Origin of the sequence: Klebsiella terrigena (assembly GCF_006539725.1) — a bacterium.
GTDB classification, from domain to species: domain Bacteria; phylum Pseudomonadota; class Gammaproteobacteria; order Enterobacterales; family Enterobacteriaceae; genus Klebsiella; species Klebsiella terrigena.
In genome coordinates, this window is the sequence record NZ_BJNO01000019.1 from 1 (window position 1) to 113,366 (window position 113,366).

Here is a 113,366-nt window from a genome sequence, read left to right on the forward strand (position 1 = left end):
GGGGCGCATATTAACGGCGGTGCTCCACCTTGTCAAAGGCTGAATCATCGGAATGAGTTTGACTGCTGACAATTTCAGCAGTCTGCCGAGGTTCACTCACTTTTGCGCCGTTGCGCACCGCGATGGTGCAAATGTACCCCTTATGGGGCATATCGTAATCCGCTTACCGGGCAAAAAAATCCCCTGCAGCAATCGGAATCGCTTATTACGCGGCGTCCAGCGGCTTTTGCGCCGGGGATAATAAAACTGGCAAGTAAATTGCAAAACCTACTGTATCTCAACTGCCAGCGTTGGTACTGGCGTTCCTTACAGGAGGCAAAATGAACTTAAGACGACTGAAGTATTTTGTGAAAATCGTCGATATTGGCAGTCTGACTCAGGCAGCCGAAGTCCTGCATATCGCACAGCCCGCGCTGAGTCAGCAGGTTGCGACCCTGGAAGGTGAACTGGACCAGCAGCTGCTGATTCGCACTAAGCGAGGCGTCACGCCGACGGAAGCAGGGAAAATCCTTTATACCCACGCCCGGACCATTCTGCGCCAGTGCGAGCAGGCGCAGCTGGCGGTCAATAACGTGGGCCATATCCTCAGCGGCCAGGTCTCTATCGGGCTTGCGCCGGGAACCGCAGCATCCGCCATTACGATGCCGCTGCTGCAAACGGTCCGTAACGAGCTTCCTGAAGTGATGGTGTATCTGCAGGAGAGCAGTGGGACTATCCTTAACGATAAGCTGCTCAGCGGTCAGCTGGATATGGCGGTACTGTACGAGCGGTCTCCGGTTGCCGGTATCGTCAGCCAGCCGCTGCTGAAAGAGGACCTCTATCTGGTCGGTACCCGAGACTGTCCGGGGCAAAGCGTTGACCTGACGGCGGTCGCCGAGATGAATCTGTTCCTGCCCCGCGATTACAGCGCGGTGCGGGCGAGGGTCACGGAAGCCTTCACGCTACGTCGTCTGTCGGCAAAAATCATCGGCGAAATCGAGTCGATTACCACCTTAACCGCGGCAATCGCCAGCGGAATGGGGGCCACCGTGCTGCCGGAATCCGCCGCTCGCTCGCTGTGTAGCGCCGCTAACGGCTGGATGGCGCGTATCAGCACGCCGTCAATGAGCCTGTCGCTATCGCTGAATATGTCTGCCAAGGGCAGTCTGTCGCCGCAGGCGCAGGCGGTGAAGGAAATTTTACTGTCGCTGGTGAGCCGCCCTTCGCTGGAGAACCGTGAGCTGCTGCTGGTCAGTTAGCGTATATTCCAGAATGGAATAAGTTGCTGGTTTTTATTATTTGTTAGCAAGGACAACAGACTTTAACAATAGAGCATATGTTATGTCTGATAGCCCGGAGGAAAGGGTGAATTTCCAGCAGCTAAAAATAATTCGTGAAGCGGCCCGTCAGGACTACAACCTGACGGAAGTCGCCAATATGCTCTACACATCGCAATCGGGCGTCAGCCGTCATATTCGTGAACTCGAAGAAGAGCTGGGGATCGAAATCTTTATCCGGCGCGGCAAGCGTCTGCTGGGGATGACGGAACCGGGTAAAGCGCTGCTCTCGATTGCCGAACGCATTCTTAATGAAGCCAGCAACGTCCGCCGTCTTGCGGATCTGTTTACCAACGACGCCTCGGGCGTCTTGACCATCGCCACGACGCATACCCAGGCGCGCTATAGCCTGCCGCCGGTGATTAAAGCGTTTCGCGAGCTGTTTGCCGACGTTCGCCTGGAGCTGGTGCAGGGGACGCCGCAGGAAATCGAAGCCCTGCTGCATAACGGCGGCGCCGATATCGGCATCGCCAGCGAGCGGCTGAGCAACGACCCGACGCTGGTCGCCTTCCCCTGGTTCCGCTGGCACCACAGCCTGCTGGTACCAAAAGATCATCCGCTGGTCCAGGTGAATCCGCTCACTCTGGAGGCCATTTCTCGCTGGCCGCTGATCACCTATCGTCAGGGGATTACCGGACGCTCGCGTATCGATGAGGCCTTCAATCGCAAAGGGTTGATGCCGGATATCGTGCTCAGCGCCCAGGATTCCGACGTCATTAAAACCTACGTTGAGCTTGGTCTGGGGGTTGGGCTGGTCGCCGAGCAGTCGGGTGACGCCAGGGAATCTGACACCTTCACGCGTCTCGAAACCCGGCACCTGTTCGATGCCAATACCGTCTGGCTAGGCCTAAAGCGCGGGCAGCTGCAGCGTAACTACGTCTGGCGCTTTATCGAGCTGTGTAACGCCGGGCTGTCGCTGGATGAAATTAAACGCCAGGCGATGGAGCCGGAAGAGACGGCGATCGATTACCAAATCTAACGGCGTACCGGCAGTGGACAGGGGAACGTGGCCCACCGCCGTGAGCTGGTATATAAGATTTCGATAATAAAGCTATAATTCATTCACGATTGTCGCGACTGAGGAAGGGAAATGGTGCGGCGTGTGAAACTGCTTTGTTCTCTGTTATTTATCCTGTCAAGCCAGAGCGTTCTGGGCGTTAGCTACCCGTTGCCGCCGGAAGGAAGCCGCCTGGTGGGGAGTCCGCAAACCATCATCGTCCCGGACGGTAATACGCTACCGCTGGAGGCGTTTGCCGCGCAGTACGGGCAAGGGCTGAGCAATATGCTCGAAGCCAACCCCGGGGTGGATGTCTACTTACCGAAGTCGGGTTCGACGCTGATCGTCCCGCAGCAGCTTATTCTGCCCGATACGGTGCGCGAGGGGATTGTGGTCAACGTCGCGGAAATGCGCCTTTACTACTATCCGCCGGAGGGGACCACGGTTGAGGTTCTGCCGATAGGCATCGGCGAGGCTGGCCGTGAAACACCGCGCAACTGGGTGACCGCGGTGGAGCGTAAGCAGGAGGCGCCAACCTGGACACCAACGGCCAATACTCGCCGCGAATATGCCAAAAGAGGGGAAAGCCTGCCGGCATTCGTGCCAGCCGGCCCGGAAAACCCGATGGGTCTGTATGCTATCTATATCGGCAGGCTGTACGCCATTCATGGCACTAATGCGAACTTTGGTATTGGGCTGCGCGTAAGCCAGGGATGTATCCGTTTGCGTAACGATGACATTAAGTATCTCTTCGACAACGTTCCGGTGGGGACGCGGGTGCAGATTATCGATCGGCCGGTGAAATATAGCCTCGAGCCGGACGGCAGCCGCTGGCTGGAAGTTCACGAGCCGCTCTCGCGCAACCGCGCGGAATACGAGTCGGACCGAAAGGTGCCGCTGCCCATGACGACGGGGATCCAGGCGTTTGTGCAGGGCGAGGGCGTGGAGACGAACCGGGCCAGTGAGGCGATGCTGCGTCGTTCCGGAATGCCGGTAAATATCGGCTATTCAGCGGTACAGTCCACGTTCGGCGGCTAGCGTAGCTGAGCGGTTAAGCGTTTAGAAAACAAAAGCCTGCCGGGTTCCCTCAGCAGGCTTTTTTAATGGGCTCATCAGGCGAAGAGCGTTCTGGCTTAAGAAGCGCTTGTTCTGCCGATAGCCGCGGCAGGCGTCGCTATGGCCAGGGGATAATCCCGGAGCGCCGGAAACGCAGGCCTGACGTTCACTATCCCGCTGGTGCTCATTGACTGCCGGGCTCAGGGATAATCTCGCTGAATACGACCTGATTTCGTCCCTGCTGTTTGGCCTGATAGAGAGCCTGGTCGGCCATGCGAAGGAGCTTTTCCCTGTCGCCACCGCATTCCCGCAGCCCGGCCACGCCCGCGGAGATGGTGATATGTCCTGCGCGAGAGAAGGTGGCCCCGGCCATGACTCTGCGGATCCTCTCCGCCATGGTCATTGCTCCGTTACGCGTCGAGTCAGGGAGCAGAACAATAAACTCTTCCCCGCCGAAGCGGCTAATGATATCCCCATCCCGACAGGTCTGCTTCAGCAGGTCAGCAATACGAACCAGCACGAGGTCTCCCGCATCATGCCCGAACCGATCGTTAATGGTTTTAAAATGATCGATGTCTATGGCGATCGCGTACTGATCCTCTGCGGCCCCAACGCGCGCCGACTGCTCATGAAATCCCCGGCGGTTATAGAGCCCGGTCAGCGGGTCCGTCATCGCCTCATCGCTCAGCGTGGCGAAGCGGGCCGATACCGAGCGGAAGCTGTTCTGCATTGCGTTTCGCAGCATGTCGGCTTCCTGGTACCAGGCCTTGATAGTCGAGAGTTTTTCCGGCGATGTCAGGCTGTCCGTGGCGCGAACGCGCCCTGCAAGCTGCTCCAGCGGGCGCGCAATGCAGGAGGATAAAAGGGCCACGCTTCCCGCAACCAGCACAAGGATAACGAGAACAAACCCGGAGATTTTTTCGACCGTCCGCCATAGCATGCGGGTGACCGTATTGGCGGGTGTAGAAACGAAAATATTCCAGCTGGTTTGGTTAAGGCTGGCATAGCCGACCAGGCTCTTATGCTGCCCATAGAGTCCGGTATAGTGCCCGCTTTTGTTCGCCTGTAACGCAGTCCGGATCTGTGCAGGCATGGAGAGGAACGAACCCTTTTGGGACGTATCTCTACTGAAGATAATCCGGCCATTGTTATCGACGACGCTGATGGTGATGTTGTCTTCATAGAAATGGAGGCTCAGAATATCGCTCAGCAAACTCTGCTTTTTCAAATAGATACTGCCACCCAAATACCCCAGATAGCGGCCATCGGGTGCCAGAATGGGCTGCGAGAGCAGGATCATCTCGTTCCCGGCAACCGACGTGAACGGGTCTGAAATCAAGGGCGATCGCGCGGCCAGAGCCCGTTGGTTAGCCTGTGAATGCAGCGTCACCCCCGTCAGCGCCGGTAAGTAGGGGGAGGTCGAAACCAGCACCGACTGGGCATTGACCACCCCCACAGAGTTAAACATCCCGGACTGAAGACGAAGCCGATCTACTTCATTCTGGCTGTAAGAGGTGCTGCGGACCGACGCAGCGCTCCAGGCGAGCTCACGCTGGGCAAACGTCAGGTAGCGGTCGGTGGTGTCGGCAAGCTTTCGCGCATAGGCCTGATTGCTATCAAGGAGCGACTCCTCAATATTGTTCCTTTGGAAAAGCAGCATCGTTCCTGACAACAGGAGTGACGTGAGTACAACGCCTCCGGTTGTGAGCAAAATAAGCATAGGTCGGAGAAAGGGTTTTTTGCTGAACATCAGTTCACCTGTAATTCAGACCATCCCGTCAAACCGGCTGCGGATAGTCCCGTCCCTGGAGAGGTCAAAAATTTTCCGATATGTATATAGCTAAGGAACAGCGGTAACGCCAGGATTCTCCTCACCTGAGACCTGGCATCCTCAGGGCAGGATGGCTTCACCCGCTTGCGGCGAACCGCCTTCATCGCTACAGGCTGTCGGATAAGACGCTTCATATAATACTGCGATATGCATTGGCACATAAATAAATATGAGATAGCGGGCGGCGGATAGAGCACGCAATTCGCTGCTGGTTAAAATTTGCACATTCGGCGCTATGGTCGACCTCACGCCCTCTGCAGCAATCTGACTCCAGGTTATCCACAGAGTTAGCTAGCCACTTTGTGGACAGACTCGGCCCCGTGTCCGCCGGCCTGGCCGGCGCGTTGACTGCGGGTGGAAGCGCGCCTGTCATATTGAATAGCGCTGGCTTAAGGCCATTCTGAATTTAGTATCTTGATTCGTAAGTATTTATTCTTTTCAGCTATTCAAAGTCAATAAGGTTATTTGTTTTTAATGTGGGTAATGCATAAAAGTGAGGTAACGCAGAAAACAGATTTATCGATGTGCTGTTAAGAAGGATATTATTATGCCGGAAGCGGGTGAATTGTATCTCCTACCGAAAAGAGAAAATAACTGGCATTTAAATAATGTCGTCGATGAACTGCGTCACGTTCGTCAGGCGTGGCGCGATGAACATTCGAAAAATAACTATCGTAATAAACGCAGTTTGCCTTCCCGTGAAAGCGTTAATTCCGTTACCGATACTTTGATAAAAGTGCTTTATCCGATGCGGCTGGGCGATGTCGAATTACGCAAAGAGGGCGAGGATTATTACGTCGGCCACCTGTTAGGTACCTCGCTTGACCGGCTGACCGAAGAAGCGCTTCTGGAACTCTACTATCAGTCCGATGAGCAGGATGAGCAGGGCGCGAGCCACGCGCTGACGCAGGAGGCGGTCAGGCGAGTCCAGCAGTTTGCTAACCGCTTGCCGCTTATCCGCCAGCGCCTCGACAGCGATATCCTCGCGGCCTATCAGGGCGATCCCTCCGCGCGCAGCATGGATGAGGTGCTGCTCTGCTATCCGGGAATTCATGCCGTTATCCACTATCGCCTGGCCCACGAACTGCATCAGCTCGATCTGCCCCTGCTGGCGCGCATGATAACCGAGAAAGCGCACGGCCAGACCGGGATAGATATTCATCCCGGGGCGCAGATTGATGACGGATTCTTTATCGATCACGGGACCGGCGTGGTGATTGGCGAAACGGCCATCGTCGGTAAGCGGGTACGTATTTACCAGGCGGTTACCCTGGGGGCGAAACGATTTATTGCCGGTGAAGACGGGCAGTTACTAAAAAACTACCTGCGCCATCCGATAATAGAAGATGACGTCGTTATTTATGCCGGCGCAACAATATTAGGACGAATTACTATCGGTGCGCGTTCGAGCATTGGCGGGAATATATGGCTAACCCGCGATGTTCCGCCGGACAGTAATGTGCAACAGGCGCGAGCTCAGCAAAAACATTTCAGCGACGGCGACGGGATTTAATTCTGCCGAAAATAAAATGGAATGGCCGGCGCATCGGGATAGATAAAAATAACGGCGTGATAATCATTATGAATTTACTTGAAACGATCGGCGCTACGCCGTTAATAACGTTGCCCTCTTTTGCCGCAGAGTTGCCAGGCGTAACACTGCTGGCAAAAGCAGAGTTTATGAACCCCAGCGGCTCGGTGAAAGACCGCGCGGCGAAAGCCATGGTGCTGGACGGGATTGCGCGGGGTTTATTAACGCCGGATAAAACAATTATTGATGCGACCAGCGGCAATACCGGCATTGCCTACGCGATGATTGGCGCGGCGCTCGGATATCGCGTCCGGCTGTATCTGCCGCAGAATACCAGCCCGGAGCGCAAACGTATTATTCGCCATTATGGCGCCACGATTGTGGAAACCGATCCGCTTGAAGGCTCTGACGGCGCCTATATAGAAGTTCAGGCGCAGGTCGCGGCGCACCCGGAACGCTATTTTTATCCCGACCAGTATAACAACCCCGTCAATCCAGATACGCATTTCGCAACGACCGGAAAAGAGATCTGGGAGCAGAGCGGACAGCAAGTCACCCATTTTGTCGCCGGTATGGGCACCTCCGGCAGCTTTGTCGGCACCGCGCGGCGGCTTAAGTATGAGGATCCGCAGGTGAAAACGCTCGCCGTGCAGCCCGCTTCGCCGTTCCACGGCATTGAAGGAACGAAGCATATGGGCAGCAGCATCAAGCCGGGCATTCTCGACGAAACCCTGTTCGACGATGTTATTTCCGTCACTACCGAGGAGGCCTATGCGAGCGCACGACGCCTCGCCCGGCGGGACGGCATTTTTGTCGGCATTTCATCCGGGGCAAACGTTGCCGCCGCCGCCAGGCTGGCCCGCACGCTGCCAGCGGGATCGGTGGTGGTCACGCTGCTGTGTGATGTCGGCTCGCGTTATCTGGCTGACTCTTTCTGGAATGAAACCAATGATTGAATTAACCCGCGAAATTGCAAAGCAGATTAGCGCTGAAGGGGAAAAGGCCTACCCCAACGAGTGCTGCGGCGCGCTCTTTGGCCATTTCTCCGCCCAGGGTGATGCCCGCGTGACGGCGATTTTTCCTATCGTCAATGCCCGCGAGTCGGAGGAGCAGTACCACCGTTTTGTCATCACCGCCGACGACTCCCTGCGGGCGGAACGCGCCGCGCTGGCTCAGGAGGTGGACGTGGTCGGCTATTACCATTCGCACCCCGATCATCCGGCCATTCCGTCGGAATTTGACCGCGAACACGCGCTGCCGTTTTACGCCTACATCATCGTTGCGGTTGCGCAGCGGCAGGCGGGCGCGCTCACCAGCTGGCGACTGACGCAGGACCGCCAGCGCTTTTTGCCGGAGGACGTGCGCACCGTTCTATAACGCGAATAACGGGCAGCACGCTGCCTGAATCCAGAAAAAAACACGGAGAGATTACCACTATGGCATCGACATTACTGATTCCCACCGCACTTCGCGCCTTCACCGATGGCCAGGGGAAAGTGACCCTCGAAGGCCACACCGTTGGGCAGCTGGTCGCCGCGCTGGCGGAGCGTTTCCCTGACATTCAGCCGCATCTGTACGACGACGCGGGGGAGCTGCGCAGCTTTATCAATCTGTACGTGGGGGAGAACAATATTAAAACCACCGGCGGGCTGGAGACCCCGATCGGCGAGGGCGCCGAGGTGCTGCTGGTCCCCGCCATTGCAGGCGGCGTCGGGAAGGCGGTATGAGCAGACCGAGCATTATTGCTGACGACCGTCTGACGGAGCTGACGCATGCGGAAATTGCCCGCTACAGCCGCCATCTGCTGCTGCCGGAAGTGGGGCTTGAGGGGCAGAAGCGTCTGAAAGCGGCCCGCGTGCTGATTATCGGCACCGGAGGGCTGGGAGCGCCGGTGGCGCTTTATCTGGCCGCTGCGGGGGTCGGGACGTTGGGGATTGTCGATTTTGATTTTGTCGAAATCTCCAACCTGCAAAGGCAGATCATTCATAGCACCAAAGATCTCAACCGGCCCAAAGTCGCCTCGGCGAAAGACAAGCTTAAAGCGATTAATCCCGACCTTCAGGTGGTGACCTATAACACCACCCTGAGCAGTAAAAACGCGCTCGAGATTATTCGCGAATACGACCTCGTGGTTGACGGTACGGATAACTATCCCACCCGTTATCTGATCAACGATGCCTGCGTTTTGCTGGGTAAGCCGCTGGTCTACGGCTCCATTTTCCAGTTCGAAGGGCAGGCCAGCGTCTTTTATGCCGGGGAAGGGCCGTGCTACCGCTGTCTTTATCCCGAGCCGCCGCCGCCGGGGCTGGTGCCTTCCTGCGCGGAAGGCGGCGTGGTCGGCGTGCTGCCGGGAATTATCGGCACCATCCAGGCGGCGGAAGCGATCAAGCTTATCGTCGGCGGCAGCGAGAGCCTGATTGGCCGTCTGCTGCTCTTCGACGTGTGGCAGATGAAGCAGCGCGAGCTGCGGCTGGAGCGGGATGCCGGCTGCCCGGTGTGCGGTGAGCATCCGTCGATTCATGAGTTGATTGATTACGAAGAGTTTTGCGGGCTGAAACCCGATGAGGCGGAAATTCCGGTTGAAAGCGTCACGGCCAGGGAGCTTCACGCCTGGATAGAGGAGGGAAAACCCCTGCAGCTGATCGACATTCGTGAGCCCCACGAAAGGGCGATTGCCAAATTCCCGCAGGCAAAAGTGATGCCGCTGGGTCAGATAGTCAGACGCATCGGCGAATTCGATCCGACGGTCGATGCGGTGTTTCTGTGCAAGATAGGGCAGCGCAGTATTTTCGCGATTCGGGCACTGCAGCGCGCGGGTTATCAGGGGCGCGTGATGAATTTAAAAGATGGCCTAAACGCCTGGGCGCGGGATGTCGATACCCGTTTGCCGCAGTACTAACCTTCAGCTCCACTATTTCAAACACTAAGGAATCATCATGGCAGAACAAAAAGGCATTAATGCACTGGGGCGTGAAGCCGCGTATCAGTTAGCGAACGTGACCAAAACGGCTCCGCAGTTTGCGGCAATTACCCCGCGCTGGATCAGCCGTTTCCTCGATTATAAGGGCCTGGAGTCGGGGATTTATCGGGTCAACAAGGTCGTGGAGGGCGAAACGCCGCTCGACGCATTGTGCAGCCAGGACCCGACCCGCGTTGAGATACCGCAGGGCTATATCGAATATCAGACCACGCCGCGTGAATACCAGCTCGATTCGATTGCGACCATTATTAACGTGGATACCAAAATCGCCGATCTCTACAGCTCGCCTTACGATCAGGCGTCAGAGCAAATTGCGCTGGCGATTGAAAGCCTGCGCGAGCGCCAGGAGAGCCAGCTTATCAATAACGATGAATATGGATTGCTGAAAAATATCGATGATTCGCAGCGTATTCAGACCCGCAACGGCCGCCCGACGCCGGATGACCTGGATGAGCTGCTGTCAAAAGTGTGGAAGGAGCCCTCCTTCTTCCTGGCCCATCCGCGCGCGATTGCCGCATTTCAGCGTGAAGCCACGCGACGCGGCGTCCCGCCGGTTACCGTGAATTTACAGGGCGGTACTTTTATCCTGTGGCGCGGTATTCCGCTTATTCCTTCCGATAAGCTGTTTGTTGATGGCCTGAAAAACCCGAAAGGCCAGGGCGGGAAAACCAATATCCTGCTGATCCGTTCCGGTGAAAGCAAACGCGGCGTGCTGGGGCTTTATCAGGAAGGGCTGCCAAACGAACAGTCTCGCGGGCTGTCGGTACGCTTCCGCGGAATAGACGATAACGGCGTGGCCTCCTATTTACTCTCACTTTACTGCTCCGCCGCGATCCTCGCCGATGACGCCATTGCCGTGCTGGAAGACGTTGAGGTGGGGGAATATTATGACTACGAGTAATCTATTCACGCTTCCCCACGCGCCGGGCGGATGGCCCGGCGAGGCGGGCGAGGCGCCTTCTGCGCGCGATTATGGCCTGCCCGACGCGCGGGATCTGCAAGGCCTGTCGGGCGATTCGCCCGCACGCCCGCGTGCCGGAGAGGCCGCTTACGCGCCGAGGGTGGTGCCGCTGGGCCAGGAGAGCAGAGCGGACATCGCGCCTCGCGGGTTTGCCGCACTGCCTGCTTCCGGCACCCAACCTGCGCCACCGGCGCGGGTCGGGCAGATCCCGGTTGAGCGGATCCGCGCAGACTTCCCGATCCTTGCCGAGCGGGTGGACGGTCATCCGCTGGTCTGGCTGGATAATGCCGCGACGACCCAGCGCCCGAAGCAGGTTATCGATCGCATCAGCCACTACTATTTACACGAGAACTCGAACGTTCATCGGGCGGCGCATGCGCTGGCCGCACGTTCCACCGATGCGTACGAGGCCGCGCGTGAGAAAGTGTCGCGCTTTATCGGCGCCCGCGGTCCGGAGAATATCATCTTCGTGCGCGGTACCACCGAAGGGCTCAACCTGATTGCGCACAGCTACGTGAAGCCGCTGTTACGACCGGGGGATGAGATTATCCTCACGCAGCTCGAGCATCACGCCAACATCGTGCCGTGGCAACTTATTGCGCAGGAGACGGGCGCGACGATCCGCGTTGCGCCGGTTGATGAGCACGGGCAGCTGATCGTTGAGGAATATATTCGGCTATTCAACGACAAAACCCGCTTTGTGTCCGCCACTCACGTTTCCAACGCGCTGGGTACCGTCACGCCGGTTCATGAGCTGGTACAGATTGCCCATCGGTTTGGCGTGCGCATCGCCATCGACGGCGCGCAGTCTATTTCGCATATCCCGACCAACGTCACGGCGCTGGATGCCGATTTCTTCGTCTTCTCCGGCCACAAAATTTTTGGACCGACCGGGATCGGCGTCGTGTACGGCAAACAGGACGTGCTGGAGGAGGCGCGCCCGTATCAGGGCGGGGGGAATATGATTGCCGACGTGACCTTTGAACTGACGCGCTATCAGCCCGCGCCGAATAAGTTTGAGGCGGGAACGGGCAATATTGCCGATGCCGTCGGGCTGGGGGCGGCTATCGATTATGTTACTTCCCTGGGGATAGAAAATATTGCGCACTACGAGCATGCCTTACTGGAGTATGGCATTGAGAAGCTGTCGGCTATTCCGGGCCTGACGCTGGTCGGCACCGCGGCGAATAAAACCAGCGTGCTCTCCTTCGTGCTGGCGGGGCATGAAAATGAAGCCGTGGGGCGCTATCTGAGCCAGGTCGGGATTGCCGTGCGATCCGGGCATCACTGCGCGCAGCCGATCCTGCGCCGCTTGGGCTATGAAAGTACCGTCCGGCCTTCGCTGGCTTTCTACAATACGCCGCAGGAGATTGATTTTCTTGCAGAGCACGTCGCCCGGTTTGCTTCGCGCTAGCGCTGTCCGACGCGGTCAGCCAGGTGTTCGGCGATAAAACGGCCTGTAGATTGAGCTCTGGCGGCGCCCGGGCGTTGCCAGGCTATTTGAGATGTCGGCGTGATGAACCGTCTGGAGGGGATAAAAAGCAAAAAGCCTGCTTAGTTTCCTAAGCAGGCTTCTTAAATTTGGCTCCTCTGACTGGAGGGACTTTGCTATTAAATAGCCGATTGATAAGCTAAAAATAAAAATTTGGGTTGTTAAGACCACCTTGCTGACCGCTATTTCAGAGCAACATTTGAAGTTCACTTAGTTACACCTTTAACTTCACTGACAATCTATTAACCAGCGAAAATAGTTGTACTTACAACCGCAACAACTTACAGATCCGATTACAAATATCACCTGCTATCCACTCTGGTGCTATCGTGCGTGATAATCAATAATTTGGGCGCTGGCTGGCAACTACACTGTAATGTATCAAATTCCAGTGCGGCTTCACTCTAAAACGCCCCGACGTTTCGAACCCGTTTACGGCAGATCACGCGTGACAATCTGCAGGAACTCATCCCGCACCTGATTGTCGATTTTCGGATTCCACGCCACACCAATGTTCCATATGACCTGCGTTCCCAGCGTAACCAGCTTGACTCCCACAGGTAAAAAATTCCCGGCGCTGGCGGGCAGCAGCGCGATACCATTCCCTCCGGCTATCAAAGCCAGCAGGGAATGAATGTTATTCGTCGCTGAGACTGGCTCAGCGATAAGCTCATGATCCCGCAGGAACGCAGCCGTTTGCTCCGCCAGACAGGGGTTGGCGGCTGGATCCATGCATAAAATCGGATGGACTGCCAGCGTATGCTGGAGGTCTGCGGGATCAATATCGACGGTTACTGGGACAGCCAGTACCAGATTTTCTTTATTTATGAGTCGAGAGGCCAATAATTCAGTTACCGGCATACGGACAAAACCAGCATGCAATTCACCTTCCATCAGCATTCTGACTTGTACGCTGGAGGGGATTTGGCTGATAACAACGTCGCAGTCGGGAAATTTTTGGCGAAAAATATTGATCCAAACCGGTGTGCTTTTAAACGAAGAGATCCCAAAGCCGAGCACCAGTTTACCCGTACTCCCCTTCTGGAGTTCCCGGGCGTAGGTTAAAAAATCACGGTGGGATTTCAGCAACTCATGAGCTTTAGCAAACAGCTGCCTGCCAACTATCGTCAACACCGCCCCATGGCGACCACGCAGGAAAAGCTGTCCTCCGGTCTTCTGTTCGAGCATCTGAATCTGCTTTGAAAGCGCAGGTTGTGTCAGAAACAGGGTTTCCGCAGCTTTATTGTAATTTCCCTTTTCCGCCAGCGTCACAAATGCACGCAATAGTCTTATATCTATTCCTGACATTTATCGAATCCTGAAAAATTGGAATTATACAAATACTCGCAATAGATGACATGATGCAGAAAATGATTTAAGCCGAGCTACTTCCGGCTTGTCAAATTCAGAAACGTCATACCTGCTGTTCCTGATTCTGTTTAGCACTTACTAATGCGAAGGTTAGCTATAAAAATTAAGCTCGCCAATCATTCAGAAATATATCTCCCATGAATGATCTAAGGATTAAATATATATGCCAAATATTGCCGTTCTCACTAATGACCTGCAGTACGAGTTTACTTACAAAATAACACGTTCTTCAGAAATTCTGGCGCAAAAACTGGCCCAGTTTAACCAGTTTCTCGATGGCATCCGATCCCTGGAGCAATCCGTCATCCACCTGCAACTTATCAACGATCCCAATGACCCGGCGGTACAAAAGCGCTATCGCAACCGCGAAGCGGGCATTCCCGCATTGGCTGGTCGCCCTGAAAACCAGATCATCGATAAAGTCTATCGCCCCACCGATCTTGTGGTAGTCAAAGGCAGAGACAGCGGCTTTTTTAATAACGATCTCGACGAAATCCTTCAGCAGCTCGGGGTAGAAACCGTAATTGTTACCGGCTTACAAACTCATGTCTGCGTGCAGACCACAGCAGCAGATGCCTTCTTTCGCGGCTATAACGTGTGGGTACCGGACGACTGCGTGTTCGCCCCTTCGTCAGAGGATACCGAGCGCGCACTCGAGTGGCTTGCCAGCTATTGCGCAACCGTAGCTTCTTCTGCGGAAATTTTATCAATACTGCAAAAACAGAACGATCTACCTGAACGTGGCGAAAGGAAAGCATCATGAGCATAACCCAGATGCTAAATCATGAAGACGTCGTTGTACTGGATCATGGTACCGGGGCGAAATTAAGCCGCGAGTTGGTTGAAAAAATTGCTGGCATTCTCGGCGACACCTATCTGGGTGTGATGGAAGACTGCGCAGTGTTGGAACTATCCACCAGGCGAATTGCTTTCACCACCGACTCCTTCGTTGTCACTCCGCTGATTTTCGGCAACGGCGACATCGGTAAAATCGCCGTCTGCGGCACCGTTAACGATCTTGCTGTCAGCGGCGCTCGTCCCCTTTATATCACGCTAAGTCTTATCATTGAGGAAGGTATGCCTATACCCACGTTATCAATGTTGCTGATGTTGAAGGTGTCCTCCTCATTGTCGAATACCCAGCCGAACTCGCCGCCCTGCGCCCACTGTTTAAGGCGAATACGTAGTCCGTTGAGGCGGGCGTCGGTGGTTGGCGGCTCCGGCAGCACTTCCAGCAGCCGGGTGATCCCGAACTTGCGGTATTCCGGCGGGTAGTCGAGCATAATGGTATCTACGGCAGCACTGATCCGCTCCTCATCGCGCGGATCGAGCGGCTTGCCGTTGCGGCCGCACAGCATGCGCACCAGTCGTTTGATAAAGCTGATATTCCGGCGGGTTGGGGCAAGCGAAAACGGGTTAAACCCGGTGGGCGTGCCGGTACGGATACGGAAGTAGCGTCCGCCCATCTGGCGTATCGCCATCTCCGCCGCCCGGTCCTTGTCGAAATACACCGTGGTGAACCGCTGAATTGTGGCTGAGGCGGAGAACGTCACAGGATTGCGGTACTTCTGCATCAGTTGCTGCATCATGGTCATCAGCATCGTTTTCCCTGAGCCGGTTTTACCGATAATCGCCGTATTACCCGGCGTTTTTTCGTTGAAGTCATCCCGTCCGCTCTGGCTGTCGTGTAGGTTCAGGTAATACCCGCCACCGCCGGGGGATTTGAGGATGGCGATGGCATCGCCCCAGGGATTGCCGTTTCGTTTATGAGGATGAAAATTGTGCAGGCTCGCCAGGTCGGCAAAGTTCTGGCTGCTGACGGCCACCAGACGGGGGCGCAGCGTATAGATACCCGGCAGTTGCGCCAGGTACGCGGCGGGCAGCGACAGCGTGGACAGCGTCGTCATGATGCCGAGGTCGGCGAAAGGCTGCGCCAGCGCGTTGGCATCCTTCACCACCTGCTCGGGGCTGTCTGAAGATACCAGCAGGGAAAAGTGGTATTTTCCGCAGGAGACATGCCCGGACTGGAGCAGGTCACGCAACACAATCAGCTCTTCACGCTGTGAAATGGCGTCGTCATCCGCCGAAGTCAGGCGCTTTTCCGCCAGACGAATATGCTTCTGCGCCTCATCGCGGGCCATGCAGGTGAAGGACTGCGTCAGCACATACTCACTTTCGGCATACAGCAGCGCGTCCAGCAGGCCGGTCGCGGTTTCAGGCGAATAATCTTTGATTTCCAGACTGCGGAAAAAACGGGAGCCGCCGACGGTCTGGCACTCGGCGGTGTCGGTGGTAAAAAAGACATCCGGCGTGCTTAATGTTTCATAAAACGCCGCAGGCGTGACCGCCACCTTTTGCCACTGGCCGGTGAGCAGACGGTGATAAAAGGACAACTGGGCGGAATACACCCGCCCGTTGTCTTCATACATCCCCAGCGGCGTCGCCGTATAGCGGGACAGCGCGGAAGCCAGTGCCTCCCGGTATTCCAGCATCACGTTCAGAGCATCATCCAGCGCCGCTTTGCGTTTACCGGACGGCTGCGCCTTCATGGCCTTTTTCTCCAGCGGAGAGAAGGGCGCGTAGCAGACGGTGAAAAACAGCCGGTGCCGCCAGAACGGTTTTTCGCTGATCGGCTGGGAATACAGCCGGGTCACTTCATCAGAAAAGGGAATACCTGAATTTGCATCAAAGGCATCGTGGTATTTTTCCCGGATACGGTGAAGATAGAAAGTGACTGGCAGGCCTTCATACGCACGAATAACGTTATTGAGATGCGTCGCCATTAACGTCAGATGATGTTCGTCCTCGCATTCAAATACCGTGCCCTCCAGCTCCCAGGTGGAAACCAAGTCACCCTGGCGGTTTCTGATGACGTGCGGGTGAACATGGGAGGAATACGGAATATGTTTATCCAGCGTAACGCGCTCGTTTAACTTCATTTTTTCAATAAACTCCGAGACGTCGACGGCGTCATAGCGGTTTGCCAGCAGGGCGTTGGCACCAAAATGTTTATTGGTGCCAAACCGGCCACGGGTTTTAAAGGCCAGCCAGAGCAGCCCGAAATAGTGAATATCGGTTCTGGCCTTTGCCTTCATCTCCAGCCAGGCGGGAATAAGCAGTAATACCAGGTAATAGCTGACATAGACTGCCAGCAGGACGATGGCCCCGCTGACCATCACGAACGGCACGAGGGGAATGCCGGCTATGGCGGCAGGCCGCGTCAGCGCTTTGTTCAGCGTAGCCATCGTTACCTCCCTTATGACGCCCAGTAGGCACCGAAACCTGACGCACCGACGATAAGGATGGCGCCAATGATGACGTTGCGCATGTCATGCAGGCTCTTGCCGTCAAACAAGACTTTGTATCCTACCCACATGGTGGCCAGCGTGATGGTGACGGCGGCCAGTCCGAGCAGGCCTGTGGAAGTGTTGCTCAGCGTCTCATTGGCTTTATTAAATCCGCTGTCTGCTGCCAGCACCGGGGTTGTCATTAGCAAGGACGTGAGGACGCGCCAGTCAGTCTGTTTTCGTTTCATCATTGTTCCTCCTGGGGGCTGGGAATGGGTAACGCGCCGCGTATCACGGCATTGGGGTAGCGCAGGGATGCCAGAACTGGCGTGGCGTTATCGGTAAGCTCGCCACGCATGACGGCGGTGGGGTAACGGATTTCCGGCACGAGCTTTTCTGCGGGTGGTCGTTGCCGGTCTTCCCGCGTTGACGGTACGGCGTAGCCGATGCGCTGGATGTAGCTGGTCTGGTTAAACGCGGATTCCGGCTGTTGGCCGGTCGTGAAATTTCCCGAGTAGTAGCAACTGAGTGCACGCTTGAGGGAACCGCCGCGGCGGTAGCAGTCGGTGAGGATGCGCTCAAACACGGACAGGTTGGTACAGGGATCAAGAAGGTCGCGGGCGCTCACGCCGTAATGACGGAAATTGGTGCTGGTGATTTGCATCAGCCCCACCGAATAGCGTCGGCCCTGTGCCGCCAGACGTGCGGTGAGGCTGACGGCCTCATCCTTACTGGCGGGGAAATGTGAAGTCACGCCTTTGCCACCGGGCAGGATTTCAGCGATGGCATACGGATTCAAACCGGATTCGACCCGCGCCACATCAAGCGCCGTGGACGGGTGAATGCTGGCGGCGCACTGCATGGCCGCCGCCAGAAATACGGTGGTGGATAGCATGGTGGCCTCTTAACAGTCAGCTCGGCGGGTGTGTACCAAGCCCCTGCCGGAGGAAGGTCAAAAGCGGATTAAGCAGAGGCGGTATCCTGCGAAATGCCGCTATCTTCTCTGGGTTCAAGCAGCACCAGCTTACCGGAGACAGCAATACCGGGTGTCAGCATGATATTCAGGCCAGACTTACCGTTATGAGCGAACGCCACGCCAACTCTGGTCCAATACGTGTTTATTTCGCCCTGTGGGTCGGGTTGACTTTCCTGGGTGACAAATACGTGATAAATGGGTTTTCGCATGAGGCCTCCTCTACTAAAAACAACGATGAGTTAAATAAATGTCACATCCCAATTCTGCATTCCGGTTTTAACGGGTCAGCGAGAACATTCAGCGGCACCCTGAATTGTGGTTATGTGACAGCCCGAACCTTATTTTTAAAGAACAATGCCCGTTCCAAGAGAATTAACGTCAATACGGGGAACTATTATGTAATGACGTTTTTATGATCAGATATCCGGGGCGGTATATAAACGATAAATTCAAAGTTAAAATGAGAGAGATAAATTAGCGGTAGAAGGGGATAAGCTTTGGGGTAAATAAATGGAAGTGAAATATATAATAAAGACGACTGTGGATTTATAGTTAATGATAGAGACATGCAGGGGAAATATTCCTGCATGTCTCTGTGACCATTATTAACGTCTTCGGCGTTCAAGTTTTTCCTGACATTCCGTGCAGGTGGTTATGCCAGGAAGTGCTTGCCGTCGCTTTTCAGGAATGGGCTTACCGCATACACGACAATGGAATAATGATGGCGTAGACCCTGGCTTAAAACGGCTCTGTTCAATCATCTCCTCCAGTCGTTGCTCATTAAATTCCTGATCGCGGTCGATCTCATCCGGCATGTGCGGCCCTCCGGTCTGACGCCTCCCGCTCGCAAAGTGCGATACGCTTCCAGACCATGGTCAGTGACAATCCTTCGACTTTCGGCAGCAGGGTTTGCGTTACCTGCATCATGGCGGCCAGCGCATCGGTCGATTCCAGGTTGGCCACCCGGCATTGTTGCCATTGCCGCCAGATGGCCGCATCCGTATCTTCGTTCGGCTCTGGCGTCCGGCCATAAGGCACACGGACGCCCAGTAACCGGCGGCGAAGGCAAACTTCGTTGGAGGTGAGGCCAAAATACTTGTTGAGTAGCGCAATTGACCCACCCAGCCGGATGGCATGATCGATACGTTGCTGCTGCAGAACCTCCTCACGGGATTTCGCCAGAAGAAGGTGTAATGCGTCGTGATGAACCGTCACAGCCAAAAACTGCGCAGACTCCCGACTGATGATAAAGAGCTCGTCTAGTGATAATTGGTTGAGGGCATTCATTTCGTCGAAAGTGAATCCTAGCGATTCACAGTAACGAATATTGCCATCCTTCAATGCATGCAGGGCATCGGTTAATACGGCGTAATTCAGTGACGGGATAATCATGGCGTTTTCTCCCTTCAGCTTATTGAGCGGCGGACTAATTTAATATTGATCCATTCGTCAATTTCCGATTCGAGCCAGGCGACACTGGCCGGGCCAATCTTGATTGAGCGGGGGAAGGTACCGCCTTTCATATACAGATAGATTTGAGAACGTTTCAGGCCAGTTTTTTCTTCAACCTGTTTCAGACGTAATAACTGATGAGATGTCACGGTATTCTCCTGTGGCAGATATAGCGCTAGCCGGGAGATAACACGACAACACAAAATAGTGGTGTGGCGAAAGTTGATGAGCCCGTATTACGGAAAATACAATCCTTAATACGGGTTTTCATAGTGAAGGGCATCATCTTACTTTTGTGTTGGTATGGAAGGGGGCGAGCCACGCTCAAGCGCAGTCTTGAGCGTGTCGCCACTGAATCGATCGGTAATGCCTTCCTCAGATGCCCATTGTTCAAAAATGGACAATAGTTTATACGGTTGCATGATTAACGGACTGATAGTTTCATTATTTTTGCAGGCAAGCCAGAAGAGGCGTGATAGAGGGGTGGATATCCGAGTTGGAGACGGTTGAAGTATTTCTTTTTCGATCGGTTTGTTGATCAACTTATCAAGTTCACTTTTTCTGAGGACAAAGCAGGCATCACTCGGTAATTCATGTATAGGAAAATAATATTTATGCGAATCTTTCTTTGTAGCGTTTAGTATTATATCTTCGTAATCATCTGATGAAATATCTATAGGTAGCCTTTTTACGTGTCGTTCGATTCTTTCATGCCATGTCATCTTTTCGAAAAGTTGAAACGTTTCCCCCAATAAACAAACGGTAATGCCATAATTATTCGACTTTGCTCCTGTTACAGGTGATGGTATCTTTAATGAATGTGCAAGTAAACGCTGTATAAGGACATATTCATAGCCGAGCAATGTTGTGTCAATGACTCTTTGTACAGGGTGGATATATCTTCCTTCAGTACTGAAAGTTAAATTGTTTTCGCTGACAAAGGAACTTTCGGCAAGCATGAATGGTTTCATCGTTGACGAACTTTTTATTGGTCTTAGCTTTAATTTATGATTTCGTGATTTAATTTTTCTCAATATTACTGGGGATTGAAAATATATTGAAAACCGAATTTTCCCTTGCAGAGCAAAACGATAAAAATCACTTTTTCTTATTTTACACCCATTCAATCCATTGAGAAGTCTTACCGCCTCCCTGATAGTTATCCAGTCTGGAATTCCATCTCTAATGTTTAGGCAAGTTGGATTGTCTGACATAATACATCTCCTTTCACACAATGATATTGCTGATGAATTTCGCTGTGTTTTTGAAAGATGTTTAAAATTCTGATTGATATGAAATAGATCAGAATGATATAGGCTGATTTTATAAAATAAAAAATAACCTGTGTTTGGTTGTGACATTTTTCAAAGAGGTAAAATAAAATGGCTCAGTGATTTGGTGTTCACTGAGCCATTTTAAATGCTATGTGTACTATCATGAGTAATCGGAGGTGGTGCGTCTTTTATTTGAATTTATTTGTAATAACATCCACAAAATACCAACGATTACAACTCCGCCTCCAACCCAAGTAGGGCTTGTAAGACCAGTAACATCCAGTGCTACACCCCCCAATAGCGACCCTAATGCAATTCCTCCGTTAAAACCGGCAATATTCAGTCCTGCTGCCACAGCTGGAGCTTCAGGTGCATGTATGTGAGATAGCCCTATCACTCTTGCTTGCATTGAGGGGACCGCTGCGTATGTCAATGCTCCAAGCAACCCAATAAACAGTGCCATTAACATTAAGGATGAGACAGAGAACCACATAGCAAAGAGGACGATCGCCAGACCAATAAGAATTGTCATCACGGCACGGTCTGCACCTTGCTTGTCAGTCAGGCGACCACCCCAGACATTCCCGATAGCGGCCATCACGCCGTAGACCAACATAAGCAAACTACTCGTACGCTCGTCTACATGCGTTACCTGAAGTAGAATCGGGGAAATATACGTATACAGGGCAAAAGATCCTGCATAGGCCAAAACTGTAATTCCTGCTCCGGCAAGCAGTAGTGGGTTAAACATGGCTTTTAAACCGTCCATGGCATTTGCTTGCAAGGAGGGATCATTTTGATCCGTGGGCATCAGCATTGCCAATCCAATGAAACCGATCGCTCCACTTGCCGTTACTGCCATGAATATAGACTGCCAACTCAACAGACTACCGATGTAGGTACCAAGTGGTACGCCTAATGCCAACGCAATTGTAAGACCGCCAAAAACGACCGAAACAGCGGCGCCAGCACGATGTCGCCCAGCCAGTTGGGTTGCCACACTTGAAGCAACAGCAAGAAACACTCCGTGCCCTAAACCGGAAGCAAATCGTGCAATCAACATCGGCGTTAGGGACTCAGACGCACCGACGATACCATTGCCAACTGTAAACAGGCCCATAGCAACAAGTAATAATCTTTTACGAGGCCATCGTGTTGCCAACGCAGTTAATCCCGGAGCACCAATTACGGCACCGAGGGCGTAGGCTGTCACTGCTGTACCTACATGACTGACACTGACGTTTAGATCAGCTGATATCCTGGAAACTAAGCCGATCGTGACAAATTCAGTGAATCCCAAAGCAAAAGCGCAGAGTGCAAAGACATATATAACAAAAGGCATGCGTTCTTTCATAACTCAGGCTCTTCTATTTTCAATAGAAGCCAACAAAGGCAGCATTGCCTCAGCGACTCCTTTTGCGGAAGCGGGATTCTGTCCGGTCACTAATCTCTCGCTGACAATCACCTGTGGCTGAAAATTTGCGGCTGCAAGATGCTCAGCACCTCTTTGCTTCAGCGTGTCTTCAAGTAAGAATGGAACAATGTCGTACAACCCTACAGCACGTTCTTCATCGTTGGTAAAAGCTGACACCTTTTTGCCCGCAACCAGATATTCATTATCGGAAAGCCGAATATTCACCAATCCGGCGGGGCCATGACAAACCGCAGCGACAACGCCACCCTTTTCATAAATTCGTGATGAAACACCCGCCAACTCTATATTGTCAGGGAGATCCCACATCGTCGCATGCCCTCCTGCATAGAAGACGGCGTCATAGACGTCAGGATCAATCTGCGAGGGTTTTAATGTGGTTTTAGTTGCCTCGCGTAAGGAATCATTATTCCAAAAGGAGGCGTTAACCGGATCGCTGAGGTCTAAACCGTCAACATGTGTCTTGCCCCCCTTGGGACTCACGAAATCAATTTCATATCCTTCTTTTGTGAGTACATCGTAGGGGTGAGACACCTCAGAAAGATAGAAACCACTGGGTGCGGCATCTTTACTCTCGGCTTGACCTTTACGGTCATGGTTGGTCAATACAAACAGTATACGTTTAGGCATTTTAACTTCCTCTACATGGGGGGACTTAAAGCAAAATTCTTCTGACTGCATGCGACATAACAGACTTGTCATATTGAGTCTTATTGTGGAACAATCTATTTATCCTTTAAATAGACCTAAACGGACAAACACTTACCCAAAAATGAACAAAATAAACTTGAGAAATGACGACCTTGAAGTGTTTTTACACGTCGTCGACAGAAACAATTTCTCTGCCGCAGCACGAGACCTACAGATACTCCCCAAGATGGTGAGCAAGCAGATAGCTAGGCTGGAAACTGCACTTGGCACTACACTTTTTGAAAGAAACACCCGTAATCTACGTATTACAGACGAGGGCAGAGCTATAGCTGAGAGGGCCCGCGTAGCGTTGGCCGTTCTGGATGAGATGAAGGAACTTTCCCGAGGGGATAGTGAGGAGTTAAGCGGAAATATTCGTTTGACTGCGCCCGCACCGTTTGGCCGAAAATATGTTGCTCCTGCGATCGCTGCATTCTGCAAAGTACATCCGAGGGTGGGCTTTGATTTAAGGTTATCTGACCAAATCCAGGATCTTTACAGTGGTGATTTCGATCTGGCTATTCGTATGGGGGATCTGGCTGATTCTCGCCTTCTGGCCAGAAAAATAGCAAATAATAGACGTATTCTCATCGCATCGTCCGAATATCTGAAGAATCATCCACCCATTGAGCGACCAGAAGATCTTTTAAATCACAACTGCTTAGTATTCGCTTACCCGGGTTTTTTACACAATTCATGGACGTTACGTAAAGCCGGTCATGAAAGAAGCATCAGCGTTACTGGCAACCTTATCAGTGACAACGGAGACGTATTGCATGCCTGGAGTTTGGCGGGGCTTGGCATATCTCTTCGAGAAACTTGGGATATTCATGATGAATTGAGAGCTGGGAAACTTTGCCGAGTTCTGCCTGATTGGGAAGCAAACACATCTCAGATCAGTGTTGTCCGGGCGCGGCGAGAACCAATACCCCGTAGGCTAAGTGTATTTATTGATTTCATGACTGAAAAATGGAAACGGGCACCATGGGATGATGATTAATGTTCCGAGAGGTAGTCCGAACCGGTCTAAAAGAAGCTACCGCTTCGCTGACCAACGGAATTTGTGATAACTCGATTTGAGTTGAGGTTGTCAACGTTAATAGATAAAAATACAATGATTGTTTAGCCAATTTAAAGGTTTAGCGACTATCACTCCCCAGAGTATGTAATAGAAGACAACCCGCCAATCCGAATCTCATGGCATGCTTGAAACCTTAATGCCAACCAGATATAACGCACGTAAAATATAGGCATGTCAATGGGTTATCTTGATATATTCTATCCTTACCCTATAAAATCCTTTAATTGTTAAAATAAGTTAATATGTATAGAAGCATTAACGGAACATGTTTATAACATAATACTGTGCAGGCTTTCGATTTTATGTCGTAATCGGAGAGCTTCAGGCTCTTAAGGATGCGCAGTATGAGCTATCTGGTTCAGTTACGAAGTTTTGTTGAAGTATACAAAGCTGGTTCGATTTCAAAAGCGGCAATGCGGTTGGGCATAAGCCAGCCTGCAATGTCTGCCCACATTCATTCACTTGAGGCTTTTACCGGGTGTGTTCTCTTTACTCGTCGTTCACATGGTGTGGTGGCTACAGTGGATGGGGAGGAATTGGCGAGATTGGTGGCTTCAGATTTAGAAACGATTGAACTGAAGTTGTCGATGCTTCGATCACGTACAAGAAAGTCCTCGGGGACAGTATCTTTCATCGGGCCAGCAGAATTAATGTGGTCAAAATTACCGTACTTGGTGAAAATATTATTCAATGAAGGTATTAAATTTAAAGTTTTGACAGGAAATAGGAAGCGCATATACAGCTGTCTTCTGGACGGAAGTTGTCAACTAGGTTTCACAACTTCTATGCCGGATAAACAAAAATTTGGATATGCTGAAATTGGAATGGAAAAGTTAATAGTTGTGGTAGCGTCACTCATAGCAGACAACTTCAAAGAAAACGAGGACGTGATTGATACGCTGTCGAAGCTTCCTCTAATAGCTTACGATGGGCAGTTACCCTTGATAAGGGAAGTTTTCCAGGATTCTTCGCGATTTTTTGCACTGCTTCGTCCGTCTATTACTGTACCGGATTTGCGGATTTTAGAAAGAATGATTCGAGAAAATATTGGTTGGACTGTGATGCCTGAGTATTTATGCGCCCAAAGCATAGCAGGAGGTCAGATCGTTGAAGTCAATGTCCATGAGAGACTCCCCATAAATTCAATCTATTTGGTATGGATTGATAGCTCATTACGTAACCCACTCGTTTCAGGAATCAGAGACAGAATTCTCGAACTATCAAAAAATAGCGGATTTATGGTTTGAGATACATAAAACAGGCAGCCTTATCGGCTGCCGCGTCATTATTTTATCCGTGGCGATCGCTTGACAAAGTCATCTGCAATGTCATTCAATTTTAGGAATTTCACCCCTGGATGACCAAGCATATGAGTTAAGAGGCGTTCGAGCATCATTAATACGTGCGGGCGTCCAGATACGTCCGGGTGAATCGTGAAAGTAAAGATCGCATATTCATGCTCACGGTAGACCCAATCGAATTGATCCCTCCACAACTGTTCGATGTCCCTGGGATTCATGAAACCTTGGCTGTTGGGTTTTGTTTTCATGAACATGAAAGGAGGAATATCGTCGATTGTCCAACTGGCGGGTAATTCAATAAGGTCCGTCTCTTCTCCGCGTACCAGCGGTTTCATCCATTCGGTCGGTGTCTTGGAATAATCTATCTTGGTCCAGGAATCACCTTTCCTGACATAATAAGGCTGATGATCATGATGCATTAGTGAATGGTCATATTTGATGCCATTTTCTAATAGAAGATCTGTGGTTACAGGAGAAAATTCCCACCATGGAGCGACATATCCAGTAGGTCTCTTCCCTGTTAATTTTGTGACCATGTCAATGCCTTTTAGAAGGACTTCTCTTTCTTGGTCAGGCGACATAGATATTGGGTTTTCATGACTGTAATTATGAACCCCTACCTCATGTCCAGCATTGACAACTGCTTCCATTTGCCGAGGAAAGGTTTCGATGGAATGACCAGGCATAAACCAGGTGGTGGGGATATTAAACTGGTCAAATAGATCCAGAAGACGTGGAGTACCTACTTCGCCAGCGAACATACCGCGAGATATATCGCTTGGAGAATCTTCTCCCCCATAAGAAGATAGCCAGCCTGCAACGGCATCTACACCCACTCCAAAACCACATAGTATTTCTTTCGCCATGAGTTATTACTCCTCATACAGAAAAAATTGAAATAATATTGCGTTAAGAGGGTTTCTTGACTAATTTCAAGAGATCCTCGGTATCTAATTCATTAATTCCTTTTTGAAGTGCCATTAATTTATGCTCAGGGATGTTGTATCCCCAATTAGCCCAAAATGATTGAATGCCATGATCTAATGCATCAATAACATTTTGGATATTGTCATCAATAAATAGAATACCCTCGTTTTTATCGAAGGCTATTGATTTTAGCAAGGTAAGAGTCTTGTTTTTGTCGGTCATCCTCCCATATATTTTATTCGCGGGTATGTTTAAACCATATTTACTTAGAATGTATAATATAGATTCTTCATCCTTTCCTGATACAATATAGATATCATTAGCTGTTTTAAATAAATTTGAAACATCCAATAGCGGACGGTGTAGTTCAGCCCAAAAATCAGGGTAGAGACTTCTTGCCAGCTTCCTATAATGGATGAACTTATCCCTGAATATTTTCTTATCTTCAGTTGGAATTGATTCATATATAGCAGTGAATCTGTCATTATCTATAGCTTCATTACCAAATTCAGTGAATGAGGCAATAAAGTGACCGTCATGGCGTACAAAATTCCTTAATTTCCTGAATCGTTTAGCCATCAGGCGTGGGATGTTTTGAAGTACATCTTGGTTAAAATCACTGAGAGGTCTGTCATGTAATACATTCCATGTAATTAGCATGCATTCGTCTACTCCATCAACCACGACCCCGTCGAAATCCATTGCTATTAACATCGAATTATACCACCAGCGGTTCTTTAAGAGTTTCGCCGCGCTTCCATCTATCTATTGCATCGAATGTCTGACGCATAAATTTTCCACATTCGGCATAATAGGAGCAAGTTATGATATTCCCGTCGACAACTACATCTGCTTCAATTACATTGGCGCCGGAATTAACCATATCGTCTTTCAGACCAACATAAGCGCAGGCGAGTTTGTCTCTTAGAATACCGGCAGAAATCATAATCCAGGGACCATGGCAGAGCCCAGCCACAACTTTCCCCTGTATTACCATCTGCTTTAGAAAATCTTTAACTCTCTGATCTTGGCGAACTCTATCAGGCGCTTCATGACCGCCAGTGAGAATAACAGCATCAAAATCAGTGGCGTTGAGTTGATCAAAATTAATATTGTCTTTGGATCTTTTATCCATAGGAACAGTGATGCCATATTTCCCTGTCGCTGCACTTCCATCCTTTGTTGCAATAGATATATCGTATCCTTCCTCTTTAGAACGATAGTAAGTATAAACTACATCGTGATCCTGAAAACCTGGACCAGTGATTATCACTACTCGTGTCGGATTAGACATGTTATTTTCCTTCTTATTGCGTTACGGGACGTTAATTAAAAATACATTCTGACCACAGTACATTTCTGAGATGGCATCTTTAGCTCGTAGGATATGAATCTTTCCCATTAGATGGCTTTTTACATCTAATGAAATAAAAATAAAATCATCCTCGTCATTCAACATTTTTCTATCAAGATTTTTGACGGAAAAGTATGCTAATTTGTGTAGGTCATGTTCTCTGATCAATGTGCCTGCAGCTATCTGTTGCAAAGGAGGTAAAAGATCATGTTCCTGTGATTTCTTTTCATATGCCATATTTTGCCGGCCATAATTATCTTTAAGTCTGAGTAAGTCGAATTTGTTTCTTGGATTTTCAACTTCGATTAATTCGATGCCTGATTTTCCCGAAATAGTCTGATGGAATACACCTTTTGCAATATATATGCTGTCGCCAGATTTTAACGCCTGATGTGTACCATCAAGAAATCTGGTCTCGCCATCACCATGTAGGCATATAAGGACGGTGTCTTTCAATATATGACAATGCATTGAAGTGGATTGATTCTTTGATATATGAAGGCGCCATACATCAAAAATAGAATCACAATAAACTCTATACTCATATCCCCATGGTTTTTCTATGAATCCATTGAGATGTAAGTCTTTCTCAAATGACTCACCATTATTTGAAGTTGAAAGTAGGATTTTGTTTATTTCATGCAAGTCATATACATTTGGAGTCCGGTTGTGGATTTCCATATGGTCGCTCCCCCGCTAATCGAATTGCTGAATGTTGATTTCACTTCGCTCAATCGTTCTGTGAGTTCAGTCTATATCGATTATTTAGTACGAGAGAAATAACTTTTATGATGATTACCTATATTGTTTCTTTTGATCAGTCCTTCATACTCAATAATTATTGAAAACTATGCTTCTATACTTGGGTACTGTTAAAGATGCTAGATTCTATGCCGTCAGGAGGTCATAGCTCACAAGCGATTAAGATGCTTAGCAAGATGCCGAACTCGGACCTCAGCACGATACATCGCATAATGTAGGTATCGCAGCGTTTACTTCTCTGTTTGTAGCTCTATCTTAAGAATTTGCCCCCATAGTGGTAGACAACACCTCAATCTTAAAGTAATCTACCATCTAGTAGGTTGATTGCATTTGGCACCAACCTTATCTTTGAGATCACTCGACACTTCAGGAGTTGTCATGACTAATTCAAAAAAACCTTTTGCTGACGCTAATGTTATTCGCGGTACACGAGAAGCTATTCGCCAGCAGCCAGAGCTGGGCAATCTCACCTTTAACATGAAGAGTAAATCCAACGGTGGGGTATCCGTCCGTGTGGAAACTCATGCGACTATCCAGAACGGCCAGGTTGATACCAGTCGCTCCGGAAAATTTGCTAATGTTGGCGATGAACCTGCTGATTTATCGGGTACTGATAGCGGTATGGGCCCAGCTGAATACATTTTGCAGGCACTTGCCGGCTGTTATACCGCGACTCTGACTGTTATGGCGGCAGAAAAGGGCATTGAACTTGATGGTATTGAACTTGACCTGAACTTCGACATTAATCTGAACGGTTTCCTGGGTCTTGACGAAAAAGTTCGCAACGGGGCGAAAGCGATCCGTGTTGGCGTTAAGCTCTCCAGTCCTACCGCCAGCCGTGAACAGCTTGAAGAAATGGTTCGTGCACTGCCAGAAAGCTCGCCGATCCACGATACGTTGGCGAACCCGGTCAATATTGATACCCGGTTGGTGTAGGTAAACCTCAGAGGGGGAAATGCCTGAGCACTGTCATTTCCCTACTGCCTGATGGCTATTAACCCCGACCAAAACGCGTTATCAGAGAAGGTTAAATCGCTGTTGTGAACTGATGTCCCCTTGCAGGGAACAACAGGCGCAGATAATATCTACCAACTAGTAGATTATAATTGTGAGGATTATATGTCAGTCATGACACGAGAAAGGCTTCTGAATGAAGCGGACCATCTGATGCGCGAACGGGGTTACTCTGCATTCAGCTATGCTGATTTGTCAAAGAGCATTGGTATCACTAAGGCCAGTATTCATCACCACTTCCCAACCAAAGACGTTTTGGGCGAACAAGTGGTGATTCAGGCCCATACCGATACCAAAAACCGATTTGAACAGATTGAAGCGACGGAGAATACGGTTGCGCAGATGCTTACCGCCTACGTGGAGCTTTTCATCGAAAGCTATCGCACGTCGCGTATGCCGCTGTGCTGTGCTTTGTCTTCGGAAATGGCCAATCTGCCACCGAATATCAGAGTACAGGCGACCGAATATTTCGATATGCAGATTGCCTGGCTGACCAAGATTGTCAGCCGTGGCGTTGATGCAGGGGAGCTGACTGCTGACTTGCCGCCATCAAAAATGGCGCTGCTTATTTTGAATTTATGCGAAGGCGCTAGCGTTGTTTCCCGGGCAATTAACAAGCCTGAGCTTTTCAACGATACGCTTGAACAGATCCTAATGATTGTTAAAAGAAAATAATTCTGGAGATAACCCCATGTTAGATTGGAATGAATACCGCTCAGAAGTGATGCAACGTGTTGGTGACCTGGGTAAATTGGCCCCGGATACGTTAAAAGGCGTTATGGCTCTGGGCAACGCCGGCAATAAGACCAACCTTCTTGGCGCGAAAGTGCGTGAACTGATTGCACTGGCTTGTGCGGTGACGACTCGCTGTGATGGTTGCATTGCCGTTCATGCCGAAGCTGCCGTTAAAGCTGGCGCCACAGAAGAAGAAATTGCTGAAGCCCTGGGTGTGGCAATCAACCTGAATGCAGGTGCTGCCGTGGTCTATTCCGCACGTACGCTGGATGCGATTAAGCAACTGAAAGCGTAATAGTTATCGCGTTGAAAATATAAAAGGGCATTACTGCCCTTTTTTCAGCTCTAACAATGCTTGCTGATAAAACCCTGCCGATTTAACACCCGGTATACGCTGGACCAACTGCCCATCCTTGAACATCAGTACGGACGGCATTCCCCAAATTTCATATTTGGTGGTCAGTACCGGTGCCAGATCCACATTCACTTTGCCGACTTTGATGTCGCTTTCAATCTGCTCGGCAAAATGGTTAAAAATGTCTTCGCTCATCTGACAAGGTGGGCACCAGGGGGCAGAGAAGCGCACCACCGCAACCCCTTCATGCCTCTCGATTTCTCTAAAATTATCTTCATTGTAAAGGGTTAATTCACGCATCATTCACTCCTGCAGGATGTAACTTGATAGTAATTCTACCTACTAGTTGGTTTGTTTAATTAACATAAAAAGCTATCATCGATAGAAAGGTGCTTAAGCGAAGATAATGCCATGTTTTATCAATGGATAAGCGTCATCTTATGTGGACGGCGTGCTGAGGATTATGATATTTCATTCCATCTGAATGAGAAAACTGACGTATTGTAAAATCGGGATTACTTTATAAAAAAGCAAGCCCATCCATAAAGTGTCGGCCTACAGGGCAGGCCTATTCCTTTTCGTAAGGCGATGATGGAAAGAACATTATCCAGTCGTATTAATGTGGGGAGTACAGCGCATGTGCTGCATACGCAGCCCCTGATGATGCGCCATATCACTATAGATGAACCCACAATCATCCTGGTCCGCCATGGCAGGAAAATAATCCGCTGGGCGCAAGAGGAGATAACGCTGGAAGCGGGGGACGCGGTGGTCATCGGGGAGGGGCACTCTTTTGATATCATCAATACACCATCACCTTTAACGGGTACGTACGAAGCATCATGGCTGAGTTTTTGTGCCGATTTCGTCCAAAACTACTGCTTCATGCATGCCCCACGTATGAGCATGAACGAAGCAAATAAAATGGCAGAGCCAGGCAACAGTTTTCGCCAGGCCTTTTATCACACTGCGGAGGCCATTACAGATACTGAAAACATCCCTGAAAGTATCGTGGCCAGGCGTATGGAAGAGATGCTGAGCTGGCTGGATGAATACCGAATTTTCTTCGCGCTGAAACAACATACCGGACTGGCGATAAAAATCCGCAAACTCGTTGCAGCAGACATATCACAAGACTGGAATACTGCGCAGGTGGCGGCTGAATTGGGTATGTCGGCCACCACCCTGAGACGCCATCTGCATGCCGAAAATACCTCATTTACCCATCTGGTGACTGACATTCGCATGTGTCGTGCACTGACACTTTTGCAGGTGACCGATCTTTCAGTCACCCGCATATCCCTGGAAGTCGGCTACGAAAATCCGTCTAAGTTCGCCGCCAGATTTCGAACCCGCTTCGGATTCAGCCCCAGCCTGGTCCGGGTTTCCGGCCAGGCTATCGGCAACCTGGCTGCGGTTAGCGGCCCTGCGTAATCTGAAGATGCGCTTCGCCCAGTGAGTTCGCTTTTGCCATAAAGCCGACCAGGGCGGGCGTCGAGTCCGCCGTTATTCCCGGAAGTTTGTCGACACGAAGTGCCGTCAGCGTGATCTCATAACGGTGCGTTTCACCCTTCGGCGGGCAAGGGCCGCCATAACCCGGGATACCGAAATCAGTCCGGGTCTGAAGAGCCCCTTGCGGGAGATTTTTGTTATCCGCCGTTATCCCGGCCGGTAACGAGTGAAGGGATGAGGGAATGTTCACCACCTGCCAGTGGATCCAACCGAGGCCTGTCGGCGCATCCCTGTCATAAATTTTGAGAGCGAAGCTTTGGGTTCCTGCCGGCGCGCCGCTCCAGTTAAAAGAGGGGGCAAGGTTTCCACCGCTGCACCCAAATCCATAAGGTGAACTCAGGGTCTGAGCTGCGGGGAAATGGTTTTTTTCAAGTTCATGGCTTGTCAGCGTAAAACTGGCTGCAAAAGCGACCTGGCTCGACAACGCCAGGCATAATGTACTGATAACAGTAAGGTGAAGTCTGGACATTTACTCTTCTCCATCGGGGTGATTAATATCCCAATGATAAGGGGAGAGAACGACTCCTCGCCGCCCTGAACCGGCCAGTCTTAGCTCCGTAACGCCCAATAATGATATTTGTCATTCCCTGATTTCACAGGATGACGACCCTCTCGCCGACGGCAGCTCACCTTACACAGCATTCCCTGAACCTGTCTCCGGTGACAAAAGGACAGCATGATTTGTTCTTTTACCCATTGACCAATCAACTAGTAGGTAGGTATAGTGCAGCCATACGCTTAACCGGCATCAGGAAGCGATCGTCAGCTCCCCGGCCCGCTAAGTATTAACTCCGGCCCCCGGCGGGGCTTTTCTCTCTTTCGCCTTGCGAGGTATACGATGAGTAAGTTGTTCACCCCCTACAATCTGTCAGGCATGCAGTTAAAAAACCGCGTGGTCATGGCCCCGATGACCCGCACCCGCACCATGAACGACGTGCCGGATGACGTCGTTGCACTTTACTACGCCCAGCGCGCCTCTGCGGGGCTGCTTATCACCGAAGGCATGCCTGTTTCTGAAGAAGGGCGCGGCTATCTGTATACCCCCGGCATCTATAACGCTGCGCACGTTCAGGGCTGGCGCAAAGTGACCGATGCGGTACATGCGAAGGGCGGCCGTATTTTTGCTCAGTTGTGGCATGTGGGCCGGATGTCTCATACCTCAATTCAGCCGGGCAACATCGCGCCAGTTTCCGCCGGTACCGTACAAGCGGTTAACACCACTGTCTTTGCACTGACAGAGTCTGGCGAACCGGGGCCTGTGGTTCCAAGCCAGCCGCGTGCGCTTGAAACCGTAGAAGTTCGACGCGTTACCGCTGACTTTGTCCATTCAGCGCGTCTGGCAATGGAGGCCGGGTTTGACGGCGTGGAAATCATGGCGGCGAACGGCTTCATTTTCGACCAGTTCCTCAGCAGTGAACTGAACCCTCGCACTGATGAATACGGTGGCTCTGTGGAAAACCGTCAGCGGTTCCTGCTGGAAACGGTGGATGCCATCTCTGCGGCTATTGGTAGCAATAAGGTGGGCTTGCGCATTTCACCGTTCGGGCGGATTTACGACCTGGCGCCTTATGAAGGTGAAGAAGAGATTTGGGCCAGTATCGCTGCGGCCCTCGGCCAACGTGAGCTGGCTTATGTGCACCTCTATTATCAACCTGTTTATACCCAGGCACCGGTACCTGCCGGTTTCAAAGCCGCGTTCCGTAAAACTCTGGGGGGCACCGTTATTGCCGCCGGCGGCTTCACCCGCGAGATTGCCGAAACCGCACTTGAGGCAGACGAACTGGATCTTGTTGCGTTTGGCGTGCCGTACATCGCCAACCCTGATCTGGTCGAAAGAATGCAGAACGGCTGGCCGCTGGCTGAAAGCGATCGCACGACGTATTACGGCGTGACGGGGTCGCCGGAAAAAGGCTACACCGATTATCCCGCCTGGGAAGCCAACTAACGCCACGTAGCTGGTGGTATTTGCGGTGCCCACATAAAGAGGCACCGCCAGACGACATTAATGGGGTATTCAGGAGCCAATATGCAAACCCTTAAGCCGATTATTACGATAGATATCTGGTCAGATCTGGTCTGCCCCTGGTGTTGGATTGCCAAAAAGCGTTTCGAACAGGGCCTTGCCGCCTTTGAACACAAGGAACAGGTCGTGGTCCGCCACCACAGTTTCCGTATTTCCGGCGACCGGCCTGCCGTGCCGTTCCGCAAAGCCCTTTACAAGAAGTTTGGCGGGGAACATGGGGCGGAACTGATGATGAATCAGGTGGGCACGGCCGGGAAGGCAGAAGGGCTCCAGTATAACTTTGACACCATGCTCTTTGGCGATACCGAAGATGCCCATACGCTGCTCGCGGCTGCACGTCACGCCAATATGGGCGACGCCATGGCAGAACGGTTTTATCGGGCCAGTGTGACTGAGGGGCGTTCCATTTTCGATCCGCAGGAGCTCATTGCGTTAGCTACCGAAGTGGGCATGTCCAGAGCCGACGCTGAAAGTGCCCTTGCCAATGAGGCCTTCCGTGCATCGGTGGCCGAAGATGAAGCCCATGCCCGGTCGATCGGGGTCAGCGGTGTCCCGCTGTTCCTGCTCAATGAAAAATATGCCATCAGCGGCGCGCAATCTGCGGACAACTTCCTGAACGCGCTGAAGCAAGTCTGGGAAGAAAAAGCGGCTGAACTGGCAAAAACCGATGGACAGATCTGCGGCGCTGACGGTTGCAGCATCTGAAATCTGAACGAGCCGGCTGCTTGACTGCCGGCAAATCTACCCTGCAAATAACGGAGTTCAAAATGAGCGATGACTTTAAAGGCAAAAAACTGCTTGTCGTGGGTGGCACCAGCGGCATGGGTCTGGAAACGGCGCGTATGGTGCTGAAAGCCGGTGGCAGCGTGGTACTGACGGGCAATAAAAAAGACAAGGCAGAAGCGGTTCAGAAAGAGCTGAGCCCACTGGGTTCCGTGTCCGTGATTGCGGCAAACCTGATGACCGAAGAGGGCATGAACGCCATTCGTCAGGAGATTAATGCTAATCATCGCGATATTAGCCTGATGGTCAATGCGGCCGGGATCTTCATGCCGAAAGACTTTACCGAGCATTTGGAAGCCGATTACGACATGTACCTGATGTTGAACCGGGCAACCTTCTTCATCACGCAGGACGTGGTGAAGAACATGCTGGCCGACGGCCGTGAAGGGGCGATTGTGAACGTGGGCTCCATTGGCGCGCAAGCCGCACTCGGCGACTCACCGGCTTCCGCGTACTCCATGGCCAAAGCCGGTCTCCACGCCTTGACACGCAACCTGGCCATTGAGCTGGCCAGTGCGGGTATCCGCGTGAACGCGGTCTCGCCAGGGATCGTGCATACCCCGATTTATGAAGGCTTCATGGCGAAAGAAGACATTGCCAGCGCAATGCAATCGCTGAACGCTTTCCATCCGCTGGGGCGTGTCGGCACGCCGGAAGATGTGGCCAATACCATCTTCTTCCTGTTGTCCGACAAAGCCTCTTGGGTAACTGGCGCCATCTGGGATGTCGATGCCGGTATCATGGCCGTTCGCAGATAAGTTCGTCGTAACCTCGCAAAGCCGCCCCATGATGGGGCGGCTGATAGGTATCTTGCTTGTAATTCAACCATTCTGAAAGTTAACATAATGAAAAAATTGAAATTTACCTTCAAAAATGCAGAAGGTGAGGAACTTGCCGGGTTGCTTGAATTGCCAGAAAATCCAAAAGCCTTTGCCCTGTTGGCGCACTGCTTTACCTGCGGGAAGGATCTGAAAGGAGCTGCACGCATTGCCAGGAAACTGACAGAAAATTCAATTGCGGTGCTTCGCTTTGATTTCACCGGGTTAGGCAACAGCGAAGGCGATTTTTCCAATACTAATTTTTCCTCGAATATTTCTGACCTGCTGTGCGCGGTCGATTATCTTCGTCGGGAATACGAGGCTCCTTCGCTGCTGATTGGTCACAGCCTTGGCGGTTCGGCAATCCTCTCTATTGCAGCCAAAGTGCCTGAAGCCAGAGCGGTCGTAACCATCGGTTCGCCAGGCGAATTGACGCATGTACAGCGGTTGTTCAAAGACAATATCGAAGATATCAGGAACCATGGCGCTTTCCCGGTAGAGCTTGCAGGCCGGGTATTCACGCTCAAAAAGCAAATGCTGGATAACATTCAGGAGCATAAAATAGCGGAGAAGGTATTTACCATGAATAAGCCGCTGCTGATTTTTCATGCTCCCAATGATGATACCGTGCTGATTGAACAGGCAGAGAAAATTTTTAAAGCCGCCAGACACCCCAAAAGCTTTATCTCACTGGGTGAAGCAGATCATCTTCTGACGCATCCTCAGGATGCGGAATATGTTGCCGGGATTATCGTTGCCTGGAGTTCTGCTTACATTTAAAGGGCGTGTAAAGCTTCGTGAAGCTGCAGGTGCTGTCGTTGGCCACTGAATAAACGGGCGTAGCATTTTGGTTGCACATACAAGACTGCGTAGCATGCTTTCTTTACGCGAAAAAAGCCCTGCTTAGATGCAGGGCTAAGGGCATTGTTGCTATGGTTTATTTTTATTATTTCCCTGGCATTGCTCAACTTCCAGGTTTATTACCTTCAAGTTGAGATTCAATTAATTTAACTTTAACGCTCTCTTATTTTCCTGGAAAAATTGAAGTCACTTCGCGGGCGGTATCGACCAGAAGCTCACCGTTTTTGTACCTCTCGCTCACTTCTCCATTCTTGCCGGTAGCATTTTCAGGTCGTTCAATAAACTGCCCCAGCGGAGTCGCGTTCTCATCCAGTACCACGGCAAACGGAATTTTGACTTTATCGACACCAAAGTGTGCCTTAAAGACGGCTTCAGCCTTGTCGCGGGTGATAATACCCAGACGTATTGCTGGCGCTGACGCGGCAATGGCATGGATTACAGGCAAGTTTTTATGGCAGTCGGGGCACCACATTTCAGCAGCTACCAGAATGCTGTACGAACCCGGAAGTTGCGAGAGCTTACTGATGACATCGTCAGGTAATGCCTCGTTGGCAAGCCCCTCAAAATGCCTCAATGCGTTGCGGTCTTCTTCTGCTCCGCTGCCAACAAATTCGTTATAATCTGATGCTGCTTCGAGCAGTACGTTGAAATCTTGCATATGTTCTCCTTTGTTAGTAGCGGGTCTACGGCTTCACATAAATCTGGCAATGATAAAGGTCAATGCTCCAGGCATGACCTGAAAAGGGGTACCATTTTAGTGTCTGGCTACCATAAGTAGATATTGCCATCCTACCTACTAATTGATAGATTATCACGTAATTTATTAATTTTGAGGCGTCACGCTGATGGGGCGGTCTGTTGGATTCAAGATAGTGATAGCAATGATGGCATTCGCAGCCAATTCTGTGCTCTGTCGGATTGCGTTGAAAGGCGAACATATTGATCCGGTGACGTTCAGTGACCTTCGCCTGATGAGCGGGGCGGTGGTCTTGTTACCACTGTTGTTGAGACGTGAGGGGAAAAAGCAGGGCGTCTGGAGCTTGAAAAGCGGGTTCTTTCTTATGGCCTACGCCCTGTGTTTCTCCCTTGCCTATATCCATTTGGATACAGGAACAGGTGCTTTGCTCTTGTTTGGCGTTGTGCAACTGGCGATGGTGGCTCATGGCCTTTTCCATGGGGAAAGGCTGTCTTTTTCCAGAGCAACGGGGCTTGGGCTGGCTGTAGCCGGCATGGCTGCTCTTCTCTTACCTGGTGCCAAAACGCCCCCCTTGGGCAGCGCTGTTCTGATGGCGCTTTCAGGCCTTGCCTGGGCGGCTTATACCCTTTGCGGAAAGCGCTCTCCCAATGCAGCGCAGGCCACTGCGGCAAATTTCATCCTTGCTGTACCTTTTGCCCTGGTGTTGTCGCCGTTCATTAGCCAGGGAGCGCACTTCGACGGTATCGGAATTGTCCTGGCAGTGCTCTCTGGTGCGGGTGCTTCTGCAGGAGCCTATGTACTCTGGTATTCACTTTTACCTCGTCTTGAGTCTGTTGCAGCCAGTACGGTTCAGTTGAGTGTGCCCTGTCTGGCGATGCTGGGAGGCGTAACATTTTTGGGCGAGTCACTGAGCCTCAGAATGGCATTTTCAACGCTGGCAGTCCTTGCGGGCATTCTGTTGGTGATCAAGGCACCGGGTCAGAAAATACGACACTGATATCAACGTGCCAGTCATGACTTGATCACTCTGCAAATGATTTTTTAGGTTTTAAAGCAAAGGAATATCTAATCGTTAGCAAAATCAGTGACGCTGTGACCTCTTTGGATAAACTAATCGGGTAACCTCTATGAAATACGATTTTGATGAAGCAGTGGACAGAGCAGGGACAGACAGCTTAACCGTCGACGGCTGGCGTGAATATATGTTTGGTGCCCATGAAGGCCCCGCGCCGGAAGTACCGGCGAATGGTTTTATAAACCTCTGGGTAGCAGATATGGCTTTTTCCACACCCGAGCCGGTGCTTGAAGCCATACGTTCCCGGTTAGATAAAAAAATTCTTGGCTACACCCGAGTTTATGACAGGGACTACTATGAGATTTTTGGGGCCTGGTGTGAAAGGAATTACGGATACCGGTTTCAGGAAGAAAGCATTGTTTTCTCCCCCGGTATTATCCCTGCACTTAACCGATTGGTGCCGTTACTCACCCACGAAGAAGATAGCATCCTCATCCTGACCCCTTCTTACGCACCGTTTAAAAAAGCCGGAGACTATAGCGGTCGTCGCGTCGTCGATTGCCCGCTTAGAAATAACGAAGGCCACTGGGCGGTAGATTTTGAGGCAATGGAACAAGCCCTGAGCGATGACCAGCAGCGAATTAAAGCCTTCTTTCTCTGTAACCCGCATAATCCCACCGGGCGAGTTTGGCGACGTGATGAGTTGCAGAAAATGATAGCGTTATGCCTTAAATATGATGTGTGGGTTATTTCTGATGAAATCCACTGTGATTTATCCCGCTCGGGCGTCACGCATATTCCCGCCGCGTCAATTTTTCCTGAAAATCATAAAATTATCACCTGCATGTCGACCAGCAAAACGTTCAATCTGGCGGGTAACCTGCTGGCAAACATCATGATCCCTGATGCCTCAGTGAGAGCCGAATGGCTTCGCCTGCATGATGATTTTATCTCTCCGCTGAGCCTGGTGGCTAACAAGGCCGCCTGGTCCGAGTGCGATGAGTGGTTGACTCAGGTCAGGCACTACATTGACGAGAACTTCCGTTTTCTGCAGGACTACCTGGGGACATATCATCCGCTGGCCCGTTTTATCATTCCTGAAGGGACTTATCTTGCCTGGATTGATATCTCTCGTCTGGTAGATGTCAGTAATCAGGAAGAGGTAACCCTCTTTTTTGCCAGACATGCGGGTGTATTGCTTGAAGGGGGGCAAATGTTTGTCAGTAACGGCGACGGGCACATCCGCCTTAATCTGGCTTGTCCACGCGCTATGCTTGCTGAGGGGCTCAACCGCATAAGCAAGGCATTGAGTGCCAGTTCAGGCGATGCTACCTGAATTTTGAAAGCAGCAGTACCTACAACGGTTCGTAACAGGGCCGTATTATATGGAGATAAGAATGAACAAATACATCCTCGCGTTATCTGCTGCACTTATCGGCTCGCAGGTTCAGGCAGCAACGCCCGCAGCGCTTCCCGCACCGATCAAGCAGTTGGAAAAACAAGGTATAGAAATAATCAAACCCTTCACGGCTCCCGGCGGGGTCCAGGGCTGGTTGGGAAAATATCAGGGAACGGGGGTGACAATTTATCTGACCCCCGATAAAAAACATGCCATATCAGGTTATATGTACGATGAGAATGGAAGTAACCTCAGCGAACAGGTCATAAAAGAGGAGATTTACATCCCTGCTGGCCGCGAGATGTGGAAAACACTCTCCAAAGCTGCCGGTATCACGGAAGGCAGTAATAATGCAAATTGTCAGATTATCGTGTTTGCCGATCCTTTCTGTCCTTACTGTACAAAATTCAGACAGGAAGTGCAGCCCTATATTAAGGACAATAAAATCGCTATGAAAACGCAGTTAGTGGGTGTCATGCAGCCCGACAGTGGCCGTTACGCGGCTGCGATATTGTCTTCTGAAAACCCCGCGAAGGTCTGGCAGGATTTCGAGTTGTCGGGTGGCAAAAACAAGCCTGCACTTTTGGAGAAAACGCCGCAGCCGATTTTCTCGCAGATCCAATACAACCAGAAATTGATGGAAGATGTGGGGGCAAGCGGTACGCCAGCAATTTATTATCTTAACCACGCCAACATGCTTCAACAGATCGTCGGTCTGCCGGACCAGGAACAGATGGCCAATCTTATAGCGTGTAAATAGTTTCTGAGTCACTGGCTACGAAATGGGTAAATTCACACATGGATGTGGGGATTTTATGAGTACACTCCTTAAAATCCTATTTTTATCTTGTGCTTATGTGGCTATCAGATCTTTTCGCTATGTGTTTTGTACTGATTTAGAATGGCGCAGCGCAAAGTGAACGGATTGAAATGTAAATCAGCTACCCTAACTAACGAAACCCGATGCAACCTGGAGAAAAGACATGAACAGAGCTCAATTGTTTTCTTATCTTTTTTTAACGGGATTTTCCGTTATAGCCTTTGCCTGTCAGGGAGGTGAAGGCGGGAAAGGCGGAACTGGAGGGAAAGGGGGATCCGTGGTAATCGGTAATCAGAACGGTGGGGCTGGTCTTAATGGAAAAAACGGAAAATCTGGGATGAATGGTTGTCCCGGTGGAACTCAGGCCGCACCCGATGGGCATTTTTATTTGCGAGGAACACATGAGCAATGTAACCCGTTTCACGCCAAAAAACAGAAATCACAGGCCACAGCGTCACTGATTGAGAGCACATAACGTAAAGCCTTGCCACCGTCTAAAAAAACTCTGGTCTCTTCACCCATTATCATCAGATGTGTCAGCTATCACACCGCCAAAAGATAAGACTCATTTGCTCATGTCAAAAGAGCAGGTAAAAGTGTACTCTTATGAGTAAATTGCAGGGGTAACAGTTTAACTCAGCTGATATTGTCTTTGGATGAAGATGGAATGCTCTATGCCTAAACGTATAAAAAACAGCCGCTGGTCAGGTTACGATCCCCGCTATATCTATTCTCTCGTCGTCCGACGTTACTTTGTTGAGATGAAGACCAAAACTGAGATTGCTGAAGAACTCGAGATTTCGAGATTTAAAGCGGCGCGTCTTATCGATGAGGCAATAAAGGAAGAGTATGTGAAGTTTCTCTTTCCAAAGCAGCAACTGCTTGACGAAGAGATCGCACTTAATCTCTGCGGAAAGTATGGTCTGCAGAAGGCAATCGTGCTTTCCGTGTCAGAATCCTGGTCCAATCAGGAAGAACTGAATGAGAAGCTGGGGGGTATCACTGCAAGTTATCTCAACAATAATCTCGCTGAGGGAATGAAGGTTGGTATTGCCTGGGGACGCGTTTTATCCAGCACAGTGAGTCAACTCACCAGCTTGCCGGCATTAGATGTTGTGCAGCTATCTGGCGTTCATCCGGGCATTGAATTTAGCCAGGGCCCGATCGACCTTATCCACAGACTGTCGACTATCTCTCAGGGCAAGGCTCATCCTATGTATGTGCCGATGTGGGTGGATGATGAAAGCCTGGCTCAAAAACTGGCCAGTGATCCGGCTGTGGTGGATACCCAACAATATTATTCTCAGCTGGATGTCGTCATCACCGGTATTGGCGCCTGGAAAACGGGTTCATCCAGTCTGTGTGATATTTTTCCCGAGTCGTGGCAAAAAAATCTGTTTGAGAAAGATATCGCTGCGGATGTCTGCATTACTCTCGTTAACAGTAAAGGCGAGATCCTTGATAGCCCGATGAGCCGTCTTGGGTTTGGTATTTCAACCGAACAATTGCGTAACACGAAAACCGTGATTGGTGTGGCGGGGGGAGAACAGAAGTATGAAGGCATCGTCGCTTCTCTGAAGTCAGGCCTTTTAGATGTGTTAATCACTGACTTCGATACTGCGGTGAAGCTAGTCAATTCCTGATTGAAATAGATCCCGGAACATCAGCAACAGGGGCGTAGCTCGCGCCCTTGATCACCTTCCTCTCAGGCATGTATTAGGCACTGCTATCAGTCATTCAGTAAACCCACATGACTTACATCAGAGCATGGCCAAATCCTCTGACATAGGTCAGTCCGCATATATAAACCTTCAAAAAATCTATTATCCGTTTGATTTATAATAAAATTTTCACTCCCCCTCTCCGGTTGACTTGATTGATCTAAAAGATGAATTACTCGATATTGCTCATATGAGCAAATATTTGCGCGCACTTATGCATTTATTTTGTGATCAGCTTATAACTTTTGCATGTTTTCTGTTTGCGCGGAAAATTGGCATGCTATAACTGCTCATGTGATCGATTATATTTGCTCTAATGAGCAAAAAAGCGAGGTGAAAAGGTGAGTACAGTCGCTATTAATGTTGCAGATGGTGCAGCATTCAAAAATTACGATGAGGTGCTGCAGCACATCCATGAAAAGCTGTATTCAGAAGGGATAGTGAAAAAGACCTATCTGGCAGCACTGCGCGAACGCGAAGCCCTGTATCCAACCGGTATTTTGCTTGATGGTTATTCTGTGGCGATCCCACATTGCGACAGCAACCAGGCCAACAGCCCGTCGATTTATATTATTCGCTTACCTGAACCGGTTCAGGTTGATCAGGCTGATGGCGACGATAAATTGTGGGTCAAACTCATTATCAATTTGGTCGTTACCGATCCGGCTAATCAGTTGCAACTGCTGAAGGCCCTTTTTAGTCATCTTCAAATGGAAGACTTTTATCAAAATTTACTTGAGCTTCCTGCCGAGAAAGCGCAGGCACTTTTTATTTCCACCGTCATGCAATAAGAGTTCAGGAGCATAATGATGATTAATATCCTCGTAGCCTGCGGGAGCGGTGTCGCAACGTCAACTATCGCTGCTGATGAAGTGAAATCCGTGTGTACAGAATATGGCATTACTCAGTTCAAAATAAATAAATGCAGCATGTCAGAACTTCCTTCTGAATTACAGAATGCTGATGTTGTGTTAACCACGAATAACTACAAAGGTGATATCGGAAAACCGCATATGAGTGTGGCCGGGTTTATCACCGGGATTAATGAAGCTGTGTTACGAAAAAAACTAGGGGATTTATTAACAGAGCTGGCTAAAAACTAATAAGAAAACACAGGGGATGACAAGATGGACATGTTAAAAAACATAATGCTAACGATAACAAGCATGGGGGCAACGGCAATCCTACCACTTGTCATCTTCATTTTGGGTTTGGTTTTCCGCATGAAAGTCGGTGCTGCCATTAAGTCTGGTATCACCGTGGGTATCGGTTTTATTGGTTTAGGTTTGGTTGTTAATCTGTTGAGTACATCCCTGCAACCGGCAATTGCCTACTATTCAAAACTGGGAAGCGGATTCACTGTGGCTGATATCGGATGGCCTGCGGTGGGCGCGGCTGCATGGGTGGCACCCTTTGCCGCTTTAGTTGTTCCAGTGGGTATTATTCTTAATTTGCTACTTGTTCGTCTTAAATTAACCAAAACGCTGAACGTTGATATCTGGAATTATATGCACTTCCTGGTTCCCGGCGCGCTGGCCTATTTCGTGTTTGACAGCTTCTTTATCGGTTTTGGCGTGGCAGTCGCACTTAGCGTTATCGCTCTGTTTATTGGCGATTTAATTGCTCCCCGTTGGCAGAAATATTATGGCCTGGAAGGGACGACCTGTACCACCATGATCCATATAGGCTGGACATTACCTTTTGCACTGCTGGTCAATAAAATTATCGACCTGATCCCCGGCCTGAACAAGCTCGACGTTGATTTGGAGAGCGTACAGAAACGTCTGGGTGTGTTTGGTGAACCCGCTATCATCGGTGTCATTGTAGGCTGTCTGCTTGGACTGCTGACGAAACAGCCTGTGACCACTATTGTCCCGATGGCAATGGGGGTGGCTGCGGTAATGGTGCTCCTGCCTAAAGTGGTGGGTGTCCTGATGGAAGGACTGTCTCCCATTGGGAAAAGTGCCAAAGAGATTATGCAAAAACAGATGGGTAAAGACGCCGAACTGAACATCGGTATGGACTGTGCACTGGCACTGGGCGACCCGGCGACCATCACCGTCACCGTTATCACCATTCCGTTGACCATGCTTTGCGCACTGATTTTACCGGGGATCATGATTTTCCCCATCGGTGTTCTGATGTCAATCATCTATATGACAACCATGACCGTAATGGCCAGCAACGGAAACGTCATCCGCTCAATTATTTCAACCTTACTGTTCAGTATTGTCGTGATGTATTTAGGCGGGTATGTGGCTCCGGGTGCAACCCAATTCCTGCATGGCGCAGGCGTCGGCTTGCAGGGGCAGGGTACTGACTTTGTACTGACTGGCCCGTGGGAAGTATTGACGTATTGGTTGAGCACTGTATTCCATTGATTTTAAAAATGAGGTTTGCTTACCATGGCACAGATTTTACCATCAATTTTTGGCGCGAATATCTTAAGTCTGCAAGATGAGCTCCGTTTTTTAGAAGAAGAGAACACTGAAATATTGCATGTTGATTTAATGGATGGAACCTTTGTAAATAATATTGCCTTTGGGCCGAATCAAATTTCTGCAATGAAAAAAGCCAGCAAAATGACTTTCGACGTACACATGATGCTGGCTAATCCTGAAAGACATATTGATGATGTTATCAATACCGGCGCAGAAATGATCTCAGTGCATTATGAATCAACGCCGCATGTGCATTTTATTTTACAGAAAATAAAAAAGGCCGGGCGAAAAGCCGGTGTGGTCATCAATCCGGGTACGCCTGAAAGCGTTCTGGAATATTTGTTGGACGATATTGATTACATCCTGATTATGACCATTAACCCAGGGCAACCCGGGCAGGCTTTCATCGAGAAAAGCTTCGAGAAAATTAAGAAAACCAGAGAAATGATTGCTGGCCGGCACATTCAAATTGAAGTCGACGGTGGTGTTAATCTGGAAATAGCGGAAAAAGTACAGGAGGCGGGTGCTGATTTAATTGTTGTCGGTGGCGCATTATTTAATGACAACCCTAAAGCAAGCTATCAGGCATTAAAGTCTGTCATGCATTAAGTATCCAACATATATTCACGCGCTCTTAATTGAGCGCGTAATCATTATGTAGACCGCAGACGTGGGGGATTTCTCTCACGTTAAGTACAAAGATTCAGGAGAACAACCGATGAGTCATTTTGAAGGTAAAGTTGCGCTAATTACCGGTGGTGCGCATGGGATTGGTAAAGGAATTGCAAAACAATTCGCCGAACGCGGTGCGCATACCGTCATTGTCGATTATAACGAGGCTAATGGCATCAAAACTGCGCAAGAACTGACCTTTGGCAATGTTAAATCGCTCTTTGTCAAAACGGACGTCTCTGATCCGCAGGCACTGGCTGAAGTGCGCAGAAAAGTTATCGAGGCTTATGGCCGTATCGACATTCTGGTTTTGAACGCAGGTGTCGCTTTTGCTAATAAAGTCAAAGACATTACTTTCGAAGAGTGGAACAAAACACTCTCAATCAACCTGACGGGTTTATTCAATACGGTCAAAGCCTTCTACGATGACTTCTTAACTAACCAGGGTTCAATCGTTTACATCTCCTCCGGTTCTGCGCTGTCAGGTACCGGCGGGGGGGTGAGCTATCCAGCCAGTAAAGCGGGAGGGGAAGGCCTTATTCGTGGTCTGGCAAAGGAGTTGGGTCCAAAAGGTGTTAACGTCAACGCTATCGCGCCGCGTCTTATCGACACCGGCGAAATGATGCGTGTTAATTACCCGACGCAGGCAGATTTAGACGCAGTACTGGAGAAAATTCCGGTCCGTCGTCTGGGTACAATCGATGATGTCGCAAACCTGGCCATCTTCCTTGCTGATAAGTCAAATTCTTACATCCAGGGACAGACGATCCTCATGGATGGTGGCCGTACAATTGCCTGACCGGAGGAAAAGAAAATGGGTGTTCAGGAAAATACTGTCAGTATTCTCAGGGAACTGGAGCAAAACGCGCTCAATATCGACAATGATCAGGCACAGCATTTTATCGGGCAGATTAGAAATGCGAAGCATATTTTCCTGCAAGGTGCAGGGCGCAGCGGTATAGCCATCCGCGCGTTCGCTAACCGTTTATTGCATTTAGGCTTCTCGGTCAGCGTAGTCGGGGAAATTTCATCACCTCATACGAAAGCGGGTGATTTGTTAATTATTGGTTCAGGCAGTGGCGAAACAGGCAGTCTCAAGAGCCTGGCGCAGAAAGCCGTTGAGTGTGGCGTCGACGTGGCGCTGGTCACCATGAAGAAAGACTCTGCGATTGGCCAGTTGGCCAACTGCGTGCTGGTATTACCGGGAACGGTCAAAACTGAAAACGATCGCACTCCGGGCCAGTTTTCGCAGCCAATGGGTTCCTCTTTCGAGCAACTCTGCTTTATCACCTACGATGCCATCGTGCTGGAACTCATGGACCAACTGCGTGAAACCAGTGAAACCATGTTCAAACGACACGCTGATTTTGAGTAATGACACTGAGCGCTTCGCCGGAAGCGCTCATTCGCTTATAACATCGCATCATTAAAATTAACGTGCTGAATGTGTTGCCCTGCATTGTCTCTGCGCATACCCGAGATGTAAAAGTCTGCCATTTTTTTGCCCTCTCGCCGCTGGCACGTTAATCAAATGCTGAAACAAAAACGGCCAGCTTAGCTGGCCGTTGGATGCGTTCAGTTCCGGGGAACGAGTGCCCTAAGCCTGGGCTTCAGCATGCTCCCATGCGGCTTTGCGAAGATCTGCGGGTTTAAGGTCGCGTGCAGGAATGATCACACCATCGCATTTACCCTGCCGGAACACCGTAATGGTATCTGCCACGTCCAGCAATTCCTCTTCCTCACTCGATACCACGATGACGCAGCAGCCTTTATCCGCCAGCTGATGGATGATGCGATAAATATCCGCTTTTGCCCCAATGTCGACGCCTTTGGTCGGCTCATCCAGCAATACCAGATTGGCGTTTTGCGCAATGACCCTGGCGAGCAGAACTTTTTGCTGATTGCCGCCGGAAAGCGATTTAATCGGTCCGCTCAGCGTTCCCAGCGTATTCATCTTGCTCAGCAACTCAGCGGCGGCCTGCCGCGCAGCGCTGTGACTGACAAATCCGCCAGAACGGAATTTTTTCAGAACCGGCAGCATGGCGTTGGCATAGCTCGACATCTGAGGAATGAAGCCATCTTTTTTACGTTCTTCTGTCAGGTAAGCAATCCCCTTATCAATGGCTTTCGCCGGTGAAGAAGGATGGTATTCTTTGTGACCCAGCCGGATGTCACCACCGGTAACGGTTTCCAACCCAAACAGCGTCTGGCACAAGCGCGTTCGGCCTGCGCCGGCCAGCCCGTATATACCCAAAATTTCCCCGCGATATGCCTCAAGGTTGATGCCTTTCAGGCGATCAGTCTGCAGGTTTGTGACCGAGAGCCAGGGGTTGCCCATCGCGCCGCGTATCAGACTACGGCTGTTAGACGGCGCCTGATAAGCATTTGCATCGCCCACAATAGCGTCAATGATGGCGCTTTTGCTCAGCGTCTTTTTGCCTTCGTTATAAATCACCCGGCCGCCGCACATGACGGTTGCTTCATCACAAACACCCAACACTTCGTCTAATTTATGAGAGACCAGCACTACGCCAATCTGCTTTTCGCGTGCGATACGTTGTACTGCCTGCAGCAGTTCTTCTGCCTGCGCACCTTCCAGCGCGGTCGTCGGTTCATCGAGGAAAAGAAAACGGGCGTCGCGATCAAGGTTAGAAACCACTTCCAGCATCTGCTTTTCAGGATGTGACAGATTTTTGACCAGCGCGGTAGCGCTGAAACTCAGATGGTAATCATTTAGTACTTTCTCGGTATGCGCGATCATACTTGCATCATCTATAAAGCCACTGCCTTTACGACATTCACGTCCGAGAAAAAGGTTTTGCCAGACGCTCATGCCGGGAATGAGACGGAGTTCCTGATACACACAAGCAATACCTTTGTTGAGTGCATCCCGTGGCGAAGCAAGGTGCACCGGCGTTTCGCCGATCATCAGCTCTCCACTATCCTGCGTGTTAACGCCCGCCAGGATTTTCAGTAGCGTTGATTTACCCGCTCCATTATGGCCAAAGAGGCCGTGGATCTCGCCAGGCTTTACGCTGAAATCCACACCGTGGAGAACCTGCACACCCGAAAAACCAATTTTGACCTGCTTCGCCACATAATTCATCATTCTTCGCCTTTCACTTAAGTCAGTATGCTGAACCCATTACCGATGCTGCGTTGTCTTTGGTGACCAGCAGCGGTGGGTTGTTGATCATGGCTGGAACCTGTTCACCGTTCAGACTCTTCCTGGCATTTTCAACCAGCAACTGAGCCAGTTTAACCGGCTCCTGAATCGCACCGGCTTTCAATATGCTGTTGTTCTGAACGGCTTTGACGCCTTCTTTATCCACAAACGCATACAGCTTCACTTTGTCACTGACCCCCAGTTGCTGGATTGCCGCCAGTGACCCGAGCGCGGAAGGTTCGGTGTCTGAGTACACGACGTTAATTTCTGGCCTGCCCTGCAGCATTTCAGTGGTGACTTTCAGGGAGGTTGTTTCTTCTACTTTGCCATTGACCAGCGCGACGAACTTAATGTTTTTGTTGGATGCCACGGCTTCCTTGAAGCCTTCATCACGTGCGTTTGCTGCAATGGATGTTGGTTCTCCCACGATACCCACTGTCGCCGTGCCATTTTCACCAATGTCTTTCAACAGCTGCTGGCCAATGAGCTTGCCGCCTTCACGCTGATCGGTCTGAACACCTTGAACCAGCGTGACGTTTTGCTGCTTCATCCCCTCGGTATCCGGAAGGATGTTGATGGCAAACGCCGGAATTTTTGCCTGATTAAGCTGGTTTATGATCGACACGCACGGGCCTGAGGAGACGCAGTTCACTGCGACCGCATCCACCTTCTGTTCAATGAAGTTCTGCACCTGCGAAAGTTGCTTGGCGTCGTCATTATCAGCAATCGAAATTTTTACGTTCAAGCCCTGTGCCGCTGCATTGTCTTCAAAGCTTTTTTTCATGGCAACGTAATAAGGGTTGGTGAGGTTCGGCAGCGTAACGCCCAATGTTTTTTTGCCGGCACCCACGGTGCTTTCAGTATCCTCACGGTTACAGCCGGCGAGCATGCAGGACAGTGCGACTATCGCTGCACCTGCGGTGATTGTGGTACGGAGTTTCATGTTTATCTCCTGGATATATGTAGGTCAGGGTTTAAGAAGCGTTATTGTTGTGTTTTGCGTGACTTCCTGACTTTGAGCCAGGGGATCACGATTTTTTTCGAGGTACGTAAGGTATCGAAGGTGACGCCGAACAGAATGATCAGGCCGATGACCAGCGGCTGCCAGTAAGCACTGACGTTCAGCACGTTCATCAGATTCGATATTGAGGCAATAAGCATGGCGCCAATCATCGCGCCGATAAGGCTGCCAGTGCCGCCAAACAGACTGACGCCACCGACCACCGCACCCGCTATTGAGAAGAACAGTTCGTCACCACGGCCCGCCGTCGGATAGCCTGTCATCAGACGCGATCCATAAATCAGGCCGCCGCATGCCGCACAAAGTCCGGAAATTGCATACACCAACAGGGTGATGCGTGGAATGCTGATCCCCGATAAGCGTGCAGCATCTGCGTTACCGCCTACCGCATAGATGTGAGTCCCGGTGATGGTGCGGCGCAGGAAGATGACACCAATAACAATGGCCAGCAGCAGCGCTATGACAGGGAACGGAATACCCAGCGGTTTTGACTGACCGATGAGGCTGTAACCAATTTGCGTCACGCGTATCGATTCGGCGCCGGTGATAATTTGTGGTATGGATGCCGCAACCCCCATCATCGCAAAGGTGACAATGAATGGCGGCACGCCAGTGCGTTCGATTATCAGACCATTTACCAGCCCACTCAGCGCACCCACCGCCAACACGATGGGTACGGCAAGCTGCCACGGAATGCCAAATTTCTCCATCAGCAACGCCGCAACCACGCAGGTCATCGCCACGATGGAGCCGCAGGAGAGGTCGATACCCCCGGTCAGCAGGACAAAGGATTGTCCCAGGCAAAGGAAGCCGATGACCGCGCCGTTCAGAAGCAACACCATCATGTTCGAAACAGTCAGGAAGTTAGGCGTGGCGATAAACCCGCCCAGCATGACCAGTAAGAAAACAACGGCGATACCTGCTTCTGCAGGGACTTTGAGCGGCTGCTTAGGCGGTTTGGTTTTTGCAGGGGTAGTTATTGAACTCATTGCAGCTCTCCTGATAATGCATTGGCATAGGTAACGTAAGCGTCCAGGACATGGCGCGCATCTTGTTGTGGCTCGGCCACTTTCTCAAGCGGCACACTCCAGCGATCGGCCATTTCAATATTTGTGTATCCCAGCACGGCAGCGGCAGCCTGAATGGCTGCACCCGCGGCTGCCGTTTCACCCACCGGAGAAATCCATACGGGCCTGCCCGTCAGGTCAGCCAGAATCTGACGATAGGCTCGTGACTTTGCGCCGCCGCCGGTGACAATAATGCGACCGTCGTCAGTGAAACCGTGTTGTTTCAGTACCAGACCGCCCGCCAGCAGGCCGCACAACACGCCTTCCACGGTGGCGCGTGCCATATCCTGCATCGTTGTGGTGGTACGTAATCCACGCATGTGTCCCGTGGCGTCAGGAAGGTTGGGCGTGCGCTCGCCGTCCAGCCACGGAACAAGCTGAAGACCGTTGGCGCCGGGTGGGGAACTCAGCGCGAGCTCGTCGAATTCGTCAGGGGTAACGCGCAGCATTTTGCGAAATGTATCGGTGACTTTGGCGGCGTTCAGCGTAGTAATCATGGGGATAAAGCGATCGGCCGCATCGGCATAACCGTTGATGGTGCCGGTGCTGTCGGTAATACCTTTGTTGGTGATGCCATATAACGTACCGCTGGTCCCGATAGAGATACCGGTATCACCGGTTTTCAGGTTCATCCCTAACGCGGCGGACATGTTATCGCCGGTCCCGACACCGACGATTGCCCCCGCCAGTCCAGCCAGTTCGGGCATTAACTTCACAACGCCAGCCGGTTGATGCGACGGGATGATAGTGGGCCAGCGGGAAATCCAGTCAATTTGACTGTTAACCACCGCTGCCAGCTGTGGTTCCCAGCTATTGGTGAAGGGGTTGAAGTAACCCGTACCGGATGCCCCGCCGCGCTCGCACACAAAGCTACCGCTCAGACGGTAAACCAGATAATCAAACGGCAGCATGATGCGGTGGGCTTTTTCCAGCAGCCCCGGATAATTTTGTTCTGTCCAGGCCAGTTTAGAAATGGTCATTGCCGGCCCCGGAACGGAACCCGTCAGGCGTGCCCATTCTTCCGGGGCAATCTTCTCGCACAATACACGCGCCTGCGGTGCAGACTCCGTGTCATTCCACAGCTTCGCAGGACGCAGCGGGCGATCGTGATTATCAAGCATGACGAGGCCGTGCCCCTGACCACCGACAGCCAGACCTGCAATACGTGGCCACCACTGTTTTAATTCAGTGAGCGCGGAGACTAATGCATCCCACCAGGCTTGCGGATCCTGCTCGCTACACGGCGGCGTGGTCGGTGGATGCAACTTACGAGCCTGTGCGATCACCTTGCCATTTTCAAGACTACGCAGCATGACGGTACAAGACTGGGTGGAGGAATCTATACCCGCTACAAGGTCCTGTTTCATTGAACTACCTCTGAACTATCGTTAAGAAATGACAGAGCTGAAAGCGATAACTGAATGACAAGCAAACTGGGTTATGGTTTTAGATACTCAGCTTTTTGCTCATATGATCAGTTTTTATTGCTCGTTTGTAAGATATAGACAATACCCACGGCAAAACATTCGTCAATTGTCGTGTTAAGAGAACGTTACACAGCTCTCACTTTTAGTTTCACCTGACAGCTCTGACGGTTTGTTCATTTGAACAGTGGAAAAACCTTAATTTTTTGCAGTAGGGTAGAAATTAGCGCTGAGAGTCATCTTCTGTTCGGTGTTTAAGATTGTTTATTTTGGCGAGGGCAGTGATGTGAAGAGGTTTTATTTGCAAATAATCAGGTGAGATGAACGTGCCGGGGATGTGGTACAGAAAGCTCATAATAAATCGTCTCAATGTTGAAGAGACGGTTAATCTCGGAGACTTTAAAGGGGCTATCAGAAGGCCTGAGACTGCTCATTTATTTATCATCAGGAGACATTGGGTGGTCACGCCATTATCGAACCGCAAATGCCACCCGGTCTGAGCACCCAGCGACGTTGATGAGCGAATCAGGGGGCTGGCACGTACTTACTTATTGTTGGAGTTGGGAACATGCTGCTGCATCAATTCAACGATCCAATCAATAAAAACTCGCAGTCTGGCGCTGACATGGCGGTTTGGCGGAAATGCCAGGTACAGGGGCATTGGATTAATACGCCAATGTTCAAATAGCGGGATCAGGGAGCCACAAGCCTGATGTGCTGCCGCCATATAGACTGGCAGCGCAATCACGCCTAACCCGGCCAGCCCAGCTTCGAGGTAAGCATTGCCATCATCCACTGCAAGCACATAACTGCTCTTGATTTCAATACGTTCACTCTCACAGTGCAGTACCAGAGAATCAATCTTGCCGGTGCGTGAGGACAAGAATCCCACTATGCGATGGTCGGTGTTTTCCAGATCGCGCGGGTGCGCAGGAGCGCCAAGGCGTTCCACATAACGGGGGGCGGCGTAGACGCCGATTTGCAAATCGCCGACATGGCGTGCGATCAGGGACTGGTCGGTGATTTCGCCACCGCGCAGGACGCAATCCACATTGTCGCCGATCAGATCCACCACCCGGTCGCTCACGCCCATGTCGAACTGGATATCAGGGTAGCGTGCGTGGAAAGCCGGTAGCGCCGGCACCAGCACAAGGCGGGCCAGCGGACTGGGCACATCCACCCGTAGCCGTCCTCCGGGCGTAATCGCCGTCCTTGACAGGCTGTTTTCAGCATCATCCATGTCCGCCAGCAGGCGGATGACGCGCTCGTAGTACGCCGCTCCATCAGGAGTGACACCAAGCTTGCGGGTGGTGCGATGGAGTAACCTGACGCGCAGCCGCGCTTCCAACTGCTGAATGAGTTGTGTCACCGTGGTTTTGCTCATATGAAGTGTTTGGGCAGCCTTTGTGAAGCTACCTGCTTCCACTACCCGAGCAAAGGCGCGCATCGCATCGAAACGATCCATTCCTTACCCTCTCTTTTCACCGATTGTTTGGATTTTACAAACAATGATGAACAAAGTCGCTTGTTTATCCACCCGATCTGGCACCTGTAAAGTGTCTTTATATTCATCGGGCAGATTTCGCCCCATTGCAAAGGTACAAACATGACAACACGCGAAGCAGTTTTTCCCTTCGGGCGACAGGCGCTCTATGAGCGCAACCGGTATTCACCGGCCATCAAATCTAACGGCTTCTTGTTTGTTTCGGGGCAGGTGGGTAGCCGGGAGGATGGTTCGCCTGAACAGGATCTTAAAGAGCAGATCAGGCTGGCATTCGATAACCTTAATGCTGTTCTCACGGCTGCGGGCTGCACGTTCGGTGACGTGGTTGACGTTACCCTCTTTGTCGTCGATCCCGAGTCAAACCTCGACGCTATCTGGAGTATCCTGCCAGAATATTGGGGGGAAGCGCCTTACCCTACGTTGACCGGGATCGGCGTGACGTGGCTTTACGGATTCAAGTTCGAGATTAAGGTGATTGCCAGGCTGCCCTGAGCGTTACGGGTCTTTCCGCCCGTCGAAAATTCAACAGGGCAGCCCGCGCTGCCTGTAAAGGCAACAGAGAGATTTCTGACGTGCTATAGGCCGGACCGGGATGGTTTGCCGGACGGGGCCGCATTGACTAATAAGACAGAGGAAAATTTATGAAAGCAGCGGTTTATGACGTGGAAGGCGCTCCCGGCGTCCTGAAATATGTCGATATCCCGGATCCGGTCACAGGGCCTGACGACATCCTGATTTCTGTCGAGGCTATCTCGATTGAAGGTGGGGATCTGATCAACCGCCGTTCAACTCCGCCGCCTCATCCTTTATGGATCGTCGGCTACGCGGCCGCGGGCACAGTTATTGCAGTCGGATCGAAAGTCAGTAGCCGTAAGGTTGGGGACAGAGTCGCCGCTTTTAACATACAGGGATCACATGCGGAACGTTGGGCTGTGCCTGCGGAACGAACCTGGCTGATACCCGACGGGGTGGATACGGCAGAAGCGGCGGTGTTACCGATTTCTTTTGGAACCGCGCATCATTGCCTTTTCACACGAGGCATGCTCCGGCACGGGGAAACCGTCCTTATTCAGGCAGCAGCGGGTGGCGTGGGGCTCGCGGCCGTTCAGCTTGCCTCACAAGCAGGCGCGACGGTCATCGCCGTGGCAAGCGGGACGCAGCGAAGAAGCCGGTTGCTTGAACTTGGTGCCGATCATGTCGTGGATCGTGCAGAGAATAACGTCGTGGACAGTGTCCGACAGTACACCCATGGCACCGGTGTTGACCTCGTCATCGATCCGGTGGGGACGACGTTGCCTGCTTCGCTTTCTGCACTCGCTCCGCAAGGACGTCTCGTCTTCGTCGGTAATGCGGGCGGTGGCAGCCTGACTGTCGACTTGTGGCCGCCAATGCAGTCTAACCAGACACTCATGGGGGTATTTATGGGACCCCTTTTTGAAAAGCCCGGAGTTCGGGCAAGTGTGGACGACATGTTGCAGGCTCTAGCCGCAGGGCGCATCAGGGTTGTCATTGACCGCATCTTCCCCCTGGCCAGCGCTGCTGCGGCCCACGAATTCGCCGAGACAGCGAAACCGCTTGGCCGCATCGTTATGAAGCCATGAGGCGCGTTTGACCAGTATGAGTGCGCTGGGCTAATTACTGGGTTCTGGTATCAAGGCTAAGTTCAGATGTCAGGGGTAGGGCAAAGCTGAAATGCCCGCTCTGTGCCAAAGCAGACATTGCTAGCTCTACACTGCATTAATTATTGGGGAACATGTCAGTTCGTTATCTCAGGCTCATTTCATTGAGTTCTGAACTTTGAAGCCGGGATTTTTTTCAAAAATCTCAGCAACAAAATCCATGAACACAATCGCCCGTTTTGGTAAAAGTCGATTAGCAACATAAACGGCTTGAATGGGAACGAGCGATGCAGTGTAATCAGTCAGTAATAATTGTAAATTGCCACTTTCCAGTCCCTCCTCGAACAACCATTCTGGGCCCTGTGCGATCCCAATCCCTGCATTGACAAATTTCTGTACTGCTTCGGGTGAATTGACCCTGAGCCGACCAGAAACAGGAACATTGATATCTTGAAATCTCCAGGTAGCTCCTGTTGTCAGCAAGGTATAAATCAAACAATCATGTTTTTTTAAATCCTCGGGGGTATTAGGGGTTCCACGTTTCGCTAAGTACTTGTTACTGGCAACACAGACTCGCTCAAACATGCCAAGTCTGCGGGCACGCATAGCACTGTCCTCCAGGTGTCCAATGCGGATTGCCAGCTCAGCCCCTTCATCAACGAGATTGATATAGCGGTCATTAATCTGTAGATCGAGTGTTATCTCAGGGTAGCGTTCTAAAAAATCTGAGATGTGCGGGACTAAGAATGTGTGAGCCAATGCTGTGGGGCAGGCAACGCGTAATAGCCCTGTGGGTGTAACATTTCCTCTGAAAGAAGACTCTGACTCTTCGACCGCTTCCAGAATACGCCTTGCTTCCAAATAATAACGTTCTCCTTCAGGAGTCAGGGAAAGCTTGCGGGTTGATCTGTGAAGTAATCTGGTCTGCAAATGCTCTTCGAGGGCTGCAATATGACGACTCACGTTCGGTTGCCCTAAGCCCAAATCCCTGCCGGCTGCGGAAAAGCTGCCTGTTTCAGCGGTACGGACAAAGCATGTCATCAACAGTAATCTATCCATCCTAAAACCCATTTATGCTTTTAATGCATGAAAGATATTTAAAAATACAATCTTATCACTATCTGAGCATGAGCATACAGTGGCTATCAAATCGGTCATTCGCCGGTCAGTAGTTAAAACTAACAGGAGATAGTTATATGGCTAGATTACAAGGTAAACGCGCACTGATCACGGGTGGAACAAGTGGTATTGGTCTTGAAACAGCGAAGCTGTTTGTTGCAGAAGGTGCACGCGTAATTGTTACGGGTGTTAACCCTGATTCTATCGCAAAGGCGAAAGTAGAACTGGGTAATGACGTGTTAGTCGTGAGTGCTGATTCCGCTGATGTGAACGCACAGAAAGCGCTGGCTCAGACAGTTCAGGAACACTTTGGACAACTGGATATCGCTTTTCTGAATGCGGGTATATCAATGTATATGCCAATTGAGGTATGGACAGAAGAGCAGTTCGACCGCATTTATGATATCAACGTTAAAGGTCCTTACTTCTTGATGCAGGCGCTGCTGCCAGTGTTCGCAAGCTCTGCATCAGTGGTCTTTAATACCTCTGTAAATGCTCACACGGGACCGGTGAACTCTTCAGTTTATGGCTCAACAAAAGCAGCATTACTGAACATGTCGAAAACACTTTCCAACGAGTTACTTTCTCGTGGGATCCGTATCAACGCAGTGAGCCCTGGCCCTGTTGATACACCGCTTTACGATAAGGCGGGGATCCCAGTGGAATATCATGATCAAGTGATGAAAGATATCGTTGCAACCATCCCTGCCGGTCGTTTTGGTAAGCCTCAGGAAGTAGCACAAGCGGTACTTTACTTCGCATCTGATGAGTCTGCCTGGACCGTGGGTTCAGAAATCATCATCGACGGCGGCGTTTCAATCTAAGCCACCAAAATAAGATTTACAATTCATCAAGCCCGCCACCTTTTATAGCGGCGGGCTATCTTTTTATCTGGAGTCTGAGATGTCTACCTGTGACCTGACACTTATTAGCCACCTACTGTGCCCCTTTGTGCAGCGTTCAGCGATCGTTCTTCTCGAGAAAAATGTGCTATTTGAACGCGTAAATGTAGACTTATCGGCAAACCTGACTGGTTTCTTGCTCTGTCACCCACTGGCAAGGTGCCGCTACTTAAAGTGTGTCAGGAAAATGGTGAAGGTGCTCTTATTTTCGAGAGCATGGTGATCTGCGAGTACCTTAATGAAACACAGGACGGTTATTCGATGTATGCTGACGATGCATTAGTAAGAGCCAGACAGCGCGCATGGATCGAGTTCTCTACATCAATGCTTGGAAATGCATGGCAATTTTTAAATGCGACTGATCAGGTCATTGCAGACAGCAAACGCGCGGTGTTCCGTGAGCAGCTTGAACGTATTGAATCTGAATTGAGCCTGGGACCTTATTTCTCTGGTGCCGAATTCAGTATGGTTGATGCGGTCTACGCTCCTGTTTTCCGTTACTTCTCCATCATCGATGCATCAGTCTCTGAGGCGATTTTTGAGGGGCTTCCACGTGCTTTAGCGTGGAAAGCTGCACTTGCGAAAAGGGAAAGTGTACAAGCCGCTGTATCATCAGATTATGCAGAACTTTTCCAAAATCATCTTCGTCAGCATTCCGCAATTCTCGCTGCCTGAAGATATTCGCTGGGAAACCGTGACCTGTTTCCCGCTGATTAAAACACTGCAATGTTAGTAATTCCTCCACCAACTGAGAGAACAATTTTGAACTTCTGCTTTTCGCTCAGGCTGTGTGAAAACCCTAGTCCAAAACTGATGTGAGCGTGTCTACGCAAAATCTGAAATTAATCGACCGGTTAGTAGAGCCGAATTTTACGTATGAGCGCGGTTTTCAGCTCTGTTTTTGGCAGTTTCAGCGGCCAAAAAAGTTTTCACACAGCCTGCGCTCTCAGCAGACCTTCAGCGTCACGTATTTGTCTGCTGTGTGCCATAAGCGGACATTTTGAACTACCTAACGTTATATTTTCTCCTGATTGACGCGTGACGAAAGTTCCTGATGGCTCTCTTTTCGTTCGCTGTAGCGATCGGCAAGGTAACTGCTTTGCCCCTTGAACAGGAGAGTGATTTTAAATAACTCCTCGGCGACATCGACAATGCGGTCATACCAGGACGAAGGTTTCATTCGCCCGTTTTCATCGAATTCCTGCCAGGCTTTAGCGACTGAAGACTGGTTAGGAATAGTGAACATCCTCATCCAGCGGCCAAGAATTCGCATCTGGTTCACCGCATTAAAAGACTGCGAGCCGCCACATACCTGCATTACAGCGAGAGTTTTGCCTTGAGAAGGGCGGACCGCGCCTTCGCTTAACGGGATCCAGTCGATCTGGGCCTTCATCACCGCACTCATTGCCCCATGCCGCTCAGGAGAGCTCCACACCATTCCATCACACCATCTGACCAGTCCGCGCAGCTCTATGACTTTTGGGTGTGTATCCGGAGCATCATCCGGCAGGGGTAAACCTGAAGGATTAAACAGCCTGACTTCCGCCCCCATCGCCGTCAGCAGGCGACCCGCCTCTTCTGCTGCAAAACGACTGTACGAACGCTCTCTTACCGAGCCATACAGAATCAGAATGCGTGGAGATTCATTGAGCTGTAGGTGCTCAGCAATCTTTTTATCGAAACAATCAGCGTTCAGTGCAGGAAAGTGTTCCATTATTTCTCCTCCGGGATATTACGGTGATTTCAAAGCTAATGCATATGGTTTACCATATGTATATTCTGAAGGGAACGGAGTAATCAATGCTACAGCCTGTTCAGCTTTTTAAAATCCTGTCGGATGAAACACGTCTCGCCATTGTCATGCTTCTCCGGGAGTCCGGCGAACTATGCGTATGCGATATATGTGCGGTCACTACTGAGTCACAGCCCAAAATATCTCGCCATATGGCTATTCTGCGTGAAGCAGAGTTAGTGCTTGACCGCCGGGAAGGCAAATGGATTCACTACCGTCTGTCTCCCCACATGCCAGCGTGGGCGGCTGAGACGATCACGACGACCTGGCAATGTATGAGAGAAGATGTGGGTGAATGGCTGTCAAAATCAGCCTGTACATCATGCTGAGAATTTTTCATCACATATACATAACCATATGCAAAGGAACCTGAAATGATTTTGGCAGGGAGTATATTTATACTGACGCTGGTCCTGGTCATCTGGCAGCCCAGAGGTCTAAGCATCGGTTGGAGTGCAAGTATCGGAGCAGTGTTGGCGCTGGGAACGGGAGTTATCCACATTCATGATATCCCTGTAGTCTGGAACATCGTCTGGAACGCAACAGCGGCATTCATTGCGGTGATCATCATCAGCCTGCTGCTCGATGAGTCCGGTTTCTTTGAATGGGCCGCGCTGCATGTTTCCAGATGGGGTAACGGGCACGGCCGCCTGCTGTTTACCTGGATAGTACTGCTTGGCGCAGCTGTTGCTGCTCTGTTTGCTAACGACGGTGCCGCGCTGATACTGACGCCAATTGTGATTGCAATGCTGCTCGCACTGGGGTTCAGCCAGGCGACGACGCTGGCTTTTGTTATGGCTGCGGGATTTATTGCCGATACCGCCAGCCTGCCGCTGATAGTTTCCAACCTGGTGAATATTGTCTCGGCGGATTTCTTCGATCTGGGCTTTACGCAGTACGCCTCCGTGATGGTCCCTGTGAACCTTGCGGCCATCGCTGCAACGCTGGTCATGCTCCATCTCTTCTTCCGCCGCGATATTCCGGCCAGATATGACGTTTCACTGCTCAAAACGCCTGCCAGCGCGATTAAAGATCCAGCGACGTTCAGGGCGGGCTGGGTTGTTTTACTGTTCTTGCTGACCGGTTTCTTTGTTCTGGAGCCGCTGGGGATCCCTGTAAGTGCGATAGCAGCAGTTGGGGCTGCGGTGCTTTTCGTGGTAGCAAAGCGTGGTCATGCCATAAATACCGGGAAAGTGCTGCGCGGTGCGCCCTGGCAGATAGTGATTTTCTCGCTGGGTATGTATCTGGTCGTCTACGGCCTGCGTAACGCTGGACTGACTGAGTCTCTTTCAGCCGTACTCAATATGCTGGCAGACAAAGGTTTATGGGCTGCTACGTTCGGTACCGGCTTCCTGACTGCGTTCCTGGCGTCTGTGATGAACAATATGCCGACGGTACTCATTGGCGCATTGTCTATAGACGGGAGCACTGCGTCCGGCATAGCCAGAGAGGCGATGATTTATGCCAATGTGATTGGCTGCGATTTAGGTCCTAAAATCACCCCGATAGGCAGTCTGGCAACCCTGTTATGGCTTCATGTGTTGGCACAGAAAAACATGACCATCACCTGGGGGTATTACTTCCGCACGGGCATAATCATGACTCTGCCCGTGCTGTTTGTCACTCTGGCCGCGCTGGCGTTACGGCTCTCCGTCACTTTGTAATGAGATACAGATATGAGCAACATTACCATCTATCACAATCCGGCCTGTGGGACCTCACGTAACACGCTGGAGATGATCCGTAACAGCGGTAACGAACCAACCATTATTTATTATCTCGATACTCCCCCGACTCGTGATGAACTTATCAAACTGATTTCAGATATGGGTATTGGAGTACGTGCATTGCTGCGTAAGAACGTCGAACCCTATGAGCAGTTGGGTCTTGATGAAGAGAAATTTAGTGATGAGCAGTTGATTGATTTCATGCTTCAACACCCGATCCTGATTAATCGGCCGGTAGTCGTTACGCCGCTTGGCACTCGTCTTTGCCGCCCTTCAGAAATAGTGTTGGATATTCTACCGGAAGGTCAGAAAGGAGTGTTTACCAAAGAGGATGGCGAGAAAGTCATTGACGAAATGGGGAAACGGGTTAAGTAATCTGCCCACTTCAAAATATCGGACGCCTGTTAATGCTTTGCGGGCGTCCGCTTTTCGCTCTCAGCAGACCTTCAGCGTCACGTGTTTGTCTGCTGGTCAGGAGCGGACGTCACCAACAATTGAGTGTGCTACTCATAAGGGAGCAGATCAGACGAACTCAAAAATAGTTGTCGGGACCCTTAGCGAGCATGCGGATAGGATGCATTTCAGATGCATTTCTGTTTCAGGGAAGCTTAATCCACGTGATACGTGGGATAATCTATATAACCTGCATCTCGCCCGGTATAGAACGTATCCTTATCAGGAATAGCTATCGGCCACCCATTTTTCATGCGTTTAACGAGATCAGGATTGGCTATGAAAGGACGCCCAAATGCGATTAAGTCGGCATAACCTTCTCTGAGTGCCAGTTCTGCACGCTCCTGTGTATAGCTGCCCGCGACGATGAGGGTACCTTCGTAGGCCTCGCGAAACTTTGTCAGAAAGCCAGCAGGAATGGCCTGAGCTCCCAGAGATTCCTGATCGCTCAAATGCACATATGCGAGATGTCGACGACGCAGTTCGATACCCAAAGATAACCAGGTATCCTGCTCATCATCAAAGCCATGCATATCCTGCAGGCGGCCAAAGGGTGCAATACGGATACCTGTCAGATGACTCCCGATGGCTGCAGAGACGGCATCCACCGTTTCCAGCGTAAACCGCAGGCGATTAGCAATATTACCGCCATAGCGGTCTGTCCTGTCGTTAAGTCCACCATTGATAAATTGCTCGAAGATGTAGCCGTTAGCCGCGTGGATCTCCACACCGTCAAAACCCGCCTCGATAGCATTTTTAGCCGCCCGAACGAAATCCTGTGTCACCCGCGGGACTTCATCCGTTGCTAATGCGCGGGGCTGGCTGTGAAATACGCGTACAGACTGACAGTTATCACCGGGAATGTGAGTGGTGCAGCCTTCTGCAACGCGTGAGACGGAGCTGACCGGTGCCTGCCCATCAGGCTGGTGAGCAATGTGAGAGGAACGACCTACGTGCCAAAGCTGGATGAATATTCTCCCACCTTGCGCATGTACTGCCTCAGTCACCTTTTTCCAGCCCTCTATCTGTTCGTCAGTGTAAATTCCCGGCGTGTAAGCCTGTCCACGGCCTTCCATTGAAACAGGTGAACCTTCGGAAACAATTAAACCTGCTGTTGCGCGCTGGCGATAGTAGGTGACCATACTGTCAGTGGGAACATGGTCATAGGCCCGCGATCGGGTCATTGGTGCCATAACGACACGATTATTAAGCTTTATTCCATTCATTGTATAGATATTCAGTAACTCGCTCATTCTGTCTCCTGAAGCCATTTCATGGTAAAAATCTGTTAGCAACGATCTTATCCTTATTTGAAGGCCATGATTACCTGGGCAAAAAGACCCTCAGTGTTGAGATAAAGGAACCAATATTTGTGACGGCACAACTCAATGGCGTACAGGAATTTACTGAAGTCGTCAGAAAAGGCAGTTTCGTTGCTGCAGCTGAGGGTTTAGGCGTGACGCGTTCTGCACTCAGCAAAAGCATCAAGCGTCTGGAAATTCGGCTGGGGGTTCGCTTACTCAACCGCAGTACGCGAAGCCTGTCGCTGACACCGGAAGGTGAGATCTATTTCAATCGCTGCACTGTTGCTCTGGATATGATTTCAGATGCCGAAAGCAGAATAGAGGCGGGGATAGTCGAGCCGTCTGGACTGATGCGGCTGACGGTTCCCGTGGCCTTTGGGCACCTTTTCATTATGCCCTTACTCAATATCATGGCGTTAAAATACCGGGCCCTGAATATCGAAGTTGATTTCAGCGATCGGGTTCGCGACCCCGCGACAGACGGCTTTGACCTTGCACTGAGGCTTGGCCCCCTGCCTGACTCAGGTGATTTGGTTGCCACCCGCCTGGGCGAGCAAAGGCTTATCATTTGTGCCTCAGCGGGCTATCTGGAACGAGCAGGCATCCCCATTGATCTTCGTGAGCTTTCATCACACAGATGCATTTCAGGGTTACCATCAGACGGGCAAACTTACTGGCTAATCCGGGGCAAAGAGGGGCACGTTGTAAGACATGTTGTTTCCTCAGCCTACCGTTTTAATAATGGTCAAGCCATGCTGGAAGCGGCTATCGCAGGATGTGGGGTGACGCAACTTCCGGACTGGTTATGCGGTGATGCCATCAAAAAGGGGCAGCTTCGTGCAATTCTACCCACCTTTCAGGCACCGCCCACCCCCATTTCTGCAATGTGGCCCAGGACTCACACGGTGCTTCCTAAAGTGAGAGCCTTGATTGAAGAACTGAAAAAAGAGTTGCCGGCACTGTTAACGAGCGCGCAGCGTTCATCTGTTACGAGATAATGAGATATCAGTGCCTGATACACCAGCGACCGCAAGCCTGCCAGAATTATATTCGCTCAAGCATATTGACCAATGATTGTGAGCGTCTGTTTCCATTCTTGCCCGGTAATGAGCACCGTAGATTTCGCCCCCCTGAGTCATACGTTTTCTCCTGGATAATCCGGCCTATTATCAGGAAGGCCGACTGGTTAACCTTCAAGCGGCATAATAATAAAGCCGAAGGTCAGGCGGCCCAGGCGGAATACGCGCTTATATGCGCTATGTGAGGCAAGATCCGGCGGATAAGTGAGTTGTATCTGTAAATGGGGGATTTTCACTCCTGACGGGCGCAGTCAGTCGCGCCCGTTATTTAGTTCATCATTGATGATTACTTCGCAGCATCCCGCAGGACCTGCTTCATAAAGGCGACGGAGCTCTCCAGAGCCTGCACTGCTTCTGGCTGCAGCGTGGAGAAGAAATGCCAGGCGTGGAACATACCCGGCCAAACCTCCAAATTTACGCGAACCCGGTTATCACCCAGATGAGTTGCGAGCCGCATCGCGTCGCTCAGCATCAGTTCATTCTCGCCAATCTGAACCAGCACCGGCGGCAGACCCGTCACATCCGCAAACACCGGTGATGCCATTGGGTGATTAGGTAACGCATCGCCCAGGAAGGTGCGTGCCAGGAAATCCAGGCCGGCCTTGGTGTTCAGAGGATCAAGACCTTCCCGGTTGGTCATGGAGACGCCCGTATGCTCAAGGTTGGCCCATGGGGAAATGGAAACACCGCCGGCCGGAAGTGGCAGGCCTTTATTACGTGCAGCTACCATAATGGTAACCACCATTGCTCCGCCCGCAGACTCGCCCGCCAGTAAGATTTTGCTGGCATCAAAGCCCTGTTCAATCAACCACTCATACGCACGAACGGTATCGGTAACGGGCGTGGGGAAAGGATACTCCGGTGCCAGACGGTAATCCGGCATGTAAACCCGTGCGCCCAGCATGCTGGCGTAGTTACCACCAATACCGTGATAGCCCGCCGGTTCGCCGACAATATAAGCCCCGCCGTGGATGTACATAACGATGGCATCAGTTTCAAGTTTGTCAGGCGTCACCAGCGTGCCCGGTACGCCCCCCATGTCGACTTCAGTAAAACTGATACCGGAAGGTGCAGGATTTTTAGCCAGCATACGGGTATAGGCGTCACGTACCTCACTCATAGGCGTTACGGTATCCTCACCCGTAAGGATTGGACCCAGGCCGGCCAGGCTTTCTGACCATTCTTTTACGGCTTGTTTGGTTTGTTGATTCAGCATTTTTATTCCTGTTTGTATTTGCGTTAAAAAATAACAGGAACCTATAGTATATAAACATTTAGGGAATGTGCTTCCCGTATCAGGGTACGTTAAAGCCCGTATTAAAGGAGATAAATAAAGCATGGAGATCAACAGCATTGGTGATATCGCCGCATTCGTCGCGGCTGTAAAAGCCGGGAGTTACACCCACGCAGCGGGTTCCCTCGGGCTCACTCGTTCTGCCATTGGCAAGAGTATTGTCAGGCTCGAAACGCGTATGGGTGTTCGTCTCCTTAACCGTACCACCCGGAGTCTGAGTCTGACTGATGAAGGGAGGGTCATGTTCGACCGTTGCCGACAGATACTGGATGACCTGGAAGAGGTCGATGCCGCCATGGCCATGCGCAGGGGGAAACCAACGGGGACTCTCCGGCTGAGTGCTCCGCTTTCTTTTGGGCAGCGCCATATCCTTCCCATTCTGGATGTTTATCTGAAAAAGTGGCCGGAACTTCGTGCGGAGGTGTCCTTTAGCGACAGGTTTGTTGATCTTATTGAAGAAGGCTTTGATATTGCCATTCGCATCGGTGAACCCCGCGATGACTCGCGCATTCTTACCCGAACGATTGCTTCGCAGCACATTGTCACTTGTGCATCTCCAGAATATTTGTCCTCACGGGGCGTTCCAGAAACGCCCGCAGACTTAACCGGGCATGACACTATTTTTCTTCTGAGTGCAGAAAAGAGACGCAGCTGGCGGTTTGCGACTCCGGAAGGTACTTTTGTGTATGAAGGACCCGGGCGGCTAAACCTCGACAGTTCGGAAGCCATGCGGGCATCGGCAATTTCCGGATTTGGTATCGTTCACTTACCGACCTATTTGCTAGGGGAGGATTTACGTAGTGGTAAGCTGATACCGGTGCTTGAGGAGTATCCTTTCCCTCCGGAACCTATTCGGCTCATTTATCCCAGTAAACGACATTTATCCCCGCGAATTCGGGCCTTTATTGACCTGCTTGTGGAAAGCTGGGAGCAAGGTTTACCTTGGGAATAAAGTATATCCAAACGCAGTTGTCCGGCTACATTTTCAGGCACAATGTCCGCTCCTCGCTCACAGCGGACCTTTCATAACCAGAGGTCCGCTCTGTGCCAGAAGCGGACGTTGTATCTTTGCACGCTGCGATAACTTTTTGATAATTTTGCAAACGCATTAAAAAGACAATTATCAGAGTGGCCTCTTAAGTGTTCTTATGCAGATTGCGGTAGCCTCCTGGCGTTCTTCCGGTATGACGTTTGAATGCCAGCGAAAAAGAGGGAACAGATTTATATCCGGTTAATCTTGCTATCTCACTAATACTTAAGTGATGTTTCCTGAGTTCAGCGCATGCCAGCTCCATTCGCCATGACGTCAGATAATTCCCGGGCGTTGAACCGGTAAGCTGGTGAAACCGACTAGCGAACGCACTGCGGGACATGGCTGATTTAGCAGACAGACTTGCCAGCGTCCAGTCTGCAGATGGAGAAGAATGTATCAGTGACAGTGCGGTTCCTATTTTCCTGTCACCGAGCGCTTTCAGCCAGGATGTCCCTTTCTGATTACCCTCTAAGTATTCCCTCAGCATCTGCACCAGAACAAGTATTGCCATGCTACTGGCCACAATGTCGTGTCCGGGACGAAGCGCTGATGTTTCATGCGAAAGCAAAGTGATAAGGGCGGTGAGTGCAGGAGAAGAACTTTCCTCTCGTCGTGAAACCAGAACCGGAGGCAGATGTTTTAAAAGCAGCGGGCTGGAAGCCTCCTCAAATACGAATCTTCCCCCAATCCCCTCACTGATAAGTTCTCCCTGGCCGTAGCGGACCACGCCATCCGCTTCACGGTGAGAAGAGAATATCTGCCGTCCGTCACTCACCATCAATGCCGGACTTGAGCCACAGCAGTAAGCGTCACCCGAGGTCAGAAGATAGAAGTCCCCTTTTTCAAGCAGCAGAGGCTGCATTCCGACCATCCAGAGCCAGAAGTTCCCCTCAAGCACAGTGCCGAACTTAATGTGTTTATAAGAGGGAAACCGCATTGCCCAGGGGCCACGTGCTTCCATACGGGCCGTAAGAATGGCCTCTACCTTCAGGAGTGAAAGAATATCAGACAGCGGATCCATAACATCCTGGACGAATGAATAATAAAAAAGGGATTTCTATAATAAAAGAAAGCTTTTATCTGCGTCATTATCATTTGGAGCTTAACGGAGAAAACCAAATGAAATACGCAGAACTGGGTAAAACAGGGGTTTATGTTTCACGCATTTGTCTCGGGACGATGACATTTGGCGGGGCGGATAATGCCGCCGGTAATGCCATCGGCCGTCTGACGGGCAAAGAGGCGGATATTATCGTTGGTGAGGCGCTGGACGCCGGCATCAATTTTATTGATACCGCCGATGTCTATGGTTCGGGGGGCTCTGAAAGCGTGCTGGGCGAAGTGCTGGCGCAGCGCCGCGGTCAGGTTTTCCTTGCAACAAAAGCGCACAGCAGAATGAATGCGGGCCCAAATGATGCAGGCCAGTCGCGCTATCACTTGATGCAGGCGCTTGAAGCCAGCCTGCGGCGGCTTAAAACCGATCACATTGACTTATATCAGGTTCACAACTTTGATGCTGCAACGCCGCCTGAAGAGGTTTTACGGACACTGGATGATATGGTGCGACAGGGTAAGGTCAGGTATATCGGCTGTTCGAATTATGCGGGCTGGCAGCTTGCCAAAGCCCTGGGTGTCTCGGCTGAACATAAGCTTGAGAAATTTGTCAGCGTACAGTCTTTTTATTCGCTGGCCTGCCGCGACATTGAGCATGAACTCCTGCCGGCAATCAAGGACAGCCACAGCGGACTTCTGTGCTGGAGTCCACTGGCAGGCGGGCTGCTTTCAGGCAAGTTTGATCGCAGCGGCAATCATGACGCTTCGGGCAGGCGCGCGAAGATCGAATTTCCACCCGTCGACAAGAACCAGGCATGGGATATCGTGGATGTGCTCAGAGCAGTTTCTGAAAAACACAACACCACACCAGCCTGCATTGCGCTCGCCTGGCTGCTTTCGTCACCGCAGGTGACCAGCGTTATAGCGGGCGTGCGTAATGTGGAGCAACTCAGGGGCAACCTCTGCGCACTGTCTGTTGAGCTCAGTGAAGAAGAAAAAGGAATGCTCGATGAGGTCAGTCATCCAGGGATTCGTTATCCGGGCTGGATACAGTCATATAATGCCGCGAGTCGTTTCCCTGCGGGCTTTACCGATACCGGACCCAGTTGGGTGCTGGGCGAGTCACCCGTCTGAAATAAAATATATATGGGATGTCCGGTTCGTATTTAGGCCGAAAAGGGCTGGTACAAAATAAATGCCAGTAGAAGCTGAATATCTCAGTGTCAAAGATCCGCTGCTCGCTCGAAGCAGCCTGATGGGCTTCACCTACAGCAGTTTGGTGCCAGAAGCGGACATTACTGGCAGACTGAAGCAGATAAAGTCCTGCCCGCATGCGGCAATTAGAGCTCTCACATTGTTTATGCTGCAAACCGGCTTTCTGGTAAACCGGCAAAGACTGCAGATTCGGCCTTCAGTAAAGCACCGTCATAAATTGATGGCGCAGAAAGCCCCACAGAAGCAGTGGTGCAGTAGAGGTTGGTGAAGCCCTCACCGGCCAGTATCGGACAGGTGCTCTGGATACCAGGGGATGGCAGGATAGTGTCTGTGGTCCCATCCGGACTGTAACGAACAATACGATTCCCTCCCCATTCAGCATTCCATAAATAGCCCATCGCATCCACGCAGGAGCCGTCAGGTGCACCATTGCCTGCTGTTTCGGTGAACACGCGCGGGTTCTCCAGAGATGGATAATCGCAGCAGAATATTTTGCCCTGCATCGAGTCGCTGTAATAGATCGTGCAGCCATCGGGGCTGAAACAGATGCTGTTCGGGATGGCGACCTCGGGCAGCGCAAGCGTTTCAACAGTCAGCGTTGCAGCATTTAGTCGGTGAAACTTACCGATGACTTTTACGGGATAACCTTCATCCATAGTCCCAAAGACAAAATTACCGGCACGGTCGCACCGTCCGTCACCTGTGCGGGTGCCTGTTTCTCCCGGTGAGGCTGCCACCGTTGTAAGAATACCGGTGTTGAGATCATAGAAAGCCAGCCTGGACGCGAGTCCCATCAGCAGAATGTGACTCTTTTCGGTCAGGGCAAAGGATCCAAGGCGTTCTGGCAGCGACCAGCGCATCACAGCGTCATCGCCTTCTTCTAAGGCGAGTAGTTCACTGCATTCAATGTCAGTCCAATAGAGTCTGCATGTTCTTTCACACCACAGGGGGCACTCTCCCAGCGTATTCCTGACATCAGCTGCAATTGAAAACATGTTAATCCTCCGGATAAATAAAGGTCGTACTGCACATTGAGCGTGACTCACCCGCGTCTGCGCTGTGGTAAACGTGGGTAAACGCAGTTACTGCAGATAACGCGCAGAAAGTCGATCGCTGAAAAGCATGACGGCAAGTCCGATCAGCATAACCAGCATTCCCCCCAGCCTGAGTAACGAAACCGGACGCCGCACAGCGCCCAACAAGCCAAAATGATCAATCATCTGCGAGGAAAGTAACTGTCCGACAATCGCCAGCCCGAGCAGAGCTGAAAACCCAATTTTCGGCGCAAGCACGACATAGCTGAACAGTGCACATGCACCTATCATTCCGCCCGCCAGACTCCAGAGGGGTTGCGACGGGATCGCCGCTAGCGATGTCATCAACCCACCCCGCAGCAGCGCGTAAATCCCTAGACTGAACGCGCCCGCCGTAAATGAAAACAGCGCCGCAGTGACCGGGTCGCCGCCCAGTCCCTTTGCCAGCTGGCTGTTCAGGGTCGTCTGCAGGGTGATCCCCAGACCTGCGGCAAAAGCGATTACGTAATAGGTCATGCCCATGCTTTTCATCCTGGTCAGTCGGCCTGCACCAGCGGCAGGAAGGTGTCAGCAAAAATGTCAGGCTGGTAGCCAGAGGCTGCAAAAAGGTGCTCACGCGACTCATCAATCGCCGCACGTAGTCGCGCGCTGTCTACGCCCAGCACCTTACCGTTCTGTTTAACGATGCGTCCGCCGATCATGACGGTGTCGATGTTGCTGCGCTCGGCGGCATGAACCACCGTGCCAAAGGCATTGCCGGACGGGTAAAGATTGAGATCACTGACGCTAATCAGCACCAGGTCGGCTTGTTTGCCTGGCGTCAGGCTGCCAACTTTGTCCTGCAGCCCTGCACAGGCAGCGCCATCAAGAGTCGCGGCTTTAAGGAGTTGCGCCGCCGGAAGCGTTTTCAGCGCATGTTCAGAATCGCAGCACTGCTGCTGATGCATGCCCATCACGCGCTGCAGGTAAAAGGCGACGCGCATCTCCATAAACATATCGGTGCTGTACGACGTTTCATTGTCTACGCTCAGGCCAGGGTTGATGCCATGACGCTGCGCGGCCTCAATGGCGAACATCCCGCTTTCGATGCCATAGTGCGAATCTGAGCGCGGGCAGACGTTCACCCGGACACCGGCCTCCCGCAGAATTTCCCATCCCCTGTCGGGCAGCGCCGTGCAGTGATTGAAAATATTGTCCGGACCCAGAAGCCCCTGCTGATGCAGCGACTCAAGTTCAGACCCCATCTCAGCGCCAAAGAACTCAGTGACAATCGACAGTCCCAGCCGGCGGGCTTCGGCCCACAACTCCGGCTCCAGCTGGGCCATGACGGCGAGAGAGACCAGGCTTTCAGGGTTGTCGGTGAAATACTTATCCTGCAGACGCTGCCAGTTTCCCGGCCAGTGCGCTTTATCCCATTCGCCAGCTACCGGTGCGCCGGAAGCATGAATGGCACGAATGCCGGTATCAAGCAGGGCCTCGACGGCGGCATCGGAATGCGCTGCGGTTCGGCTGTTGTGCGAGTTATCGATCATTGTGGTGATGCCCGCGTCAATAGCGCCCAGCGCCGTCAGCAGGTTGCCAACATAGATATCGGCAGGACGGTAATATTTAGCGAAGGAGAAGTGCGTGGCGTTGCTGTAGTCGTCCAGGCAGGTGGCGTTTGGGTTAATGCGGCGCAACTGTCCTTCCCATGCGTGACGATGAGAATCGACCATTCCCGGCATGGCGATCATGTTGGTGGCATCAATGACATGCGCACCCGGCACATCAAGGTTCTGGCCGACGGCGGTAATCGTTGAGCCGTTGATGAGAATATCGCCGCGCTCAATGTTACCGACGTTCCCGTCCATGCTCAGTATCGTCGCGCCACGAATCAACGTAGCCTGTGAAGTGACATTCTGATTGTTAACAATATTTCGGATGTATTTGGTCATTAAACCTGCCTCTTTCCTGATTAATGGGGAAACGATACACCACGTTATTAGCCTGAATAAGATGCTTAAAGCGTTTTCATAATTCATAATTCGCGAATAATCAGACTCACTTTTACCCAGGAGCAGGACGATGGATCGGATTCAGGCTATGCAGGTTTTTATAAGGGTTGCTGAAGCCGGAAGCTTTGTGCGCGCGGCAGAGACACTGTCACTGCCAGCTTCCACCGTCACCAGCACGATTAAAAATCTGGAGAAATACCTGCAGGTACGTCTGCTTAACCGGACAACAAGACGGGTCAGCCTCACACCTGAAGGACTGCAGTATCTGGTGCAGTGCCGGGAGATCCTGTCGCTAATTGAACTTAGTGAATCCAGCCTGAGTGATTCCGTCAGGCGACCCCAGGGACGGCTGCGGGTTGATATGCCAGGGGGTATCGCCCACTTCGTCGTCATGCCCAATCTGAAAGAATTTTACCGGCTCTATCCGGATATTTACCTGATGATTGGCGTCAGCGACCGGCAGGTCGATCTTGTTCAGGAAGGGATAGATTGCGTGATCCGAACCGGAGAATTAACCGACTCCACGCTGGTTGCGCGGCCACTTGGCCGGTTTCGCTGGGTGACCTGCGCCTCGCCTGACTATCTCAGGCAATACGGTGTGCCTGAGACGCCGGAAGCGTTGTCGCTGCATCGGGCGATTCATTACTTTTCCGGTTCGGGAAGACGCACTAATGAACTGCGTTTCACACGAGGCACTGAGGCCTTCTCTGTGCCGGTTGAGGGGGATGCAGCCGTTAACGAAACGGGACTCTATATCAGACTGTGCCTTGAGGGTTTTGGGCTGGCGCAGCTTGCTGAGAATGTGATTTCGGAGAATCTGCGGCAAGGCAAACTGGTCGAGGTTCTGGCGGACTGGCAGCCACCTTCCGTGCCGGTGACGATGCTCTATCCGCATCAGCGTTTTCTCTCTCCCGCCGTGCGTGCTTTTGCTGACTGGGTCGGCGAACTTTTCAACGATGTCGCAGGTGAGAAACGGCCTTCCCGGTAAGAGATGGTCTTGAGAGCAAGAGTACGCTTCAGAACGATAATGGACAGCATCCACAGCAGAGGAACCGATCGTTCCCCTGTGGTGCCAGCCAATTCAGCCCGTCTGCTGTACAGGTTCCAGATGCGCATTTCGTCCGGCAGCCATTCCGGTGCAGGCACCTGCGACCGCGATTGCTGCGGTCATCAGTAATGGCAATGTCCAGCCTCCGGACAACTCCTGTACTTTGCCCAGCAGCAGCGGACCCATCGCCGCCATCAGATAACCGACGCTCTGCGCCATGCCTGACAGCGCGGCGGCGTCACCGGCATTTTTGGTACGAAGTCCGATGAAGGTCAGGCCCAGCATCATACTGGCACCCGAGCTGAAGCCGAGAAGAGCAGCCCACAGCATCGCCAGATTCGGCAGGTACATGATGCCGATAAAGGACGCAGCGGTTAACAGGCTGACGCCGGCAGCGGCTGCTTTCTGATCGTTGAGGCGACGCAGCGTGGCGGCCAGAATCAGGCCGGGAATGGCGGTGGTCAGCTGAAGAATGCCGTGTACTTCACCGGCCTGGGCTGAGGAGAGTCCACTGTCCGTTAGAATGGCGGGCAGCCAGCCGACAGCAACATAAAACGGCATCGCATTCAGGCCCATAAACAAGGTGACCTGCCATGCCAGAGGCGAGCGCCAGACCGCGACGGTCGCCGTTGTTTTCTCACCCGCTGCTGGCAACTGATGCTTCATCTTTAACTGGGGCAACCATAAAAGCAACGCAAGCAGCGGTGCAATAACCAACATGGCTAACGCGATGTTCCAGCCCCAGTTCTGCGTCAGAGGAATGACAACGGCTGAACCAATAGCACCAGCCGCGCCCATGGTGATGGAATATGCCCCCGTCACGGAAGCCACGTTGCCAGAAAAGTCGCGTTTGATAAGGCCAGGCAACAGGACATTGCCGAGGGCAATCCCGATACCTATCAATATGGTTCCGCCATAAAGCGCCCAGACACTGCCTGTGGAGCGAAGCAGGATGCCAGCTGAAATCACGGCCAGGGCACCAAAAAGGGTGCGTTCAAGACCGTACTTGTGTGAGATGGATGCGCTCAGCGGTGAAAAGGCGGCAAATGCCAGTAAAGGCAGCGAGTTAAGCAACCCAACGGCAGTAATACTTAGCCCAAAATCATGGCGAATAGACTCTAAAACGGGTGCGATAAACGGCTTAACAATTTATCCGAACTGAAACTAGAAAAATGCCGTACCAGTACAGACTGATACGGTTATTTTTGTGGTTTATTTTGTCAGAGTGGTTATCCCATTGTGCAACTGATTTCCTTCCCACAAATATAAGGTGGGGCATACGCTTTCCGGCACATATCCAGATAATCCGACCACCACTGCATCATCGCTTTACGGGCATCGAGATATTCTGCTTTATGGATGTAGGCTGCTCGAACGCTATTGCGTTCCTGGTGACTCATCTGCCGTTCAACCGCATCCTGTGCCCACAGGCCAGACTCCATCAGGGCACTACAGGCCATTGCCCGAAACCCGTGGCCGCAGATTTCATCTTTTGTGTCATAACCCATCAGGCGTAGCGCCTTATTGACCGTGTTTTCGCACATCGGTTTATACGGATTATGATCGCCGGGGAATACCAGTACCTGATGCCCGGATATTTCCCGTATCTGTTTCAGAATAGCAATGGACTGACGGGAGAGTGGAACGATATGTGGAGTGCGCATTTTTGCACCACGCCCGGAGTAGCGGACACCGGGAATGGCCTCGCGAGTGGCAGGAATGGTCCAGATTCTATTTTTGAAATCGATCTCAGACCAACGGGCGAAACGCAGTTCGCTGGAACGGATGAACAGGTGCAGAGTAAGTGATACTGCCAGGCGGGTTAACTCTCGTCCTTGCTGGTAGTCCTCAATACGAATCAAAAGCTCCGGCAGTCGCTCCAGCGGAAGGGCAGGGTAGTGGCGTTTAACGGGAGGGGCGATGATACCGTCCAGATTTGCTGCCGGATTGTGCTCTATCAACTCCTGATGTACGGCATGACGCATGATGTTGCACATATGCTGCCGGGTACGTGCTGCGACTTCCAGCAGACCTTTTTTCTCAATCCCTTTCAGCAGGTCGATAAAATGGCGGGTTTTCAGTTCTGTGACCGGCAGGTGTCCAATTATCGGGAAGATATGGTTGTTCATGCTGGCAAGCAGGCGGGTTGCGTGGTTCTCTGACCAAGTTCGGTTGCTTTTATGCCAGTCCAGTGCCACATACTTGAAAGTTTTTTCTGGTGTGGAAGTGGCTCTTTCAGCGGAGCGCTGTTGTGCTGGATTGATATTTTGCGCGAGGAGTTTACGGATACCGTCACGTTGTTGACGGGCATCAGCCAAAGATACGTCGGGATAGGCACCTAGGCCGAGGCGGGATTCTTTACCATTGATACGATATTTGAGATACCAGAGACGTGAACCGGCTGGATTGACTAAAAGGTACAGGCCATGAGAATCGGAAACTTTGAAAGGTTTAGCGGATGGCTTTAAGCTGCGGATTTTTGTGTCGTTAAGAGACATTTGGGGGTCACTCCGTCATCGAACCAACATGACCCCAAATCTGACCACCAAATTCTCCCGATGCGGAGGGAAAACTAAAAATGCATCGGGAAGACTTTTCACACTAACTCGTTGAATCTAAATCGTATAAAGATTCGTGAAGATGCATGAAAACATAAATTTGGCTCCTCTGACTGGACTCGAACTTCATCTGTATCTCCTGTTGTTACTGACTTTGTTAAAGTTAAATATATTTTTACCAGCATATTTACCATCATTATTATTTTCTTGTCAATTAAATATCAATTAAAAACAATTGGTTGTTGTCTTAACCATCTAACTATAAGCATCTTACTTTTATTTGATTATCAACATGGTGTTGTCGTTATTATCGTTAAAGTAATTGATATAAAACAATTGGTTAATTATTAGTAAAGAAAGAATGTTTAGTCAAGGCTAAAGCACTTACATCCAAGATTACTTATCTGCTCTCACACCATTCTGAAAAACCGCACCTCTTTTCCACTTTCTCTATCATGTTGAATGGGTTAACTTTTATGAAACACAAAAGCAATCGGTAGAACAATGACTACACAAAAAGAAATAGAAGAAATCAGGACTGCGTTATCTTGGTTTGATGTACGCCGATATGATGGCCTGAAAGACCTCACCCTAGAACAAATCTATGCAGAGCTTGAAAGACGGATGTTGGCTTACAAAACAAGACAACAATGGGAAACAGCAGGCAAAGATAATCAAATGCAAGCTATATACCATGATGCCAAAATCAGATGTGGTGATGTGATACTTCAATCGGACTGGATTTCAGACAATCACAGACTGTCGCATAGCTATGCTGTAAGACCAATGACCAGAGTTCAATTGTTCAACTATGGGCGGGCTATGTATCGGCTGGAGACTTCAGAGCAAACAGATCCTGTTGCAGTGAGTTCCGACTACATCTCTGAGTATCTGAAACAGGGGGGGATGAACCCAGCTAACAAGATGCTGATTGAAATTGACTTGGAAGAAGCCAGCAGTGACGATCTCGCAGAACACCTGCAAGTGCTGATTGCTCTATGGCAAAAGCACCTAAAAACGCCTAAACCCCCGAAACGAAAGTTTAGGTTTGGTCATAAGACCTTTGAAAGAATACTTGATTACAAAGTCATCCCTTTGATGGATTTGATCTCATGGGAACAGCTCTACAACGAAGGTAAGAACATACCTTTCACCATTTTAGCTGACATATTGCATGGTAATAATGGGATCAGAAGTAGTGAGAACATCAAAGATACTGATTATGGTTACGCGAAAAGTTATCTTGATAATGATGAGTATTTCAAGGTTTTAAATGATTTTTATATTAAAAACAATATGTTAAAGGATTGGAATGTCATTGACGTAATAACATTTAACGATAAAGCCTCGGATAAAAACAAAAAGTAAACACAAGGGATGTTCACAATCTGCGAACGTCCCTATAAAGAGTATCCCTCCAAAAATTTCCGCGAAACTCACGGTTGGTGAACATCCCTAGTTTAATACTAGCCAAAATCCTAGAATTATCTCCATCGAACAACACAGGAGATAAACATGGTTCAAAACAAAACAGATAAACATCCAAAACTTATTCGGTTGCCCGAAGTAATAAGGAGAACGGGATTTGGAAAGACATGGATTTATACACTTATTAAAGCTGGTCGCTTTCCATCACAGGTTAAAACGGGTTTAAGGTCTATTGCCTTTATAGAAAGTGAGATTGATGCATGGATTGAGAAAATCATTTCTGATTCACGTCCTGTATCTGAATAATAAATATTTTAATAATAACAAGAGTAAATAAAATGAATAATCAAGAAATGGAAAGTATCAAAAAGTTATCCACAAAAACATTTTATGATATGACAAAGTATCTTTATGTGGCTGGGATGCTGATATATAAAGAGCAAGGAGATAATGAGTTAGTTGCATCTATTATGTTAGATAATAATAGAACGGAATCGTATCTTTCACATGTTAAAGATCATCTGGCTAAGCGTTTTGATGGATATATGGAAGAAGCTGGTAAGAGAGAAAGACTGATTTATGTTGATATGGATAAAGTTATATTGGAAATGAAAAATGTCCATATAAATGCATTACTTTTTGGCATGAGCTAACAGCAGAGTATTCGGCCTCGAAAGGGGCTAATAAAAAACAAAATGAATTAAATAAGCATTTAACTATGAGGGTGTAAATATGTCTAAAGAAAAGATAGGTTTCAATAAATCAACCGAACTGTTCTATGAGCTTGCTTGTAGGTCGTTTACCGCAAGCTGGAATATGTTCATGGAAGTAAATGGCGATGGGGATGCTAATGATTATTTGGATGATCCAGATTTTATGAGTCCATTTATTATCCATGTGATTAATCATATTCAGAACAACTTTGAAAGGTTCACTGCCCAAGAAGGTAATAGTGGTGATATTAATCAGGTTAACTTTGAACTGGTCGCTTCCATGTTAGTCGAGTATTCAGAAAACTTTAAAAAGTAAAAAAATAATCTTGCCCCGTAAGGGGCTAACAAAAGGCATAAGAGGAAAATATAAATGATAAACAACAACGAACAAAGTTCTATGACAAATAAAATGTCTGTAGTTGTAAGCGTGTTGTGTGATGGACCTCCAGAAGTAATGAATACTATTCAAGAGCGTTTTGAAATATTTATTGCCATTACTGGGTATTCAGTAGAAGAAATCATGGATGATAAAAATATATTTGATGAGTTAAATCGATTTATTAATAACGAGCTAGTGGATGATTTGGGGTTTGAGTATGACTGCGTCGTCATAAATATCGGTTATAACAACTAATGTTTTACTAAATATTAACTGAAAAGTGAGGGTGAAAAAATGAAAGAGATTGTATTGAACAGCTATGATAAAACAAAAATGAACTTGTTGCTGACATCTTACAAGGATTCTGCAATGAGATATATAATATTTATGAAAATGATCCTGAAACAGCAATCTATATTATGAGTTGGGGTAAACTTTCAGAAGTTATTTATGATGTGATTATAACTCGTGAGATAATGAAATACTCTATTAAAAATGATGTTTCTGGTACCAATAAAAATGATTTAAAGGATGAAATCTTACATTGGCATCTTGAGCATATCATTGAACTTGTTTCAAGAAATATAAATCAGGATGAAAATAAAGATCCTGTTTACTGGAAGCTGAAAATGACAGTTGTTTGATTTTTAGATGGTATGAGTATTCCCTCGAAAGAGGGAAATAACATGAACGATAAAAATAAGGCGTTCAATATGATTGATGAATTCCACGTTATTTTTATGTATAGAAAAATCCAAGCTGAAGCGGCTAAAACTGATTTAAAAACCTTGAATCAACTGTTGAATAAGTTCCGTAAGGTAGTAGCGGAGCGCCGTGAAGAATACTATCTGGAGATTAGTGAGAAAAAGGCACAAGAGCTAAGGGGTGAGAGGCTACAAAAAATATGGGGGAAAATGAAACGTGACAGAGTTTTACCAGAAGATCTTATTGACAGGTAATAACCAGTCACAATAACGTATTTAACTGGCGGCTACGCCGCTATTCTTTATGGATAAATCCATCATCAACAGGGGTGAACCCTGTTCCAGCAATGTGATTGTCTTGAGCAATCACTAAGTGCTGATTCTGTGAATATATTTCATATGTTGAAGAGTAAATAACCTATTTTATAAACTTAACACTAAACTCTATCATCGGATCGGTTTTACAATAGAAAGATGAAACGATCTAAATCCGATCCTTTTCGACTTTCCTAGCCAATATGAAAACTAGCTTATCAAGGTGAAAATATATTAATGTCAGTGTTAGGGCGTAGCCGTGCTTCAGCACATGAGCGTTAGCTCATAGAGGATGGTGATTTTCAAAAAGATGTTAATGCAATAGAAAGGAAACGGTGAAATAAAAAATAAATTACGCTCAGACATTACTGATCATTTTAATATCGAAACCCCATATGGCGATCATGAAAATCGCCCGGTTTCTCTATATCCTCTTAAGTATTATCTCTTACTTCTTGCAAAATTAAATTAAGACAAAATCGGCTTGTAGCCCTTGCGGTATAAGGCTTATGAAGAAAATACGCGACTGACCGTACAGTGAGTTTTCCTGACTCTGTGGTCAGTATTCCTGACTGTACAGTGAGCTTTCCTGACTCTGTAGTCAGTTTCTATGTCATTTTATAGACTAAAAATGACTGTGCTTTAAATTATAGTCACTGGAATACTTGCGCTTTTAAAAATATTTTCGCAAAAAACTTGATATCTGTTTTGTGCATGGTGTTTAATTTATTTTAAATAAAATAACAAGAGGTAAGAATAAAATGAATGAAATAGAAGTTGATTTAGATTTAGGCTTAAATCCTTTTTGCTTTGAGACCGAGCTAAAGATTGAAACAAGAAAAAGAAACCTGACTGTTTCAAGAGGAACAGAACTTATTGAAAGGAAGGATACCAGCAAAACTTATTTTGCCAATATCGTACATACCCAAGAGGTCGATAAAGAAGAGTTCATTAAACTCTACACCTCCCAGATAAAAGCGTACTTTGATTTAACGAAAACAGCTTACAAAGTGTTTTTTATCTTTTTACGTATATATCAGGATGCGATTGGAAAAGATCACTTTTATCTGAGTTGTAAAAAAGCAATTTCTCTCGCAGAAAAAATAGATCACTTTGCTTTGTCTGAGTCTATTTTTTACAGGGGGATAAAAGAACTTATAGAGAAACGTATTATTGCTAAAACTAATGAAAAAAACTGGTATTTCATAAACCCAGCCATTGTCTTCAATGGTGATCGTGCTCGCTTTGTGTCAGAGATTGTAAAAAAGAAAGAAGTGATGGAAGAACAACCCGAAAGTGTTACCAGCACTGACCGAAGAAATAAAAATATTAAAGAAGAAGATAGATCAATTGAGTCAGTCATAGAATACGTAAGTAGCCAAGAAGATATAGATTTGTTAATCGCAAGATTACAGGCTAAAAAGCACCAAGGAGCGATGATGAGTAAAAGCATGGGAGGATGTATCGCTGTTGAGGCAGTAACTCTTTTACCACCAGAAAAACCGTTAGATTGGGATAATATTTAAAGGTATTAACACAGATGATGTGTAGTGATTGAGTAAATAAGATGATCGGGAATGCTTAATATACAAGCGTTGTATGAAATATTATTTATACAACTTAAGTTAAATTTGATTTTTCTAAAACAAATATGGTATTAAAAATAAAACAAAAAGGAAAATCAAACAATGAATAATATTAAAATCATTGCGCTCTTTAACGCCAATGAAAACATACCATTTATGACCTGTATAGTTAAAGATGTTGAAGAGAATGAGTGCGGGATAAAACTTACTCTCGAAAATGACAATAACATCTTTATCAAAGATTACGGTTCATTCTTTCTGTCCGAATCAGCAGATGATTACGATAAGGCGCGAATGGTAAATGTGTATGGAAGATTGATTTCTGAACTCAGCCAAGTCAGTGAAGAGACAATAAAATCATTAATGTCAGAAAGCAAAACCTATAATATTCAGCATCCTAACACACTCTGTTAGTGTTCTGGATGATTACCATTACTGTGGCAGAGTAAAAGCTAGCGCACCAGACGAACCCGCATTAATGAATTTTCTTGGCCTGCAGGGTCTGCGTGAGGCCATAGCTGAAAATAACTTCTTATCTGAACTGGAAGCCTCTGGCGGTATCGTACTTCACACCGATATGGGCTATCCAGTTGCAGAATACAAAGGTACAGACATCAGAATAGCTATCGAGCCGATAAACCTTACCCATATGCGAGATCTGACCAATGGCTATGTGGTAATGTTCAGGAACGGTGAGTTAGGGCATGAGATTGAGGGCGATCTCTATGAGGCGTTATCTCAGGCTGTTGATAGGCTTAAGATCGCTGTTGTCGCTACAGATTAATTTAGGAAATATCAACTTTTAAAACATATCTTGGTACCGCTTTTTTATGACACATGGTACCTGAGAATTTGCTGACATTTATATAACCACCCATTTCAGTTCTACCTCGTAAAGTTAAAGTAGCCCCAGATGCAAATAAAACTTCTTTCTCGTGGCCTAAATTAGTTCCACTATGTCGGAAAACAAATACTTTTGTTTGAGGATTAATAACATTTAGAACTATCAGAGTTAGTGCATTCTCTTCATATGCTTTACCCCCCCAAAGTGCATTAGATTGAGCGACTACAGGGCATAAGGATGTAGATAGTGGCCTTTTCATTTTTAAAATTGTTCCGATAGGTTCATTATTAAAAATATTTCCACCATGAACTAGTTGTTGTTTTTGAGTGAGTAACTTCCCGCAAGAAATTATCTCTTCATCAACATCATCAAAATTCATGTCTCGAGAATAAGATTTTTGATAAAATGCCAGCGTTTTTGGTGTTCTTGAAGGCATCAGCTCTCGCCACTTTTTGTATTCATTAGAATTCGTTAAATTATTATCAATATGATTACCTAAATCATTAGAAGCGCTGCCTGCTATAATTAATCTTGCGGCATCATGCATGTTTTCGGCATATTGTATCAATTTTATATTTACTTTTGGCGATGAAAAATGTTTATTTTTATGATAGAAATCCATTAACTCATCATGTGTAGGGTCTCGTTGTTCCCATATTTCAAATCTGGGTGAGAATTGCTCAACAATTGGCAGGTAGATTGACATTTATTTTCTTAATCCATATGAGAAATAAATAGTAAAATAATGATATTTTATTTTCATGTCAAGCCATTCAAGTGTTAAGATATGTCGCCTATATCATTAACGAATGAATAACAATGTTTATTATTTTTTTGTGATGTTTTTGTATTATTTTGAAAATAAAAAAGAAAGTAACTTGACTTTTAGTGATTGATGTATTTTTTTTAAAAAAACTGTAGTCTGATATGATATTTATTATGATTCGTTTATTTTATTTGGCTAATAAATAACAGCATTAAAAGGCTATAATTCAGCAATAATAAAGCCAGAGTATATCCAGCTTCATTAGCACTATGATAATTAGATGACTCGTTTGGTTTTAATTAAATTAATCCAACAACCCACGAGAAACCTTACTCGCCGTCTGGCTGAAATTATATCGCTCAACAACATTACCTTTGAACCAGATCTCAAGCGAGTTCATGTGAGCCGTGTTGCTGTTCTTCAGCAGGGCCAATCCGGGAATGTAGTTCGAGATCTGGCTTTCGCCTGACATGCTGGAATAGGACCACATTTCCTGACCATCATTGGTGGCTCGCGTCTGAGGCTCACCGAATGCGTTAATAACATCTTGCTGGGTAGTTTTCCCTTTAACGATTTTTACTTTTACGGTTTGTTGGGATTCGTCTTTCAGGGATTTGTTGCCATAAGTAGTGCAAGCGGTAAGGGGCAGGATCATCAGTGCCGCGATAAACAATTTTTTCATGTTAACTCCATATGAACAGTAAAACGTAAAAATAGGCGTAAAGAGTTCTTAACCAGCGCTGTATTGTCGCTGGAGATCAAAAAAGTTTTGTCAATTGATAGTGAAAGAAGCCTATGACCTTTTTATCCAATCAGCTAATGGCATCTTTCATTGTGGCTTTCCCTGATGTTGCATTAATCAAAGCTATCTAAAGGCCATAAATCGACATTAGCCGCTTGTCTTATGGTTCAACGCTCTATCCCTTGAACTAGCTCGTAAACTGTCTGGTGGCCCTCTGGTGTACTTTACTCATTAACGATTCCTCTAGCAAGAAAATGATCGGTATTGCAGATCGATAATAACCTATTGATAGATTATAACGATTGAAGATGATTTATCGATCGGTATTTTAATTGGTTTTATCGATCGATGAAAATTTAACGATAGGTAATATCTATCGTTATTTTGTTTTTGATCGTTACAAACGATATGACGGACCACAAAAATAATTGAATCCTATCAATTGGTTAATCGGGTGGTTTTGCTTCGTTATGTCTGTCAAAGCAAGCTGTAACGGCTACTGGTACGCAGCAGGCTACCTCTACATAACAGCATTTTTGATTATCGGGATGGATAGGAATATGAAGAAGATTTTACTCGTTGCTGGCACAGCTCTTTTTCTGGCGGGATGTGGTGAGAAGGGCGACTTTGAAAAAGCGATCAACGCGAAAATATCACAATCAAAGCTGTGCTACTCCCTGCAGGGCAACGACATTGTATTCAACAAAGGTTTTCCGGTTAAGGTTAACCGTGGCTACCGTTCTGCCGGATACAGTGCCAGTGATGAAATCCTGAATGGTCTTGTTGAACAGGGGCTGCTCACTGTTTCACAACAGGCAAATGGCTTTAGCAATGTTGATGTTCTGGAAGTAACAGATAAAGGCCAAGAGGTTGAGTTTTGGGACCGTGAGAATGGTGCCTGTGTCGGTCATCGGGAAGTTTCTGAGATAAAGGAATGGACCGAACCGGGAAACGGTAATCAGAAAGTTGTTCGAGTGTCTTATACATGGAAATTGGCGGATGTTCCTTCATGGGTGGACAAGAAAACGTTCTCCAGCGTCAAGGGTATGAATGAACCTGAAGAGGGCATGATTAATCTTGTTAAAACCAGCAATGGCTGGAAAGCGATCTAAGGGGGCTATCATGGAAAACAATATAATCCAGTGTCCGTTTTGCCTGAAAGAAAGCCAGCGCGGTGTGCATGTCTGCACCGGCTGCATGGCGACTGTTTTATATGGAGCCTACCCCGGCTGGTATGCTTTCGTGGTTATATCATTGACCTTCGGCCTTTCTATACTAATCGGAATGTCTACAGGAATGGCGGGAGCTACCATCAGCCTACCAATAATTGCGGCTGTTGGGTTTATAGCTGGTAAGGCGATCTTCTCTGATAATGTTGTATTCAGGAGAAGGATGTAAAACCCCCTTACTGTAGATGCAAAGAAACCATGTCGGCGGATCTGTGCGTGGTTTTTTGCATAAAAAAAATATTTTTTATTCCAAAATAGCATACAAAACATGTTGCCTGACAGGCAACAACTAGCTATCATTTGACTATGGACGAACGAACTCGTTTGTCTTTGCTCTTTAAAAACCTCTAGGATCGGTAAAGGACTGAGTGAAACTTTCAGTCAACCATTTCTCCAATACGAGATGTGGCCCATGTCCCTCTTCATTGTGATCGTAGCTTAATGCGAAATGTATATTGCATTCGTATATCTACGATACGGCATTGTTTAATGCTGAAATGGCGGGGTATCCAATCAGTTGTGTTGGATGGGTGTTGGCTGGCTTTGTCTACGGTGTGCAACACGATCCACAAGACATTTTGGCGGGGATGCAAGTTGCATCGTGTTGTTAAAATGAGAGGTTTTTATGAAAGATGTTTTAGATACTTTGCGCCGAGTGCGTGAGAAGAGCAAACACACTGTAGACAATAGCTCTTTGAAAGAACTGGATGATGCGATTCTGACCCTTGAAAAGAGAATCGAGGGTAATTCTAAAGGCCACACAGCCTTAGATTATCTTTCTTATATCGCGAAGATATTTGCTTTAATTAAACTTCTGAGCGGTGATTCTGATTTTCATTGATATCTACCTACTAAGGGGATTTGTTATGTATCCATCTCCATTTTTTGAACGAGCAGCCAGCCATGTCAATCCCATTATCTGAGGTGCACTATGTTAGATATTGGTTCAACCATTAAACTATGCCGTGAAGCACGTAAGCTCACCTTACAAGAACTATCAGATAGAACAGATTTAACTAAATCTTATCTATCCCGTATAGAGAATAATCAAAGAGACCCTACTATTTCAGCGCTAGAAAAAATATCATTAGCGCTACATATCCCTCTAAATATCATCATCCTTCTTTCTGAAAATGAAGAAACAAATGATGAGTTTTCTGAAATCAATCATATGCTCAAAAAAACTATAATGGATACATTAGTTAATGCATAAAAATTGGAATTATTCAAATAGACCACTTGCTAATTTAGAGTCTCTATTCAAAATGCTGGAAACAAATGAAGAGAGGCTCACTTATCTTTTAAAAAACAAAAAAAGTTATTTCAAAATGGTACCGGTAATAAGAAAAGGTAAAAAAAGAACGACGTATAAAGTGGTTGGTGAATTATTAAAGATACATGAGCTTATTAAACAGCGTGTTTTTTCGAAGATATCACTTCCGAAGTATATTACTGGCGGTAGGAAAGGAGTCAGCTATATAGATGATTGTATATCTCACCGTAATAAATCAATTATTATTCAAGAAGATATGAAGGATTTTTTTCCTTCTATAAAAGAGGAGCTGATAGCTAAAGCATTTCAATATTACATGAACTTCTCTCCTGAAGTTTCATCATTAATAGCCAATCTATCAACACTTGAAGGCTCACTTGTTCAAGGAACTAAGTTAAGTACTGACATTGCCAACTTGATATTTTTAGAAGAAGAAGCTCTTATCAGTGAGGCAGTCGGAAAATTAGGCGGAAATTACACGAGATATGTCGATGACATAACTATTAGTTTCGAATCTGATGTTAATAATGAAGATATTTCAAAAATAAAAGCAATGATATTGTCAATGGCGCTCAAAAGTGGGGTTAGATTAAATAGGAAGAAATCAAGTATTTTGAGGAATGGTCAGTCCAAAATTGTACATGGTGTAAAAGTAATCAAAGAGCTTAGGCCAACACAAAAAAGAAAAGATAATATAAGGATGTGTCTTTTTAATTTGAAGAAAAAAGTGATTGAAAAAGAAAATGTTATGGATGTTCTTACGTTGTATTTTAAAATTAGAGGATTAATAAATACATTAAAGCAGCAAGGTGATAAAAATCATGCAGAGTATATAAAACATGCTAATCAGTTAGTAGCCGGTGTTGATAAAAAGGATGCAATAAAATTAATCAGGGAGATGAGGAAGGTTAAAGATATCAGGAAATTAAGAACATTATATTCAAAGTTAAAACCATTAGGGAATTCATCTAAAAGTGTATCTGCCATTTTGGATGTTGAATATAAAACCTGTAAATGTAAACTTAATAGCTAACTGATTGAGAAATAACGAGTGAATTATACTGGGTTTTCAGCAATTTATTACGGATTATGATTAATAGATAATAAAATCATTTATTAACACGATAGCTGGATGGTCTCAATCGTAGTAAATTATTTTTTTTATTTTCATTTATGGATGGGATAAGACCCATGTCACTATTGGTATTATTCTGCTCGTTATTCTGACGACTTGGGAAACGGCTGATCTCATCCGGTGTTGGCTTGTAGTCATCGTGGTTAAATTTAGCTTGTTTCTCATATTCAACGCGAGAAACACGATGGCCTAATACCTCATCAAAGACATAGTTATCAGCAATACGTTTATCATGTTCCTCACTGATAATATCAACTTTAGTTTTGTTCGTTTTAGCCCATATAAATTTATTCCTGATATAATCAACTAAAAGAGCTGTAAAGCGTTTAAAGATATTATCCTGACGTGGAGTAGTCTGTTTCCTTTTAACTCGCTCAGGGGCGTTTATGGATGCCCTGTTTTGGGTTTTAGACGAAGTATTTTCCAGAATAGTATTTGTTCCAGAATCAGAAATACTAACCGATGGTTTCTTACCAGTAGCAACCTTGCTGACTTTTGTTTTATCACGATAGGATTTTACGCCACGCATACGAGTATGAGGAGCTGGCGCTACCAATACAGGTCTTTGAGTTTCATCAGCAGAAGAGCCGGAGTGCGTTTCAGGTAATACAATTTGTTCTGGTTCGGCAACAACAGCTACAGTGAAGCTTCTGACATCAACGACGATTTCAAGGTCAAGTTCGCTGAAGGTCTTATAGATTTCAATCGCTTCCAGTTTGGCTACATCACGTACAGCCTGTTCTGCGGATCTTTGCTCCTGAGCTGCTTTATTACGCCATTTGGCGCTGTGAATGCGTTTCATGGCAGGGCGGTTTGTTTCAGCGGCTTTAGCAAGCCATAGCGCTTGTTCTTCATTGTCCAGAGTAGTCGCCGCATTGGATAGAGCTTCCTCATGCTGGGCCTGAAGGGTACGATGATCAATACGTTCTGATGAACCAGCAGCAGTAAGATAGCTGTTAGCCATTGATGCCCATGATTCACGCCAAAGGACAGACATTTTTCTGTCATTCCAGCTTCTTTCTTTTTTACCAAAGCCTTCCGGGCCTATGGTTTTTAATGTCAACATAACGTGAGCGTGTGGGTTAACGCTATCAAGATCATGAAAAGCGATATCGGCAATCATGCCTTTATCAAGGAAATTTTTCTGGCAGTATTCAAGGACAAGTTTTTTCTTGTCTTCATTATTTAACTCGGCAGGAATGGCAACGTCAAAATAACGGGCTGTTTGACCATTTTGTTGACGCTCGACTCTTTCAACTTCATTCCACAATGCTGTGGAGTCTTTTACAATATATTGAGGAGCATTAACGGGTGCTAATATGACATGTCCGTATAAATCGGTACGGCGGCTATAATCATAGGTATCACCTGTTCTTTCATCTGTTATACGTGTACGAGCATGATAAGCAGCCTTCGCAACGGAAGATCTGCCTTCACTTCGTTTCACAATTTTAAAATCCAGATGAAAAATAGCCATACAATAGAAACAACCCCAATATAAAATTAAATATCAAACCAAAATATAAATCTCCAATGCGACTATGCTGGTTTTAGTTTTTCGTAAGAAAAACTCTGGTGTTGACGTTGACCTTGGTTTTAGCCTGCGGCAGCAACCGTCGGTAGACCCCACACGCTCACGAAGTGAGTGTATAGGTGGGCATTGCTTTATTTTTATATCTCCTAAAGGAGCTAAAAATAACGACAATGTAAAAAGTTTTTCTATAGTTAAATAATAACGCTAGTTTCAATGCCTGTGAAATTAACAGGGCTAGAATCGGATAAACGGTTGAGGTAGAGTAATAATATTGAATGTTTGGGTTTTAGATAGCGCCCGCAAGGGCAAAAGTAGTTATTTTTTCTCCCGCCGTAAGGCGGGAAAGCGTAAATCAGATGAAAATATCAGATGCCTTTTTGTGTTGTACAATTCACTGGTTAAGGCTCAAAATCAGAGTTTAAAAACAACAGGTGAAACTGCTTTCATTGATTTGATAAAATAAGTAACGTGGAGAGTTTCAGATATTTTAAGTTAGTGGTTGCACTCGTTTGTGTTGCATTGTTTTATTTTGAGCTTACTGATATTTCATTTTTAAAACCAAAACACCATTTTTTCTGGATAAATACAATCATTAACAGGCAAGCCTGTTCAGCTATTGATTGTCTGGAACAATCATATCGCGCTGCATAATTTAATCTGGAATACAAAGCATTCAACCTTCTGCCTATGGTTTGACCTTTTCCCTTTTTAATTGTATTTCATGTTTTTGACAACTAAAAGGAAAAGTAATTATGAATACGAATGATAAAAACAGACAGCATAGAAAAGAAAAAACCATCAAGCAAAAAATAGCCTCAGCGCAGATGCGTTTGAATCGTCTCAAGACCAAAGAGAAATCTTTGTCCAAGAATGCTGAGACACGCTTGAAGATCATCCTTGGTGCTGAAGTAGCTAAAGCTATGGGCTGTAAAGTTGAAGATGTCGATAAGGAGTTTGTATTGGGGATATTATTACAAACTTCGAACATTAATGCGGATGCTAAAGCAAGAGTTAAATTACGAGGGAAAAGATTCCTTGAGGATATGGTTGGACGGCAGGAGTAATGACTCAAATGTATAACATAATGATAATAAAGTTTTTTGCAGCATTCAGCGACAGTTTTGCATTTAGAACTACAGAGGTGATTGTTCAAATAGTGTTCGTTTTTGAGATCGTGCTCAAGAAAATCTATGCGCTTTATGGTGTAGTTTAGCTTAGGTGATTTTTCATTAAAGTATTGTGGAGAAGGTTTTTTTGAAATTTGGCTTTTCCATGAAACCACAATCTTTTTTATTGAGGTGAGGTGGATGTTATGGATGAAGTCAATGTTGCTCAATATTTGAGAATGTCTACAGACCATCAGCAGTATTCAATATTCAATCAATCTCAATTCATAAGTAAATTCGCGTCAGAACATAAGATGAATATCATTCATACATATGATGACTCTGGAAAAAGTGGGGTTACGGCAAACCGAAGGCTGGCATTTCAACAGTTAATAGATGATGTGGTTGAAGGGAAAATAAATATTAAAGCAGTTTTAGTTTATGATATAAGTCGTTTTGGGCGATTTCAGAGTATAGATCAATTTGGATATTATACCCATCAACTTCAAATGCATGGTGTTGGCATCATATATTGTGCAAACCCTATCATTGAAGGTAATAGTGATTATGCTGATTTTCAATTATTCATAGATCGAAAAAAAGCTTCTTCTTTAAGTCGTGATTTATCACAAAAAGTCTTTCTTGGACAAGCTAATCTGGCTGGTCGTGGATATCACCAAGGCGGGCCTGCTGGATATGGTTTACGAAGAATGTTGATAGATGAAAACCATAAACATAAAGGGATACTTAAATATAGAGAGTGGAAAAGCATCCAGACTGATCGAATAATTTTAGTATTAGGGCCGGAAGATGAAGTCATAACGGTTAGATGGATATACGATCAATTCGTAAATAACTCTAAGCCAGAGAGGGTTATTGCGTCTGAGTTGAATAGAAGAGGGATTACTGCAGAGCATGGCACTAAATGGACCAGAGGAAAGATACACGAGATTTTAACTAACGAAAAGTATATTGGTCATAATGTCTATAACCGAACCTCTTCGCGTTTAAAGCAGCGTCTTATCCACAACCCACAGCATGAATGGATAAGATGTGAAAATGCTTTTGAAGCTATTATTTCTCCTGAGTTATTCTTACAAGCGCAGACTATTATTAGTAATAGAAGTATTCACCTTAGTAATGATGATTTACTTGGTAAACTCTCCGAGCTTTTTAAAACAAAAGGGAAACTATCCGGTATAATTATAGATGAAGATGATGATACACCATCCTCATCTGTTTATAGGAAACGTTTTGGTGGCCTATTACAGGCTTATAAATTAATTGATTATAAACCAAAGCATGATTATGACTATTTGCGAATTAATTCCTTGCTAAGAGAAAAATACCATAGCTTAGTTGAAAAACTCATTTTTGATATTACAGAACAAGGTTGTTATGTTAATTATGATGAGGAGTCTAAATTATTTACTATTAATGATGAAGTTAAAATGTCTGTAGTTATCTCCCGTTGTTTCATGAATAACACGAGAAAACGCTGGAGAATCCGGTTTGAGCGAAAGTTTAGCTATGATATTTGTATCGTTGTTAGACTCGATAGTCAAAACGTGAACACCAAAGATTACTATATATTCCCTTCAATTGAGTTATTAGATAATCAGTTTGTTTTTGAAGAGTTAAATCCTTACCAGTTAGAATTTTATCGATATGATGACTTAATACCTTTTTTGCAAATCCTTAAACGTGATGTTTTTTTAAAGGAATCCACTGATGAATGAATATGAAGAAATAAAGCTTATAGATATCTCAGAGATCAGGATCGTTAATCCACGTTCAAGAAGCAAATCTATTCACGATGAACTTGTTGAAAGTATAAAAAACATAGGGCTAAAAAAACCTATTACGGTTAGGTTATCTGACTCAACCTGTAAGACGTATGTGTACGATTTAATTTGTGGTCAAGGGCGGATTGAGGCTTATGAAATATTAGGTGAAAAACAAATCCCAGCAATAGTAAAGTCAGTAGATCATGAAGATGGTCATATCATGAGTCTTGCAGAAAATATTGCTCGAAGAAAACCACGTGCGACTGAGCTTCTCAACAGCATTATAGAATTAAAGAATAAAGGTTTTTCTGAGTTAGAGATTGCTAATAAAATTAGTCGTTCTAAAAATTGGGTAGCTTCTATTGTATCATTAAAAGAAAATGGCGAAGATAAATTACTTTCTGCTGTTGAGTCTGGCAGAATCCCGATATATATAGCGGTAGAAATATCAAGAGCTAAAGGAGTTGATATACAACACCTACTTTTAGAAGGCTTTAATTCTGGCGAACTTAACTCAAAGCAGATTGGTGCAATTAAAAGGATCTTATCTCAGAGAGAGACATCCGGTAAAGGAAGTGATAATAATTCTTTTGTTCAGGGGGTAAAAAAGAAGCGGATTACTTCTGATGAGTTAAAAGAACTTTATCAAGAAAATGTCAAAAGGCATAAAATTATTCATACAAGATCTGAGTTTACAATGTCTAGCCTAATGGTTGTTAAAGAGATAATGGTTAATTTATTAAGGAATAGAGAGTTTTCAGACCTTCTATCTGTTGAGAGCCTGAATTCTGTTCCTGCATTTATTCTGGATAATGTTGACCCCGAACGAGGTCTTGAAAATGAATAAACCTAACTTCGGTAATAAGTGTTTTATTATTAATGTTTCTGATCTGCTATATGGGAAAGAGTTGCCTATTAATGTGAAATCAAGCGTAAAATACTCTCAGATACTTTCCACGGTGAAAGCAGTTGGTATTATAGAACCCATAGTTATTTATATTAATAATTTGTCAGAAAAAATAATACTTGATGGTCACTTAAGAGTTGAAGCATCAAAGGATATAGGACTATCTACTGTGCCTTGTTTGATTTCTGAGGATGAAGAATCTTACAGCTATAACAAGTATGTCAATCGATTACCAGTTATTCAGGAATATCGTATGATATTACAGGCTGTGGATGCTGGTGTTTCAGAAGAAAAAATTAGTCAATCTCTGAATATATCAGTAGATTCACTCAGGGCAAAGTTTAGATTACTTGATGGGATTAGCCCGGAAACTACCGCTTTATTAGCAAATCAACATGTTCCTCAAGCAATATTCGCTATTTTACGTAAAATGAAACCAGAAAGACAACTGGAGGCGGTATCCACGATGATGAGTATAAATAATTTCAGTCGTAAATTTGCTCTATCATTATTACATTACACCCCTGATGATATGCTAATAAATCCGAAAGATTCGAAACTAAAGCAACAAGACATAGCAAAAAATTTTGCCAGAATGGAAAGAGAAATGGCTGCTATGGAAACGGAGACCAAGCAACTTGAAAATATATATGGTACAAACAATTTAAAGTTGGCAGTGATTATTGGCCATATTAAAAAATTACTTTCTAATTATTCGGTATTGAATTGGTTAGTAGATAATAATCCGGATTATTTAGCTCAACTAAAGAAAATTGCTGCAATCGACTCGTTGCCATTGTGCGAAGACGAAGAGTTGCGTTGAATATTAAATGGGCCACTATGAACAATGCATTATATGCTGTAGTGTGTTGTTCATAGTAGTGCTGCATAATTTATATATCTGAAAAATTCAGGGGAATATATTTGACAATTAATGTTTAATATTGTATTTAATAAGTGTTCCTTGAGAATATTCACTTCATAAAGTGTCTGGTTGCCCCATATATGGGGAGTAGTTTACAGCCCAATGGGCTGATTTATTTGCCCCAAGTGTGGGGATATGTATTCTCTCCAATGGAGAGTTCCCTTCAAGGGAAAAGGAAAGGGCCTTACGGCCCTTTTCTATTTTATATACTGCTTAACACATCATTTATGTTTGTAGAGCGCATATATCTCGCAGGATTACTCATCTGATCTTTGAGTGAGATAAAATGAGCATTACCACAAGTAATTTTCGCATCTTCTTCATTACCAAGACCAATGTGTTTACTTTTTGTTTCTACAACAAAGTAAATATGTTCTTCACCATTGTCTTCAATAACTAAGGCCCAGTCAGGATTGTAAGTTCCCAGTGGAGTCGGAATTTTAAACCAACCGGGAAGCTTCACATAAAGCTTAACTTCATCCTGTTCTTCGAGTTCCTGAGCGAAACGGCTTTCGACTTCAGAATCTTTAGGAACGTATTCGTAAACTGACTTAGACGAGGTTTCAAAAAGATTACGGGCATATCCTGTTAGCTCTTTATCCATAAAGAGACTTTGCGCATACACCTCTCCTTTTAGTGGATAATATTTAATACCATCAACAATTGACAAGCGTTTGCAGTAGTTGATTCGGCCTATAGCTTCACTGATAAACTGCTGTGGATTTTTAGCAAAATCAGCGAGTCTTCCACTCTCTTTCAGGATGGTGCTTAAACTGCGTCTTGTCAGTCCGGTTTTTTCCTGTAGAACACCAAGAATATCTGGCAATGGCTGCTCTGCAACATCAATTACAGTGCTTGTTGTCCCATTAGACAGAGCTTTAACATCAAGGCCAGATTGACTTTGTTTGATTGTTGCTTTGCTGAAACTGACCATTGCTTTTGCTACAGGCTGCATTTCAGAAAGTGATTTCGTACAGGATTTAATCAATTCTTCTTCATCAAATGCTAGTCGGTACAGCGTTTTTTGACAAATGCGCTGCCATAACGCTTCGAATTCCGGGCTGTTTAAGACTTCTTTCCGGTATTTGATTGTTTTACGCTCATCAGCATTGTTTATATTGAGTCGCCCTGCTGATTTACGCAGGATAGTTTCAATTTGTTCCTGTAGTGAGGCATACTTCTCACTAACAACAAAAGTGTCTTCGAATAACACGTTTTTCAGGGCTTTTGTGATTTTCCCCGATTTTTCCAGATATCCTTCGGTCTGTAGTTCAGCCCAAATCTCATGTGAACCGGCAATACCCACAGCTTGTGAGGAATCAGAGAAGATCAGATGGGCAAACGCATCTTTTTCGATGATACCAAAACGGATGCCTGTTTCGTTCTCAATTTCGCTCTGTAGTCGTTCGGCATAGGCTTCATAATTTTCACTGGCAACGACAGTCAGAATGTTAATGCTGTCATCACGAACACGTTCACCCTCTTGGTTAACACACAGGCGAAGACCACGCCCTAATGTTTGACGACGTTCTCGTTCACTTCCCATCTCTCGAAGGCTACAGATCTGGAATACATTGGGGTTATCCCAGCCTTCTTTCAAAGCAGAGTGTGAAAAAATAAACCTCACCGGATTCGAGAAACTCAAAAGCTTCTCTTTATTTTTCATGATGAGGTTATAACCGCGTTCCGCATTTTCGCGGCCTGCATTATTGCTTTCGGTTGTTTCAGCCCATCCACCTTTTTTATCAATGGAAAAATAACCATCATGAACGTCTTTAGCATGTTCTGGATGAGAAGGGAGCAAATCTTTATATGCGGGGCTTTTGATCGCTTTTAGATATTCTTCTTCAAAGATACGAGCATATTCACCCGGTTCACGAAGTCCTTCTTCATTAGTCTGGCGATAGAAATCAACCTTATCAATGAAGAACAGGGTGAGAACCTTGATTTGCTGGGAATTCAGGCGAAGTTCTTTATCAAGATGTTCACGAATTGTACGCCTAATCATATGACGCTGGATGAGCATCGGGTCAATATCACCCACGACATCACCCACTTGCATATAGTAGGTATTAGAAGGCGTCTCCAGTGTCAGATAGCCTTCTTTGCCCGTGCGGATCTCACTTATCCTGTATCCCTGATAAATATCACGCCCCGTTTCGTCATCAAGTGTCATACCGTCATGCACGGTAATTTCAGAACGATTTACGCCCCCTTTTTTATCGGCTATATCAACAATAACAGTCGCGCTAATGCTATTCTTCTTACTGTTAATACTGACCAGTTTTACATAGGGGCTATTGCTTGCATTTTGGACTTCAAGCCCGGCAACTTCGATTTGTTTCACCAGTTTCTGATTGTAAGCATCAATGGCATCGAGGCGATACACCATATGATGTTTATGCACATGTGTCGCTGAATAGCGTAAGGTAAACATTGGGTGCATAGCATCAAGTGCGGTTTTACCTGCACCATTTAAGCCACCATCAACACTTTGCGGTTCATCGACAATAATAATTGGACGCGTAGCACGTATCAGATCAATTGGCTTATCCAGATCGTCAACGGTTGTTTTTTCACTGGACTGATAGAGCTTATTAACGTCTTTTTTGTTAATCGCACCAACTGTCATTACCATGATCTGCATAACAGAGCTGGTTGCAAAATTTCGCACATCCGCAGGTTTTGACGAGTCATACAGATAGTATTGGTATGGAACTCCCGCATAAAGGCTTTTGAAATGTTCTTCAGTAATTTGTAGTGTTTTATAAACGCCTTCCTTGATGGCAACGGAAGGAACTACGATGATAAATTTGCTCATGCCATAGCGTTTATTCAACTCAAGCATGGTGCGAAGATAAACATACGTTTTACCTGTCCCTGTTTCCATCTCGACAGTAAAATCATGGCTGTCGAGCATAGGTGAGGGAGGAAGCTGATTTTTCAACTGAACATTGTTTAAGTTTTTTAGCAGAACATCATCTTCGGGTATTTGTGGATTTACAGGCATTGAACCTGTTGCGCCTTCAAATGAGAGAGCACCCTGAGCTGGGGCCAGCACAGTCATTTCGCTCTCCCACTTCTCCTGTCCCACAAACAAATCACAGACCGAAGTTATGGCGTTTTGCTGATAGGTAAGGTCAGATTCAAAATGTAGTTTCATCTCAATACCTTACAGGCTGTGTATGTTAGTCAGACCGTGTTGTTCCAGAATGGCGCAAAGATTTGTTTTAGCAACGTTATTTTCAAATGCGTCATCAAGGAAATAGCAGACCGTATCTTTGCCAGCTTTTAAACTCTTATGCCAGTCAATGATCCCCTTAGTCAGTCCTTCAACTGAAGAGGCTGGGATTTGACTGGTAAAGCAGGTAAACAATTTGCCACCGTCAACACAAGAAACGGTTAATCCATCAAACTGGCGAACTTCAACGTTAACACTCAGATCAATGCCACGCTTAAGCATTAATTCAGCAAGTAGGTCTTCTTCACTACGGCCTTCAATAATTGGGCTTATATAGGCATCAAGTTGTTGTGAAAGGCTTTCCGCTGTTGCTTCCCACGGGCGAATATTGGATGTGTCAAGTTTAAATACACGGAACCCAGTATCACCATTCCAGTCAGGATTATCTTCACGAACCTTTTTACCTGCACGGCGTAGGCGCTCTTTTGTGATTTCTGATATTTTTAAAGACATTCCATGTTTCTTCAAAAAAGCTGCTGCAATGGCTTTTTCCTTAGTATTTTCGTCAACTAATTCTGGTAGTTGCGCAATGACAAATTTGATTTTTCTATTCTTAATTGCATTGGCTGTGAAAACAGCGTGACCAAAAGTTCCTGAACCGCCAAAAAAATCAAGTGCTATGCATTTCTCATTAGGGTAAGTAGCTATTTCTATTATGCGAAGAAGAGTGCCTAAAGGTTTTGGTCTAGAAAAAACTTCTTTGTCAAATCCAATTTCAATAAATTGTTCACTTCCTCTTTCACTATTTACGTCTTTATGTGTCCATGAGGAGGTGGCTTTTACAGCATCCCTTTTGGATAGATAGTCTTTCTCCATGATGCCCCACATTTTTTTAGTAGGCATAAATTTAGCGTATACACTCTCAATTTTTGATTTTGCTGTATCAAATCCCCATCTCCATCGGCCATCCGTACCATCATCTCGAATAGGTTTTATTTCGATAAGACCATCATTTTGTTGATCTTTAGAGACAGATAGTTTGTTTTTTACTTCATCATAGTAGAAATAATAAAACATATCAGGGCGATCTTCCCTTCGGTCGGCATCACCTGTTTTACGTAAATCCATATCACGAAAGACTTCACCTGCTTCATCAATCTTATTATATCTTTTTAGGATTTTATCATCAGGTTCAAACCCATAGGTTTTAGCATGGGTTATATTTTTTGTCATTACAAGTATATATTCATGAGCAGTTGCTATGAATTTATCATCAGAGCGACCTTTAGGATTGTTTGTATTAGCTATAAGAGATATGAAATTCTCTTCTCCAAATATCTCAAAGCATAAACTACATAAGTTATGGACTTCATGTTCGTCGATTGAAATGAAAATAAAGCCAGAGTCAGAAAGTAAATTTCTGGCTAGTTTTATACGTGGATACATCATATTCAACCAGTCGGTATGATAACGACCGCTGGTTTCTGTATTTGTGCTTAAACGTGTTCCATCTTCTGTTTGTCCTGTAAGTTCGAGATAATTTTTCATATTATCTTGGAAGTTATCAGGATAAACAAAGTCTTTTCCGGTGTTATACGGTGGGTCGATATAAATAAGCTTTACTTTTCCAGCATAGCTTTTTTGAAGGAGTTTTAACACCTCAAGGTTATCGCCCTCAATCATAAGATTTTCGGTGTTATTCCAATCAACACTTTCATCTTTACATGGGCGTAAGGTGCCGCGAGAAGGGGTGAGAGCAAGCTGGCGAGCCTGACGTTTACCATGCCAGTTCAGACCATAGCGCTCTTCTTTTTCGTCTACATTTTCACCCAAAAGCTGTTTTAAAACGTCAAAATCAATGCCGTTTTCATTAAAGGCTTCAGGAAACAAAGAGTTAAGTTTGCTGATATTATCTTCAGTGATATTCATTGATTGTAGTTCTGTCATATCAGAAGTTATTTTTTTCATAAAAAGTATCCATCATGAGGTCACGGGAAAGCAGTGTCCGAAATTGGTAAGCATTTTACGGTATGAAGTGATAGCCATCAACCAGTGATGGCTATCCAAACACATTCAAAACAAAGGGTTACATGCACTCATGTGATTTGTTATCAAGCGGTTAGGCTTGGTTTTCTAACCCAAAACGAGCATCTGTGGCAAATTCAAACGGCCTTACCATACCGTTTCTGCTTGCATCAAGGTAGTCAGCCCACCATTGGAGCATCAGGCGACGCTGCTCAAGATGTTTTGCCTTGTGGGTATAAGCAGCACGGACGCTGTTGCTTTCCTTATGGCTCATTTGAAGCTCTACAGCGTCTTCTGACCATAGCCCGGACTCAATTAAGGCACTACAGGCCAGAGTGCGGAAACCGTGTCCACAGATGTCCTGCTTCGTGTTATATCCCATATTACGCAGGGCTTTGTTGATGGTGTTTTCACTCATGGGTTTAAACGAGTCATAACAGCCAGTGAAGATTAATCCATCATCATGGTCTTCTTCATAAGTCAGTTGTCGGATCTCTTTTAGTATCCTCATAGCTTGCTTGCAAAGGGGAACGAAGTGCTTACGCTTCATTTTGGCACCACGAGTCGAATGTTTGACGTTTTCAATTGCTTCTCGCTGTTCGGGTATCACCCATAACTTACTTTTGAAATCAATTTCAGACCAGCGAGCGAAACGAAGCTCACTGGAACGAATGAAAATCATCAGATTGAGCTGTATTGCCAGTATGGTTAACCTGCGGCCTTTGTATTCGGCAATTTTGTTAAGTAGCTGGGGTATTTCTTCCAGCTCAAGTGCAGGGCGGTGTTCAGTTTGTGGTTTCTGAACTGCCCCTTCCATATCATAGGCTGGGTTATGGCGTATCAGCTTTTGCTGGACGGCATGACGCAGGATTGCCGTAATGTATTGTTGAATGCGCATGGCAACTTCAAGATAACCAAGAGCCTCAACTTTTTTCACCGGAACCAGCAGATCACCCGTATCCAGTTCGGCAACATCTTTGTCACCGATTACCGGGAAGACATAAGTTTCAAGGCGCTTCCGTACGGCATCACCATAATCATCAGACCATTTTGTTTTCGTGGAGAACCACGCTTTGGCTACTGTTCTGAAGGAGCGTGTATTATCACGTTTGGCTTTAAGCTCTTTAACCTCTGCCTGTTTCTTTGCATTAGGGTCAATACCTTGAGCCAGAAGCCTTCTGGCCTCGTCACGGCGTTGTCTTGCGTCAGAAAGAGAAACTGCAGGGTAAACACCAATAGAGAAGAGTTTTTGTTTCCCTTCGAAGCGGTAAGCCATTTGCCAGTATTTCGAACCTTTAGGGGTAACACGAAGGAACATACCAAAGCCATCAGTAAGCTTGTATTCCTTCTCAAGGGGTTTTGCATTTTTTGCTTTAATATCAGTCAGTGACATGAAAACATCCCCTCGTTTGTTGGTAAAAGGGAAATCGAACCAGCATTACCAACATTTTTACCATCAAAATGATATGGCTTCGAGTGGTTTTTAGTGAACGAGGGTGAACGACTGAGAGGGGATAACCAATTGATAGAAATGCAGAAAGCAGACGTTAGTGAACGTCTGCTTTCTTGAAAATGGCTCCTCTGACTGGACTCGAACCAGTGACATACGGATTAACAGTCCGCCGTTCTACCGACTGAACTACAGAGGAATCGTGTGAACGAGGCGCATACTACTGGCCCCGCATTTTTGTGTCAATACTAAATTTAACTAACTGATTCAGATGGCTAAATTTAGCTCAACTCGTTGTTTTAGTGCACAGTGCGCGCGTCGTCCGCATCCTGGCGTTCATTATCACGTAATCTCTGCAGCGGGTCCTGGCGGTAAAACTGACAAAAACGCTGCCAAAGCGCTGGAAAACGCGGGGCGAACAGCTCGGGTGCGCTAAAGAAATATTCTGACAGAACGGCAAAACATTCCGCCGGGTCGGTCGCGGCGTAGGCATCAATACTGGCGGCGCTCTCGCCGACCAGGTCAATCTCATCCTGAATGTTGTTCATCGCCGCGTGGAGATCGTGTTCCCAGCCAGCAACCTCGCGTAAAGGTATTAGCGGCACGCCGCTGGCGCGATCGCCGTTGCGGGTATCAAGTTTATGAGCCACTTCGTGCACCACGAGGTTAAAACCCGATGCATCGAAGGAGTCCTGAATATCCAGCCAGTTAAGAATAATGGGCCCCTGCTGCCAGCTTTGTCCGGATTGCACGACCCGCTGGTTATGGACCAGGCCAATATCATCCTCCCACTCATCGTCGACGACGAACGGGGCAGGGTAGATAAGCACCTCGTGGAAACCGTCCAGCCATTCGATGCCGAGCTCGAGAACCGGCAGGCAAAATAGCATCGCGATGCGCGCGCTTTGCAGCGGAGTCAGCTCCAGCCCCTGCAGGGCAACCAGGCGTTTTTGCTGTAAAAAGCGCGCCGACATCTGCACAAGCTGCTGCTGCTCCTGTGCGGACAGGTTGGCTAAAACGGGGATGGCAAGCGCCTGCTCCCAGGGGATTTCCACACTGCCGGACTCTTCGTTTGCTTTCCAGGGCCATTTAAACATCATATTGCTCGCAAAGTCGTCACTTGAACGTAATTAAAGAGACAGGAACTATTAAAATGCCAAAGAACCTGGCATTATAGCAACCACTACAGCGGAGAGATGCCGGAGCGGCTGAACGGACTAGTCTCGAAAACTAGAGTAGGGGCAACTCTACCGGGGGTTCAAATCCCCCTCTCTCCGCCACTTCATCTTTCTATCTACCTGATTCAAAATCCTTTAATTAAATCCCTGCTGTTCAGAATACCGTTACCTGTGCCATCTGATGCCGGCGTTTGCTGGACGGAATTGAACGCTTATCAGATGCTCATAAGCTATCACTTAGCGATTGTTCAAGGTAGCAGTTTGCCAGTATCTCCTTCATTTTGTGAACTAAGTCGTGTGGCGCCCGCCAGGGCAGCACTCATTTAAAAATGTGCCACGACCGGCGATTGCGCATTAGGTTATCTCTGAATTTACTCTCGGTCGGCTGCCCACAAAAAAGCCCGCGCAAGGCGGGCTTAGGTGGGTGAAATCACATCAGAACTGATAGATGATGCCGAGCGCGAACTGGTTGTCAGTCGCCGCGCCGGTGACAGCGCGATCTTTCTCGTCGAGAAGGTTGAACTTATAGGCGGTGTAGACGTTGAAGTTTTTGTTGAAATAGTACCAGGTACCCAGCTCAACGTAGTTCATGATCTCTGCATTGCCGCGCCCGTCGTTACCGAGATCCTGACCTTTCGCGTAGACGTAGCCCAGGGAAGGGCGCAGACCGAATTCGAGCTGGTACTGAACGACGGCTTCAATGCTCTGCGTTTTATTGGCGATGAGGCTATTTTCCATCGGCAGCATATTGCGGGATTCGGCATACATCATGGCAGCATAGAGGCTATTGGCATCATATTTCGCCGCGATGCTCCAGACTTCAGCCGTTTCGCCTTTGCCGTCGGCGGCCTGTTCGTCAGTTCGGTCGGAATTACCGTAGGCGGCGGCAAAGCCAAATCCGTCGAGGCTGTACTCAACGGACGCGCTGTAGCCGTCGCCGTTGGCTTTCAGACGATTGCGGTTGGTATTTTTACCCTGGTACTGAAGAGCAAAGTTCAGCCCATCTGACAGGCCGAAAAAGTCAGTATTGCGGTAGGTGGCAACGCCGTTGGCGCGGCCGGTCATAAAGTTATCGGTATGCACCAGACCGTCGCCGCCCCACTCAACCAGCATATCCGTGTAGCCTGCGGCGTCGTATACCGCTCCGTAGTTGCGGCCATAATCAAATGAACCGTAGCTGGCATATTTTAAGCCGGCAAAGGCCAGACGGGTCGCGCTGCCCTGGTCGCCCTCTGGTCTGTTAGCTTTCATATTATATTCAAACTGACCATAGCCGGTCAGCTCGCGGTTGATCTGCGTTTCACCCTTAACACCGAACCGCGCGTAGGAGGTATCTTCAGAGTTGCGGTTGCCTTCGTCGGTATCGGTCATAATATGTTCGCCGACCATTTTGCCGTAGAAATCGACTTTATTACCGCTTTTATTATAGATTTCCGCTGCGCTCGCGGCCCCAGCCATTAATAAGGACGGCACCAGAATTGCCAGTACTTTTCTTTTCATTATATATTCCCTTTTATTTATAATTAATGTGAATGTCAAAAAATCTTGCTTAATGCAAAATAAATACTATCTGCGAAGGTTCATTTTTATTTAAATTTAAAATGTAAGTAAATTATATTTAATATTACAAAATGTTTCTTATTGATTCTTTATATTAATAAATTATCGGTTGTCGGTAAGCTATATTTCCTGGTTATTGTCTTTTATAACAACGTATTATTAGAGTGTGTGGGTGGATTCATGCTCGTGATAAAATTTCTAATGTTGATGTTTGGGCGTTACTGATGTGTTCGGCCGATAAATATCGTTTCTGTGCGCAAAATAATTGCGCAAAGAGAGAATCGGTAACGGGGAAATATTAAATCGACGGTTAACGGGAATATCAGGGCAGGCGCGAGGGCCATATTATTTACCGGCAGCTGGTGAGAGGCGATGCGGGCGACTCCCATTGCTCGCTGAACCTCTCCCGGACGTTACGGATGCCTGATGGCAAACTTCACTGTATAATGTGACTAAAATCACATTTTGTTTCAGGTGACGTTTCGTTCCTGAGGAAAGGAGGGCAGTTAAATGGAAGAGAAAGCGAAACGGAGTCCCGGGGGCAAGCTGGCGCTATGGGCTTTTTACGCCTTCTGCGGCTATTTCCTGTGGGCGATGGTGCGCTACTGGTGGGTTGTCGGGCATATTCAGAGCGTCCCCGGAGCGGGTATTGACGGGGATCTGGGTTCAACGGCGGGCAAATGGCTGGGTGCGCTGCTGGGCTTTCTTGTCCTCGGCGTCGTCGGGTTACTCCTTGGGACAATCGCCTGGTATACGCGGCCTGATGCTGGTAGCTATGAACATCAGGATTAAAGTTGCTATGCTCGCAGCCTACCTTCTCTCAGAGGAAAGCGCATGGAACTGGTTGACTGGCAGCAACGATTTGAAGCCTGGCTGATAGGGCATCACCCGCAGGGCGACTCCGCTCACGACATTTCGCATTTTCGTCGCGTGTGGGGCACCGCCCAGCGGCTGGCCGCCAACCGCCAGGTTGACCACCTGGTGATCCTCACCGCCTGTTACTTTCATGACATTGTCAGCCTGGCAAAAAACCACCCCGACCGCAGCCGCTCGTCGGTGATGGCGGCGCAAAAGACGCAGAGTATTCTGCACTCCTCTTTTGCCGATTTTCCCGTCGACCGCTATCCTGCCGTACTCCACGCCATTGAGGCGCATAGCTTTAGCGCCGCTATTCCTCCGCTGAGTGAAGAGGCGAAGATTGTCCAGGATGCCGACCGGCTCGAGTCCCTGGGGGCGATTGGTCTGGCGCGCGTTTTCGCGGTCTCCGGGGCGCTGAATAATATCCTGTTTGATGCTGACGATCCTTTTGCCGATAGGCGCGAGCTGGATGACCGCACCTACGCGCTGGACCATTTCCAGTGCAAGCTGCTGCGCCTGCCTAAAACCATGCAAACCGCTGAAGGGAGAGCGATGGCGGAACACAACGCCCGCTTCCTGGTGCAGTTTATGGCGAAGCTCAGTTCAGAGCTGCAGGGGGACCCTACCGCGCTGGATGAGGCGGTTTTGCGCCGCTTTGACCCACAGGCTTAAAACTGCCTGCGCTATTTGTGGTAATCTCTGCGAAAATTGTCCAGCTGGTTGAGGTTATGCCGCAAAATTTATCTAAGGAAAATCCCCCGTCTTTGCCGGTAACGCAGGCCGGGGAAGACGCGCAGGCGTTATTGCGCCAGCTGATGGCAATATATGATGTGAAAACGCTGGTGGCGCAGCTGGTTGCCGTTGGGGAACAGCACTGGAGCCCGGCGATACTTAAGCGCGTCGCCACGGTGTCCCGGGCGGCCAGCCGCTTAGGCCATCGGGAGCGCGCGCATCTGGCATCGCTGCTGCCGCGGCCGCCGGCACACCATCCGAATTATGCTTTCCGCTTTGTCGATCTGTTTGCCGGTATCGGTGGCATCCGCAACGGCTTTGAAGCCATCAACGGGCAGTGCGTTTTCACCAGCGAATGGAATAAGCACGCGGTGCGCACCTACAAAGCGAACTGGTATTGCGACCCCGAGCAGCATCGCTTCAATGCCGATATCCGTGATATCACCCTCAGCCATCGCCTTGATATCAGCGATGAAGACGCCGCGCGGCACATTCGCGACACTATTCCTCAGCATGATGTGCTGCTGGCCGGCTTTCCCTGCCAGCCTTTTTCCCTCGCCGGGGTATCGAAGAAGAACGCCCTCGGACGCGCCCACGGCTTTGCCTGTGAGACGCAGGGCACGCTGTTTTTCGATGTCGTCAGGATTATAGCGGCCCGGCGGCCGCCAATCTTTGTGCTGGAGAATGTCAAAAACCTGAAGAGCCACGACAAGGGGCGAACGTTCAGCATCATCATGCAAACCCTCGACGAACTCGGCTATGAGGTCTCTGATGCCGGGCATAGCGGGGCGGACGATCCCAAGGTTATCGATGGCCGCAACTTCCTGCCGCAACACCGCGAACGCATCGTGCTGGTTGGCTTTCGTCGCGACCTGCAGCTGCACGAGGGGTTTACCCTGCGCGATATCTCCGGGCTTTACCCGGCCCAGCGCCCGACGTTTGGCGAGCTGCTTGAGCCGACGGTGGATGCCAAATTTATTCTTACTCCGGTGCTGTGGAAGTACCTGTATCGCTACGCGCGTAAACACCAGGCGCTGGGCAACGGTTTCGGCTATGGGCTAGTCGACCCGCGCAACCCGCATAGCGTGGCGCGTACGCTGTCGGCTCGCTACTATAAGGATGGTGCCGAAATTCTGATCGACCGCGGCTGGGATCGCCCGCTGGGCGAGAAGGACTTTGACGATCCGCAAAACCAGCAGCGCCGTCCGCGCCGCCTCACGCCTCGCGAATGCGCGCGACTGATGGGCTTTGAGTCCCCGCAGGGATACCGCTTCCGCATTCCCGTCTCCGATACTCAGGCGTACCGCCAGTTCGGTAACTCGGTGGTGGTGCCGGTGTTTGCCGCCGTCGCCAGGCTGCTGCAGCCGCGAATTGCGCAGGCGGTGGCCCGCCGCGATCCCGAGGATGATGATGATGGACGTTCACGATAAAGCCACCCGCAGTAAAAATATGCGCGCCATCGGCACATTCGATACGGCGATAGAAAAACGACTGGCCGGACTGCTCACGCAGGCCGGTTTTTCTTTTACCGCTCAGGAGGCCACGCTGCCGGGGCGCCCGGATTTTGTGGTCAACGATTACCGCTGCGTTATCTTTACCCACGGCTGCTTCTGGCATCATCATGACTGCTACCTGTTCAAGGTGCCGGCAACCCGCACGGCGTTCTGGCTGAATAAAATCGACGGCAACGTGACGCGAGATCGGCGGGACGAGGCGCTGCTGCTTGAGCGGGGATGGCGGGTGCTGATCGTCTGGGAGTGCGCGCTACGCGGGAAGAAAAAGCTTAGTGATGAAGCGCTTAGCGAACGCCTGGAGGAGTGGATCTGCGGCGGCGGCCACCGCGCGCAGATTGATACTCAGGGAATCGGGCCGTAGCCTACTTTTCAACCTCACAGGGCGTGGCTTCGCTGCGGGCGGGGAACAGATACTTGCCGAGCGTCACCAGCACCACCGCAAAAATAATAACGCCGAGCGCCGTCCACTCGGTCAGCGACAGGCTCTCCCCGGCGAACCCGGTGCCTAATAACACCGCGACCACCGGGTTAACGTAGGCATAGCTGGTGGCAACGGCGGGGGTGACGTTACGGATCAGGTACATGTAAGCATTAATCGCAATCAGCGAGCCGAAGATGGCCAGGTAGGCGACGGCAATAATCCCCGACCATGAGGGCATCTGCGTCAGCTTTTCCCCGGTCAGGGTAGAGGCGACCATCAGCACAATTCCCGCCGCGAGCATCTCAACCGCGCCGGCCATCATGCCGGTGGGCAGCTCAATTCTCGAGCCATAGACTGAGCCAAACGCCCAGCTCATGGAGCCGATCAGGATCAGCAGCGCGCCCCAGGGATTGCCGCTTAAATTACCGCCGCTGTTGAGCAGGATAATACCCGCCAGGCCGATGGCGATGCCCAGCCACTCGATTTTACGCGTGGCGATGCCGAAAAAGCGGCTAAAGCACAGGGTAAATAGCGGGACGGTGGCGACCATCACCGCCGCAATACCGGAAGGCACGTGCTGATGCTCTGCCAGGGTGACGAAGCCGTTGCCAACGGCAAGCAGCAGAATGCCGATCAGCGCCGCGTTAAGCAGCGGTCTGCGCGCCGGGAGCCTGTGGCCGGTAGCCAGCAGATAGACGATGAGCAGCCCTCCGGCAGAAAGGAAGCGAATACCGGCCATCATCAGCGGGGGCCAGCTGGCAACGCCAATGGCGATAGCAAAGTAGGTGGATCCCCAGATGATATATAGCGCAAATAGCGCCCCGATAAGCGGTAATAACTGGCGGGTAGACATACGTCCTCACGACGGTACAAAAATAGGAAGGGGGCATATAGTAAACGTGAAAACTACCTCGCTGGCGAGCGCTTTAATTACCCGGCGATTGTTAATTTTTTGTTGACTATTTGCTTTGCTGGGCGAGACGCGAATTTTGCCCCATACTCTATGTTTAATAACCATAAAATGAAGGAATGGTATTTTGGCAGGAAGTAGTCTTTTAACCTTGTTGGACGATATTGCCACGCTGCTCGACGATATTTCGGTGATGGGTAAGCTGGCGGCGAAGAAGACGGCGGGCGTGCTCGGGGACGATCTTTCCCTCAATGCCCAGCAGGTGTCCGGCGTGCGGGCGAACCGCGAGCTGCCGGTGGTGTGGGGGGTGGCGAAGGGGTCGCTGGTCAATAAGGTGATCCTGGTTCCGCTGGCGCTTTTAATTAGCGCATTCATTCCGTGGGCGATTACGCCGCTGCTGATGTTTGGCGGGGCCTTCCTCTGTTTTGAAGGCGTCGAGAAGGTGCTGCATAGCCTGCAGGCCCGCAAACACAAAGAGGACCCGCAGGCCCGGCAACAGCGTCTGGCGGCGCTGGCCGAACGCGACCCGCTGGCATTTGAACGCGATAAGGTGAAAGGCGCCATTCGTACGGACTTTATTCTCTCCGCCGAAATTGTCGCGATTACCCTCGGTATCGTGGCGGATGCGCCGCTGCTAAACCAGATAATGATCCTTTCCGGGATTGCCCTGCTGGTGACCGTTGGCGTATACGGCCTGGTCGGCATTATCGTGAAGCTGGACGATATGGGCTACTGGCTGGTGGAGAAAAGCAGCGTGCTGGCCCGCGGGGTCGGCAAAGCTTTGCTGGCGGTGGCGCCTCGGCTGATGAAAGTGCTGTCGATTGTCGGGACGCTGGCGATGTTCCTGGTCGGTGGCGGCATCGTGGTCCACGGCATTACTCCGCTGCACCACGCGGTGGAAAATCTGGCCAACGGCATGTCCGGGTTCACCGCTTCGCTGCTGCCGACGGGCGTAAACCTGGTGCTGGGCTTCATCATTGGCGCCGTGGTAGTAGCGGGCGTGAAGGCCATTTCCGCGCTTCGTCGTGCGGTAAAGTAAATCCGTCGGCGGTTATGCAAAATGTCTCAGCTTCGTCTAAGGTGAAACAGTTTCTCCCGGATTACGGAGCGAAAAATGGTATGGTTCATCAGCGATGAAGTCAGGCGGAAAAGCGGCGGGCCGCGCATGGTTGTGACCGGTTTTGCCAACGGCATGGTTGAATGCCGGTGGTATGACGGCTATGCCGTTAAGCGCGAGGCGTTCCGTGAAGATGAGTTGGTTCGTGGGGGAGGGGGCGCGGAATAGCTCTCCTGATCCCAATAACGCCCGGTCTATACCGGGCGTTTTGTCATTGTATGGCCCGGCTTTCCGACAGGGAGCGTTGATGGCGTTTGTTTCTATGATGGTACTGCGAGAGCACAATGAATAAGTCGCTGTGGGGGAGAAAACTTCGCCGCCTTTCGAGCCCGGGACACGTGGTAAATTTTTGCTTTGTTGTGGTGCTATTTTTTTCTACCCTGCTGATATGGCGAGAAATAATGGTGCTGGAGGAGGCATATGTCGATAACCAGCACAACAATCTCGAAAACGTCGCCCATGAAATGGACGGCCTGCTGCAGTTTAATACCGACCGAATGATCTTTTTCCGCAACGGGATGCAGTCGGCGCTGGAAACGCCGCTAGATTTTATGATCCTGCGTAAGGCCGAGCAGGAGTACATCAGCAAGCGCCATGAAGCGATATGGTCGGTGGCGTTACACAATCGGCGTACGCTGCCGGTCTACGGCGTATCCGATGCTTTCATCGATAAAGATCCGACCCTGTCCCGCGACAATACCCTTTCCGGCAACGAGCTGATGGCTACGCTAGAGCTGGGCTATCTGCTGCGCCTGACTAACAATAACCGCGGCTTCACCGAGCGCATGCTGTACGTATCGCGCAGCGGCTTCTTTGTTAGCACCGAAGCGCTAACAAACACCACCCAGGCGCTGGCGCTTTATAGTGCTGCCACCCGCTCCCCGTGGTTTACCCGTCAGGCCCAGCGAACGAATCCCGGACGCGGCGTAGTCTGGCAAACCTTTCCCGAGGAGGGCGCGCTGCGCGATGCCCAGGTGGTGACCGCCTCCGTACCGCTGGACTTCCGCCACTACTGGCACGGCGTGCTGGCGATGGACTTTTCGGTTCGCGAAATGAAGACTTTTCTGGTAAACGCGGCGAAGGGCGGACAGGACGGTGAGTATCAGCTGTACGATAACCGGCTGAACCTGATTGCCTCTTCCGCACCGGGCAATGTGCTCACTCTGCTCTCGCCCCGCGAGCTGGAGACGCTGAGCTACGCCTTCTCGCACGATAACAAGGGCGGCATTCGCCTGTTAACCCGCTACATCAGCTGGGAAAAACTGAATAATTTTGATGGCGTCCTGCTGCGTATCCATACCCTGCAGGAAGGGGTCCGCGGCGAGTTTGGATCGATTACCATCGCCCTGATGCTGATGTGGCTGCTGTTTACCTCAATGCTGATTATCTCCTGGCTGGTTATCCTGCGTATGGTGCGCAATATGAGCGAGCTGCAAACGTCGCTGGAGTGGCGGGCCTGGCACGACGCATTAACGCGGCTGTTAAACCGCGGTGGGCTATTTGAAAGAGCCATTGCCGCTGCCGGAGAGTGCGAACGCGGGAAGCGCCCGTTCGCGGTGATCCAGCTCGATCTGGACTTCTTCAAGCGGGTGAACGACCTGCACGGTCATCAGTCCGGCGATCGGGTGCTGTCGCTGGTTGCCAGCACGATAGCCAGCAACATCCGCGAAGGCGATCTCGCCGGGCGCGTGGGCGGGGAGGAGTTTTGCGTGGTCATGCCGAATACCACCCTGCAGGAGGCGACTGCGATAGCGGAGCGTATCCGCGTTCGCATCAACAGCCGCGAAATACTGCTCTGCAACAATACGAGCCTGCGCATCAGCGCCTCGCTGGGCGTCAGCAGCAGCGAGGATTGCGCGGAGGTTAACTTCGAAAACCTGCAGTCGATAGCCGATCGGCGGCTCTATCTTGCGAAACAGAGTGGCCGCAACCGGGTCTGTTCTACGGGATAAGCGCCCGAAGCTGGCCGTCTTCATCCGTTCAGCGCGGCGTGACAAAGTGCTGATATGAGATTTATCTTAAAAGAGGGTGGGAGTGAAATACGATTTATGGCGCAGCGGCATCAACGAAGCCTTCTGCCACCTGGGTTATCCAGGGGCCCGGCGTCATTGGCTATGTGTCTCAATTATTTTCTTCATCAATAGCTCTTGTCATGCAAAATAATTGAGGATAATGTTTTCCACGCATCGGATCTCCCGGTGTAACGAATTTTCAAGTGCTTCTTGCATTAGCAAGTTTCATCCCGACTCCTGCGAGTCGGGATTTTTTTCGCCTGCGCCTAGCGGTTGACTTCGGTGACGCTAAAGTCGTGGATATCGAGCTCAAAGGCTTCCGCTAGCTCACGCCAGGTATGGTAATCGCGACCATCAATGCTCACGTGATGGGGATCGTCGCGGGTGCGCTGCACTTCGCTTTCGCTAATCTCATTAATTGCCGCCAGCAGGGCGTCAACATTGACGCTACCCCCGCTGCTACCCGAACTGCTCTCTTTGGCGGATTTCATCATCGCTACCTCGCTTGGCTCCGACAGTGCCTCTTCAAGTATAGACGGTCTATAAAAACAGCGCTCATCGGGCGGGACGCTGCGCATCCGGCGGTTTTGTTCTACACTGGCTCAAAAATAGAGGAGACGAGTTATGCAGGTGAACGATCGTGTCACGGTGAAGACCGACGGTGGCCCACGTCGATCGGGGGTAGTACTGGCAATAGAGTCGTTTAGCGAAGGAACAATGTATCTGGTTTCGCTGGAAGACTATCCGCTGGGGATCTGGTTTTTCAACGAGAAAGGGCATCCGGACGGTGTCTTTGTTGAGAAGGTCGACTAGTCTGTCTGCGATCAAAACTGGCGGTTGCTGCCGCCAGTTCTTTCATCGCATGTTGACGTAAATCCCTGAGGTAATGTTTTCCGTCAGACGGACAATATGGTAAATCACCTGTTTATTGTGGGTCTGGATTTTCTTTTTAATATTGCCTTTGTGCGATGAAACGGTCTTAGCCTTGATGTTCATCTGCGTCGATATTTGCGATGTCCCGTGCCCGGCCATCCACATTTGCAGCATATTTGATTCGGCCCGGCTTAATGACAGCGTGGGTATATTGATGCGTCCGGCGCTGAAGCGATCGTATTTCAGGTGATTACCCAGAATATCATCAAGGTCTTTTGGCGTAAGCGACTTTGAGCTAATAAGTAAGTTTTTGCGTACCAACAGATAGTGGTCAAAATGAACGTTAGCCAGCGCCATAAAGATCACAAATAGCGTACCGGGATAATCCGTAATGATTTGTCGGATAAGCTGATTACTATCTTCGCGATGAATAAAGCAATCTTCGTTGAGAAACACCACCGCCGGGCGGGACGATTCGCAGCTCTCTTTCAGGCTTGCCGCCGTTTGCACTTCGCTGATGTCACGCTTTCTTATTCCTCTGCTTGTCAGATACCCGGTTAATCCCAGTCGGGTATAGCTGCACAAATCCATGATAATCGTTGACATGACCCATCCTCAATCAACACGTAACGATAATTCATCCTTCGCCGGTGAGCGCGATGAAGTCCATTTAAGTGGGTAATAAAACAAGGTACAGTGTGGAAACCATTAAGTAACCTGAACTATTCCGTAATATTGCCTATAATTTGCCAGGAATACTCCCAAAGTAAAGGCGTGCATCATGTTACGTCGGGGAATTAAAAGCAAAAACTTCCAGTTACAGATATGGTTGCCGGCCGGGAGTTATTCCCTTTTCGGATTTTCCTTATACTGGCTGGATAAATTCTCACCTCACCAATATGGCCGTTTCATCAAAAACATTAATTAATAGCCGAATAAACCGAAGGCCATTTAGCGCTACTGGCGACTGGCCTGGATTCACGGCCGCTGGGCGCCGTTTTTCGCCCGCTGCAAGAGAGGTGGCAGGCTTAACGCTTTAATGCCACAATACTTTTTTATCGGTGTGTGGGATGAATGATGAAAAAGATAGTAATTGCTGGCGCGCTGTTGACTCTCGCCGGATGCGTGCAGGTAGATAATTACAACGAGGTTGTCAAAGCGCCAGCGCCCGCCGGGTTAGAGGGATACTGGCAATCAAAAGGTCCGCAGAGCGAAATGATGAGCCCGGATGCGATTGCCAGCCTGATTGTGACCAAAAATGGCGATACGCTCGATTGTCGTCAGTGGCAGCGAGTTATCGTCACGCAGGGTAAATTAATGCAGCGTGACGATCGGGTTTACAACGTGACGTCAGCTCTGGATATCTATCCTGTCGAACGCACCGGCAATACCCTGGAGTATGACCGCATGACCCTGACTCGCGTCGACCGCCTCACTCCTGAGTGCGAGCAGGCGTGGAATAAATCCGCCGCCGCGACGAAAAGCGCGCACTAGGGCACCGACGGGCTGGCAGCGCGTCCAGCCCGCGATATTCACCTGATTTATAACGTCTCTTCGATAACCCACACGCTGACGCTCCCGCCGCGGCAGGTAAACGTCGCGCAGCCTTCGTCGTCGGTTTCCACCGCCTCCTGCTGGTTGCCGAGAAAATCTTTCCAGCGCTTATTGCCATAATTGGCGCCAAGGGTTAGCGATTTCTCACCGTCATCACCGTTCGACAACACCACCACGCATCCCGGATCGTCATCGGTGCCGCTGCGGCTGAAGGCGATACAGTTCGGATGATCGAACCACAGCGTCTGCACGCCGTGAGCAAAGCGCTGGCGGGCATCAATCAGCTCGTGCAGCTGTTCGATAACCGGCATCTCGATAGCGTAAGTCTGGCCATCTCCGCCGGTATCTTCATAGCTGGCGCCGAAAAGATCGGCATAAAAGACCGATGGCACGCCGTTCTCGCGCAGCAGAATAAGCGCATAGGCCAGCGGCTTAAACCACGGCTCAACCGGCGCCTCCAGCGCCTGCAGCGGCTGCGTATCGTGGTTGGTCACCAGGGTCACGGCGTGGAACGGATCGGCTTCAACCAGCGTACCGCTAAAGATCTGGCTCATATCGTAATCGCGGCCCTGGCGCGAGGCCTCGTGAAACTTCATCTGCAGGGGCGCGTCGAACAGCAGCGTATTGCCATCCACCATCGCGATATACTGCTGCAGCTTCTCAACTTCATGCGACCAGTATTCCGCTACGATAAACAGCGGCTTTGTCGCCACTTCCTGGACGTGATCGATCCACTCCTTATAAAACCAGGCCGGAATATGCTTCACCGCGTCGAGGCGAAAACCGTCGCAGCCGGTCTGCTCCATCGCCCAGCGTGCCCAGTACTTGAGCTCTTCGGTAACCGCATGATTGCGGAAATCGATATTCTCGCCCATCAGGTAGTCGAAGTTGCCCATCTCATCATCGACCTGATCGTTCCAGCCTTCGCCGGTATAGTCGTTAACGATTTTAAAAACGCCGTCTTCGTCCGGGTTCTCAATATGATCGATGCCGCTAAAGCATTTATAATCCCAGACGAACTGCGAATATTTACCTTCGCGGGCGGGGAAGTCGTAGCGGGTCCAGGCCTCGCACTCCACCACCTCTTCGGCAATTTGTGTACGATCCTGCTCGTCCACGCGCTGAACGCGGATGCTCTCTTTTTTATCGGCACCCATTTTGTGGTTGACCACCACGTCCAGCAGGACGGCGATATCGTGCTGTCGCAGCGCGGCGATGGCCGCCAGCAGCTGCGCCTTGTCGCCGTATTTGGTGGCGATGGAGCCCTTTTGGTCGAACTCGCCAAGGTCAAAAAGATCGTAGCTGTCGTAGCCGACGGAGTAGCCGCCGGAAGCGCCTTTATACGCGGGAGGGAGCCAAATCATATTGACGCCGATTTCGTTCAGGTTAGGTGCCAGCGCCTCAACTTCACGCCATAACTCGCCGCCGGTGGGGTAATACCAATGAAAGCACTGCAATAACGTGGGGTTTTTCATCTTCCGTGCTCCAGACGTCATCAAGCTGACTCTTGCAGTATGAGAGATCTCCAGCAAATACGATCAATTTTGCGCGCGTTTTTCACTATGCCATAAACGGTATCGTATATAATAAATTGGAATAAGATGTAGCGGATAGATGTTGGTCCATCCGCATAAACGCCTTACACTACAAAAAAATATCACTCTGTGGGGTCTCTATGAAATTAGCACTTCTGGGCCGCCAGGCGCTGATGGGCGCAATGGCTGTGGTTTTGATGACTGGCGTTAGCGTAAAAACGTTTGCAGCAGAAAACCTGTTTAACCAAATTAAAGAGCGCGGCACGCTGCGCGTGGGCCTGGAAGGAACCTATCCTCCGTTCAGCTATCAGGGTGATGACGGCAAGCTGGCCGGTTTTGAGGTCGACTTTGCCAACGAGCTGGCGAAGCATCTGGGAGTGAAGGCCGATCTGAAACCAACCAAATGGGACGGAATGCTGGCCTCGCTGGATTCTAAACGCATCGACGTGGTGATTAACCAGGTCACCATTTCCGACCAGCGTAAGAAAAAATATGACTTCTCCACGCCGTACACCGTCTCTGGCGTGCAGGCGCTGGTGAAAAAGGGCAATGAAGGCGTTATCAAAACGGCGGCCGACCTGAAAGGCAAGAAAGTCGGCGTGGGTCTGGGCACCAACTACGAAGAGTGGCTGCGTCAGAACGTGCAGGGCGTGGATATCCGCACCTATGATGACGACCCGACTAAATATCAGGATCTGCGCGTAGGCCGCATCGATGCCATTCTGGTCGA

At 48.7% G+C, this 113,366-nt stretch carries 116 protein-coding genes, 2 tRNA genes and 3 pseudogenes (1 of these 121 running past the window's edge); 74 read left to right on the forward strand and 47 right to left on the reverse strand.

Annotated features, from left to right (window positions below; genetic code table 11):
* Positions 1-320: 320 nt before the first annotated feature.
* From nac to ldtA, 3 genes are all read left to right on the forward strand, one after another.
* Positions 321-1,238 carry a nitrogen assimilation transcriptional regulator NAC gene (gene nac / locus RTE01_RS18975; RefSeq protein WP_041146297.1) on the forward strand — a complete coding sequence of 306 codons (918 nt, stop codon included), beginning with the start codon at positions 321-323 and terminating at the stop codon, positions 1,236-1,238.
* A 106-nt stretch (positions 1,239-1,344) separates the two neighbouring features.
* A complete protein-coding gene (gene cbl, locus RTE01_RS18980; RefSeq protein WP_041146296.1) occupies positions 1,345-2,295 on the forward strand; it encodes an HTH-type transcriptional regulator Cbl in 951 nt (316 codons plus the stop codon).
* A gap of 114 nt (positions 2,296-2,409) precedes the next feature.
* Entirely contained in the window at positions 2,410-3,351 is a 942-nt protein-coding gene (gene ldtA / locus RTE01_RS18985) for a L,D-transpeptidase (protein WP_166793783.1), read from the forward strand.
* 202 nt (positions 3,352-3,553) lie between these two features.
* On the opposite strand, the gene RTE01_RS18990 is transcribed toward ldtA, so the two are convergent.
* Positions 3,554-5,119, reverse strand: a complete 1,566-nt coding sequence (locus tag RTE01_RS18990) for a diguanylate cyclase (protein WP_123551632.1) — start codon at positions 5,117-5,119, stop codon at positions 3,554-3,556.
* Between the two features lie 628 nt (positions 5,120-5,747).
* Between RTE01_RS18990 and epsC the strand changes: the two genes are divergently transcribed.
* The 7 genes from epsC to RTE01_RS19025 all read left to right on the forward strand — a co-directional run bounded on the left by epsC (position 5,748) and on the right by RTE01_RS19025 (position 12,086).
* Positions 5,748-6,713 carry a serine O-acetyltransferase EpsC gene (gene epsC, locus RTE01_RS18995; protein ID WP_041146294.1) on the forward strand — a complete coding sequence of 322 codons (966 nt, stop codon included), beginning with the start codon at positions 5,748-5,750 and terminating at the stop codon, positions 6,711-6,713.
* Between the two features lie 68 nt (positions 6,714-6,781).
* Positions 6,782-7,687, forward strand: coding sequence for a PLP-dependent cysteine synthase family protein (locus RTE01_RS19000; RefSeq protein WP_115193923.1), 906 nt, complete (start codon positions 6,782-6,784; stop codon positions 7,685-7,687).
* The gene (locus RTE01_RS19005) at positions 7,680-8,108 is read left to right on the forward strand and encodes a M67 family metallopeptidase (RefSeq protein ID WP_134526851.1); all 429 of its coding nucleotides are present in this window, start codon (positions 7,680-7,682) and stop codon (positions 8,106-8,108) included. Before RTE01_RS19000 ends, RTE01_RS19005 begins: the two co-directional genes overlap by 8 nt.
* 59 nt (positions 8,109-8,167) lie before the next feature.
* Positions 8,168-8,458, forward strand: a complete 291-nt coding sequence (locus RTE01_RS19010; protein ID WP_041146292.1) for a MoaD/ThiS family protein — start codon at positions 8,168-8,170, stop codon at positions 8,456-8,458.
* Positions 8,455-9,630: a molybdopterin-synthase adenylyltransferase MoeB gene (gene moeB, locus RTE01_RS19015; protein ID WP_115192360.1), complete on the forward strand. Its 1,176-nt coding sequence runs from the start codon at positions 8,455-8,457 to the stop codon at positions 9,628-9,630. Before RTE01_RS19010 ends, moeB begins: the two co-directional genes overlap by 4 nt.
* Positions 9,631-9,667: 37 nt before the next feature.
* Positions 9,668-10,612: a family 2A encapsulin nanocompartment shell protein gene (locus RTE01_RS19020; protein WP_134526848.1), complete on the forward strand. Its 945-nt coding sequence runs from the start codon at positions 9,668-9,670 to the stop codon at positions 10,610-10,612.
* A complete protein-coding gene (locus RTE01_RS19025) occupies positions 10,599-12,086 on the forward strand; it encodes a cysteine desulfurase (protein ID WP_141335267.1) in 1,488 nt (495 codons plus the stop codon). Before RTE01_RS19020 ends, RTE01_RS19025 begins: the two co-directional genes overlap by 14 nt.
* A gap of 510 nt (positions 12,087-12,596) precedes the next feature.
* Here the strand turns inward: RTE01_RS19025 and RTE01_RS19030 are convergent.
* The gene (locus RTE01_RS19030) at positions 12,597-13,472 is read right to left on the reverse strand and encodes a LysR family transcriptional regulator (RefSeq protein ID WP_141335269.1); all 876 of its coding nucleotides are present in this window, start codon (positions 13,470-13,472) and stop codon (positions 12,597-12,599) included.
* Positions 13,473-13,698: 226 nt separating this feature from the next.
* Here RTE01_RS19030 and RTE01_RS19035 point away from each other — a divergent pair, with 226 nt between their 5' ends.
* Entirely contained in the window at positions 13,699-14,298 is a 600-nt protein-coding gene (locus RTE01_RS19035) for a cysteine hydrolase family protein (RefSeq protein WP_134526845.1), read from the forward strand.
* A 122-nt stretch (positions 14,299-14,420) separates the two neighbouring features.
* Positions 14,421-14,552: pseudogene (locus RTE01_RS26655) on the forward strand (AIR synthase related protein); the annotation flags it as partial.
* A 65-nt stretch (positions 14,553-14,617) separates the two neighbouring features.
* Here RTE01_RS26655 and RTE01_RS19045 read toward each other — a convergent pair.
* From RTE01_RS19045 to RTE01_RS19090, 10 genes and pseudogenes are all read right to left on the reverse strand, one after another.
* Positions 14,618-16,780, reverse strand: a pseudogene (locus RTE01_RS19045) (VirB4 family type IV secretion/conjugal transfer ATPase); the annotation flags it as partial.
* Between the two features lie 11 nt (positions 16,781-16,791).
* On the reverse strand, positions 16,792-17,070 hold the full coding sequence (locus RTE01_RS19050) for a TrbC/VirB2 family protein (protein ID WP_134528568.1): 279 nt from the start codon (positions 17,068-17,070) through the stop codon (positions 16,792-16,794).
* Positions 17,070-17,717: a lytic transglycosylase domain-containing protein gene (locus tag RTE01_RS19055; RefSeq protein ID WP_141335271.1), complete on the reverse strand. Its 648-nt coding sequence runs from the start codon at positions 17,715-17,717 to the stop codon at positions 17,070-17,072. Before RTE01_RS19055 ends, RTE01_RS19050 begins: the two co-directional genes overlap by 1 nt.
* Positions 17,718-17,785: 68 nt before the next feature.
* Positions 17,786-18,007 carry a hypothetical protein gene (locus tag RTE01_RS19060; protein WP_134526842.1) on the reverse strand — a complete coding sequence of 74 codons (222 nt, stop codon included), beginning with the start codon at positions 18,005-18,007 and terminating at the stop codon, positions 17,786-17,788.
* A 396-nt stretch (positions 18,008-18,403) separates the two neighbouring features.
* Positions 18,404-18,613: a TraR/DksA family transcriptional regulator gene (locus RTE01_RS19065; protein WP_032693551.1), complete on the reverse strand. Its 210-nt coding sequence runs from the start codon at positions 18,611-18,613 to the stop codon at positions 18,404-18,406.
* On the reverse strand, positions 18,603-19,190 hold the full coding sequence (locus RTE01_RS19070) for a DUF2857 domain-containing protein (protein WP_141335273.1): 588 nt from the start codon (positions 19,188-19,190) through the stop codon (positions 18,603-18,605). The genes RTE01_RS19065 and RTE01_RS19070 overlap by 11 nt, the downstream gene beginning before the upstream one ends.
* A 14-nt stretch (positions 19,191-19,204) precedes the next feature.
* Complete coding sequence (locus tag RTE01_RS19075) at positions 19,205-19,399, reverse strand: AlpA family transcriptional regulator (RefSeq protein ID WP_134526839.1); 195 nt, start codon at positions 19,397-19,399, stop codon at positions 19,205-19,207.
* A 138-nt stretch (positions 19,400-19,537) separates the two neighbouring features.
* Positions 19,538-20,464, reverse strand: coding sequence for a hypothetical protein (locus tag RTE01_RS19080; protein ID WP_134526836.1), 927 nt, complete (start codon positions 20,462-20,464; stop codon positions 19,538-19,540).
* A gap of 220 nt (positions 20,465-20,684) precedes the next feature.
* Positions 20,685-21,878, reverse strand: a complete 1,194-nt coding sequence (locus RTE01_RS19085) for an MFS transporter (protein WP_024359931.1) — start codon at positions 21,876-21,878, stop codon at positions 20,685-20,687.
* A gap of 3 nt (positions 21,879-21,881) precedes the next feature.
* Positions 21,882-22,586 (reverse strand): type 1 glutamine amidotransferase domain-containing protein, encoded by a 705-nt coding sequence (locus tag RTE01_RS19090; protein WP_141335275.1) that lies wholly within the window; start codon positions 22,584-22,586, stop codon positions 21,882-21,884.
* A gap of 142 nt (positions 22,587-22,728) precedes the next feature.
* Between RTE01_RS19090 and RTE01_RS19095 the strand changes: the two genes are divergently transcribed.
* The gene (locus tag RTE01_RS19095; RefSeq protein WP_134528566.1) at positions 22,729-23,646 is read left to right on the forward strand and encodes a LysR family transcriptional regulator; all 918 of its coding nucleotides are present in this window, start codon (positions 22,729-22,731) and stop codon (positions 23,644-23,646) included.
* Positions 23,647-24,071: 425 nt separating this feature from the next.
* The gene (locus RTE01_RS19100; RefSeq protein WP_134526833.1) at positions 24,072-24,974 is read left to right on the forward strand and encodes a LysR family transcriptional regulator; all 903 of its coding nucleotides are present in this window, start codon (positions 24,072-24,074) and stop codon (positions 24,972-24,974) included.
* Between the two features lie 38 nt (positions 24,975-25,012).
* Here RTE01_RS19100 and RTE01_RS19105 read toward each other — a convergent pair whose 3' ends face one another.
* Genes RTE01_RS19105 through RTE01_RS19120 form a run of 4 tightly spaced genes read right to left on the reverse strand, consistent with a single transcriptional unit; the run spans position 25,013 to position 27,990 of the window.
* The gene (locus RTE01_RS19105; RefSeq protein ID WP_134526830.1) at positions 25,013-25,894 is read right to left on the reverse strand and encodes a polysaccharide deacetylase family protein; all 882 of its coding nucleotides are present in this window, start codon (positions 25,892-25,894) and stop codon (positions 25,013-25,015) included.
* Positions 25,895-25,937: 43 nt separating this feature from the next.
* Positions 25,938-26,669, reverse strand: coding sequence for an HAD family hydrolase (locus RTE01_RS19110; protein WP_134526828.1), 732 nt, complete (start codon positions 26,667-26,669; stop codon positions 25,938-25,940).
* 4 nt (positions 26,670-26,673) lie between these two features.
* On the reverse strand, positions 26,674-27,249 hold the full coding sequence (locus RTE01_RS19115) for a DJ-1/PfpI family protein (protein WP_134526825.1): 576 nt from the start codon (positions 27,247-27,249) through the stop codon (positions 26,674-26,676).
* A gap of 21 nt (positions 27,250-27,270) precedes the next feature.
* Entirely contained in the window at positions 27,271-27,990 is a 720-nt protein-coding gene (locus tag RTE01_RS19120) for a cupin domain-containing protein (protein ID WP_134526822.1), read from the reverse strand.
* 459 nt (positions 27,991-28,449) lie between these two features.
* Here RTE01_RS19120 and RTE01_RS19125 point away from each other — a divergent pair, with 459 nt between their 5' ends.
* The 3 genes from RTE01_RS19125 (at position 28,450) to RTE01_RS19135 (ending at position 30,115) form a co-directional block, all read left to right on the forward strand.
* Complete coding sequence (locus RTE01_RS19125; protein WP_020439356.1) at positions 28,450-29,007, forward strand: OsmC family protein; 558 nt, start codon at positions 28,450-28,452, stop codon at positions 29,005-29,007.
* Positions 29,008-29,190: 183 nt separating this feature from the next.
* On the forward strand, positions 29,191-29,760 hold the full coding sequence (locus tag RTE01_RS19130; RefSeq protein WP_015697012.1) for a TetR/AcrR family transcriptional regulator: 570 nt from the start codon (positions 29,191-29,193) through the stop codon (positions 29,758-29,760).
* Positions 29,761-29,776: 16 nt separating this feature from the next.
* Positions 29,777-30,115 carry a carboxymuconolactone decarboxylase family protein gene (locus tag RTE01_RS19135; RefSeq protein ID WP_015697013.1) on the forward strand — a complete coding sequence of 113 codons (339 nt, stop codon included), beginning with the start codon at positions 29,777-29,779 and terminating at the stop codon, positions 30,113-30,115.
* A 30-nt stretch (positions 30,116-30,145) separates the two neighbouring features.
* Here the strand turns inward: RTE01_RS19135 and RTE01_RS19140 are convergent, their stop codons facing one another.
* Entirely contained in the window at positions 30,146-30,475 is a 330-nt protein-coding gene (locus RTE01_RS19140; protein ID WP_134528564.1) for a thioredoxin family protein, read from the reverse strand.
* Between the two features lie 291 nt (positions 30,476-30,766).
* On the opposite strand from RTE01_RS19140, the gene RTE01_RS19145 reads away from it, so the two are divergent.
* A complete protein-coding gene (locus tag RTE01_RS19145; RefSeq protein WP_077258706.1) occupies positions 30,767-31,609 on the forward strand; it encodes a helix-turn-helix transcriptional regulator in 843 nt (280 codons plus the stop codon).
* Here RTE01_RS19145 and RTE01_RS19150 read toward each other — a convergent pair.
* On the reverse strand, positions 31,593-32,156 hold the full coding sequence (locus RTE01_RS19150; RefSeq protein ID WP_134526819.1) for a YbhB/YbcL family Raf kinase inhibitor-like protein: 564 nt from the start codon (positions 32,154-32,156) through the stop codon (positions 31,593-31,595). The genes RTE01_RS19145 and RTE01_RS19150 overlap by 17 nt on opposite strands.
* Positions 32,157-32,525: 369 nt before the next feature.
* On the opposite strand from RTE01_RS19150, the gene RTE01_RS19155 reads away from it, so the two are divergent.
* The 4 genes from RTE01_RS19155 (at position 32,526) to RTE01_RS19170 (ending at position 36,091) form a co-directional block, all read left to right on the forward strand.
* Positions 32,526-33,632 (forward strand): alkene reductase, encoded by a 1,107-nt coding sequence (locus RTE01_RS19155; protein WP_141335277.1) that lies wholly within the window; start codon positions 32,526-32,528, stop codon positions 33,630-33,632.
* An 81-nt stretch (positions 33,633-33,713) separates the two neighbouring features.
* Entirely contained in the window at positions 33,714-34,415 is a 702-nt protein-coding gene (locus RTE01_RS19160) for a DsbA family oxidoreductase (RefSeq protein WP_049132106.1), read from the forward strand.
* 62 nt (positions 34,416-34,477) lie between these two features.
* Positions 34,478-35,251: an SDR family NAD(P)-dependent oxidoreductase gene (locus RTE01_RS19165; RefSeq protein ID WP_134526817.1), complete on the forward strand. Its 774-nt coding sequence runs from the start codon at positions 34,478-34,480 to the stop codon at positions 35,249-35,251.
* Positions 35,252-35,338: 87 nt separating this feature from the next.
* On the forward strand, positions 35,339-36,091 hold the full coding sequence (locus RTE01_RS19170) for an alpha/beta hydrolase family protein (RefSeq protein WP_007374395.1): 753 nt from the start codon (positions 35,339-35,341) through the stop codon (positions 36,089-36,091).
* Positions 36,092-36,335: 244 nt separating this feature from the next.
* Here RTE01_RS19170 and RTE01_RS19175 read toward each other — a convergent pair whose 3' ends face one another.
* Positions 36,336-36,830: a thioredoxin family protein gene (locus RTE01_RS19175; RefSeq protein WP_015697020.1), complete on the reverse strand. Its 495-nt coding sequence runs from the start codon at positions 36,828-36,830 to the stop codon at positions 36,336-36,338.
* A 187-nt stretch (positions 36,831-37,017) separates the two neighbouring features.
* Between RTE01_RS19175 and RTE01_RS19180 the strand changes: the two genes are divergently transcribed.
* From RTE01_RS19180 to hxlB, 11 genes are all read left to right on the forward strand, one after another.
* On the forward strand, positions 37,018-37,866 hold the full coding sequence (locus RTE01_RS19180; RefSeq protein ID WP_134526814.1) for a DMT family transporter: 849 nt from the start codon (positions 37,018-37,020) through the stop codon (positions 37,864-37,866).
* Between the two features lie 130 nt (positions 37,867-37,996).
* Complete coding sequence (locus RTE01_RS19185; RefSeq protein ID WP_049132109.1) at positions 37,997-39,220, forward strand: MalY/PatB family protein; 1,224 nt, start codon at positions 37,997-37,999, stop codon at positions 39,218-39,220.
* Positions 39,221-39,281: 61 nt separating this feature from the next.
* Positions 39,282-40,043 carry a thiol:disulfide interchange protein DsbG gene (dsbG, locus tag RTE01_RS19190; RefSeq protein WP_015697023.1) on the forward strand — a complete coding sequence of 254 codons (762 nt, stop codon included), beginning with the start codon at positions 39,282-39,284 and terminating at the stop codon, positions 40,041-40,043.
* Between the two features lie 223 nt (positions 40,044-40,266).
* Positions 40,267-40,578: a hypothetical protein gene (locus tag RTE01_RS19195; RefSeq protein WP_071825604.1), complete on the forward strand. Its 312-nt coding sequence runs from the start codon at positions 40,267-40,269 to the stop codon at positions 40,576-40,578.
* 199 nt (positions 40,579-40,777) lie between these two features.
* A complete protein-coding gene (locus RTE01_RS19200) occupies positions 40,778-41,746 on the forward strand; it encodes a sugar-binding transcriptional regulator (RefSeq protein ID WP_015697025.1) in 969 nt (322 codons plus the stop codon).
* A 419-nt stretch (positions 41,747-42,165) separates the two neighbouring features.
* Positions 42,166-42,615: a PTS galactitol transporter subunit IIA gene (gene gatA / locus RTE01_RS19205; protein WP_134526811.1), complete on the forward strand. Its 450-nt coding sequence runs from the start codon at positions 42,166-42,168 to the stop codon at positions 42,613-42,615.
* A gap of 18 nt (positions 42,616-42,633) precedes the next feature.
* Positions 42,634-42,927, forward strand: a complete 294-nt coding sequence (locus RTE01_RS19210; protein ID WP_015697027.1) for a PTS sugar transporter subunit IIB — start codon at positions 42,634-42,636, stop codon at positions 42,925-42,927.
* Between the two features lie 24 nt (positions 42,928-42,951).
* Entirely contained in the window at positions 42,952-44,205 is a 1,254-nt protein-coding gene (locus RTE01_RS19215; protein ID WP_020439340.1) for a PTS transporter subunit IIC, read from the forward strand.
* 24 nt (positions 44,206-44,229) lie between these two features.
* The gene (gene rpe, locus RTE01_RS19220; RefSeq protein ID WP_134526808.1) at positions 44,230-44,874 is read left to right on the forward strand and encodes a ribulose-phosphate 3-epimerase; all 645 of its coding nucleotides are present in this window, start codon (positions 44,230-44,232) and stop codon (positions 44,872-44,874) included.
* 109 nt (positions 44,875-44,983) lie between these two features.
* On the forward strand, positions 44,984-45,736 hold the full coding sequence (locus tag RTE01_RS19225) for an SDR family NAD(P)-dependent oxidoreductase (protein ID WP_049089945.1): 753 nt from the start codon (positions 44,984-44,986) through the stop codon (positions 45,734-45,736).
* A gap of 15 nt (positions 45,737-45,751) precedes the next feature.
* Positions 45,752-46,312 carry a 6-phospho-3-hexuloisomerase gene (hxlB, locus tag RTE01_RS19230; protein ID WP_049132112.1) on the forward strand — a complete coding sequence of 187 codons (561 nt, stop codon included), beginning with the start codon at positions 45,752-45,754 and terminating at the stop codon, positions 46,310-46,312.
* A gap of 222 nt (positions 46,313-46,534) precedes the next feature.
* Here the strand turns inward: hxlB and RTE01_RS19235 are convergent, their stop codons facing one another.
* The 5 genes from RTE01_RS19235 to RTE01_RS19255 form a co-directional block, all read right to left on the reverse strand.
* Positions 46,535-48,043 (reverse strand): sugar ABC transporter ATP-binding protein, encoded by a 1,509-nt coding sequence (locus tag RTE01_RS19235; RefSeq protein WP_015697032.1) that lies wholly within the window; start codon positions 48,041-48,043, stop codon positions 46,535-46,537.
* A 22-nt stretch (positions 48,044-48,065) separates the two neighbouring features.
* On the reverse strand, positions 48,066-49,046 hold the full coding sequence (locus RTE01_RS19240; protein WP_024359909.1) for a substrate-binding domain-containing protein: 981 nt from the start codon (positions 49,044-49,046) through the stop codon (positions 48,066-48,068).
* A gap of 41 nt (positions 49,047-49,087) precedes the next feature.
* Positions 49,088-50,113, reverse strand: a complete 1,026-nt coding sequence (locus RTE01_RS19245) for an ABC transporter permease (protein ID WP_134526805.1) — start codon at positions 50,111-50,113, stop codon at positions 49,088-49,090.
* Positions 50,110-51,558, reverse strand: a complete 1,449-nt coding sequence (gene xylB, locus RTE01_RS19250) for a xylulokinase (protein WP_134526802.1) — start codon at positions 51,556-51,558, stop codon at positions 50,110-50,112. The genes RTE01_RS19245 and xylB overlap by 4 nt, the downstream gene beginning before the upstream one ends.
* Before the next feature lie 601 nt (positions 51,559-52,159).
* A complete protein-coding gene (locus RTE01_RS19255; protein ID WP_134526799.1) occupies positions 52,160-53,080 on the reverse strand; it encodes a LysR family transcriptional regulator in 921 nt (306 codons plus the stop codon).
* A 141-nt stretch (positions 53,081-53,221) separates the two neighbouring features.
* Here RTE01_RS19255 and RTE01_RS19260 point away from each other — a divergent pair, with 141 nt between their 5' ends.
* Positions 53,222-53,611, forward strand: a complete 390-nt coding sequence (locus RTE01_RS19260; RefSeq protein WP_015697037.1) for a RidA family protein — start codon at positions 53,222-53,224, stop codon at positions 53,609-53,611.
* A gap of 149 nt (positions 53,612-53,760) precedes the next feature.
* A complete protein-coding gene (locus tag RTE01_RS19265; protein WP_134526796.1) occupies positions 53,761-54,720 on the forward strand; it encodes a quinone oxidoreductase family protein in 960 nt (319 codons plus the stop codon).
* A 174-nt stretch (positions 54,721-54,894) separates the two neighbouring features.
* Here the strand turns inward: RTE01_RS19265 and RTE01_RS19270 are convergent, their stop codons facing one another.
* Entirely contained in the window at positions 54,895-55,797 is a 903-nt protein-coding gene (locus RTE01_RS19270; RefSeq protein WP_037039047.1) for a LysR family transcriptional regulator, read from the reverse strand.
* 137 nt (positions 55,798-55,934) lie between these two features.
* Between RTE01_RS19270 and RTE01_RS19275 the strand changes: the two genes are divergently transcribed.
* Both RTE01_RS19275 and RTE01_RS19280 read left to right on the forward strand, forming a co-directional pair.
* Positions 55,935-56,681, forward strand: coding sequence for an SDR family oxidoreductase (locus RTE01_RS19275; RefSeq protein WP_015697040.1), 747 nt, complete (start codon positions 55,935-55,937; stop codon positions 56,679-56,681).
* 237 nt (positions 56,682-56,918) lie between these two features.
* A complete protein-coding gene (locus RTE01_RS19280; protein WP_238532065.1) occupies positions 56,919-57,434 on the forward strand; it encodes a glutathione S-transferase family protein in 516 nt (171 codons plus the stop codon).
* A 340-nt stretch (positions 57,435-57,774) separates the two neighbouring features.
* Here the strand turns inward: RTE01_RS19280 and arsH are convergent, their stop codons facing one another.
* On the reverse strand, positions 57,775-58,473 hold the full coding sequence (gene arsH / locus RTE01_RS19285) for an arsenical resistance protein ArsH (protein ID WP_123552177.1): 699 nt from the start codon (positions 58,471-58,473) through the stop codon (positions 57,775-57,777).
* A gap of 86 nt (positions 58,474-58,559) precedes the next feature.
* Between arsH and RTE01_RS19290 the strand changes: the two genes are divergently transcribed.
* The 3 genes from RTE01_RS19290 to arsC are packed head-to-tail and all read left to right on the forward strand — an operon-like array spanning position 58,560 to position 60,653.
* Positions 58,560-58,880: a transcriptional regulator gene (locus tag RTE01_RS19290; RefSeq protein ID WP_064407404.1), complete on the forward strand. Its 321-nt coding sequence runs from the start codon at positions 58,560-58,562 to the stop codon at positions 58,878-58,880.
* Positions 58,881-58,925: 45 nt separating this feature from the next.
* Positions 58,926-60,215 (forward strand): arsenic transporter, encoded by a 1,290-nt coding sequence (locus tag RTE01_RS19295; protein ID WP_134526793.1) that lies wholly within the window; start codon positions 58,926-58,928, stop codon positions 60,213-60,215.
* Positions 60,216-60,227: 12 nt separating this feature from the next.
* Positions 60,228-60,653, forward strand: a complete 426-nt coding sequence (gene arsC / locus RTE01_RS19300; RefSeq protein ID WP_076946774.1) for a glutaredoxin-dependent arsenate reductase — start codon at positions 60,228-60,230, stop codon at positions 60,651-60,653.
* A 233-nt stretch (positions 60,654-60,886) separates the two neighbouring features.
* Here the strand turns inward: arsC and RTE01_RS19305 are convergent, their stop codons facing one another.
* The gene (locus RTE01_RS19305; protein WP_015697048.1) at positions 60,887-61,984 is read right to left on the reverse strand and encodes an alkene reductase; all 1,098 of its coding nucleotides are present in this window, start codon (positions 61,982-61,984) and stop codon (positions 60,887-60,889) included.
* A gap of 119 nt (positions 61,985-62,103) precedes the next feature.
* Here RTE01_RS19305 and RTE01_RS19310 point away from each other — a divergent pair, with 119 nt between their 5' ends.
* Complete coding sequence (locus RTE01_RS19310; protein WP_015697049.1) at positions 62,104-63,033, forward strand: LysR family transcriptional regulator; 930 nt, start codon at positions 62,104-62,106, stop codon at positions 63,031-63,033.
* Positions 63,034-63,400: 367 nt separating this feature from the next.
* Here RTE01_RS19310 and RTE01_RS19320 read toward each other — a convergent pair whose 3' ends face one another.
* Positions 63,401-64,330 carry an alpha/beta hydrolase gene (locus RTE01_RS19320; protein WP_015697051.1) on the reverse strand — a complete coding sequence of 310 codons (930 nt, stop codon included), beginning with the start codon at positions 64,328-64,330 and terminating at the stop codon, positions 63,401-63,403.
* 121 nt (positions 64,331-64,451) lie between these two features.
* On the opposite strand from RTE01_RS19320, the gene RTE01_RS19325 reads away from it, so the two are divergent.
* Entirely contained in the window at positions 64,452-65,360 is a 909-nt protein-coding gene (locus tag RTE01_RS19325) for a LysR family transcriptional regulator (protein WP_015697052.1), read from the forward strand.
* Positions 65,361-65,544: 184 nt separating this feature from the next.
* Here the strand turns inward: RTE01_RS19325 and RTE01_RS19330 are convergent, their stop codons facing one another.
* A complete protein-coding gene (locus RTE01_RS19330) occupies positions 65,545-66,462 on the reverse strand; it encodes an AraC family transcriptional regulator (protein ID WP_013199736.1) in 918 nt (305 codons plus the stop codon).
* Between the two features lie 98 nt (positions 66,463-66,560).
* Between RTE01_RS19330 and RTE01_RS19335 the strand changes: the two genes are divergently transcribed.
* Complete coding sequence (locus tag RTE01_RS19335) at positions 66,561-67,628, forward strand: aldo/keto reductase (protein ID WP_013578385.1); 1,068 nt, start codon at positions 66,561-66,563, stop codon at positions 67,626-67,628.
* A 224-nt stretch (positions 67,629-67,852) separates the two neighbouring features.
* Here the strand turns inward: RTE01_RS19335 and RTE01_RS19340 are convergent, their stop codons facing one another.
* From RTE01_RS19340 to RTE01_RS19350, 3 genes are all read right to left on the reverse strand, one after another.
* The gene (locus RTE01_RS19340; protein WP_015697042.1) at positions 67,853-68,704 is read right to left on the reverse strand and encodes an SMP-30/gluconolactonase/LRE family protein; all 852 of its coding nucleotides are present in this window, start codon (positions 68,702-68,704) and stop codon (positions 67,853-67,855) included.
* An 87-nt stretch (positions 68,705-68,791) separates the two neighbouring features.
* The gene (locus RTE01_RS19345) at positions 68,792-69,265 is read right to left on the reverse strand and encodes a DMT family transporter (RefSeq protein WP_015697043.1); all 474 of its coding nucleotides are present in this window, start codon (positions 69,263-69,265) and stop codon (positions 68,792-68,794) included.
* 14 nt (positions 69,266-69,279) lie between these two features.
* Positions 69,280-70,677, reverse strand: coding sequence for an amidohydrolase family protein (locus RTE01_RS19350; RefSeq protein ID WP_129991134.1), 1,398 nt, complete (start codon positions 70,675-70,677; stop codon positions 69,280-69,282).
* Positions 70,678-70,807: 130 nt separating this feature from the next.
* Between RTE01_RS19350 and RTE01_RS19355 the strand changes: the two genes are divergently transcribed.
* Entirely contained in the window at positions 70,808-71,725 is a 918-nt protein-coding gene (locus RTE01_RS19355) for a LysR family transcriptional regulator (RefSeq protein WP_015697045.1), read from the forward strand.
* Between the two features lie 93 nt (positions 71,726-71,818).
* On the opposite strand, the gene RTE01_RS19360 is transcribed toward RTE01_RS19355, so the two are convergent.
* On the reverse strand, positions 71,819-72,934 hold the full coding sequence (locus RTE01_RS19360) for an MFS transporter (RefSeq protein ID WP_134526790.1): 1,116 nt from the start codon (positions 72,932-72,934) through the stop codon (positions 71,819-71,821).
* An 80-nt stretch (positions 72,935-73,014) separates the two neighbouring features.
* Complete coding sequence (locus tag RTE01_RS19365; protein WP_129991912.1) at positions 73,015-74,283, reverse strand: tyrosine-type recombinase/integrase; 1,269 nt, start codon at positions 74,281-74,283, stop codon at positions 73,015-73,017.
* Between the two features lie 564 nt (positions 74,284-74,847).
* On the opposite strand from RTE01_RS19365, the gene RTE01_RS19370 reads away from it, so the two are divergent.
* The 10 genes and pseudogenes from RTE01_RS19370 to RTE01_RS19415 all read left to right on the forward strand — a co-directional run bounded on the left by RTE01_RS19370 (position 74,848) and on the right by RTE01_RS19415 (position 80,252).
* On the forward strand, positions 74,848-75,711 hold the full coding sequence (locus tag RTE01_RS19370; protein WP_134526787.1) for a DUF6387 family protein: 864 nt from the start codon (positions 74,848-74,850) through the stop codon (positions 75,709-75,711).
* 147 nt (positions 75,712-75,858) lie between these two features.
* The gene (locus tag RTE01_RS19375) at positions 75,859-76,077 is read left to right on the forward strand and encodes a helix-turn-helix transcriptional regulator (protein WP_005969708.1); all 219 of its coding nucleotides are present in this window, start codon (positions 75,859-75,861) and stop codon (positions 76,075-76,077) included.
* A 32-nt stretch (positions 76,078-76,109) separates the two neighbouring features.
* Positions 76,110-76,424: a hypothetical protein gene (locus RTE01_RS19380; RefSeq protein WP_134526784.1), complete on the forward strand. Its 315-nt coding sequence runs from the start codon at positions 76,110-76,112 to the stop codon at positions 76,422-76,424.
* 79 nt (positions 76,425-76,503) lie between these two features.
* Positions 76,504-76,800 carry a hypothetical protein gene (locus RTE01_RS19385; protein ID WP_134526781.1) on the forward strand — a complete coding sequence of 99 codons (297 nt, stop codon included), beginning with the start codon at positions 76,504-76,506 and terminating at the stop codon, positions 76,798-76,800.
* Positions 76,801-76,881: 81 nt separating this feature from the next.
* Complete coding sequence (locus RTE01_RS19390; RefSeq protein WP_134528562.1) at positions 76,882-77,118, forward strand: hypothetical protein; 237 nt, start codon at positions 76,882-76,884, stop codon at positions 77,116-77,118.
* A 39-nt stretch (positions 77,119-77,157) separates the two neighbouring features.
* Positions 77,158-77,507, forward strand: a pseudogene (locus RTE01_RS19395) (hypothetical protein).
* A 69-nt stretch (positions 77,508-77,576) separates the two neighbouring features.
* Positions 77,577-77,822 carry an H-NS family histone-like protein gene (locus RTE01_RS19400; RefSeq protein WP_174824244.1) on the forward strand — a complete coding sequence of 82 codons (246 nt, stop codon included), beginning with the start codon at positions 77,577-77,579 and terminating at the stop codon, positions 77,820-77,822.
* An 821-nt stretch (positions 77,823-78,643) separates the two neighbouring features.
* Positions 78,644-79,408: a hypothetical protein gene (locus RTE01_RS19405; RefSeq protein ID WP_134526776.1), complete on the forward strand. Its 765-nt coding sequence runs from the start codon at positions 78,644-78,646 to the stop codon at positions 79,406-79,408.
* A gap of 162 nt (positions 79,409-79,570) precedes the next feature.
* On the forward strand, positions 79,571-79,882 hold the full coding sequence (locus RTE01_RS19410) for a hypothetical protein (protein WP_134526773.1): 312 nt from the start codon (positions 79,571-79,573) through the stop codon (positions 79,880-79,882).
* Positions 79,883-79,946: 64 nt separating this feature from the next.
* A complete protein-coding gene (locus RTE01_RS19415) occupies positions 79,947-80,252 on the forward strand; it encodes a hypothetical protein (RefSeq protein ID WP_122095476.1) in 306 nt (101 codons plus the stop codon).
* A 1-nt stretch (position 80,253) separates the two neighbouring features.
* Here RTE01_RS19415 and RTE01_RS19420 read toward each other — a convergent pair whose 3' ends face one another.
* Together RTE01_RS19420 and RTE01_RS19425 are read right to left on the reverse strand one after the other, a co-directional pair.
* Positions 80,254-81,018, reverse strand: a complete 765-nt coding sequence (locus tag RTE01_RS19420; RefSeq protein WP_122095475.1) for a hypothetical protein — start codon at positions 81,016-81,018, stop codon at positions 80,254-80,256.
* Between the two features lie 364 nt (positions 81,019-81,382).
* Positions 81,383-81,760, reverse strand: a complete 378-nt coding sequence (locus RTE01_RS19425) for a putative periplasmic lipoprotein (RefSeq protein ID WP_141335279.1) — start codon at positions 81,758-81,760, stop codon at positions 81,383-81,385.
* Between the two features lie 620 nt (positions 81,761-82,380).
* On the opposite strand from RTE01_RS19425, the gene RTE01_RS19435 reads away from it, so the two are divergent.
* The 5 genes from RTE01_RS19435 (at position 82,381) to RTE01_RS19455 (ending at position 85,355) form a co-directional block, all read left to right on the forward strand.
* On the forward strand, positions 82,381-82,932 hold the full coding sequence (locus tag RTE01_RS19435; protein ID WP_134526767.1) for a membrane lipoprotein lipid attachment site-containing protein: 552 nt from the start codon (positions 82,381-82,383) through the stop codon (positions 82,930-82,932).
* A gap of 10 nt (positions 82,933-82,942) precedes the next feature.
* Positions 82,943-83,218, forward strand: a complete 276-nt coding sequence (locus tag RTE01_RS19440; protein WP_141335281.1) for a hypothetical protein — start codon at positions 82,943-82,945, stop codon at positions 83,216-83,218.
* 456 nt (positions 83,219-83,674) lie between these two features.
* Positions 83,675-83,890: a hypothetical protein gene (locus tag RTE01_RS19445; protein WP_043015951.1), complete on the forward strand. Its 216-nt coding sequence runs from the start codon at positions 83,675-83,677 to the stop codon at positions 83,888-83,890.
* A gap of 90 nt (positions 83,891-83,980) precedes the next feature.
* The gene (locus tag RTE01_RS19450) at positions 83,981-84,262 is read left to right on the forward strand and encodes a helix-turn-helix domain-containing protein (protein ID WP_005969687.1); all 282 of its coding nucleotides are present in this window, start codon (positions 83,981-83,983) and stop codon (positions 84,260-84,262) included.
* Positions 84,255-85,355: a reverse transcriptase family protein gene (locus RTE01_RS19455; protein ID WP_134526764.1), complete on the forward strand. Its 1,101-nt coding sequence runs from the start codon at positions 84,255-84,257 to the stop codon at positions 85,353-85,355. Before RTE01_RS19450 ends, RTE01_RS19455 begins: the two co-directional genes overlap by 8 nt.
* Positions 85,356-85,431: 76 nt before the next feature.
* Here RTE01_RS19455 and mobQ read toward each other — a convergent pair whose 3' ends face one another.
* Positions 85,432-86,934, reverse strand: coding sequence for a MobQ family relaxase (mobQ, locus tag RTE01_RS19460; RefSeq protein WP_134526761.1), 1,503 nt, complete (start codon positions 86,932-86,934; stop codon positions 85,432-85,434).
* A gap of 809 nt (positions 86,935-87,743) precedes the next feature.
* On the opposite strand from mobQ, the gene RTE01_RS19465 reads away from it, so the two are divergent.
* The 4 genes from RTE01_RS19465 to RTE01_RS19480 all read left to right on the forward strand — a co-directional run bounded on the left by RTE01_RS19465 (position 87,744) and on the right by RTE01_RS19480 (position 91,614).
* Positions 87,744-88,055, forward strand: coding sequence for a conjugal transfer protein TraD (locus RTE01_RS19465; protein ID WP_134526758.1), 312 nt, complete (start codon positions 87,744-87,746; stop codon positions 88,053-88,055).
* Between the two features lie 248 nt (positions 88,056-88,303).
* Positions 88,304-89,836, forward strand: a complete 1,533-nt coding sequence (locus RTE01_RS19470; protein WP_080070951.1) for a recombinase family protein — start codon at positions 88,304-88,306, stop codon at positions 89,834-89,836.
* Positions 89,829-90,731, forward strand: a complete 903-nt coding sequence (locus RTE01_RS19475; RefSeq protein ID WP_023297920.1) for a ParB/RepB/Spo0J family partition protein — start codon at positions 89,829-89,831, stop codon at positions 90,729-90,731. Before RTE01_RS19470 ends, RTE01_RS19475 begins: the two co-directional genes overlap by 8 nt.
* Positions 90,724-91,614 carry a plasmid partitioning protein RepB C-terminal domain-containing protein gene (locus RTE01_RS19480; RefSeq protein ID WP_141335283.1) on the forward strand — a complete coding sequence of 297 codons (891 nt, stop codon included), beginning with the start codon at positions 90,724-90,726 and terminating at the stop codon, positions 91,612-91,614. Before RTE01_RS19475 ends, RTE01_RS19480 begins: the two co-directional genes overlap by 8 nt.
* Before the next feature lie 304 nt (positions 91,615-91,918).
* Here the strand turns inward: RTE01_RS19480 and RTE01_RS19485 are convergent, their stop codons facing one another.
* The 5 genes from RTE01_RS19485 to mtfA all read right to left on the reverse strand — a co-directional run bounded on the left by RTE01_RS19485 (position 91,919) and on the right by mtfA (position 99,472).
* Entirely contained in the window at positions 91,919-94,879 is a 2,961-nt protein-coding gene (locus RTE01_RS19485; RefSeq protein WP_141335285.1) for a type III restriction-modification system endonuclease, read from the reverse strand.
* Between the two features lie 9 nt (positions 94,880-94,888).
* Positions 94,889-96,865 carry a site-specific DNA-methyltransferase gene (locus tag RTE01_RS19490; protein WP_134526755.1) on the reverse strand — a complete coding sequence of 659 codons (1,977 nt, stop codon included), beginning with the start codon at positions 96,863-96,865 and terminating at the stop codon, positions 94,889-94,891.
* Between the two features lie 151 nt (positions 96,866-97,016).
* Positions 97,017-98,315: a tyrosine-type recombinase/integrase gene (locus RTE01_RS19495; RefSeq protein ID WP_134526751.1), complete on the reverse strand. Its 1,299-nt coding sequence runs from the start codon at positions 98,313-98,315 to the stop codon at positions 97,017-97,019.
* A 180-nt stretch (positions 98,316-98,495) separates the two neighbouring features.
* Positions 98,496-98,571 (reverse strand) — tRNA-Asn (locus tag RTE01_RS19500).
* A gap of 100 nt (positions 98,572-98,671) precedes the next feature.
* A complete protein-coding gene (gene mtfA, locus RTE01_RS19505; RefSeq protein WP_166793740.1) occupies positions 98,672-99,472 on the reverse strand; it encodes a DgsA anti-repressor MtfA in 801 nt (266 codons plus the stop codon).
* Between the two features lie 90 nt (positions 99,473-99,562).
* Here mtfA and RTE01_RS19510 point away from each other — a divergent pair.
* Positions 99,563-99,652 (forward strand) — tRNA-Ser (locus RTE01_RS19510).
* Between the two features lie 333 nt (positions 99,653-99,985).
* On the opposite strand, the gene RTE01_RS19515 is transcribed toward RTE01_RS19510, so the two are convergent.
* Entirely contained in the window at positions 99,986-101,050 is a 1,065-nt protein-coding gene (locus RTE01_RS19515) for a porin (RefSeq protein WP_115192362.1), read from the reverse strand.
* A 570-nt stretch (positions 101,051-101,620) separates the two neighbouring features.
* On the opposite strand from RTE01_RS19515, the gene drpB reads away from it, so the two are divergent.
* The 4 genes from drpB to RTE01_RS19535 are packed head-to-tail and all read left to right on the forward strand — an operon-like array spanning position 101,621 to position 104,575.
* On the forward strand, positions 101,621-101,902 hold the full coding sequence (gene drpB, locus RTE01_RS19520; RefSeq protein WP_041146287.1) for a cell division protein DrpB: 282 nt from the start codon (positions 101,621-101,623) through the stop codon (positions 101,900-101,902).
* Positions 101,903-101,944: 42 nt separating this feature from the next.
* Positions 101,945-102,640 (forward strand): phosphohydrolase, encoded by a 696-nt coding sequence (locus RTE01_RS19525; protein WP_041146286.1) that lies wholly within the window; start codon positions 101,945-101,947, stop codon positions 102,638-102,640.
* A 56-nt stretch (positions 102,641-102,696) separates the two neighbouring features.
* Entirely contained in the window at positions 102,697-104,130 is a 1,434-nt protein-coding gene (locus RTE01_RS19530; RefSeq protein ID WP_041147686.1) for a DNA cytosine methyltransferase, read from the forward strand.
* A complete protein-coding gene (locus RTE01_RS19535) occupies positions 104,111-104,575 on the forward strand; it encodes a very short patch repair endonuclease (RefSeq protein ID WP_134528560.1) in 465 nt (154 codons plus the stop codon). Before RTE01_RS19530 ends, RTE01_RS19535 begins: the two co-directional genes overlap by 20 nt.
* 1 nt (position 104,576) lies before the next feature.
* On the opposite strand, the gene yedA is transcribed toward RTE01_RS19535, so the two are convergent.
* The gene (gene yedA, locus RTE01_RS19540) at positions 104,577-105,488 is read right to left on the reverse strand and encodes a drug/metabolite exporter YedA (protein WP_041146285.1); all 912 of its coding nucleotides are present in this window, start codon (positions 105,486-105,488) and stop codon (positions 104,577-104,579) included.
* Between the two features lie 184 nt (positions 105,489-105,672).
* Between yedA and RTE01_RS19545 the strand changes: the two genes are divergently transcribed.
* The 3 genes from RTE01_RS19545 (at position 105,673) to dgcQ (ending at position 108,614) form a co-directional block, all read left to right on the forward strand.
* Positions 105,673-106,584, forward strand: coding sequence for a DUF808 domain-containing protein (locus tag RTE01_RS19545; protein WP_134526745.1), 912 nt, complete (start codon positions 105,673-105,675; stop codon positions 106,582-106,584).
* Positions 106,585-106,659: 75 nt separating this feature from the next.
* The gene (locus RTE01_RS19550; protein WP_071844949.1) at positions 106,660-106,830 is read left to right on the forward strand and encodes a YodC family protein; all 171 of its coding nucleotides are present in this window, start codon (positions 106,660-106,662) and stop codon (positions 106,828-106,830) included.
* 116 nt (positions 106,831-106,946) lie between these two features.
* Positions 106,947-108,614 (forward strand): cellulose biosynthesis regulator diguanylate cyclase DgcQ, encoded by a 1,668-nt coding sequence (gene dgcQ, locus RTE01_RS19555; RefSeq protein ID WP_134526742.1) that lies wholly within the window; start codon positions 106,947-106,949, stop codon positions 108,612-108,614.
* Between the two features lie 326 nt (positions 108,615-108,940).
* Here dgcQ and yodD read toward each other — a convergent pair whose 3' ends face one another.
* A complete protein-coding gene (gene yodD, locus RTE01_RS19560) occupies positions 108,941-109,165 on the reverse strand; it encodes a YodD family peroxide/acid resistance protein (RefSeq protein ID WP_041146282.1) in 225 nt (74 codons plus the stop codon).
* 133 nt (positions 109,166-109,298) lie between these two features.
* Between yodD and dsrB the strand changes: the two genes are divergently transcribed.
* Complete coding sequence (gene dsrB / locus RTE01_RS19565) at positions 109,299-109,487, forward strand: protein DsrB (protein WP_041146281.1); 189 nt, start codon at positions 109,299-109,301, stop codon at positions 109,485-109,487.
* A 42-nt stretch (positions 109,488-109,529) separates the two neighbouring features.
* Here the strand turns inward: dsrB and rcsA are convergent, their stop codons facing one another.
* The gene (gene rcsA / locus RTE01_RS19570; protein WP_041146280.1) at positions 109,530-110,153 is read right to left on the reverse strand and encodes a transcriptional regulator RcsA; all 624 of its coding nucleotides are present in this window, start codon (positions 110,151-110,153) and stop codon (positions 109,530-109,532) included.
* Positions 110,154-110,624: 471 nt separating this feature from the next.
* Between rcsA and yedD the strand changes: the two genes are divergently transcribed.
* Positions 110,625-111,041: a lipoprotein YedD gene (gene yedD, locus RTE01_RS19575; RefSeq protein WP_134526739.1), complete on the forward strand. Its 417-nt coding sequence runs from the start codon at positions 110,625-110,627 to the stop codon at positions 111,039-111,041.
* Positions 111,042-111,088: 47 nt separating this feature from the next.
* Here yedD and amyA read toward each other — a convergent pair whose 3' ends face one another.
* Positions 111,089-112,576 (reverse strand): alpha-amylase, encoded by a 1,488-nt coding sequence (gene amyA, locus RTE01_RS19580; RefSeq protein WP_123551626.1) that lies wholly within the window; start codon positions 112,574-112,576, stop codon positions 111,089-111,091.
* A gap of 200 nt (positions 112,577-112,776) precedes the next feature.
* On the opposite strand from amyA, the gene tcyJ reads away from it, so the two are divergent.
* On the forward strand, positions 112,777-113,366 hold the 5' portion of the coding sequence (gene tcyJ / locus RTE01_RS19585) for a cystine ABC transporter substrate-binding protein (protein ID WP_041146277.1). It continues 211 nt past the right edge of the window; 590 of the gene's 801 nt are visible here — the first part of the coding sequence; its start codon is at positions 112,777-112,779; its stop codon lies off the right edge, out of view.

What these genes read in the sequence shown, in the direction of transcription:
- RTE01_RS19150 (WP_134526819.1), bottom strand. Translation starts at nt 32,156, where the DNA reads ATGTCCAGACTTCACCTTACTGTTATCAGTACATTATGCCTGGCGTTG.
- RTE01_RS19400 (WP_174824244.1), top strand. Translation starts at nt 77,577, where the DNA reads ATGATTGATGAATTCCACGTTATTTTTATGTATAGAAAAATCCAAGCT.
- RTE01_RS19345 (WP_015697043.1), bottom strand. Translation starts at nt 69,265, where the DNA reads ATGGGCATGACCTATTACGTAATCGCTTTTGCCGCAGGTCTGGGGATC.
- RTE01_RS19170 (WP_007374395.1), top strand. Translation starts at nt 35,339, where the DNA reads ATGAAAAAATTGAAATTTACCTTCAAAAATGCAGAAGGTGAGGAACTT.
- RTE01_RS19115 (WP_134526825.1), bottom strand. Translation starts at nt 27,249, where the DNA reads ATGTCTAATCCGACACGAGTAGTGATAATCACTGGTCCAGGTTTTCAG.
- RTE01_RS19535 (WP_134528560.1), top strand. Translation starts at nt 104,111, where the DNA reads ATGATGGACGTTCACGATAAAGCCACCCGCAGTAAAAATATGCGCGCC.
- RTE01_RS19450 (WP_005969687.1), top strand. Translation starts at nt 83,981, where the DNA reads ATGTTAGATATTGGTTCAACCATTAAACTATGCCGTGAAGCACGTAAG.
- RTE01_RS19030 (WP_141335269.1), bottom strand. Translation starts at nt 13,472, where the DNA reads ATGTCAGGAATAGATATAAGACTATTGCGTGCATTTGTGACGCTGGCG.
- RTE01_RS19325 (WP_015697052.1), top strand. Translation starts at nt 64,452, where the DNA reads ATGGAGATCAACAGCATTGGTGATATCGCCGCATTCGTCGCGGCTGTA.
- RTE01_RS19465 (WP_134526758.1), top strand. Translation starts at nt 87,744, where the DNA reads ATGAATACGAATGATAAAAACAGACAGCATAGAAAAGAAAAAACCATC.
- RTE01_RS19005 (WP_134526851.1), top strand. Translation starts at nt 7,680, where the DNA reads ATGATTGAATTAACCCGCGAAATTGCAAAGCAGATTAGCGCTGAAGGG.
- epsC (WP_041146294.1), top strand. Translation starts at nt 5,748, where the DNA reads ATGCCGGAAGCGGGTGAATTGTATCTCCTACCGAAAAGAGAAAATAAC.
- RTE01_RS19515 (WP_115192362.1), bottom strand. Translation starts at nt 101,050, where the DNA reads ATGAAAAGAAAAGTACTGGCAATTCTGGTGCCGTCCTTATTAATGGCT.
- RTE01_RS19025 (WP_141335267.1), top strand. Translation starts at nt 10,599, where the DNA reads ATGACTACGAGTAATCTATTCACGCTTCCCCACGCGCCGGGCGGATGG.
- yodD (WP_041146282.1), bottom strand. Translation starts at nt 109,165, where the DNA reads ATGAAATCCGCCAAAGAGAGCAGTTCGGGTAGCAGCGGGGGTAGCGTC.
- RTE01_RS19050 (WP_134528568.1), bottom strand. Translation starts at nt 17,070, where the DNA reads ATGAAACGAAAACAGACTGACTGGCGCGTCCTCACGTCCTTGCTAATG.
- RTE01_RS19485 (WP_141335285.1), bottom strand. Translation starts at nt 94,879, where the DNA reads ATGAAACTACATTTTGAATCTGACCTTACCTATCAGCAAAACGCCATA.
- RTE01_RS19175 (WP_015697020.1), bottom strand. Translation starts at nt 36,830, where the DNA reads ATGCAAGATTTCAACGTACTGCTCGAAGCAGCATCAGATTATAACGAA.
- RTE01_RS19445 (WP_043015951.1), top strand. Translation starts at nt 83,675, where the DNA reads ATGAAAGATGTTTTAGATACTTTGCGCCGAGTGCGTGAGAAGAGCAAA.
- RTE01_RS19110 (WP_134526828.1), bottom strand. Translation starts at nt 26,669, where the DNA reads ATGTTAATAGCAATGGATTTCGACGGGGTCGTGGTTGATGGAGTAGAC.
- RTE01_RS19470 (WP_080070951.1), top strand. Translation starts at nt 88,304, where the DNA reads ATGGATGAAGTCAATGTTGCTCAATATTTGAGAATGTCTACAGACCAT.
- RTE01_RS19425 (WP_141335279.1), bottom strand. Translation starts at nt 81,760, where the DNA reads ATGAAAAAATTGTTTATCGCGGCACTGATGATCCTGCCCCTTACCGCT.
- hxlB (WP_049132112.1), top strand. Translation starts at nt 45,752, where the DNA reads ATGGGTGTTCAGGAAAATACTGTCAGTATTCTCAGGGAACTGGAGCAA.
- RTE01_RS19195 (WP_071825604.1), top strand. Translation starts at nt 40,267, where the DNA reads ATGAACAGAGCTCAATTGTTTTCTTATCTTTTTTTAACGGGATTTTCC.
- RTE01_RS19290 (WP_064407404.1), top strand. Translation starts at nt 58,560, where the DNA reads ATGCTACAGCCTGTTCAGCTTTTTAAAATCCTGTCGGATGAAACACGT.
- arsC (WP_076946774.1), top strand. Translation starts at nt 60,228, where the DNA reads ATGAGCAACATTACCATCTATCACAATCCGGCCTGTGGGACCTCACGT.
- RTE01_RS19140 (WP_134528564.1), bottom strand. Translation starts at nt 30,475, where the DNA reads ATGCGTGAATTAACCCTTTACAATGAAGATAATTTTAGAGAAATCGAG.
- RTE01_RS19260 (WP_015697037.1), top strand. Translation starts at nt 53,222, where the DNA reads ATGACAACACGCGAAGCAGTTTTTCCCTTCGGGCGACAGGCGCTCTAT.
- RTE01_RS19060 (WP_134526842.1), bottom strand. Translation starts at nt 18,007, where the DNA reads ATGCGAAAACCCATTTATCACGTATTTGTCACCCAGGAAAGTCAACCC.
- RTE01_RS19135 (WP_015697013.1), top strand. Translation starts at nt 29,777, where the DNA reads ATGTTAGATTGGAATGAATACCGCTCAGAAGTGATGCAACGTGTTGGT.
- rcsA (WP_041146280.1), bottom strand. Translation starts at nt 110,153, where the DNA reads ATGTCAACGATTATCATGGATTTGTGCAGCTATACCCGACTGGGATTA.
- RTE01_RS19390 (WP_134528562.1), top strand. Translation starts at nt 76,882, where the DNA reads ATGACAAATAAAATGTCTGTAGTTGTAAGCGTGTTGTGTGATGGACCT.
- RTE01_RS19265 (WP_134526796.1), top strand. Translation starts at nt 53,761, where the DNA reads ATGAAAGCAGCGGTTTATGACGTGGAAGGCGCTCCCGGCGTCCTGAAA.
- RTE01_RS19215 (WP_020439340.1), top strand. Translation starts at nt 42,952, where the DNA reads ATGGACATGTTAAAAAACATAATGCTAACGATAACAAGCATGGGGGCA.
- RTE01_RS19320 (WP_015697051.1), bottom strand. Translation starts at nt 64,330, where the DNA reads ATGCTGAATCAACAAACCAAACAAGCCGTAAAAGAATGGTCAGAAAGC.
- RTE01_RS19065 (WP_032693551.1), bottom strand. Translation starts at nt 18,613, where the DNA reads ATGCCGGATGAGATCGACCGCGATCAGGAATTTAATGAGCAACGACTG.
- RTE01_RS19235 (WP_015697032.1), bottom strand. Translation starts at nt 48,043, where the DNA reads ATGAATTATGTGGCGAAGCAGGTCAAAATTGGTTTTTCGGGTGTGCAG.
- RTE01_RS19120 (WP_134526822.1), bottom strand. Translation starts at nt 27,990, where the DNA reads ATGGAAATCCACAACCGGACTCCAAATGTATATGACTTGCATGAAATA.
- RTE01_RS19180 (WP_134526814.1), top strand. Translation starts at nt 37,018, where the DNA reads ATGGGGCGGTCTGTTGGATTCAAGATAGTGATAGCAATGATGGCATTC.
- RTE01_RS19350 (WP_129991134.1), bottom strand. Translation starts at nt 70,677, where the DNA reads ATGACCAAATACATCCGAAATATTGTTAACAATCAGAATGTCACTTCA.
- drpB (WP_041146287.1), top strand. Translation starts at nt 101,621, where the DNA reads ATGGAAGAGAAAGCGAAACGGAGTCCCGGGGGCAAGCTGGCGCTATGG.
- RTE01_RS19090 (WP_141335275.1), bottom strand. Translation starts at nt 22,586, where the DNA reads ATGCCTAAACGTATACTGTTTGTATTGACCAACCATGACCGTAAAGGT.
- nac (WP_041146297.1), top strand. Translation starts at nt 321, where the DNA reads ATGAACTTAAGACGACTGAAGTATTTTGTGAAAATCGTCGATATTGGC.
- RTE01_RS19420 (WP_122095475.1), bottom strand. Translation starts at nt 81,018, where the DNA reads ATGTCAATCTACCTGCCAATTGTTGAGCAATTCTCACCCAGATTTGAA.
- RTE01_RS19200 (WP_015697025.1), top strand. Translation starts at nt 40,778, where the DNA reads ATGCCTAAACGTATAAAAAACAGCCGCTGGTCAGGTTACGATCCCCGC.
- RTE01_RS19475 (WP_023297920.1), top strand. Translation starts at nt 89,829, where the DNA reads ATGAATGAATATGAAGAAATAAAGCTTATAGATATCTCAGAGATCAGG.
- arsH (WP_123552177.1), bottom strand. Translation starts at nt 58,473, where the DNA reads ATGGAACACTTTCCTGCACTGAACGCTGATTGTTTCGATAAAAAGATT.
- RTE01_RS19245 (WP_134526805.1), bottom strand. Translation starts at nt 50,113, where the DNA reads ATGAGTTCAATAACTACCCCTGCAAAAACCAAACCGCCTAAGCAGCCG.
- RTE01_RS19490 (WP_134526755.1), bottom strand. Translation starts at nt 96,865, where the DNA reads ATGAAAAAAATAACTTCTGATATGACAGAACTACAATCAATGAATATC.
- dsrB (WP_041146281.1), top strand. Translation starts at nt 109,299, where the DNA reads ATGCAGGTGAACGATCGTGTCACGGTGAAGACCGACGGTGGCCCACGT.
- RTE01_RS19085 (WP_024359931.1), bottom strand. Translation starts at nt 21,878, where the DNA reads ATGAAAGAACGCATGCCTTTTGTTATATATGTCTTTGCACTCTGCGCT.
- yedA (WP_041146285.1), bottom strand. Translation starts at nt 105,488, where the DNA reads ATGTCTACCCGCCAGTTATTACCGCTTATCGGGGCGCTATTTGCGCTA.
- RTE01_RS19105 (WP_134526830.1), bottom strand. Translation starts at nt 25,894, where the DNA reads ATGGCGAAAGAAATACTATGTGGTTTTGGAGTGGGTGTAGATGCCGTT.
- mobQ (WP_134526761.1), bottom strand. Translation starts at nt 86,934, where the DNA reads ATGGCTATTTTTCATCTGGATTTTAAAATTGTGAAACGAAGTGAAGGC.
- RTE01_RS19370 (WP_134526787.1), top strand. Translation starts at nt 74,848, where the DNA reads ATGACTACACAAAAAGAAATAGAAGAAATCAGGACTGCGTTATCTTGG.
- RTE01_RS19405 (WP_134526776.1), top strand. Translation starts at nt 78,644, where the DNA reads ATGAATGAAATAGAAGTTGATTTAGATTTAGGCTTAAATCCTTTTTGC.
- RTE01_RS19210 (WP_015697027.1), top strand. Translation starts at nt 42,634, where the DNA reads ATGATTAATATCCTCGTAGCCTGCGGGAGCGGTGTCGCAACGTCAACT.
- RTE01_RS19055 (WP_141335271.1), bottom strand. Translation starts at nt 17,717, where the DNA reads ATGCTATCCACCACCGTATTTCTGGCGGCGGCCATGCAGTGCGCCGCC.
- RTE01_RS19255 (WP_134526799.1), bottom strand. Translation starts at nt 53,080, where the DNA reads ATGGATCGTTTCGATGCGATGCGCGCCTTTGCTCGGGTAGTGGAAGCA.
- RTE01_RS19375 (WP_005969708.1), top strand. Translation starts at nt 75,859, where the DNA reads ATGGTTCAAAACAAAACAGATAAACATCCAAAACTTATTCGGTTGCCC.
- RTE01_RS19165 (WP_134526817.1), top strand. Translation starts at nt 34,478, where the DNA reads ATGAGCGATGACTTTAAAGGCAAAAAACTGCTTGTCGTGGGTGGCACC.
- rpe (WP_134526808.1), top strand. Translation starts at nt 44,230, where the DNA reads ATGGCACAGATTTTACCATCAATTTTTGGCGCGAATATCTTAAGTCTG.
- RTE01_RS19095 (WP_134528566.1), top strand. Translation starts at nt 22,729, where the DNA reads ATGAACAAAATAAACTTGAGAAATGACGACCTTGAAGTGTTTTTACAC.
- RTE01_RS19020 (WP_134526848.1), top strand. Translation starts at nt 9,668, where the DNA reads ATGGCAGAACAAAAAGGCATTAATGCACTGGGGCGTGAAGCCGCGTAT.
- dgcQ (WP_134526742.1), top strand. Translation starts at nt 106,947, where the DNA reads ATGAATAAGTCGCTGTGGGGGAGAAAACTTCGCCGCCTTTCGAGCCCG.
- RTE01_RS19440 (WP_141335281.1), top strand. Translation starts at nt 82,943, where the DNA reads ATGGAAAACAATATAATCCAGTGTCCGTTTTGCCTGAAAGAAAGCCAG.
- RTE01_RS19270 (WP_037039047.1), bottom strand. Translation starts at nt 55,797, where the DNA reads ATGGATAGATTACTGTTGATGACATGCTTTGTCCGTACCGCTGAAACA.
- RTE01_RS19100 (WP_134526833.1), top strand. Translation starts at nt 24,072, where the DNA reads ATGAGCTATCTGGTTCAGTTACGAAGTTTTGTTGAAGTATACAAAGCT.
- RTE01_RS19125 (WP_020439356.1), top strand. Translation starts at nt 28,450, where the DNA reads ATGACTAATTCAAAAAAACCTTTTGCTGACGCTAATGTTATTCGCGGT.
- RTE01_RS19035 (WP_134526845.1), top strand. Translation starts at nt 13,699, where the DNA reads ATGCCAAATATTGCCGTTCTCACTAATGACCTGCAGTACGAGTTTACT.
- RTE01_RS19385 (WP_134526781.1), top strand. Translation starts at nt 76,504, where the DNA reads ATGTCTAAAGAAAAGATAGGTTTCAATAAATCAACCGAACTGTTCTAT.
- RTE01_RS19410 (WP_134526773.1), top strand. Translation starts at nt 79,571, where the DNA reads ATGAATAATATTAAAATCATTGCGCTCTTTAACGCCAATGAAAACATA.
- RTE01_RS19295 (WP_134526793.1), top strand. Translation starts at nt 58,926, where the DNA reads ATGATTTTGGCAGGGAGTATATTTATACTGACGCTGGTCCTGGTCATC.
- RTE01_RS19480 (WP_141335283.1), top strand. Translation starts at nt 90,724, where the DNA reads ATGAATAAACCTAACTTCGGTAATAAGTGTTTTATTATTAATGTTTCT.
- moeB (WP_115192360.1), top strand. Translation starts at nt 8,455, where the DNA reads ATGAGCAGACCGAGCATTATTGCTGACGACCGTCTGACGGAGCTGACG.
- RTE01_RS19305 (WP_015697048.1), bottom strand. Translation starts at nt 61,984, where the DNA reads ATGAGCGAGTTACTGAATATCTATACAATGAATGGAATAAAGCTTAAT.
- RTE01_RS19155 (WP_141335277.1), top strand. Translation starts at nt 32,526, where the DNA reads ATGAGTAAGTTGTTCACCCCCTACAATCTGTCAGGCATGCAGTTAAAA.
- RTE01_RS19130 (WP_015697012.1), top strand. Translation starts at nt 29,191, where the DNA reads ATGTCAGTCATGACACGAGAAAGGCTTCTGAATGAAGCGGACCATCTG.
- RTE01_RS19340 (WP_015697042.1), bottom strand. Translation starts at nt 68,704, where the DNA reads ATGTTTTCAATTGCAGCTGATGTCAGGAATACGCTGGGAGAGTGCCCC.
- RTE01_RS19000 (WP_115193923.1), top strand. Translation starts at nt 6,782, where the DNA reads ATGAATTTACTTGAAACGATCGGCGCTACGCCGTTAATAACGTTGCCC.
- RTE01_RS19335 (WP_013578385.1), top strand. Translation starts at nt 66,561, where the DNA reads ATGAAATACGCAGAACTGGGTAAAACAGGGGTTTATGTTTCACGCATT.
- RTE01_RS18990 (WP_123551632.1), bottom strand. Translation starts at nt 5,119, where the DNA reads ATGTTCAGCAAAAAACCCTTTCTCCGACCTATGCTTATTTTGCTCACA.
- RTE01_RS19435 (WP_134526767.1), top strand. Translation starts at nt 82,381, where the DNA reads ATGAAGAAGATTTTACTCGTTGCTGGCACAGCTCTTTTTCTGGCGGGA.
- RTE01_RS19495 (WP_134526751.1), bottom strand. Translation starts at nt 98,315, where the DNA reads ATGTCACTGACTGATATTAAAGCAAAAAATGCAAAACCCCTTGAGAAG.
- yedD (WP_134526739.1), top strand. Translation starts at nt 110,625, where the DNA reads ATGAAAAAGATAGTAATTGCTGGCGCGCTGTTGACTCTCGCCGGATGC.
- RTE01_RS19525 (WP_041146286.1), top strand. Translation starts at nt 101,945, where the DNA reads ATGGAACTGGTTGACTGGCAGCAACGATTTGAAGCCTGGCTGATAGGG.
- RTE01_RS19380 (WP_134526784.1), top strand. Translation starts at nt 76,110, where the DNA reads ATGAATAATCAAGAAATGGAAAGTATCAAAAAGTTATCCACAAAAACA.
- RTE01_RS19355 (WP_015697045.1), top strand. Translation starts at nt 70,808, where the DNA reads ATGGATCGGATTCAGGCTATGCAGGTTTTTATAAGGGTTGCTGAAGCC.
- dsbG (WP_015697023.1), top strand. Translation starts at nt 39,282, where the DNA reads ATGAACAAATACATCCTCGCGTTATCTGCTGCACTTATCGGCTCGCAG.
- RTE01_RS19225 (WP_049089945.1), top strand. Translation starts at nt 44,984, where the DNA reads ATGAGTCATTTTGAAGGTAAAGTTGCGCTAATTACCGGTGGTGCGCAT.
- RTE01_RS19530 (WP_041147686.1), top strand. Translation starts at nt 102,697, where the DNA reads ATGCCGCAAAATTTATCTAAGGAAAATCCCCCGTCTTTGCCGGTAACG.
- mtfA (WP_166793740.1), bottom strand. Translation starts at nt 99,472, where the DNA reads ATGATGTTTAAATGGCCCTGGAAAGCAAACGAAGAGTCCGGCAGTGTG.
- RTE01_RS19185 (WP_049132109.1), top strand. Translation starts at nt 37,997, where the DNA reads ATGAAATACGATTTTGATGAAGCAGTGGACAGAGCAGGGACAGACAGC.
- RTE01_RS19145 (WP_077258706.1), top strand. Translation starts at nt 30,767, where the DNA reads ATGGAAAGAACATTATCCAGTCGTATTAATGTGGGGAGTACAGCGCAT.
- RTE01_RS19240 (WP_024359909.1), bottom strand. Translation starts at nt 49,046, where the DNA reads ATGAAACTCCGTACCACAATCACCGCAGGTGCAGCGATAGTCGCACTG.
- RTE01_RS19365 (WP_129991912.1), bottom strand. Translation starts at nt 74,283, where the DNA reads ATGTCTCTTAACGACACAAAAATCCGCAGCTTAAAGCCATCCGCTAAA.
- RTE01_RS19275 (WP_015697040.1), top strand. Translation starts at nt 55,935, where the DNA reads ATGGCTAGATTACAAGGTAAACGCGCACTGATCACGGGTGGAACAAGT.
- RTE01_RS19160 (WP_049132106.1), top strand. Translation starts at nt 33,714, where the DNA reads ATGCAAACCCTTAAGCCGATTATTACGATAGATATCTGGTCAGATCTG.
- xylB (WP_134526802.1), bottom strand. Translation starts at nt 51,558, where the DNA reads ATGAAACAGGACCTTGTAGCGGGTATAGATTCCTCCACCCAGTCTTGT.
- RTE01_RS19010 (WP_041146292.1), top strand. Translation starts at nt 8,168, where the DNA reads ATGGCATCGACATTACTGATTCCCACCGCACTTCGCGCCTTCACCGAT.
- RTE01_RS19455 (WP_134526764.1), top strand. Translation starts at nt 84,255, where the DNA reads ATGCATAAAAATTGGAATTATTCAAATAGACCACTTGCTAATTTAGAG.
- RTE01_RS19070 (WP_141335273.1), bottom strand. Translation starts at nt 19,190, where the DNA reads ATGATTATCCCGTCACTGAATTACGCCGTATTAACCGATGCCCTGCAT.
- RTE01_RS19330 (WP_013199736.1), bottom strand. Translation starts at nt 66,462, where the DNA reads ATGGATCCGCTGTCTGATATTCTTTCACTCCTGAAGGTAGAGGCCATT.
- RTE01_RS19550 (WP_071844949.1), top strand. Translation starts at nt 106,660, where the DNA reads ATGGTATGGTTCATCAGCGATGAAGTCAGGCGGAAAAGCGGCGGGCCG.
- amyA (WP_123551626.1), bottom strand. Translation starts at nt 112,576, where the DNA reads ATGAAAAACCCCACGTTATTGCAGTGCTTTCATTGGTATTACCCCACC.
- RTE01_RS19415 (WP_122095476.1), top strand. Translation starts at nt 79,947, where the DNA reads ATGAATTTTCTTGGCCTGCAGGGTCTGCGTGAGGCCATAGCTGAAAAT.
- RTE01_RS19080 (WP_134526836.1), bottom strand. Translation starts at nt 20,464, where the DNA reads ATGTCAGACAATCCAACTTGCCTAAACATTAGAGATGGAATTCCAGAC.